The organism is Pseudomonas sp. AC172, from assembly GCF_979258595.1.
Window position 1 is genome coordinate 3642501 of the sequence record NZ_OZ409868.1, and the last position, 113359, is coordinate 3755859.

At 58.3% G+C, this 113359-nt stretch carries 104 protein-coding genes, 4 tRNA genes, 4 pseudogenes and 1 riboswitch (1 of these 113 running past the window's edge); of the genes and pseudogenes, 39 read left to right on the forward strand and 73 right to left on the reverse strand.

Annotation, left to right across the window (positions count from 1 at the left end; all coding sequences use genetic code 11):
- Window positions 1-118 precede the first annotated feature (118 nt).
- The gene (locus tag ACZ0A4_RS16400) at window positions 119-355 is read left to right on the forward strand and encodes a hypothetical protein (RefSeq protein ID WP_463575588.1); all 237 of its coding nucleotides are present in this window, start codon (window positions 119-121) and stop codon (window positions 353-355) included.
- Window positions 356-375: 20 nt separating this feature from the next.
- The gene (locus ACZ0A4_RS16405; RefSeq protein ID WP_463575589.1) at window positions 376-555 is read left to right on the forward strand and encodes a PA3371 family protein; all 180 of its coding nucleotides are present in this window, start codon (window positions 376-378) and stop codon (window positions 553-555) included.
- Here ACZ0A4_RS16405 and phnN read toward each other — a convergent pair.
- Window positions 530-1099 (reverse strand): phosphonate metabolism protein/1,5-bisphosphokinase (PRPP-forming) PhnN, encoded by a 570-nt coding sequence (gene phnN, locus ACZ0A4_RS16410; RefSeq protein WP_463575590.1) that lies wholly within the window; start codon window positions 1097-1099, stop codon window positions 530-532. The genes ACZ0A4_RS16405 and phnN overlap by 26 nt on opposite strands.
- Window positions 1100-1221: 122 nt before the next feature.
- Window positions 1222-1377 carry a hypothetical protein gene (locus tag ACZ0A4_RS16415; RefSeq protein ID WP_171057399.1) on the reverse strand — a complete coding sequence of 52 codons (156 nt, stop codon included), beginning with the start codon at window positions 1375-1377 and terminating at the stop codon, window positions 1222-1224.
- A gap of 112 nt (window positions 1378-1489) precedes the next feature.
- Between ACZ0A4_RS16415 and ACZ0A4_RS16420 the strand changes: the two genes are divergently transcribed.
- Window positions 1490-1816 (forward strand): Arc family DNA-binding protein, encoded by a 327-nt coding sequence (locus tag ACZ0A4_RS16420; protein ID WP_003178899.1) that lies wholly within the window; start codon window positions 1490-1492, stop codon window positions 1814-1816.
- Between the two features lie 113 nt (window positions 1817-1929).
- On the opposite strand, the gene mgtE is transcribed toward ACZ0A4_RS16420, so the two are convergent.
- Entirely contained in the window at window positions 1930-3372 is a 1443-nt protein-coding gene (mgtE, locus tag ACZ0A4_RS16425) for a magnesium transporter (RefSeq protein WP_463575591.1), read from the reverse strand.
- A gap of 321 nt (window positions 3373-3693) precedes the next feature.
- On the opposite strand from mgtE, the gene ACZ0A4_RS16430 reads away from it, so the two are divergent.
- Window positions 3694-4212, forward strand: a complete 519-nt coding sequence (locus tag ACZ0A4_RS16430) for a cell envelope protein SmpA (RefSeq protein ID WP_463575592.1) — start codon at window positions 3694-3696, stop codon at window positions 4210-4212.
- A 19-nt stretch (window positions 4213-4231) separates the two neighbouring features.
- Here the strand turns inward: ACZ0A4_RS16430 and ACZ0A4_RS16435 are convergent.
- The 8 genes from ACZ0A4_RS16435 to ltaE all read right to left on the reverse strand — a co-directional run bounded on the left by ACZ0A4_RS16435 (window position 4232) and on the right by ltaE (window position 10343).
- A tRNA-Arg gene (locus tag ACZ0A4_RS16435) sits at window positions 4232-4308 on the reverse strand.
- A 71-nt stretch (window positions 4309-4379) separates the two neighbouring features.
- A tRNA-Arg gene (locus tag ACZ0A4_RS16440) sits at window positions 4380-4456 on the reverse strand.
- 71 nt (window positions 4457-4527) lie between these two features.
- Window positions 4528-4604, reverse strand: a tRNA-Arg gene (locus ACZ0A4_RS16445).
- A gap of 107 nt (window positions 4605-4711) precedes the next feature.
- Window positions 4712-4802 (reverse strand) — tRNA-Ser (locus ACZ0A4_RS16450).
- Window positions 4803-4864: 62 nt separating this feature from the next.
- Complete coding sequence (gene csrA / locus ACZ0A4_RS16455; protein ID WP_002554426.1) at window positions 4865-5053, reverse strand: carbon storage regulator CsrA; 189 nt, start codon at window positions 5051-5053, stop codon at window positions 4865-4867.
- 188 nt (window positions 5054-5241) lie between these two features.
- Window positions 5242-6483 (reverse strand): aspartate kinase, encoded by a 1242-nt coding sequence (locus tag ACZ0A4_RS16460; RefSeq protein ID WP_007919332.1) that lies wholly within the window; start codon window positions 6481-6483, stop codon window positions 5242-5244.
- A gap of 90 nt (window positions 6484-6573) precedes the next feature.
- Window positions 6574-9192, reverse strand: a complete 2619-nt coding sequence (gene alaS, locus ACZ0A4_RS16465) for an alanine--tRNA ligase (protein WP_463575593.1) — start codon at window positions 9190-9192, stop codon at window positions 6574-6576.
- A gap of 146 nt (window positions 9193-9338) precedes the next feature.
- On the reverse strand, window positions 9339-10343 hold the full coding sequence (gene ltaE / locus ACZ0A4_RS16470; RefSeq protein ID WP_463575594.1) for a low-specificity L-threonine aldolase: 1005 nt from the start codon (window positions 10341-10343) through the stop codon (window positions 9339-9341).
- A gap of 198 nt (window positions 10344-10541) precedes the next feature.
- Window positions 10542-10714, forward strand: a riboswitch (FMN riboswitch).
- A gap of 103 nt (window positions 10715-10817) precedes the next feature.
- Between ltaE and ACZ0A4_RS16475 the strand changes: the two genes are divergently transcribed.
- The gene (locus ACZ0A4_RS16475; RefSeq protein WP_016983960.1) at window positions 10818-11327 is read left to right on the forward strand and encodes a 6,7-dimethyl-8-ribityllumazine synthase; all 510 of its coding nucleotides are present in this window, start codon (window positions 10818-10820) and stop codon (window positions 11325-11327) included.
- 154 nt (window positions 11328-11481) lie between these two features.
- On the opposite strand, the gene astE is transcribed toward ACZ0A4_RS16475, so the two are convergent.
- From astE to ACZ0A4_RS16510, 7 genes are all read right to left on the reverse strand, one after another.
- Window positions 11482-12492 (reverse strand): succinylglutamate desuccinylase, encoded by a 1011-nt coding sequence (astE, locus tag ACZ0A4_RS16480; RefSeq protein ID WP_463575595.1) that lies wholly within the window; start codon window positions 12490-12492, stop codon window positions 11482-11484.
- 12 nt (window positions 12493-12504) lie between these two features.
- Window positions 12505-12795, reverse strand: coding sequence for a topoisomerase II (locus ACZ0A4_RS16485; protein ID WP_463575596.1), 291 nt, complete (start codon window positions 12793-12795; stop codon window positions 12505-12507).
- 57 nt (window positions 12796-12852) lie between these two features.
- The gene (gene astB / locus ACZ0A4_RS16490) at window positions 12853-14199 is read right to left on the reverse strand and encodes an N-succinylarginine dihydrolase (RefSeq protein ID WP_463575599.1); all 1347 of its coding nucleotides are present in this window, start codon (window positions 14197-14199) and stop codon (window positions 12853-12855) included.
- A gap of 163 nt (window positions 14200-14362) precedes the next feature.
- Window positions 14363-15832, reverse strand: coding sequence for a succinylglutamate-semialdehyde dehydrogenase (astD, locus tag ACZ0A4_RS16495; protein ID WP_463577576.1), 1470 nt, complete (start codon window positions 15830-15832; stop codon window positions 14363-14365).
- Window positions 15829-16854, reverse strand: a complete 1026-nt coding sequence (gene astA, locus ACZ0A4_RS16500; RefSeq protein ID WP_160041483.1) for an arginine N-succinyltransferase — start codon at window positions 16852-16854, stop codon at window positions 15829-15831. Before astA ends, astD begins: the two co-directional genes overlap by 4 nt.
- Before the next feature lie 51 nt (window positions 16855-16905).
- Window positions 16906-17925, reverse strand: a complete 1020-nt coding sequence (gene aruF / locus ACZ0A4_RS16505) for an arginine/ornithine succinyltransferase subunit alpha (protein WP_016983955.1) — start codon at window positions 17923-17925, stop codon at window positions 16906-16908.
- A gap of 204 nt (window positions 17926-18129) precedes the next feature.
- Window positions 18130-19350 carry an aspartate aminotransferase family protein gene (locus ACZ0A4_RS16510; protein WP_463575600.1) on the reverse strand — a complete coding sequence of 407 codons (1221 nt, stop codon included), beginning with the start codon at window positions 19348-19350 and terminating at the stop codon, window positions 18130-18132.
- Window positions 19351-19654: 304 nt separating this feature from the next.
- Here ACZ0A4_RS16510 and ACZ0A4_RS16515 point away from each other — a divergent pair, with 304 nt between their 5' ends.
- Window positions 19655-27460, forward strand: coding sequence for a dermonecrotic toxin domain-containing protein (locus tag ACZ0A4_RS16515; RefSeq protein ID WP_463575601.1), 7806 nt, complete (start codon window positions 19655-19657; stop codon window positions 27458-27460).
- A 19-nt stretch (window positions 27461-27479) separates the two neighbouring features.
- Here the strand turns inward: ACZ0A4_RS16515 and argR are convergent, their stop codons facing one another.
- From argR to acs, 7 genes are all read right to left on the reverse strand, one after another.
- Complete coding sequence (gene argR, locus ACZ0A4_RS16520; RefSeq protein ID WP_034153329.1) at window positions 27480-28460, reverse strand: transcriptional regulator ArgR; 981 nt, start codon at window positions 28458-28460, stop codon at window positions 27480-27482.
- 244 nt (window positions 28461-28704) lie between these two features.
- Window positions 28705-29469 carry an ABC transporter ATP-binding protein gene (locus ACZ0A4_RS16525; RefSeq protein ID WP_003227281.1) on the reverse strand — a complete coding sequence of 255 codons (765 nt, stop codon included), beginning with the start codon at window positions 29467-29469 and terminating at the stop codon, window positions 28705-28707.
- A gap of 27 nt (window positions 29470-29496) precedes the next feature.
- Window positions 29497-30609: a M14 family metallopeptidase gene (locus ACZ0A4_RS16530; RefSeq protein ID WP_463575602.1), complete on the reverse strand. Its 1113-nt coding sequence runs from the start codon at window positions 30607-30609 to the stop codon at window positions 29497-29499.
- Window position 30610: 1 nt separating this feature from the next.
- Window positions 30611-31309, reverse strand: coding sequence for an ABC transporter permease (locus ACZ0A4_RS16535; protein WP_007912703.1), 699 nt, complete (start codon window positions 31307-31309; stop codon window positions 30611-30613).
- Window positions 31306-31995, reverse strand: a complete 690-nt coding sequence (locus ACZ0A4_RS16540; RefSeq protein WP_007912702.1) for an ABC transporter permease — start codon at window positions 31993-31995, stop codon at window positions 31306-31308. The genes ACZ0A4_RS16535 and ACZ0A4_RS16540 overlap by 4 nt, the downstream gene beginning before the upstream one ends.
- 91 nt (window positions 31996-32086) lie before the next feature.
- Entirely contained in the window at window positions 32087-32860 is a 774-nt protein-coding gene (locus ACZ0A4_RS16545) for an ABC transporter substrate-binding protein (RefSeq protein WP_242208259.1), read from the reverse strand.
- Window positions 32861-33588: 728 nt separating this feature from the next.
- On the reverse strand, window positions 33589-35544 hold the full coding sequence (gene acs / locus ACZ0A4_RS16550) for an acetate--CoA ligase (protein WP_034153332.1): 1956 nt from the start codon (window positions 35542-35544) through the stop codon (window positions 33589-33591).
- 474 nt (window positions 35545-36018) lie between these two features.
- Between acs and ACZ0A4_RS16555 the strand changes: the two genes are divergently transcribed.
- The 5 genes from ACZ0A4_RS16555 (at window position 36019) to ACZ0A4_RS16575 (ending at window position 40866) form a co-directional block, all read left to right on the forward strand.
- Window positions 36019-36279 (forward strand): DUF2790 domain-containing protein, encoded by a 261-nt coding sequence (locus ACZ0A4_RS16555; protein ID WP_008084846.1) that lies wholly within the window; start codon window positions 36019-36021, stop codon window positions 36277-36279.
- A gap of 563 nt (window positions 36280-36842) precedes the next feature.
- Window positions 36843-38093, forward strand: a complete 1251-nt coding sequence (locus ACZ0A4_RS16560; protein WP_008084848.1) for a ribonucleotide-diphosphate reductase subunit beta — start codon at window positions 36843-36845, stop codon at window positions 38091-38093.
- Window positions 38094-38118: 25 nt separating this feature from the next.
- Entirely contained in the window at window positions 38119-38676 is a 558-nt protein-coding gene (locus ACZ0A4_RS16565; protein ID WP_463575604.1) for a hypothetical protein, read from the forward strand.
- 180 nt (window positions 38677-38856) lie between these two features.
- Window positions 38857-39567 carry an HNH endonuclease gene (locus ACZ0A4_RS16570; RefSeq protein ID WP_463575605.1) on the forward strand — a complete coding sequence of 237 codons (711 nt, stop codon included), beginning with the start codon at window positions 38857-38859 and terminating at the stop codon, window positions 39565-39567.
- Window positions 39568-39876: 309 nt separating this feature from the next.
- Complete coding sequence (locus tag ACZ0A4_RS16575; protein WP_463575606.1) at window positions 39877-40866, forward strand: hypothetical protein; 990 nt, start codon at window positions 39877-39879, stop codon at window positions 40864-40866.
- Window positions 40867-40869: 3 nt separating this feature from the next.
- Here the strand turns inward: ACZ0A4_RS16575 and ACZ0A4_RS16580 are convergent, their stop codons facing one another.
- The 5 genes from ACZ0A4_RS16580 to ACZ0A4_RS16600 all read right to left on the reverse strand — a co-directional run bounded on the left by ACZ0A4_RS16580 (window position 40870) and on the right by ACZ0A4_RS16600 (window position 45783).
- Window positions 40870-42060, reverse strand: a complete 1191-nt coding sequence (locus ACZ0A4_RS16580) for a hypothetical protein (RefSeq protein WP_463575608.1) — start codon at window positions 42058-42060, stop codon at window positions 40870-40872.
- An 86-nt stretch (window positions 42061-42146) separates the two neighbouring features.
- Window positions 42147-42866 carry a DUF6933 domain-containing protein gene (locus tag ACZ0A4_RS16585; RefSeq protein WP_463575609.1) on the reverse strand — a complete coding sequence of 240 codons (720 nt, stop codon included), beginning with the start codon at window positions 42864-42866 and terminating at the stop codon, window positions 42147-42149.
- A 94-nt stretch (window positions 42867-42960) separates the two neighbouring features.
- Complete coding sequence (locus tag ACZ0A4_RS16590) at window positions 42961-44106, reverse strand: hypothetical protein (RefSeq protein WP_463575610.1); 1146 nt, start codon at window positions 44104-44106, stop codon at window positions 42961-42963.
- Between the two features lie 97 nt (window positions 44107-44203).
- Window positions 44204-44890 (reverse strand): DUF6933 domain-containing protein, encoded by a 687-nt coding sequence (locus ACZ0A4_RS16595; protein WP_463575612.1) that lies wholly within the window; start codon window positions 44888-44890, stop codon window positions 44204-44206.
- 77 nt (window positions 44891-44967) lie between these two features.
- On the reverse strand, window positions 44968-45783 hold the full coding sequence (locus ACZ0A4_RS16600; protein ID WP_463575613.1) for a sulfite exporter TauE/SafE family protein: 816 nt from the start codon (window positions 45781-45783) through the stop codon (window positions 44968-44970).
- 112 nt (window positions 45784-45895) lie between these two features.
- On the opposite strand from ACZ0A4_RS16600, the gene ACZ0A4_RS16605 reads away from it, so the two are divergent.
- Together ACZ0A4_RS16605 and ACZ0A4_RS16610 are read left to right on the forward strand one after the other, a co-directional pair.
- A complete protein-coding gene (locus ACZ0A4_RS16605) occupies window positions 45896-46663 on the forward strand; it encodes an AraC family transcriptional regulator (RefSeq protein ID WP_463575615.1) in 768 nt (255 codons plus the stop codon).
- Between the two features lie 93 nt (window positions 46664-46756).
- On the forward strand, window positions 46757-47065 hold the full coding sequence (locus ACZ0A4_RS16610) for a helix-turn-helix domain-containing protein (RefSeq protein ID WP_463575616.1): 309 nt from the start codon (window positions 46757-46759) through the stop codon (window positions 47063-47065).
- A 75-nt stretch (window positions 47066-47140) separates the two neighbouring features.
- Here the strand turns inward: ACZ0A4_RS16610 and ACZ0A4_RS16615 are convergent, their stop codons facing one another.
- Both ACZ0A4_RS16615 and ACZ0A4_RS16620 read right to left on the reverse strand, forming a co-directional pair.
- Window positions 47141-48649: an amidase family protein gene (locus ACZ0A4_RS16615; RefSeq protein WP_463575617.1), complete on the reverse strand. Its 1509-nt coding sequence runs from the start codon at window positions 48647-48649 to the stop codon at window positions 47141-47143.
- A 227-nt stretch (window positions 48650-48876) separates the two neighbouring features.
- Window positions 48877-49932: an MBL fold metallo-hydrolase gene (locus tag ACZ0A4_RS16620; protein ID WP_463575618.1), complete on the reverse strand. Its 1056-nt coding sequence runs from the start codon at window positions 49930-49932 to the stop codon at window positions 48877-48879.
- Between the two features lie 215 nt (window positions 49933-50147).
- Between ACZ0A4_RS16620 and ACZ0A4_RS16625 the strand changes: the two genes are divergently transcribed.
- The 4 genes and pseudogenes from ACZ0A4_RS16625 to ACZ0A4_RS16640 all read left to right on the forward strand — a co-directional run.
- Window positions 50148-50756, forward strand: coding sequence for a TetR/AcrR family transcriptional regulator (locus ACZ0A4_RS16625; protein WP_463575619.1), 609 nt, complete (start codon window positions 50148-50150; stop codon window positions 50754-50756).
- A gap of 156 nt (window positions 50757-50912) precedes the next feature.
- Window positions 50913-51980, forward strand: a complete 1068-nt coding sequence (locus ACZ0A4_RS16630; RefSeq protein WP_463577578.1) for a diguanylate cyclase — start codon at window positions 50913-50915, stop codon at window positions 51978-51980.
- Window positions 51981-52260: 280 nt separating this feature from the next.
- A pseudogene (locus tag ACZ0A4_RS16635) lies at window positions 52261-52944 on the forward strand (PAS domain-containing protein); the annotation flags it as partial.
- A 108-nt stretch (window positions 52945-53052) separates the two neighbouring features.
- A pseudogene (locus ACZ0A4_RS16640) lies at window positions 53053-53490 on the forward strand (methyl-accepting chemotaxis protein); the annotation flags it as partial.
- A gap of 161 nt (window positions 53491-53651) precedes the next feature.
- Here ACZ0A4_RS16640 and ACZ0A4_RS16645 read toward each other — a convergent pair.
- Window positions 53652-54593, reverse strand: a complete 942-nt coding sequence (locus ACZ0A4_RS16645; RefSeq protein WP_463575620.1) for a LysR family transcriptional regulator — start codon at window positions 54591-54593, stop codon at window positions 53652-53654.
- Between the two features lie 15 nt (window positions 54594-54608).
- Here ACZ0A4_RS16645 and ACZ0A4_RS16650 point away from each other — a divergent pair, with 15 nt between their 5' ends.
- Complete coding sequence (locus ACZ0A4_RS16650) at window positions 54609-55313, forward strand: CTP synthase C-terminal region-related (seleno)protein (protein WP_463575621.1); 705 nt, start codon at window positions 54609-54611, stop codon at window positions 55311-55313.
- Entirely contained in the window at window positions 55313-55618 is a 306-nt protein-coding gene (locus ACZ0A4_RS16655; protein WP_463575622.1) for an antibiotic biosynthesis monooxygenase family protein, read from the forward strand. The genes ACZ0A4_RS16650 and ACZ0A4_RS16655 overlap by 1 nt, the downstream gene beginning before the upstream one ends.
- Before the next feature lie 123 nt (window positions 55619-55741).
- Here ACZ0A4_RS16655 and ACZ0A4_RS16660 read toward each other — a convergent pair whose 3' ends face one another.
- Window positions 55742-56068, reverse strand: a complete 327-nt coding sequence (locus ACZ0A4_RS16660) for a DUF2025 family protein (protein ID WP_463575623.1) — start codon at window positions 56066-56068, stop codon at window positions 55742-55744.
- 221 nt (window positions 56069-56289) lie between these two features.
- On the opposite strand from ACZ0A4_RS16660, the gene ACZ0A4_RS16665 reads away from it, so the two are divergent.
- Complete coding sequence (locus tag ACZ0A4_RS16665; protein ID WP_463575625.1) at window positions 56290-57417, forward strand: glycerophosphodiester phosphodiesterase; 1128 nt, start codon at window positions 56290-56292, stop codon at window positions 57415-57417.
- A 162-nt stretch (window positions 57418-57579) separates the two neighbouring features.
- Window positions 57580-57885: a PepSY domain-containing protein gene (locus ACZ0A4_RS16670; RefSeq protein WP_007917758.1), complete on the forward strand. Its 306-nt coding sequence runs from the start codon at window positions 57580-57582 to the stop codon at window positions 57883-57885.
- Between the two features lie 265 nt (window positions 57886-58150).
- Here the strand turns inward: ACZ0A4_RS16670 and ACZ0A4_RS16675 are convergent, their stop codons facing one another.
- From ACZ0A4_RS16675 to ACZ0A4_RS16685, 3 genes and pseudogenes are all read right to left on the reverse strand, one after another.
- The gene (locus ACZ0A4_RS16675) at window positions 58151-58594 is read right to left on the reverse strand and encodes a hypothetical protein (RefSeq protein WP_463575626.1); all 444 of its coding nucleotides are present in this window, start codon (window positions 58592-58594) and stop codon (window positions 58151-58153) included.
- Between the two features lie 110 nt (window positions 58595-58704).
- Window positions 58705-59472 carry a methyl-accepting chemotaxis protein gene (locus ACZ0A4_RS16680; RefSeq protein WP_371920191.1) on the reverse strand — a complete coding sequence of 256 codons (768 nt, stop codon included), beginning with the start codon at window positions 59470-59472 and terminating at the stop codon, window positions 58705-58707.
- A 165-nt stretch (window positions 59473-59637) separates the two neighbouring features.
- A pseudogene (locus tag ACZ0A4_RS16685) lies at window positions 59638-60327 on the reverse strand (methyl-accepting chemotaxis protein); the annotation flags it as partial.
- A gap of 277 nt (window positions 60328-60604) precedes the next feature.
- Between ACZ0A4_RS16685 and ACZ0A4_RS16690 the strand changes: the two are divergent.
- Together ACZ0A4_RS16690 and ACZ0A4_RS16695 are read left to right on the forward strand one after the other, a co-directional pair.
- Window positions 60605-61627, forward strand: a complete 1023-nt coding sequence (locus tag ACZ0A4_RS16690; RefSeq protein WP_077574218.1) for a transporter — start codon at window positions 60605-60607, stop codon at window positions 61625-61627.
- Between the two features lie 248 nt (window positions 61628-61875).
- A complete protein-coding gene (locus ACZ0A4_RS16695; RefSeq protein WP_463575627.1) occupies window positions 61876-63489 on the forward strand; it encodes an inorganic phosphate transporter in 1614 nt (537 codons plus the stop codon).
- Window positions 63490-63605: 116 nt separating this feature from the next.
- Here ACZ0A4_RS16695 and ACZ0A4_RS16700 read toward each other — a convergent pair whose 3' ends face one another.
- Entirely contained in the window at window positions 63606-64508 is a 903-nt protein-coding gene (locus ACZ0A4_RS16700) for a LysR family transcriptional regulator (protein ID WP_463575628.1), read from the reverse strand.
- A 123-nt stretch (window positions 64509-64631) separates the two neighbouring features.
- On the opposite strand from ACZ0A4_RS16700, the gene ACZ0A4_RS16705 reads away from it, so the two are divergent.
- Entirely contained in the window at window positions 64632-65390 is a 759-nt protein-coding gene (locus tag ACZ0A4_RS16705) for an SDR family NAD(P)-dependent oxidoreductase (protein WP_463575630.1), read from the forward strand.
- 47 nt (window positions 65391-65437) lie between these two features.
- Here ACZ0A4_RS16705 and ACZ0A4_RS16710 read toward each other — a convergent pair whose 3' ends face one another.
- Entirely contained in the window at window positions 65438-65875 is a 438-nt protein-coding gene (locus ACZ0A4_RS16710) for a multidrug/biocide efflux PACE transporter (protein ID WP_463575631.1), read from the reverse strand.
- An 89-nt stretch (window positions 65876-65964) separates the two neighbouring features.
- Between ACZ0A4_RS16710 and ACZ0A4_RS16715 the strand changes: the two genes are divergently transcribed.
- A complete protein-coding gene (locus ACZ0A4_RS16715; protein ID WP_463575632.1) occupies window positions 65965-66819 on the forward strand; it encodes a LysR family transcriptional regulator in 855 nt (284 codons plus the stop codon).
- Window positions 66820-67048: 229 nt separating this feature from the next.
- On the opposite strand, the gene ACZ0A4_RS16720 is transcribed toward ACZ0A4_RS16715, so the two are convergent.
- From ACZ0A4_RS16720 to ACZ0A4_RS16730, 3 genes are read right to left on the reverse strand one after another with little or no spacing between them, the layout of a single operon-like run.
- A complete protein-coding gene (locus ACZ0A4_RS16720; protein ID WP_463575633.1) occupies window positions 67049-68290 on the reverse strand; it encodes an RNA polymerase sigma factor in 1242 nt (413 codons plus the stop codon).
- Window positions 68283-68627, reverse strand: a complete 345-nt coding sequence (locus ACZ0A4_RS16725) for a YciI family protein (RefSeq protein ID WP_077574226.1) — start codon at window positions 68625-68627, stop codon at window positions 68283-68285. Before ACZ0A4_RS16725 ends, ACZ0A4_RS16720 begins: the two co-directional genes overlap by 8 nt.
- A gap of 40 nt (window positions 68628-68667) precedes the next feature.
- Window positions 68668-69093 carry a YybH family protein gene (locus ACZ0A4_RS16730; RefSeq protein ID WP_463575634.1) on the reverse strand — a complete coding sequence of 142 codons (426 nt, stop codon included), beginning with the start codon at window positions 69091-69093 and terminating at the stop codon, window positions 68668-68670.
- 141 nt (window positions 69094-69234) lie between these two features.
- Here ACZ0A4_RS16730 and ACZ0A4_RS16735 point away from each other — a divergent pair, with 141 nt between their 5' ends.
- Together ACZ0A4_RS16735 and ACZ0A4_RS16740 are read left to right on the forward strand one after the other, a co-directional pair.
- On the forward strand, window positions 69235-69720 hold the full coding sequence (locus tag ACZ0A4_RS16735) for a GNAT family N-acetyltransferase (RefSeq protein ID WP_463575635.1): 486 nt from the start codon (window positions 69235-69237) through the stop codon (window positions 69718-69720).
- Between the two features lie 18 nt (window positions 69721-69738).
- Complete coding sequence (locus tag ACZ0A4_RS16740; protein WP_463575636.1) at window positions 69739-70344, forward strand: pyridoxamine 5'-phosphate oxidase family protein; 606 nt, start codon at window positions 69739-69741, stop codon at window positions 70342-70344.
- Between the two features lie 134 nt (window positions 70345-70478).
- On the opposite strand, the gene ACZ0A4_RS16745 is transcribed toward ACZ0A4_RS16740, so the two are convergent.
- The 3 genes from ACZ0A4_RS16745 to ACZ0A4_RS16755 all read right to left on the reverse strand — a co-directional run bounded on the left by ACZ0A4_RS16745 (window position 70479) and on the right by ACZ0A4_RS16755 (window position 72504).
- Window positions 70479-70967 carry a GNAT family N-acetyltransferase gene (locus tag ACZ0A4_RS16745; protein WP_463575637.1) on the reverse strand — a complete coding sequence of 163 codons (489 nt, stop codon included), beginning with the start codon at window positions 70965-70967 and terminating at the stop codon, window positions 70479-70481.
- Between the two features lie 311 nt (window positions 70968-71278).
- Complete coding sequence (locus ACZ0A4_RS16750) at window positions 71279-71773, reverse strand: GyrI-like domain-containing protein (protein ID WP_463575638.1); 495 nt, start codon at window positions 71771-71773, stop codon at window positions 71279-71281.
- A 68-nt stretch (window positions 71774-71841) separates the two neighbouring features.
- The gene (locus ACZ0A4_RS16755) at window positions 71842-72504 is read right to left on the reverse strand and encodes a LysE family translocator (RefSeq protein ID WP_463575639.1); all 663 of its coding nucleotides are present in this window, start codon (window positions 72502-72504) and stop codon (window positions 71842-71844) included.
- A 139-nt stretch (window positions 72505-72643) separates the two neighbouring features.
- On the opposite strand from ACZ0A4_RS16755, the gene alaC reads away from it, so the two are divergent.
- Window positions 72644-73861 (forward strand): alanine transaminase, encoded by a 1218-nt coding sequence (gene alaC, locus ACZ0A4_RS16760; RefSeq protein ID WP_463575640.1) that lies wholly within the window; start codon window positions 72644-72646, stop codon window positions 73859-73861.
- Window positions 73862-74041: 180 nt separating this feature from the next.
- On the opposite strand, the gene ACZ0A4_RS16765 is transcribed toward alaC, so the two are convergent.
- Complete coding sequence (locus tag ACZ0A4_RS16765) at window positions 74042-75397, reverse strand: GntP family permease (protein ID WP_463575641.1); 1356 nt, start codon at window positions 75395-75397, stop codon at window positions 74042-74044.
- Window positions 75398-75478: 81 nt separating this feature from the next.
- Complete coding sequence (locus tag ACZ0A4_RS16770) at window positions 75479-76012, reverse strand: gluconokinase (RefSeq protein WP_463575642.1); 534 nt, start codon at window positions 76010-76012, stop codon at window positions 75479-75481.
- Window positions 76013-76227: 215 nt separating this feature from the next.
- Here ACZ0A4_RS16770 and gntR point away from each other — a divergent pair, with 215 nt between their 5' ends.
- Window positions 76228-77259 (forward strand): HTH-type transcriptional regulator GntR, encoded by a 1032-nt coding sequence (gntR, locus tag ACZ0A4_RS16775; protein WP_463575643.1) that lies wholly within the window; start codon window positions 76228-76230, stop codon window positions 77257-77259.
- A 52-nt stretch (window positions 77260-77311) separates the two neighbouring features.
- On the opposite strand, the gene ACZ0A4_RS16780 is transcribed toward gntR, so the two are convergent.
- Complete coding sequence (locus tag ACZ0A4_RS16780) at window positions 77312-78184, reverse strand: LysR family transcriptional regulator (RefSeq protein ID WP_463575644.1); 873 nt, start codon at window positions 78182-78184, stop codon at window positions 77312-77314.
- 122 nt (window positions 78185-78306) lie between these two features.
- Here ACZ0A4_RS16780 and ACZ0A4_RS16785 point away from each other — a divergent pair, with 122 nt between their 5' ends.
- From ACZ0A4_RS16785 to ACZ0A4_RS16795, 3 genes are all read left to right on the forward strand, one after another.
- Window positions 78307-78747: a PACE efflux transporter gene (locus ACZ0A4_RS16785; protein ID WP_463555454.1), complete on the forward strand. Its 441-nt coding sequence runs from the start codon at window positions 78307-78309 to the stop codon at window positions 78745-78747.
- Window positions 78748-78872: 125 nt separating this feature from the next.
- The gene (locus ACZ0A4_RS16790; RefSeq protein WP_463575645.1) at window positions 78873-80297 is read left to right on the forward strand and encodes an MFS transporter; all 1425 of its coding nucleotides are present in this window, start codon (window positions 78873-78875) and stop codon (window positions 80295-80297) included.
- Window positions 80298-80452: 155 nt separating this feature from the next.
- Window positions 80453-80998, forward strand: coding sequence for a hypothetical protein (locus ACZ0A4_RS16795; RefSeq protein ID WP_141126134.1), 546 nt, complete (start codon window positions 80453-80455; stop codon window positions 80996-80998).
- A 70-nt stretch (window positions 80999-81068) separates the two neighbouring features.
- Here the strand turns inward: ACZ0A4_RS16795 and ACZ0A4_RS16800 are convergent, their stop codons facing one another.
- The 6 genes and pseudogenes from ACZ0A4_RS16800 to ACZ0A4_RS16825 all read right to left on the reverse strand — a co-directional run bounded on the left by ACZ0A4_RS16800 (window position 81069) and on the right by ACZ0A4_RS16825 (window position 86557).
- Complete coding sequence (locus ACZ0A4_RS16800; RefSeq protein ID WP_224789345.1) at window positions 81069-81608, reverse strand: methyl-accepting chemotaxis protein; 540 nt, start codon at window positions 81606-81608, stop codon at window positions 81069-81071.
- A gap of 3 nt (window positions 81609-81611) precedes the next feature.
- A pseudogene (locus ACZ0A4_RS16805) lies at window positions 81612-82388 on the reverse strand (PAS domain-containing protein); the annotation flags it as partial.
- Between the two features lie 566 nt (window positions 82389-82954).
- A complete protein-coding gene (locus tag ACZ0A4_RS16810) occupies window positions 82955-83968 on the reverse strand; it encodes an ABC transporter substrate-binding protein (RefSeq protein WP_463575646.1) in 1014 nt (337 codons plus the stop codon).
- The gene (locus tag ACZ0A4_RS16815) at window positions 83965-84492 is read right to left on the reverse strand and encodes a sigma-70 family RNA polymerase sigma factor (protein WP_463575647.1); all 528 of its coding nucleotides are present in this window, start codon (window positions 84490-84492) and stop codon (window positions 83965-83967) included. The genes ACZ0A4_RS16810 and ACZ0A4_RS16815 overlap by 4 nt, the downstream gene beginning before the upstream one ends.
- Before the next feature lie 190 nt (window positions 84493-84682).
- Window positions 84683-85474, reverse strand: coding sequence for a phosphate/phosphite/phosphonate ABC transporter substrate-binding protein (locus ACZ0A4_RS16820; RefSeq protein WP_463575648.1), 792 nt, complete (start codon window positions 85472-85474; stop codon window positions 84683-84685).
- A 141-nt stretch (window positions 85475-85615) separates the two neighbouring features.
- Complete coding sequence (locus ACZ0A4_RS16825) at window positions 85616-86557, reverse strand: fatty acid desaturase (protein WP_463575650.1); 942 nt, start codon at window positions 86555-86557, stop codon at window positions 85616-85618.
- 325 nt (window positions 86558-86882) lie between these two features.
- Between ACZ0A4_RS16825 and ACZ0A4_RS16830 the strand changes: the two genes are divergently transcribed.
- On the forward strand, window positions 86883-87302 hold the full coding sequence (locus ACZ0A4_RS16830; RefSeq protein ID WP_463575652.1) for a GNAT family N-acetyltransferase: 420 nt from the start codon (window positions 86883-86885) through the stop codon (window positions 87300-87302).
- A 129-nt stretch (window positions 87303-87431) separates the two neighbouring features.
- On the opposite strand, the gene def is transcribed toward ACZ0A4_RS16830, so the two are convergent.
- The 3 genes from def to ACZ0A4_RS16845 all read right to left on the reverse strand — a co-directional run bounded on the left by def (window position 87432) and on the right by ACZ0A4_RS16845 (window position 89281).
- Window positions 87432-87971 carry a peptide deformylase gene (def, locus tag ACZ0A4_RS16835; RefSeq protein ID WP_463575654.1) on the reverse strand — a complete coding sequence of 180 codons (540 nt, stop codon included), beginning with the start codon at window positions 87969-87971 and terminating at the stop codon, window positions 87432-87434.
- Between the two features lie 2 nt (window positions 87972-87973).
- Window positions 87974-88924: a YihY/virulence factor BrkB family protein gene (locus ACZ0A4_RS16840; protein ID WP_463575655.1), complete on the reverse strand. Its 951-nt coding sequence runs from the start codon at window positions 88922-88924 to the stop codon at window positions 87974-87976.
- 165 nt (window positions 88925-89089) lie between these two features.
- The gene (locus ACZ0A4_RS16845; RefSeq protein ID WP_414868301.1) at window positions 89090-89281 is read right to left on the reverse strand and encodes a CsbD family protein; all 192 of its coding nucleotides are present in this window, start codon (window positions 89279-89281) and stop codon (window positions 89090-89092) included.
- 197 nt (window positions 89282-89478) lie between these two features.
- Here ACZ0A4_RS16845 and ACZ0A4_RS16850 point away from each other — a divergent pair, with 197 nt between their 5' ends.
- Window positions 89479-89856 carry a hypothetical protein gene (locus ACZ0A4_RS16850; protein WP_007917843.1) on the forward strand — a complete coding sequence of 126 codons (378 nt, stop codon included), beginning with the start codon at window positions 89479-89481 and terminating at the stop codon, window positions 89854-89856.
- Between the two features lie 251 nt (window positions 89857-90107).
- On the opposite strand, the gene fadD1 is transcribed toward ACZ0A4_RS16850, so the two are convergent.
- A complete protein-coding gene (fadD1, locus tag ACZ0A4_RS16855) occupies window positions 90108-91805 on the reverse strand; it encodes a long-chain-fatty-acid--CoA ligase FadD1 (RefSeq protein WP_095112255.1) in 1698 nt (565 codons plus the stop codon).
- Window positions 91806-92175: 370 nt separating this feature from the next.
- Window positions 92176-93864: a long-chain-fatty-acid--CoA ligase FadD2 gene (fadD2, locus tag ACZ0A4_RS16860; RefSeq protein WP_463575656.1), complete on the reverse strand. Its 1689-nt coding sequence runs from the start codon at window positions 93862-93864 to the stop codon at window positions 92176-92178.
- A gap of 200 nt (window positions 93865-94064) precedes the next feature.
- Between fadD2 and ACZ0A4_RS16865 the strand changes: the two genes are divergently transcribed.
- The gene (locus ACZ0A4_RS16865; RefSeq protein ID WP_463575658.1) at window positions 94065-95009 is read left to right on the forward strand and encodes a lysophospholipase; all 945 of its coding nucleotides are present in this window, start codon (window positions 94065-94067) and stop codon (window positions 95007-95009) included.
- 42 nt (window positions 95010-95051) lie between these two features.
- Window positions 95052-95522: a MaoC family dehydratase gene (locus tag ACZ0A4_RS16870; RefSeq protein ID WP_003227420.1), complete on the forward strand. Its 471-nt coding sequence runs from the start codon at window positions 95052-95054 to the stop codon at window positions 95520-95522.
- Between the two features lie 268 nt (window positions 95523-95790).
- Here the strand turns inward: ACZ0A4_RS16870 and ACZ0A4_RS16875 are convergent, their stop codons facing one another.
- Window positions 95791-96258, reverse strand: coding sequence for a ferritin-like domain-containing protein (locus ACZ0A4_RS16875; RefSeq protein WP_034153383.1), 468 nt, complete (start codon window positions 96256-96258; stop codon window positions 95791-95793).
- A gap of 205 nt (window positions 96259-96463) precedes the next feature.
- Here ACZ0A4_RS16875 and ACZ0A4_RS16880 point away from each other — a divergent pair, with 205 nt between their 5' ends.
- Together ACZ0A4_RS16880 and ACZ0A4_RS16885 are read left to right on the forward strand one after the other, a co-directional pair.
- Window positions 96464-96700 (forward strand): DUF3820 family protein, encoded by a 237-nt coding sequence (locus ACZ0A4_RS16880; protein ID WP_003227425.1) that lies wholly within the window; start codon window positions 96464-96466, stop codon window positions 96698-96700.
- A 29-nt stretch (window positions 96701-96729) separates the two neighbouring features.
- On the forward strand, window positions 96730-97911 hold the full coding sequence (locus ACZ0A4_RS16885) for an aminotransferase class V-fold PLP-dependent enzyme (protein ID WP_463575659.1): 1182 nt from the start codon (window positions 96730-96732) through the stop codon (window positions 97909-97911).
- Here ACZ0A4_RS16885 and ACZ0A4_RS16890 read toward each other — a convergent pair.
- The 4 genes from ACZ0A4_RS16890 to zwf all read right to left on the reverse strand — a co-directional run bounded on the left by ACZ0A4_RS16890 (window position 97908) and on the right by zwf (window position 101507).
- A complete protein-coding gene (locus ACZ0A4_RS16890; protein ID WP_463575660.1) occupies window positions 97908-98486 on the reverse strand; it encodes a peptidase associated/transthyretin-like domain-containing protein in 579 nt (192 codons plus the stop codon). The two genes, ACZ0A4_RS16885 and ACZ0A4_RS16890, sit on opposite strands and share 4 nt — an antisense overlap.
- Window positions 98487-98657: 171 nt before the next feature.
- Entirely contained in the window at window positions 98658-99323 is a 666-nt protein-coding gene (locus tag ACZ0A4_RS16895) for a bifunctional 4-hydroxy-2-oxoglutarate aldolase/2-dehydro-3-deoxy-phosphogluconate aldolase (protein WP_008082815.1), read from the reverse strand.
- 17 nt (window positions 99324-99340) lie between these two features.
- Window positions 99341-100054, reverse strand: a complete 714-nt coding sequence (gene pgl, locus ACZ0A4_RS16900; protein WP_463575661.1) for a 6-phosphogluconolactonase — start codon at window positions 100052-100054, stop codon at window positions 99341-99343.
- Window positions 100041-101507 carry a glucose-6-phosphate dehydrogenase gene (gene zwf / locus ACZ0A4_RS16905; protein ID WP_077574250.1) on the reverse strand — a complete coding sequence of 489 codons (1467 nt, stop codon included), beginning with the start codon at window positions 101505-101507 and terminating at the stop codon, window positions 100041-100043. The genes pgl and zwf overlap by 14 nt, the downstream gene beginning before the upstream one ends.
- A gap of 226 nt (window positions 101508-101733) precedes the next feature.
- On the opposite strand from zwf, the gene ACZ0A4_RS16910 reads away from it, so the two are divergent.
- On the forward strand, window positions 101734-102594 hold the full coding sequence (locus ACZ0A4_RS16910; protein WP_171057240.1) for a MurR/RpiR family transcriptional regulator: 861 nt from the start codon (window positions 101734-101736) through the stop codon (window positions 102592-102594).
- A 144-nt stretch (window positions 102595-102738) separates the two neighbouring features.
- On the opposite strand, the gene ACZ0A4_RS16915 is transcribed toward ACZ0A4_RS16910, so the two are convergent.
- From ACZ0A4_RS16915 to ACZ0A4_RS16955, 9 genes are all read right to left on the reverse strand, one after another.
- Entirely contained in the window at window positions 102739-103593 is an 855-nt protein-coding gene (locus ACZ0A4_RS16915) for a D-hexose-6-phosphate mutarotase (RefSeq protein ID WP_463575662.1), read from the reverse strand.
- A gap of 113 nt (window positions 103594-103706) precedes the next feature.
- Window positions 103707-105056, reverse strand: a complete 1350-nt coding sequence (locus ACZ0A4_RS16920) for a carbohydrate porin (protein WP_095126181.1) — start codon at window positions 105054-105056, stop codon at window positions 103707-103709.
- 131 nt (window positions 105057-105187) lie between these two features.
- Window positions 105188-106348, reverse strand: coding sequence for an ABC transporter ATP-binding protein (locus ACZ0A4_RS16925; RefSeq protein WP_422607883.1), 1161 nt, complete (start codon window positions 106346-106348; stop codon window positions 105188-105190).
- 2 nt (window positions 106349-106350) lie between these two features.
- On the reverse strand, window positions 106351-107196 hold the full coding sequence (locus ACZ0A4_RS16930; RefSeq protein ID WP_007917872.1) for a carbohydrate ABC transporter permease: 846 nt from the start codon (window positions 107194-107196) through the stop codon (window positions 106351-106353).
- Window positions 107189-108097 (reverse strand): carbohydrate ABC transporter permease, encoded by a 909-nt coding sequence (locus ACZ0A4_RS16935; RefSeq protein ID WP_007917874.1) that lies wholly within the window; start codon window positions 108095-108097, stop codon window positions 107189-107191. The genes ACZ0A4_RS16930 and ACZ0A4_RS16935 overlap by 8 nt, the downstream gene beginning before the upstream one ends.
- A 156-nt stretch (window positions 108098-108253) precedes the next feature.
- Window positions 108254-109555 carry an ABC transporter substrate-binding protein gene (locus ACZ0A4_RS16940; protein ID WP_463575663.1) on the reverse strand — a complete coding sequence of 434 codons (1302 nt, stop codon included), beginning with the start codon at window positions 109553-109555 and terminating at the stop codon, window positions 108254-108256.
- A gap of 118 nt (window positions 109556-109673) precedes the next feature.
- The gene (locus ACZ0A4_RS16945; protein WP_463575664.1) at window positions 109674-110933 is read right to left on the reverse strand and encodes a D-mannose isomerase; all 1260 of its coding nucleotides are present in this window, start codon (window positions 110931-110933) and stop codon (window positions 109674-109676) included.
- 294 nt (window positions 110934-111227) lie between these two features.
- Complete coding sequence (locus ACZ0A4_RS16950; protein ID WP_007917878.1) at window positions 111228-112697, reverse strand: ATP-binding protein; 1470 nt, start codon at window positions 112695-112697, stop codon at window positions 111228-111230.
- A protein-coding gene (locus ACZ0A4_RS16955) for a response regulator (protein ID WP_007917879.1) crosses the window boundary here: on the reverse strand, window positions 112687-113359 show its 3' portion. Its footprint extends 59 nt past the window's final position; 673 of the gene's 732 nt are visible here — the last part of the coding sequence; the start codon falls outside the window, past its right edge — the gene reads right to left on this strand; the stop codon is at window positions 112687-112689. The genes ACZ0A4_RS16950 and ACZ0A4_RS16955 overlap by 11 nt, the downstream gene beginning before the upstream one ends.

Here is a 113359-nt window from a genome sequence, read left to right on the forward strand (position 1 = left end):
CCTGCACAATCCTAAAAGCTCGCTCAAATGCTTGTTTTTAAAGGACTTAACAGAGGTTAGACTATTGGCACGACGGCTGCTTTGTCTGTTCTATAGAAGAACAATCGGAGCTACGCCCATGAACAGCACTCTTTTGCTTGCAAACGCAATTGCTCTGGCGGTTTTGGTGAGCTTCCATTTTATGCCCGCAAGCGACTCGCCGGAGCCATTGGCTCAGCGCATGCCGCATTACTTGCAGGTACAAAAAGCACCCCAACTGGCAGTACTGAGCGATCAGAGCACCTCTACCCCGCAGGCCGTCAGTAACTCTGAGCAGGTGCGACCAGCACTGACCTCCGAACATCTGGTTTTTTGAAATATCTTCAGGAGTACAACATGTCCAAGTCAGCTGCGGGATTTCTGATCCTCGCCCTTTTGAGTGGCGTTGTGCATTTATCGCTGTTCGAGGGCGCTGAAATCACCCTGCCCCTGATTGGCTGCGCCGTTTTTGCCGTGCTATTTGTGCTGGCATTGGCAGCAGGACGAAAAATCAAATTTGATCCGGTTTTACGCTGAGCCTGATCAGACGCAAGAGCACATTGACAGCGTCCGCCAAGTCTCCGGAATTGTCGACAAGATGAACTGGCCCATCACTTGATCTCCTATCCTTGAATAACGCATTGCGAGCCAGTCTTGCGTCAATTTGTTCAAGCGTTTCCCTGCCACGCTTGAGCAGACGCTCTCGCAGCACTTCATCCCTGACCGTCAGCAAAACCGGCACCAGCGCTGGATAGCATTCCATCGCTTGACGAAGATTTGCCCGAGAGCCATTGACCAGTACATGCTGTCCAGCACTGAGCCTTTGATCCATTTCCACGGCAATCCCGTAGGCAAGACCATTGGCACGCCAAGCCAGCGAGAAATTGCCAGCATGCTCGCGACGCTCGAACTCTTCCGGTGTTACACCGATAGCATCCTCCCCTACCGATTCGGAAGATCGAGTGATCACCCGGCGCATCACCTGGCAATTCAAAGCACGTAATGGCTCCCGAGCTGCCTCAATCAGACTGTCCTTGCCTGAACCGGAAGGCCCCATCAAATAAATTAACTTGCCATCCATCCTGAAAACGCCCTCCAGCGGGTGCCTGCCACTAGTAAATCGGCAATTTGCCACTATCCTGTACAGGTAAGGAACAAGGATGCAGAACCCACATAGCATGCACGTTCTGATGCCTTCGGACATCAATTGATGTGCGGCAGGAAGCGGGCAAGGATGCGGACAGAGGCGAAGATTTCAAACCAGTCCGCATTTCTGATAATTGGTGCTGGCATTACGCCTTTACCCAGCTCAATATTTGTCACAGAATTGACGCCAATGATCTGGCAATTTTGAGGCATGATGCGGGCCTCTTAACAATTCAGGTTGAACCATTTGGCGCGGATGCTTGTCCTACCACACATCCTGCGGCCAATCCCGAGAACCGCTCCCCTGAACTAACCGGTTAAATATATGCGCCCATTGAAACAGGCAATTTATTCCAGCCGTACGGCTGACAAGTTCGTCGTACGTCTGCCAGACGGAATGCGTGAACGCATTGCCGAGGTGGCTCGCAATCATCATCGCAGCATGAACTCCGAGATCATTGCGCGCCTTGAGCAGAGTCTTATTCAGGAAGGTGCACTGGGCGAAGAGCTGAGCATGCGCCTGGACAGCCCGGAGCTGTCGTTGCACGAGCGTGAGTTGTTGCAACGTTTCCGCCAGCTATCTCATCGTCAGCAAAATGCTTTGGTGTCCTTGATTGCCCATGACGCCGAAATGGCAGCAGACGCGTCCTGAGCCATACCGAACATCTCAAGCCAGCTTAACTGCTGGCTTTTTTTTGCGCGGCATTTGAGATTTCGCAGACACAAAAAAGCCCGCCAATTGGCGGGCAGTTTCGCTAATACCGGTCAGAGCAGGAAGATGGTCGCCAGCCCCAGGAAGATGAAGAAACCTCCACTGTCCGTCATCGCAGTGATCATCACGCTCGCCCCCATCGCCGGATCTCGTCCCATCTTCGCCAGAGTCATAGGGATCAGCACCCCCATCAACGCAGCCAGCAACAGATTCAGCGTCATCGCTGCCGTCATTACCACGCCCAACGACCAACTGCCGTAGAGCAGATAAGCAACGACGCCGATCACACCACCCCAGACCAAGCCATTGATCAAGCCCACCGCCAACTCCTTGCGCATCAGACGCGAGGTATTGCCAGTGCTTACCTGATCGAGCGCCATGGCGCGAACAATCATGGTGATCGTCTGGTTACCGGAATTGCCGCCGATACCCGCCACGATCGGCATCAGTGCCGCGAGCGCCACCAGCTTCTCGATCGAACCTTCGAACAGACCGATCACTCGAGAGGCGACAAACGCAGTGATCAAATTGATCGCCAACCACGCCCAGCGGTTACGCAGAGATTTCCAGACCGAAGCGAAGATATCTTCTTCTTCGCGCAGACCGGCCATGTTGAGAACTTCGTTTTCGCTTTCCTCACGAATCAGGTCGACCATTTCGTCGATGGTCAGACGTCCGATCAACTTGCCGTTCTTGTCGACTACAGGGGCCGAGATCAAGTCGTAACGCTCGAATGCCTGCGCGGCGTCATAGGCATCTTCGTCCGGGTGAAAACTCACCGGATCGCTGGCCATCACCTCGGCAACCTGTTTCTCAGGATCGTTGACCAGCAAGCGCTTGATCGGCAGCACACCCTTGAGCACGCCGTCGTAATCGACCACAAACAGCTTGTCAGTGTGGCCGGGGAGCTCTTTGAGTCGACGCAGATAACGCAGAACCACTTCGAGACTGACATCCTCACGGATGGTCACCATCTCGAAGTCCATCAACGCACCGACCTGCTCCTCGTCGTAAGACAGAGCCGACCGTACGCGTTCACGTTGCTGGTTATCCAGGCTCTCCATCAGCTCATGGACGACGTCTCGCGGCAGCTCGGAAGCCAAGTCAGCAAGTTCGTCGGCGTCCATGTCCTTAGCCGCAGCCAGGAGTTCGTGATCGTCCATGTCGGCGATCAGCGTTTCACGAACAGAGTCGGATACTTCGAGAAGAATATCGCCGTCGCGATCAGCCTTGACCAATTGCCAGAGCGTCAGACGATCATCCAGCGGCAAGGCTTCAAGGATGTAAGCAACGTCGGCGGAGTGCAGATCATCAAGCTTGCGTTGCAGCTCGACGAGATTTTGTCGGTGAACCAGATTTTCGACGCGATCGTGATGCGCGCCTTCCTGGCGGTGAGTCAGGTCTTCGACGACCCGCTGACGCTGCAGCAGTTCGACGACCTGAGCCAGGCGATCCTGCAGGCTTTCTTGTGTTTTCTTTACTTCGATTTCAGACATAGGCGAACTCCACTCCCAGCAGCGGGGCACGCCGGAAGGATCAATCAGTCAATTCATGATTGGTGAAACGGGGTACTGAGTAACTACTGGGTAAGTCCATGGAGGTTTTCCATAAGCCCCGGCGGGGCTGACGGGCGCAATGATACACCGCCTGACGGTTTAAAACGTTAAAAAATCGCGGTCGAAACAAGCGCTTGCGAAACAAACCTGAGCGCTGTCCTGATCCCTGCAAATGCGACGACTCATCCTGAAAAGAAAACACACCAGCGTTGAAAGATGTAGCGTCTACCCTTGAGAGTAGATCGTCATGGAGGACGTCGAATGCCATTGAAACCATCCCACCTTGTGCTCACCTGCCTGCTCTGCCTGCCTCCCACCGGGGCCGCCCTTACCCTCCATCGCTGCGAAGCCGTCGATGGCAGTATCACCTTCACATCGATGAGCTGCGCCCAGGGAGAACGGCGCTCAGTACAGGAAGTCCACCCCTACTCACCCGGATCGGTTGTGGCAGTGACGCCGGAACACAACCACGAGGAAACATCAGGCATGACAACCAAAGGCCGCGAACCAGGCATCATTGGCCACACCGAAGACAAATGCGGAAATCTGATCGACGCCAGACAACGTCGCGCCGCGATCATAAATCAACGCGTGATTGCCGGCATGAGTCAGCAAGATGTCGAAAGCGCGCTAGGCAAACCGGACAAGGTGAATATTCGAACATCGACAACGAGCTATCGATACGACCTCAAGCGGGGCCGTAGTGCTCAAATAGAATTTGACGAGAGAGGATGCGTGAAGGCAAAAGCCAAATCGCGGACAGCAAAAAGCCCGCGTTAAACGCGGGCTTTTCGGTATATGGTGCACTCGACAGGATTCGAACCTGTGACCGCTCGGTTCGTAGCCGAGTACTCTATCCAGCTGAGCTACGAGTGCATTTGTGTTTTTAACCCAGACCACAACTGAGTGAAGCCAAGTTATCTGCATTGCTGCAACTAACTCTTAAATGGTGCACTCGACAGGATTCGAACCTGTGACCGCTCGGTTCGTAGCCGAGTACTCTATCCAGCTGAGCTACGAGTGCATTTGTGTTTTTAGACCAGATCACATCTGGTTGAAGCCAAGTCATTTACATCGCTGTAACTGACTCTTAAATGGTGCACTCGACAGGATTCGAACCTGTGACCGCTCGGTTCGTAGCCGAGTACTCTATCCAGCTGAGCTACGAGTGCATTTGTTGCGCCGCATTATAGCCCGTCTAATCTCTATTCCAACCACTTTTTCTATTAATTTCAACAACTTACAGAAAAAGCCAGATTACGACGTACTAAGCAAATAATGGCGGAGAACGGGGGATTCGAACCCCCGACACCCTTGTGAGGTGTACTCCCTTAGCAGGGGAGCGCCTTCGGCCACTCGGCCAGCTCTCCGCAACACGGGGCGTATCTTAACCAACCTTTTCCCCGTTTGCAAACATAAAAATCGATAAAAATTAATGGCTTGGTTCTTCGTCCTTCTCTTTCTTTATACGCAGGTAAATTTCCTCACGGTGCACGGCAACCTCTTTCGGGGCGTTGACGCCGATACGCACTTGGTTTCCTTTAACGCCGAGCACGGTCACGGTGATTTCGCCATCACCGATAATCAGGCTTTCTGCGCACCGACGAGTCAGAATCAGCATACCTTTCTCCTCACGCAATTCAGTTCAGGGACAACAGTCTGCAAAAAAAAGGCACCCGACCTACAACCGGAGCGATCGTAGCCCTACATGCCTGAGTATTGACCAGCGCGAGCAAAAGAACAGTTCAGGGCTCGCGCCATTCAAAAAATAAAGGGCGCGGTCAGACCGCGCCCTTCAGTTGAACGGAATTACTCGCCTTGACGGGCCGGCGCATCCAGTTCGAAAGCCGTGTGCAGGGCGCGCACGGCCAGTTCCAGGTACTTCTCTTCGATGACCACGGAAACCTTGATTTCCGAAGTCGAGATCATCTGGATGTTGATGCTTTCCTTGGCCAGGGATTCGAACATGCGGCTGGCCACACCTGCGTGGGAACGCATGCCGACGCCGACGATCGAGACCTTGGCAATCTTGGTGTCGCCAACCACTTCACGGGCACCAATCTCGCGAGCGGTGTTTTCCAGCACGGTCTGTGCGGCCTGGTAGTCGTTGCGGTGCACGGTGAAAGTGAAGTCGGTGGTGTTATCGTGCGCAACGTTCTGCACGATCATGTCGACTTCGATGTTCGCGGCACTGATCGGGCCGAGAATCTTGAACGCCACGCCCGGGGTGTCTGGCACGCCACGGATGGTCAGCTTGGCTTCATCGCGGTTGAAAGCGATGCCGGAAATGATCGGCTGTTCCATGGTTTCCTCTTCATCAATAGTAATGAGGGTGCCCGGACCCTCCTTGAAGCTGTGCAGTACGCGCAGCGGAACGTTGTACTTGCCGGCGAATTCCACCGCACGGATCTGCAACACCTTGGAACCGAGGCTGGCCATTTCCAGCATCTCTTCAAAGGTAATCTTGTCGAGACGCTGAGCGACCGGCACAACACGCGGGTCGGTGGTGTAAACGCCATCAACGTCGGTGTAGATCTGGCACTCGTCAGCCTTCAACGCAGCAGCCAGCGCCACGCCAGTCGTATCGGAACCGCCGCGACCGAGGGTGGTGATGTTGCCGTGCTCGTCGACGCCCTGGAAACCGGCGACAACCACCACGCGACCGGCTTTCAGATCACCACGAATCTTCTGGTCATCAATCTGCAAGATACGCGCTTTATTGTGCGCACTGTCGGTCAGGATCCGCACCTGATTACCGGTGTACGACACCGCCGGCACACCGCGCTTGATCAGCGCCATGGCCAACAGGGCAATCGTCACCTGCTCACCGGTGGAAACGATCACGTCCAGTTCTCGCGGAACCGGTTGAGTGTCGCCACTGATTTGCTTGGCCAGATCGATCAGACGGTTGGTTTCGCCGCTCATTGCAGACAGCACGACCACCAGGTCATCGCCGGCATCGCGGAATTTCTTAACCTTGTCGGCAACCTGCTCGATTCTCTCGACGGTACCGACCGAGGTGCCTCCAAATTTCTGTACGATCAAAGCCATTTCAAAGCCGCCTCTGCCCATGAAGGGCGCCCAATAATCACTCGAACAGCCGCCCGGCCCGCCACTAGACTGCGGGCCGGACGGACTGCCTTATAAACCCTGCTCGACGAATGGAACGGTCAGCGCCAATGCGCCATCCAGCGCGCCGGCGTCGATACCGCCGCCCTGCGCCATGTCCGGACGACCACCGCCCTTCCCGCCCACTGCCGCAGCAGCCTGCTTCATCAAATCACCGGCTTTGAGTTGGCCAGTCAGGTCCTTGGTTACGCCTGCAACCAATACGACCTTTTCCTCATGGACACTGCCGAGCAGGATCACTGCGCGACCGAGTTTGTTCTTCAACTGATCAACCAGCGCCAGCAGCGCCTTGGCGTCCTGACCATCCAGACGTGCGGCCAAAACCTTCACGCCTTTGACGTCCAGAGCCGAGGACGACAGATCGTCGCCCGCAGCGCTGGCCGCCTTGGCTTGCAACTGCTCGAGTTGCTTCTCCAGTTGGCGGTTGCGCTCCAGCACAGCCGACAGCTTGTCGATCAGGTTGTCGCGGCTGCCCTTGACCAGGCTGGCCGCTTCCTTGAGTTGTTCTTCTGCGGCATTCAAGTAGGCCAGTGCCGCAGCACCGGTGACTGCTTCGATACGACGTACACCCGAAGCCACACCGCCTTCGCTGATGATTTTCAGCAGGCCGATGTCGCCGGTACGGTTGGCGTGGATACCGCCGCACAGTTCGACGGAGAAGTCGCCGCCCATGCTCAGCACGCGCACGCTGTCGCCGTACTTCTCGCCGAACAGCGCCATCGCGCCTTTGTTCTTCGCCGTTTCGATGTCGGTTTCTTCGGTTTCAACGGCGGAGTTCTTGCGGATCTCGGCGTTGACGATGTCTTCCAGTGCTTTGATCTGTTCCGGCTTGATCGCTTCAAAGTGGCTGAAGTCGAAACGCAGGCGCTGACTATCGACCAACGAACCTTTCTGCTGAACGTGCTCGCCGAGTACTTGGCGCAGTGCGGCGTGCAGCAAGTGCGTGGCCGAGTGGTTCAGCGAAGTCGCGTGACGCACTTCCGCGTCGACGTGAGTTTCCACCGGCGCGCCAATGGTCAGGCTGCCCGAGTCCAGCACACCGTGGTGCAGGAACGCGCCGCCGGTCTTGGTGGTGTCACGCACGTCGAAACGGCTGCTGCCGGCCTGAAGATAACCGCAGTCGCCGATCTGGCCGCCGGATTCAGCGTAGAACGGCGTCTGATTCAGAACAATCACCGCCTCTTCGCCTTCATTCAAGACGTCGACCGACTGGCCATCTTTATAGATAGCGACGATTTTTGCCGAACCGCTGGTGTCTTTGTAACCGGTGAACTCGGTGGCCACATCGACCTTGACCAGGGTGTTGTAGTCCAGACCGAAGGAGCTGGCCGAACGCGCGCGAACACGCTGGGCTTCCATCTCACGCTCGAAACCGGCTTCGTCGACCGTCAGGCTGCGCTCACGTGCGATGTCGGCGGTCAGGTCCATCGGGAAACCGTAGGTGTCGTAGAGTTTGAACACCACGTCGCCCGGCACCACGGTGCCCTTGAGTTCCAGCAGATCCTGCTCGAGGATCTTCAAGCCGTGCTCCAGAGTCTTGGAGAACTGCTCTTCTTCAGCCTTGAGCACACGCTCGATGTTGCTCTGCTGCTTCTTCAGTTCCGGGAAGGCTTCGCCCATCTCGGCAACCAGTGCAGCAACGATCTTGTAGAAGAAGCTGCCGGTGGCGCCCAGCTTGTTGCCGTGACGACAAGCGCGACGGATGATCCGGCGCAGCACATAACCGCGACCTTCGTTGGACGGCAGCACGCCATCAGCGATCAGGAAACCGCACGAACGGATGTGGTCGGACACCACTTTCAGCGAAGACTGATCGCCGTTTTCGCAACCGATTGCCTCAGCCGAAGCTTTTAGCAGGTTCTTGAACAGATCGATGTCGTAGTTGGAGTTGACGTGCTGCATCACCGCACTGATCCGCTCCAGGCCCATGCCGGTGTCGACCGACGGCGCTGGCAACGGATGCAACACGCCATCGGCGGTGCGGTTGAACTGCATGAACACGTTGTTCCAGATCTCGATGTAACGGTCGCCATCTTCTTCCGGCGAGCCCGGTGGGCCGCCCCAGATGTGGTCGCCGTGATCGTAGAAAATTTCGGTGCATGGGCCGCACGGGCCGGTATCGCCCATGGTCCAGAAGTTGTCGGAGGCGTAGGGCGCGCCTTTGTTGTCGCCGATGCGGATCATGCGCTCGACCGGCACACCGATTTCTTTGGTCCAGATGTCATACGCTTCGTCATCCGAGGCGTAGACGGTGACCCAGAGTTTTTCCTTCGGCAGTTGCAGAACGCCGGTCAGGAAGGTCCACGCGTAGGTAATCGCGTCCTTCTTGAAATAGTCACCGAAGCTGAAGTTACCGAGCATTTCGAAGAATGTGTGGTGACGAGCGGTATAACCGACGTTTTCCAGGTCGCTGTTCTTGCCACCGGCACGCACGCATTTCTGGCTGCTGGTTGCACGGGTGTACGCACGTTTTTCCTGGCCCAGGAAGCAGTCCTTGAACTGGTTCATCCCCGCGTTAGTGAACAGCAGGGTTGGGTCGTTGCCCGGAATCAAAGAGCTGGAGGCTACACGGGTGTGGCCTTGCTCTTCGAAGAAGCGAAGGAAGGCTTCACGGATTTCTGCGCTTTTCATTAGGTTCTTCCACGGAGGCTGCGGCCAAAGGCCTGTTCGAAACGTCAACAGACGAAGCGACGGCAAAGGGCCGCATTATATCGGCCCTGCGCGCGGGGTACAGCGTGTTTATACGATAGAAACGGTCAATTGGACGGCTAACGCTGTCACTTGCGCGAAAACTCGACAAATGTCGCGATCACTTGCTCGATTTGCGAGCGGTTGACGTCCATGTGCGTGACCATACGCAGACGTGCGGCGGCGCTCAACTTGATCCCGCGTTCGCCGGCAAAGGCCTTGATCGCTTCGGCTTTGTCGCCCATTTGCACATAAACCATGTTGGTTTGCACGGGTTCGACGATGAAACCTGCTTCACGCAGACCGTCGGCCAAAAACTGCGCGTTGGCGTGGTCATCCGTCAGACGCTCGACGTTGTGATCCAGCGCGTACAGCCCCGCTGCTGCCAGCAGTCCGGCCTGACGCATGCCGCCGCCGACCATTTTGCGCAAACGGCGAGCCTTGGCGATCAATTGCTCGGAACCGCACAACACCGAGCCGACCGGCGCGCCGAGGCCTTTGGACAGGCAGACCGACACCGAATCGAAGTACTGAGTGATTTCCCGTGCATCGATGCCTAGCTTGACCGCGGCGTTGTAAAGGCGCGCGCCGTCGAGGTGCAGTTGCAAGCCTTTGTCCTGCGTGAAGCGACGGGCGCGGGCCAGATACTCCAGCGGCAACACTTTGCCTTGCATGGTGTTTTCCAGCGCCAGCAAACGGGTTCGGGCGAAATGGAAGTCGTCAGGTTTGATCGCTGCGGCGACCTGATCCAGATCCAGCGAACCGTCAGCCTGCACTTCCAGCGGCTGTGGCTGGATCGAACCGAGCACCGCCGCGCCACCGCCCTCGTACTTGTAGGTGTGCGCCTGCTGACCCACGACGTACTCGTCGCCGCGCTCACAGTGCGCCATCAACCCCAGCAAGTTGCTCATGGTGCCGGTCGGCACGAACAACGCGGCGGCGAAGCCCAGACGTTTAGCCAACTCTGCTTCCAGACGATTCACCGTCGGATCTTCGCCGTACACATCGTCACCGGTGTCCGCAGCGGTCATCGCGTCGAGCATGGCGGGAGTCGGTTGGGTGACGGTGTCGCTGCGAAGATCGATAACGCTCATGAACCTGGCCTCTAATCAGCAGGGGAAATCCCTTTACGAAGTGGGATTACTGCGGTCATTGCGTGGATTAATCAACCCTTGCGCAAGGAAAAGTCGTTTCGAGCCGTCAAAAAATTCGATGACAATCATCAGAAAGGCGCAATGCACAGATACACAATCTGTGTTAAAAACGCTGCGCCGCCCGAGAAAGGGCGGCAAAAACGTTCTCAGGGCGGGGTGCAATTCCCCACCGGCGGTAATTGCGCGCAATGCGCATAGCCCGCGAGCGCTTGGCGGCGAACACGGCATTAAGCGGTGATCGACGGCAAGGTCAGCAGACCCGGTGTGATTCCGGGGCCGACGGTCATAGTCCGGATGAAGAGAGAACGGGATTAACGCCAAAGGGCCGTCCGCGTGCATTCGTGCGTGCGCTCGTACCCTTGAATCCCTTTCGATTCATAACGCCCTGTTTTTCACACAAACAGGAGTCAGAACATGCAACCCACCGCTATCGACAGCAAAAGCAAACACCCTCATGGCGAGCGCGTCGCGTTCATCCAGGCCTGCTGGCACAAGGAAATCGTCGACCAGAGCCGTAAAGGCTTCGTCGCCGAAATGATTGCCTTGGGTTATCAGGAATCGGACATCGACATCTTCGAAGTCGGCGGCGCCTTTGAAATGCCCCTGCACGCCAAATTGCTGGCCAAGACCGGCCGTTATGCCGGCATCGTCGCGGCAGCCTTGGTCGTGGACGGCGGCATCTACCGTCACGAATTCGTTGCCCAGTCGGTGGTCAGCGGCTTGATGCAAGTACAACTGGAAACTGAAGTGCCGGTGTTCTCGGTGTCGCTGACGCCGCATCACTTCCATGCTGGCGACGAACATCAGAAATTCTTCTTCGAGCACTTCGTACACAAAGGTCAGGAAGCGGCGCGCACTTGTGCGGATACGCTGCAGAAGGTTCGTGCGTTGCGTCGCACCGAGCCGCGTGCTGTAGCGGTGTAAACACGATGAGTGAGATCTGTGGTCTCACTCATTCCCCTGTGGGAGCGAGCTTGCTCGCGAAAGCGGACTGACAGCCAACTCAAATGTTGAATGCCAGATTGCATTCGCGAGCAAGCTCGCTCCCACAGGGTTATATGTCAGACCGGAAATTGGATCAGGCGAGATTTTCGTCGGTGGTGGGGACAATCAGGATGCCCGCGCGCAAACCGTTCTTGACCTTGGGGTTTGGGAAGATAATCCGCGCGCCCTCTTCCTCGATGATCCAGCGGGTATTGGCCAGATCTTCGGCCAGCACATAACCCACTTCCAACTCGGAAAAGTTTTCGATGTCCTGTGGCAGGTTCAAGCGGAACGCATCGCTGTGCTTGATGATTTCCCGGGCGACGCTGAACAGCTGCAAACCGTCCAGCTGCGCTTCAGCCATTTCCGGCTCGGTGCCTTCAATGATCTGCTTCAAACGGGTTTCCAGCAGCGAGACGTTAACTCCGTCGTTCTGTCCGAATGGCCGCGCCTTGCCCAGTTCCAGCGTGAAGGACTCGGCAGCGAGTTTGTCGTAGGTATAAGAGCTGAACACGATCGACGGCTTGTTCTGCAACAGCACCGCTTCCATCCCGGCAGCGCGCAGGCGCGCCAGCTCAACACGTGAATGCTGACGACCTTCCTTCCACGGATACAAGGCAAACTGCTCGATCTTCGAACCGCGAATAGCGGTGTGCAGGTCGTAATGCAGACGCTGGCGATCCGGTTTGCTGAAAAAGCTTGCCGCCAAACGCTCCAGCTCACAGGCTCGCAGCGCTTCGCTGCCACTGCTTTGTTCATGACGGCCGTTGAACAGCCGATTGACGTCCTGCTCGATGAAACGCTCGCCTTTGCGAATCGCCTCGGGGTTACCGAACAGAAACAGAATGCGTGCGCGCGGCTTCAGATCGCCGCGAGCGATGTCGTGCAGCAACCGATCAAGCAACTCGATCGGTGCCGTTTCGTTGCCGTGGATACCTGCCGACAGCAGCAGGTCCAGGCCATTGTCGCGTGCTTCCGGCGGCCGGACTTCCAGCGCACCTTCGCTCAACCAGCGCATACGCACGCCTTCGACAGTCAGTTGAGTCTTCTCCGCCGGTTCGCGGCCGGCGAGGGTCAGTTCAAGCAGTTTGCCGAGGGCGAGCATAGAGCGGTTTCCTTAGTGGTCGTGGTTGCAATCCGGGCCGTGCACGTGGTCTTCGTCGTCGACGACGTCAGCCGGTTCCATTTCCAGTTGCAGACTTACCAGATTAGTCGCCAATGGGCGCAGCAGCAGGTTGGCGTACTCGGCATCACCTTCTTCAACGTCCACGCCAATCAGCAGTTGGCCACGGCCGTCCTGCTGAATCCACAGCTCTTTGCCTTGCCACATGACCGCGACGCGGGTGCAGGAAGTCTCCAGTTGCGTGCCGTCGGTGTCTTCAAGGATCAGCTGCAGGGAATCGCTCATGTTTTTACTCTCTTGGGTAGACAAGCCGCGCGCCGCGGTCAGGCGACACGCCGGCCATCAATTGATCTGGAATGGATAAACCGCGCCCAGTTTAAGGATTTGCGTCAGTTCATCCAGTGCCGTCCGGCATTCAAGCAGCAATTGCGGATCCGCCAGATCGGTTTCGCTCAGGCGGTCGCGGTAGTGCTTTTCAACCCATGCGGTCAACGAACCGTACAACGGTGGCGTCATGATAACCCCTGGGTTGACGGCCGCCAGTTCGGTTTCGTTAAGCGCGACGCGCAGTCGCAGGCATGCCGGGCCACCACCGTTCTGCATGCTTTGCTTGAGATCGAAGACTTTCACTTCGCGGATCAGACCGCCAGAGCTGGTCAGGCTTTGCAGATACGCCCACACGCGCTCGTTGGCCTGGCACTCTTGCGGCACGATCAGCAGCATCGAACCGTCAGGACGCGACAGCAATTGGCTGTTGAACAGGTACGAACGCACTGCGTCATCCACGGTGACTGCCGAACGCGGCACACACACGGACTGGAAGTTACCGCCGACTTTGGCGAGTTTGCTTTGCAGCTCTGCCAGCATCGACTCGGTGTCGAGGAACGCGTCCTCGTGATAGAACAGCACCTCGCCATTGCCCACGGCGATCACGTCGTTGTGGAACACGCCCTGATCGATCACGTTCGGGTTCTGCTGGGCGAAGACCACGCCTTCATCACGCAGCCCGTGCAAGCGGGCAACCGCTTGCGACGCTTCGAGGGTCTGACGGGCCGGGTACTTCTGCGGCGCCGGGAAACGGTTGTCGAACGCGCTGCGACCGAACACGAAGAACTCGACGCCCGCCTCGCCGTACTCACGGCAGAAACGCGTGTGGTTGGCTGCGCCTTCGTCACCGAACTGTGCCACGGCCGGCAATGCGGCGTGATGGGCGAAGTGCTGCTGATTGGCGAACATCGCACCGAGCACGCGACTGGTGGTCGGGTGTTCGATGCTGCGGTGGTACTTGCAGTTGAGGTTGGCGGCGGTGAAATGCACACGACCGTCAGCGGTGTCAGCACTCGGGCTGACCGTGGCGGCGTTGGCCACCCACATGCTCGACGCCGAGCAACTGGCGACCAGCAGCGGCATGGCTTCTTTGGCGGCGCGCTCGATAACCTGAGCGTCGGTGCCGCTGAAACCCAGACGGCGCAGAGCGGCCACGTCCGGACGTTCCTGCGGCGCCAGCACGCCTTGCTGAAAGCCCATCTCCATCAGCGCTTTCATCTTCGCCAGACCTTGCAGCGCCGCTTCCTTCGGGTTCGAGGATTGCTGGCTGTTGCTCTGCGAGGCAACGTTGCCGTAGGACAGACCACCGTAGTTATGGGTCGGCCCCACTAGACCGTCAAAATTGACTTCATAGGATTTCATCAGCGAGGCTCCACGAGAATCTGTTGTTATAGGCTTCAGTAACTATTCTTCAAGACCGCGGTGCGGCCATCGCTGGCAAGCCAGCTCCCACAGTGATCGCGTCCTACACAAAATGTGTCAACGCCTCCAACCCTGTGGGAGCTGGCTTGCCAGCGATTTGGCATCACGCCATCTTCACGCCGGGCGTCAGGGCCGATGGCAACACCAGGCTCGGGGTTTCCAGCGACGCCACTGGGTACGCGCAGTAATCCGCTGCATAGTAGGCGCTGGCGCGATGGTTGCCCGAGGCACCCACACCGCCGAACGGCGCGCTGCTCGCAGCACCGGTCAGCTGTTTATTCCAGTTGACGATCCCGGCGCGGCTTTCCAGCCAGAACTGCTGATAACGCGCTTCGGAATCCGACAGCAAACCAGCGGCCAGACCATAAGCAGTGTCATTCGCCTCAGCGATCGCCGCTTCGAAATCGACGTAGCGGATCACTTGCAGCAACGGGCCGAACAGTTCTTCGTCCGGACGCTCGGCAACCGCGCTCACATCGAGAATGCCCGGAGTCAGCAGCGCGGCTTGCGCCTGCGGCTGCGTCATTGCCAGCAGCGACACCGCGCCGTTGGCCAACAGATGTGCTTGAGCGTCCATCAGCGCTTTCGCCGCGCCCAGGGAAATCACCGAGCCCATGAATGGCGCCGGTTGTTGGTCGAATGCGCCGACTTCAATAGTCGAGCTGACCTCAACCAGTCGCTTCAACAGGCTGTCGCCCCATGCGCCTTGCGGCACCAGCAGACGGCGTGCACAGGTGCAACGCTGGCCGGCAGAGATGAACGCCGACTGAATAATCGTGTAGACCGCCGCATCCAGATCCGCGACCTGATCAACAACCAGCGGGTTATTACCGCCCATTTCCAGCGCGAGGATCTTGTCGGGACGACCAGCGAATTGCTGGTGCAGATGATTGCCCGTGCGGCTGGAACCGGTGAAGAACAGACCGTCGATGCCCGGGTTCGCCGCCAGCGCGATGCCGGTTTCGCGAGCGCCTTGCAGCAGGTTCAAAACGCCTGCCGGCAGACCGGCTTCGATCCAGCACTTGACCGTCAGCTCGGCGACTTTAGGAGTCAGCTCGCTTGGCTTGAACAGCACGCTGTTACCCGCCAGCAGCGCCGGAACGATGTGGCCGTTCGGCAGGTGGCCGGGGAAGTTGTAAGGACCGAACACCGCCACCACACCGTGCGGCTTGTGCCGCAGTACGGCGGTGGCGTCGCCCAACGGGCCGCTCTTCTCGCCGGTACGCTCGCGGTAGCTCTGCACCGAGATCGCGATCTTGTTGACCATGCTGGTGACTTCGGTCGCGGCTTCCCACAGCGGTTTGCCAGTCTCTTCACCAATGGTGCGAGCCAGTTCGTCAGCGTGGTTTTTCAGCGACGCGGCGAAAGCCTCAAGCACGGTGATGCGCTCGTCCAGCGAACGACACGCCCAACCCGGAAACGCCTGACGCGCAGCCTGCACCGCCGATTCAACCTGAGCTGTGGTCGCGCCTTCCCCCGACCACAGCACTTGCTGGGTCACCGGGTTCAGCGATTGAAAAGCTTCGCCCTGACCGGCCAGCCACTCACCTGCGATGTATAGCGAATTCATTATTTCGACTCCCGTGCAGCGGACAACGCCACGGCGCGCACTTGATCGCCAGCGTTGAGTTGAAGACGTTTGGCGGTCTGTGGATCGACCACCAAGGTGCCGGCAGCGAGACGCGCCGGCGCAGCGGTGATGCGGCAGTCTTCGCGCTTGCGGTTATGGATGATGAACGGCGTGGCGTCATCGCCTGGCGTACCCACGGCCAGTACCAGCGCTTCGCTGTCACGCACCGCGCGGATCTTGCCGGTTTCGCATTCGATGGCCGGGCCGGCGTCAAAGATGTCGACGTAACCCTGGTAGCTGAAACCTTCACCCTTGAGCATGGCCAGTGCCGGCTCGGTATCTGGGTGCACCTGACCGATGACGTTACGTGCGCCCTCGGAGAGGAAGCAGGTGTACAGCGGAAATTTCGGCATCAATTCAGCAATGAAGGCCTTGTTGCCGACACCCGTCAGGTAATCGGCCTGGCTGAATTCCATTTTGAAGAAGTGCCGACCGAGGCTTTCCCAGAACGGCGAACGACCGGCGTCATCGGAGACACCGCGCATTTCAGCGATGATCTTGTTGCCGAACAGTTCCGGGAATTCAGCGATGAACAGCATCCGCGCCTTCGACAGCATGCGACCGTTCAAACCACTGCGGTAATCGGCATGCAGGAACAGCGAGCACAGCTCGGAATTACCGGTCAGGTCGTTGGCCAGAAACAGCGTCGGAATCTCGCGATAGATGTTCAACTCTTGCGAAGCGCTGACCGTCAGGCCGACCCGGAAGTTGTACCAAGGCTCACGCATGCCGACCGCGCCAGCGATCGCAGAAATCCCCACCACGCGGCCGTCATCGTCTTCGAGCACGAACAGGTAGTCCGCATCGCCACGGCCGGCTTCGCCGCGAAAGGTCTTCTCGGCCCAGCCGACCCGATGGGCCAGACGTTCTTCGTTGGCCGGCAAAGTCGTGAGGCCGGTGCCAGTGCTGCGGGCCAGGTCGATCAGAGCGGCTAAATCGCTGCTGCGTACGGGACGAACAATCATGCTATCTCCTCAAACGGGCCGCTTTCGCCACCCGTGAAACTCGCTAAGGCGTTAAACCGCCACCAGGCGCACGCTGGCACCTTCACCGACGCCAAGGGCTTCGGCCGCTTCCAGATCCAGAGTCACCGGTTTGCCCGGCGCGTAATCCAGCTCTAACAGCACCGCGCGGTAATCCTGCAACTGCGCGTTGGCCACCAGATACTGGCGCCCGGCACCTTTGACCGGCTCGCCGATCTTCACCGGCACCACACGGCTCTGGGCGATCGAACGAATCCCCGAAACGCGTGCATGCAGGGTCGGGCCACCGTCGAAAATGTCGATGTAGTGATCAGTCTCGAAGCCTTCGCGCATCAGGATGTCGAAGGTGATCTGCGCACGCGGGTGCACCTGCCCCATCGCCTCTTGGGCGGAGTCCGGCAGCAGCGGCACGTAGATCGGATAATGCGGCATCAGCTCGGCGAGGAACGTGCGGCTTTTCAGCCCGCACAGGCGCTCGGCTTCGGCGTAGTTGAGATCGAAGAAGTTGCGACCGATCGCGTCCCAGAATGGCGAGTCGCCGTTCTCGTCGCTGTAACCGACGATCTCGGTCACTACCGAATCGGCGAAACGCTCCGGGTGGCTGGCAACGAACAACAGACGGCCACGGGAATTGAGCTCGGACCACGGCGAACCGACCAGCTCGCGCTGCACGTAGAAACTGGTCAGCAAGCTGTTGCCGGTCAGGTCGTGGCACTGCGAAAGCACGTGGATCTTGTTGTGGATCTTCAACTCGCGGGAAGCGTGGACGAAGGTCTCGTTGCGGAAGCTGTAGAACGGCTCCGAGTAACCGGCCGAAGCGACGATGGCCGAGCAGCCGACCAGCTTGCCGGTAGCGGAGTCTTCGAGGACGAAGAAGTAGCTCTCTTCACCATTGAAGCTCACTTCAGCTGCGAACGAGGCTTCGCTCGCGGCGATCTTGTCGCTTAGACGTTCCACGTCATCCGGCAAGGAAGTGACACCAATCGGGCTGTCCGCAGCCAGACGCTGTACCTCGCCCAGATCAGCCATTTGCGCGGGGCGCATCACCAGCATGGTGTCACTCCTTTCTCTTATCAATTCACAGAAAAAAACACCGGACACTGTGGGAGCGAGCTTGCTCGCGAAAGCGGTGTATCAGTCAGCATAGATGGCGACTGAAACTCCCTCTTCGCGAGCAAGCTCGCTCCCACAATGAATCTCACCGGCATCAAAAATTGGGTTCGACGCCTGAAAAAACTCCAGGCGCCGAAGGGTCTATCAGGCTTGCGTCAGTGCTTCGGCAGCGCGCTCGAAACGATCCAGACCGGCATCGATATCAGCGTCTTCCACCACCAGGCTCGGGGCGAAACGGATCACGTCCGGGCCGGCTTGCAGAATCATCAGGCCTTCTTTTTCAGCGGCGTTGAAGATGTCTTTGGCCTTGCCCTTCCAGGCATCGCTCAGCACGCAACCGATCAGCAGACCGAGACCACGTACTTGAGTGAATAGGCCGTACTTCTCGCCGATCTGTTCAAGGCGTGCCTTGAACTTGTCGTGCTTGGCATTCACGCCGTTCAGCACTTCAGGGGTGTTGATCACGTCGATCACCGCTTCAGCGACCGCGCACGCCAGCGGGTTGCCGCCGTACGTGGTGCCGTGAGTGCCAACGACCAGATGTTTGGCCAGCGCTTCGGTGGTCAGCATCGCCGCGATCGGGAAACCGCCGCCCAGGCTCTTGGCACTGGTGAGGATGTCCGGGGTCACGCCGTAATGCTGGTAGGCGAACAGCTTGCCGCTGCGGCCCATGCCGGTCTGCACTTCGTCGAACACCAGCAGCGCGTTGTTCGCGTCGCACAGTTCGCGGGCGCCTTGCAGGTAAGCCAGTTCGGCTGGCAGCACGCCGCCTTCACCTTGAATCGGTTCCAGCACGACCGCACAGGTCTTGTCGGAAACGGCGGCTTTCAGCGCGGCCAGATCGTTATAAGGCACGTGGGTGATGCCGGTGATTTTCGGGCCGAAACCGTCGGAGTACTTCGACTGGCCACCGACGTTAACGGTGAACAGCGTGCGGCCGTGGAAGCTGTTCAGCGCGGCGATGATTTCGTACTTCTCGGTGCCGAAACGGTCGAACGCGACACGACGGGCCAGCTTGAACGCGGCCTCGTTGGCTTCAGCGCCGGAGTTGCAGAAGAACACGCGCTCGGCGAACGTGGCGTCGATCAGCTTGTGCGCCAGGCGCAGGGCTGGCTCGTTGGTGAACACGTTGGATACGTGCCACAGCTTGTTCGCTTGCTCGGTCAGTGCACCGACCAGCGCCGGGTGCGCGTGGCCCAATACGTTAACGGCAATCCCGCCGGCGAAGTCGATCAGCTCGCGGCCGGCCTGATCCCAGACACGGGAACCGGCGCCACGCACCGGAATGAAAGCGGCAGGCGCGTAGTTGGGAACCATTACCTGGTCGAAATCGGCGCGTTGTACCGCAGCGTGCTCAACGGACATCGGAGTCTCCTGATGAGGGCCACCCGCCTGAAACTGGCGAGCGATGGGGGGATTGTAAGGACAGTTTTCTGCCCGGCCTTGTCGCCAAGCGACAACTTCTTATAGCGCAAACCCCGGATTTTCCCGGGTTTACGGCAATGCGACAAATAGCGTCGCAAAGGCGCAGTTTAACTGGCGCTGCCGATTTGCGGCAGGCGGCAGAGAATACCAACTCAACCCTGCGACAAAGATATAAATATGTACCGCACAAGGGTGGCCAGTTCCTGATTTGCTACGCGTTCTTTTCAACGCCAAGGATTGGCCCATGCACCTGACTCAGCAGCCACCACCGCCAGACTCGCCCCCCCCAAACAATGCGCAGCATCACGACGACCACTACCTGCCATTGAAAAACGCCCTGCCCGACTGGCTCGGCGACGCTACATCGAGCCGGCGCCAGCGACTCAAGAACACCCCGCCGCAGATGTTTGCTTCCCTTCAGGCAGCGCCCGTCGACCAACATCAACAGATGAAGGCCCTCAACGCCGCGCACTGGACTGCACAAAGCAAGGTCGACCGGAGCCTGGAACATCTGCAGGACGCCAGCGCCTTTGCCGAATCTCTGCTCAGACAGGAACTGAACAATTGCTTTGGTCTGGATCTGGATGTGCGCGAAACCTTCGTGCGCCTGTACATCCCCGCCACCACACCCTGGTTCCCGATCAAAACCGGAACGCGTGCCTGGACCGTCTCGTTACTGGACGCTGCGCTGCACAACTTCGAGGAGTCGGAAACCCGTGACGACGCCTTCGACGTAGACTCCACCTTTGTCACCCGACCCTCCGCCACCGGCCAGTTCACGACCCTGCCGTCGATCAAGACCAAATTGAGCATTGCCGCCTTCACCCAACTGTGCCGAAGACTGGACCTCGGCGCTCAGTACAAAACCCACCTCGAAGACAACCTTGGCTATACCGATCCGATGGTGGCGTCCGTATTGCGCAGCAAACTGGACGACAGTCAGAAGGCCGCGATGAAAGCCGCCCTGCAATGGGCGCGGATGAACCGCGATGTCTCGGAAAGTTATTTTCGCTTGATCGACGCCGTGCTCGACGGCATGAAAGGCCTGTACGTCAGCGGGGCGCCCGTGCTGTGTCATGACATGGAAATGCTGTGCGCGCCGCTGACCGGGATCGTCGTGTTTGCCCCCGATCTGTACGCATCGCGAGACCCGGCACGCGTGGTGGCTTACGTTCCCGACGATCCTGAGCACCCCTTCAAGGAATACGCCTCGACCAGCGATTTGATCGTCGAACTGACGCGCCAGTTACGCTCGAAAGACTACCAGCAGTTTTTCAGCCGCTTCGTGAACCACGAACATCGCGGTTTTTTCTTCAATACCCTCAACAGCCGCGTGAGCCAGATCATGTGGCATCCGCCAGAGCCAGGCAGCTCGTTACCCGCGTGGCGCGACACTCCGATCGATAAGCCTGATCTGCAAACCACGCTGACGCCCTTCCGTGACAATCTGTGGCAACACCTCTATCAAGCGAAACTGAACAAGATCTTCAATGACGCTCGAGTGATCGCCGTGCCCACCGCTATCGTCGATCAAAAAGCACGCTGGGCGTTCTGGGATTCGGTGAGCAACATCATCTCGAGCATCGTGCAGACCGCCGCGCTGATCGTCGCGCCATTCGTGCCGGTGCTGGGTGAAGCAATGATGGCGTACATGGCGTATCAAATGCTCGACGAAGCTTTTGAAGGCATCATCGAATGGGGACAAGGGCGCACGACCGAAGCCTTCGCACACCTGATGGGCACCGTCGAATCGCTGATCCAGCTGGGCATCTTCGGCGCTGGTGGCGCGATTGGCGCGGGCGAATTTCGCAAGGTCCTGCCCAAGGAAGTCGTCGCATTCATCGACCGCTTCAAACCAGTGAAGCTGACCAGCGGTGAAACCCGCTACTGGGAGCCCGATCTGGCCCGCTATCAACACCCGGCAGAACCCGATGCGCGTTCAACAGCCAATGAACTGGGCTTGCACACTCACCAAGACAGGCAACTGCTACCACTTGAAAATGCCCACTTTGCCGTCAGTGAAGGCGCGGTTCCCGGCCAGTACCGCATTGATCACCCGACCCGCCCCGACGCTTACCAGCCGGTGGTGCGGCACAATGGCGCCGGCGCCTGGCACACCGAACTGGAACAACCGCTGGAGTGGAACACCGACACAGCGCTGAGGCGAATCAGCCCGGCCGTCGAGTCATTCTCGCCGACCGAGCGCGAGACGATTCTGCGGGTCAGCGGCGTCGACGAAGATGCCGTGCGCAAGATGCACGTCGATCAGCAAACACCGCCGCCACTGCTGGCCGACAGCATCCAGCGCTTCAAGATCGATCAGCAACTGCAACGTCTGATCGATCAGCTCGATAGCGACGTGAGCGAAGATTTCCTGCGGGCCGACCCCGTGACTCAACTGCAGCTGCTGACTCAGCACGGTCGCTGGCCGAACACCCAGCGCCTGCGTTTGGTCGATCAGCAGGGCGAATGGGTCTGGCAATCTTCGGCGGACGAAACCTTGCCGCTGACCGAGCTTGATCAAAGTCGCCTGATCGATGGCAATCTGCTCAAGAGCCTGCTGGCTACCCTCGACGAACATCAAGCCAAAGCCCTGCTCGCAGAACCGTTCGGCGGGCCAATGCTTTCGCTCGACGTGCGCAGCCAAACCCTGCGCCAGCAACTGGCCGCTCTTGCCCGCCGCCATCGCAGCTCGCTGTTCGAATCGCGCTATCAGGCGCTCCAGCACATCGACGACCCATTGGCGCAAACATTCATCAACCACGATCCGACACTGCCAGCCAGCCTCACCCGCGAACTGCTCGACAGCGCTACCGGCAGCGAGCTGTTGCAGATCAACGCGGGAGAACTGCCGGAACGCCAGCAGGACCTTATGCAACTGGCCAATCAGGAAGTACGCATTACCCGTGCTTACGAAGGACTGGTACTCGACTCCGTGAACAATCCCGATTCCGATGCACTCGCACTGCACAGCCTCAAGCTGTTGCCAGGCTGGAGCGGCGATGTGCGCCTCGAAATCCGCGACGGACGCTACGAAGGCCCCGCACTCGACAGCATCGGGCACGACGATGCGCCCGTACAGAAAGTACTGGTTCGCCTACATGATGGCCGTTATCAGCCCTACGACGAGCGTGGTCAGCAACTGCATTCGGTCGCGGATTTTTATTCCAGCCTTTTACAAGCGCTGCCGGACGGTGAGCGCCAAAGCCTGAGCTTCCAGATCGGCCAGGGAGACGCGTTGAAAGCAGCAGTCGCTGAGCGAACACTGGAACGCAATGAGCTACGCACAGTGATGTTCCAAGCACCGATTCGCCAGCCTGCCGTCGACACGCTGCGCCTGTCTGGCTTCAGAAATGAACAATCAAACCCGCCAAGGAACCGTGCCGCTGCCGATTTTTTTGAAGCGGGCGAACTCGGTGCGTTCGGCATAGAGAATCAGGACAACCTGACCACCACGGGCCAGCGATTCATCAGCCCAGAAGAACGCGTACAGGAGATCTATCGAGGTATGTCCACCGAGGAGGCACGAAATGTCGTCGCGGTGTTTCAGAATGATCCGGCAGCATTCAACGCTGAACTGGCCAGCCGTCGCAATCAATACATCAAGCTCAGTGATGACCTGCGTCGCTGGGAAACCGCTGTCCCCGTCAACGACCCGGTCAGCGGCCAGCCACTGACCTACATCGAACGCCGGGCGGCCCTGCAGAATCGCGCCCAGTTCAGAGAGGCACTGTTGCGTTGCTGGCGCAGGCAGACTCGTGGCCCCGCCGGCTATATGTTGCAGATCGCCCAACCGATCGTCGGTGAGCTGCCGCTACTGGAAGCGGATTTCAGTCACGTCTCCATGCTCTCGATCAATGGCAGTGCCAGCACCGGAGCCGTGGATGTTTTTCTGCAGCGCTTCCCGGGAATGCTCTATCTGGATGCGCAAAACCTCAACCTGCCCAATCTGCCCCAATCCTTGACCGACATGCCCAATCTGCGCCAGCTGATCCTGCGCGACTGTGGCGTCAGCCATTCAGCGGGTAATCAGGCGGTGCTGGCGGCATTGCCCAATCTCTCGCTGCTGGACCTGCGCGGCAATCCGCTGGGTGCATTGCCGGACGTCAGCGCCCTTCCCTCGCTGCGTTATCTCAATCTTTCCAGAACGGGCATTTCGACCCTCCCGGCCAATCTGCTCGATCATCCGCGATTGATTACCGGGAATTTCGAGGGCAACCGGATCACGGAAATACCGCCACCCTTTTTCGATCTGGCCAGCTCCCTCAGTGACGGTTTCGGATTTGCAGACAACCCGCTGACGGCGGCAACGCGGGAAAAGGTCAAGACGTTCTACAACCACACCGGAAAACACTTTGGCGTACGCCCGGAATCTGCGGACATCGAGCGCGCGGTGGCGTTGTTCCCCGGGCTGAACACTGATCAGGCAAGCGATCTGCTGTACCGGCTGCCCGGCCCCCTGGCTGAAGGGCGAGTCCAGCTCTCGCGCTGGGAGGCCGAGCAGCGCACTTTGAGCGCCGAGCTGGACACATGGGTTGAGCGTATTCCAGCGCTCGACCCCGTATCTGAGCGACCGTTGACCGTCGACGAGCAAGCACTGGAGCGCAATGCAAGGGTCGCGTTCCGACAAACACTGGAGCAGTTCTGGCGTAACAGATCAGCCTTAGTCAGGCAAAGCGAGCTGATCGCGAATCTGGACTTCACGGGTGACATGCCAATCCTGAGCGCCAACTTCGACCATGTTTCCCGGTTGCGGCTAACCGGCAACAAAAACATCTCAGCCTTGCTGCCGTTCGTGCAGCGTTTCGAGCAACTGAACACCTTGGAGTTACACGCCTTCGACCTCGAACCGGTTGCACTGTCATCGATCAGAATGCCAGGCCTCAACGTTCTGGAGCTTAACGATTGCGGTGTGACGCTGACCCCGGAAAATCAGGCGACGCTCCTCTCCCTCAACAACCTGCATACGCTGGATTTGAGCAACAACCCGCTGGGCACTTTTCCCGACCTGAACATGTTCTCCGAACTGACCTACCTCGATCTGTCCAACACCGGTATCAACGTGGTGCCCGACGGATTGACCAGTCATCCGAACCTGCGCACCGCCATCCTCAGTGGCAACCGTATTACCGAAATCCCCGATGCAGTTTTTGAACTGCCGGCCAATCAGAGCGATGGTTTCGACTTCTCCGACAATCCGCTGTCGAGCGCAACGCACAACAAAGTAAAAGCCTATTACCGACGCACCGGAATTGACTTCGACGTGCGCGCCGATGAGAGCGACATTGCCCTCATGCGCCAACTGTTCCCGTCCCTGGACGAGCAGGAAGCCAGTGATGTGTTCTATGACCTGCCCGGAACCCTCGCGGATGGTCGGACCCAGCTCGTCAAATGGCGCGCCGAACTCAATCAGATGACCACCGATCTGACCTTGTGGGCTCCCCGGGTGCCAAGCACTCACCCACTCACCGGGCAGATCCTCACGGCCATTGAGCTGTTCGACCAGTACGCTGCCCGATCCGAGTTTGGCCAACTGCTGGAACGGTTCTGGCGTCACCGCTATGGCGAATCAGGGATGCGCGCCGATTTTCTCGAAGCCGACCTGAGGTTCTTTGGTGACTTCCCCCGACTGAGCACGGATTTCAGCCATGTGTCGGGTGTGAAACTCAAAGGCAACGCCGCCATCGGCGCACCGGATGCGTTCACCGATTTGTTCGTGAACGCCCGGGAACTGGAACTGCGAAAATTCCCGCTGAATGAAATCCCCCAGACCGTGACTCGTCTGACGAAGCTCAAGGAACTGACGCTGACCGTTTGTGGAATCACCCTCAACGCCTTCGACCAGAGCACCCTTTCGACATTGCAAAACCTCGAGCTGCTGGATCTGAGCCACAACCCGCTATCGGCGGCACCTGACCTTCAGTCCTTCCCGGCCATGCGTGACATTCTGCTGACCAATACCGGGATTCCCGCCCTGCCCGAGGGTCTCGCCAGGCATCCGAGCCTGAAAAACGCCTTGTTGAACGACAACCGCATCAGCGATCTCCCCGAGGCGTTTTTCAGTCTCGATCTGGACCTTGCCGACGGCCTCAATCTGCGCAACAACCCGTTGTCCCTTGCCGCTCGCGAACGTATCAAGACCTTTTATGTCGAGCACGGACGCCACTTCGACGTAATGCCGGACGTCAGCGACCTGACCAGCGCGCAACGACTGTACCCGCAGATGGATGTCGACGACGCCAGTCACTTGATCTATTGCCTGCCTGGCAACTTGCAGGCCGGCACGGCGCAACTGGCGCGTTGGGAAGCGGAGATCAGCCAGATGCTCAGCGACCTCAACGCCTGGACCGAACGCGTGCCGGTGCGCAACCCTGCGACCGGTGAACACTGGGGAGCATTCCGCAGAGCGCTTGAGCGCAATCACAGAAAACAATTCAGTGAAAATCTGGAGGCATTCTGGCGTGGCAGGAACCCGGACAAACTCGAGTTGAGGCTGAACTCACTGGATTTTGATGCACCCTTCGCAGGTGACTTACCGTCGTTGACGGCCGATTTCAGCCACGTCATCCACCTGTCCATACGCGGCAATGAGGCGTTGAATGCACCCACGGGTTTCCTGTCGCGCTTCAGCGGATTGCAGGTCCTGGAACTGCGCAGTTTTGCCTTGGGCCGGATACCCCGTGCACTATCACTGCTGCCGGCGGTGGAAACACTGACGCTGAGCAGTTGCGGCATTGTCCTCGATACAGTGGGCCAGACCACATTGTCCGGACTGAGCCGTTTGAAGGCGCTGGACCTTTACAACAATCCGCTGGGCACAGCGCCGAATGTCAGCTCATTGCGAGCGCTGACGACACTCGACCTGAGCCGCACCGGTATCAGCCAGATACCCGCCGGCGTGGGGCAATTGACGAGACTGCGCTACGCGCGGCTGATCGAAAACGCCATTGTCGATTTGCCACAAGACATGACTGGCTTCGCTGACAACGGTGTCGACCTGCGGGCCAATCCACTGTCCGCCGCCGCCAGAGACCGGATCAAAACCGACTACCAGATCACTCGCCAGCATCTGGGTGTAACGGCCGCAGAAGCGGACATTGCCCTGACGCAATCGTTGTACCCACGCATCAGCGAAATCGATGCTAACCACCTGATCTACAGCCTGCCCGGCACACTCGCCGAGGGGCATCTTGAATTGCTGCGCCGGCAGAGCGACCTTGCAGCATTACTAGGCGAACTCGGGGCGTGGGCGAAGGAGACTCCGCGCGATCCAGCCACAGGCGTCGCACTGGAGGGAGAAGCACTGCGGCAGGAAAACGCTAAAAGAACCTGGTTCATAAATGGCCTGGAACGCAGATTGCGCGAAGCCCCGGTAGGTTTTGCCTCCACCGAACTCACCTGTGATCTTTCGTTCACCGGCGAGCTGCCAACACTGAGCGGGCGCTTCGAGCAGGTCAGCGAGCTGACACTGACCAGTACCGCGAAAGTACATCCTCGGGTAGATCGCTTGCTTGAGCTGTTACCGAATCTTGAACAACTGGACATACGGGCCTATCAGCTCAACGAGGTTCCCCAGACGATTTTCACGCTGAACAAACTGACCAATCTGGAACTGCCCGATTGCCATATCGTCCTGAACGCGCAAACGGTGAGCGCCCTGGCACGCATGGAAAACCTGCAAATTCTCGACCTGAGCCACAACCCGCTGGGGCTGGCGCCAGACCTGCGAAACCTGCGCACGTGTTACTCGTTACATCTGAGCCACACCGGGTTGACCGATGTTCCAGCCGGCCTTTTTGAACTGCCACGTTTGAATTATGCCGATCTGTCCGCCAACGCCATTACCGAGCTTCCCGACCCGCTGCCATCACCGACCCTCGGTTCAGGGGCCACTTATGACTTCAATGGCAATCCATTAAGCACGCAGAGCGAGCATCGCCTGAGAACGTACAACGAGGCACTGATCGCCCGCAGGCTTGAGGATCGAGAAACGCGAGCCAGCACAAACGAAGCGCTGGATAACTTCCAGGACATCTCGTTTTCCGATTGACCCCGGCGCTCGACGCGGTCTAACCGCGCTCTGGCGGCACTGACGACAATTCGAACGGGCTGCTGCTGCGCCGCTGGTTGCGATCTTCCCGCGGCGTGGCACCGAAGAAGTTGCGATAGGCGCTGGAGAAATGCGGCCCCGAGGAGAAGCCACACGAGAGGCCGATCTGGATGATCGACTTGCTGGTTTGCATCAACATCTGCCGGGCCTTGTTCAGGCGCAGTTCCAGGTAGTACTGGCTCGGCACACGGTTGAGGTATTGCTTGAAGATCCGTTCCAACTGGCGACGGGACACGCAGACATGCTGGGCGATTTCGTCGGTGGTCAGAGGCTCTTCGATGTTGGCTTCCATCAGCAACACCGCTTGGGTGAGCTTCGGGTGACTGGAGCCGAGACGGTTCTGCAACGGAATGCGCTGACGCTCACCGCCTTCACGAATGCGCTCAACCACCAGCTCTTCCGAGACAGCGCCGGCCAGTTCGGCACCGTGATCGCGGGCCAGCACCGCCAGCAACAGATCGAGCACGGACATGCCACCGCACGCGGTCAGGCGATCGCGATCCCAGTCGAACAGGTGACTGGTGGCGATGACTTTCGGGAACCGTTCGGCGAAATCGTCCTGCCAGCGCCAATGCACTGCGGCGCGATAACCGTCGAGCAAACCGAGTTGCGCCAACGGATAAACACCTGCGGACAAACCGCCGATGACTGTACCTGCGCGTACCAGTTGCTTGAGCGCACTGCTGAGTGCCGGGGCAAGTGTGGTCGGTGGTTCGTCAGCGAGCAGGAACAGTTTCTGGAAGTTTTCGAGCTTGCCGGTCCATGCCTCGCCGGGCAATTGCCAGGCGCCTTCGGCCGGCGGCTCGGCCTGCAGGAACGACAGTTCGTAAACCACGTCCGGATGCACACGCTGAGCAACACGCAAGGCTTCCTCCGCCAGCGCCAGCGTCAACGCTTTAGTGCTGGGCCAAATCAGGAAACCAATTCGATGGGCAGTCATGGGCGGGCAATCCGAAACGAGGAACAGTGATGAAGGCATGGGCCAATGCTAGCCCGTAAATGAACACAAATCTTGAAATCAACAGAGCTCCATTGTGGGAGCGAGCTTGCTCGCGAAGGCGTCGGGTCAGACAGCAATGATGTCGACTGATACGCCGCTTTCGCGAGCAAGCTCGCTCCCACAGGGATCCGCGCTATTCCTCAGGTCGCGAAGCATGACCTAATCTGGTGCATAACGGCAGCGATTACTTGAGGCTGCCCGAGAGGAATTGTTGCAGACGTTCCGATTGCGGATTGACCAGCACTTCACGCGGGTTGCCGCTCTCTTCAACTACACCTTTGTGCAGGAACACCAACTGGTTCGACACTTCACGGGCAAAACCCATTTCGTGCGTGACCACAACCATGGTGCGACCTTCCTGAGCCAGCGCTTGCATGACTTTCAGCACGTCGCCCACCAGCTCCGGGTCGAGGGCCGAGGTCGGTTCGTCGAACAGCATCACTTCCGGCTCCATCGCCAGCGCACGGGCAATCGCCACACGCTGCTGCTCGCCACCGGACATGTGCCCAGGGAAAGCATCTTTACGATGGGCCACGCCGACCTTGTTCAGGTAATGCTCGGCTTTCTCGCGGGCCTCAGCCTTGGACACGCCGAGTACATGCACCGGCGCTTCCATGATGTTTTCCAGCGCGGTCATGTGCGACCACAAGTTGAAATGCTGGAACACCATCGACAGGCGCGAACGCATGCGTTGCAGTTGCTTCGGATCAGCGGCTTTCAGCGCGCCGTCCTTGTTCGCCACCAGTTTCAGCTCTTCGTTGTTGAGCAGAATCTTGCCCGCGTGCGGCTGCTCGAGCAGGTTGATGCAGCGCAGGAAAGTACTTTTGCCGGAGCCACTGGAGCCGATGATGCTGATCACATCGCCGGCTGCCGCTTTCAGGGACACACCCTTGAGCACTTCGTGACTGCCATAGCGTTTATGCAGGTCTTGGACTTCAAGTTTGTACATGCGGTCGGTTCTCACAAAAACAGTCAGTCAGTCGTTGAGCAAGCGCCCGTGACGCAGCGCTTCGCGCCCCGCCACCTTGGCCAGCCAGAAACCGGGTTGGGCATAACGCAGCCGTTCAATGGCAAACAGCACCCCGGAGGTACCAGCACACACCGTGCTGACCCGATCGGACAGAGGATCAATCACTTCAAAAATCTCGTCGCCCGCCTCGACCCACTCGCCGGGCTTGCGCAGAAAACTTACGACGCCCGGATGGGGGGCGAGCAGCAACTCGGTGCCTTCGAACGGCATGCCTTCACAGGCTTCGTGCGCCGGGTTCGGCCACTCGCCGGTGAGCAAACCTTGCTCGGCGAGGAACGCGAGAATGCCTTCAGCGTAAGCTTCGGCTTCAGCGCGACCGGTGTCGGCCTGACCGCCCAGCTCAATGGTCGTCGCCAGACACGCCAGCGGAATCTGCGCCTCGGGGAACTGCCGCGACAGACGCAACCACGGCAGCGAGCAGGCTTCATCGAACGAGCTGCCACCGGAATCTTCCGCCAGCAAACCCACGCGTACATTCAGGTGCGCGGCCAACGAACGCCACTGCGGCCAGTGCTGCGGCAACGCGTACATGTGCAGCGCGGCTTCGGCATCGCAGTGCAAGTCGAGCACTACATCAGCGGTGCAGGCATGGCTGAGCAATACGCGCTGCATGCCTTGCAACTGGCTGCTCGCCTCCGGCAATGCCGCCAGATGATCGGCCATCGCCTGACGGATCAGGCGCACATTGGCGTGCGGATCATCACCGAGGCTATCAGCCAATGCCGCCGCAACCGGCGCGCTCAGCTCAACGAAATCACGGTTGAAATTCTTGCCGCTGCCCGCCTCGAAACGGCCCTGGTGATTGCCTTGCAGCAACTGCCCAAGACCCAACGGGTTAGCGACCGGCACCAGTTCGATGACACCGTTGAGCAAGCCTTTGGCTTCGAGTTCGCCCAGGCGTTTTTTCAGCTCCCAGGCGGTGCGCATGCCCGGCAATTCATCAGCGTGCAGGCTGGCCTGAATGTAGGCCTTGCGCTCGCCGCGTCCGAAACGGAACACCGAAATCTTGCGCTCGCTGCCCAGGTGGCTCCACGGCAATACGTGGTCGATGCGTTCCATATCAGTGCTTCCGCGGGGCCAGGTAGCTCAACCAGCGACGCTCGGCCAGTTTGAACAGTTTGACCAGAATGAACGTCAGGCACAGGTAGAACACGCCAGCGGTGATGTACGCCTCGAACGGCAAATAGAACTGCGCGTTGACGGTACGGGCCGCGCCGGTGATGTCGATCAAGGTCACGATGGAGGCCAGACTGGTGGTCTGCAGCATCATGATCACTTCGTTGCTGTACTGCGGCAGTGCCCGGCGCAGGGCCGATGGCAGCAGGATGCGTTTGTACAGTTTGAAGCGCGACATGCCCATGGCCTTGGCCGCTTCGATCTCACCGTTCGGCGTGGCCTTGAGGCTGCCGGCAATGATCTCAGCGGTGTAGGCGCTGGTGTTGACCGCGAAGGCCAGGCACGCGCAGAACGTTGCGCTGGACAGCCACGGCCACAGGAAGCTTTCGCGTACTGCTTCGAACTGCGCCAGACCGTAGTAGATCAGGAACAGTTGCACCAGCATCGGCGTGCCACGGATCACGTAGGTGTAAAGCCACGCGGCGCCGTTGACGACCGGGTTCTTCGAGACGCGCATCAGCCCCAACGGCAGGGCCGCGAGCAGACCGAAAAACAGCGACAGCGCGAGCAGTTTGAGGGTGGTCAGCAGGCCGCCGAGGTACAGCGGCATGGCCTCCCAAATGACGTTGTAGTCGAAGATCATAGATCAGCCGCCCTTACGCCTACCGAGTAGCGCTTCTCAAGTTGACGCAGGATCAGCAACGACACACTGGTGATCACCAGGTACATCGCCGCCACTGCGAGGAAGAAGGTAAAAGGCTCGCGGGTGGCATCTGCCGCCTGCTTGGCCTTGAACATCATGTCTTGCAGACCGACCACGGAAATCAGCGCGGTCGCCTTGGTCAGTACCAGCCAGTTGTTGGTGAAGCCCGGAATCGCCAGACGAATCATCTGCGGCACCATCACCCGGAAGAACACCTGAAAACTGCTCATGCCGTACGCCATGCCGGCTTCGGCCTGACCTTTCGGAATGGCCATGAACGCGCCACGGAAGGTTTCCGACAGGTACGCACCGAAGATGAAACCGAGGGTGCCGATACCGGCGGCCAGCGGATTCAAATCGATGTAGTCGTCATAGCCAAGCATCGGTGCGACACGGTTGAGCAAGTCCTGACCGCCGTAGAAGATCAGCAGGATCAGCACCAGATCGGGAATCCCGCGGATCACCGTGGAATACAGATCGCCCAGCCAGGCCAGCCAGCGCACCGGCGACAGGCGCAACGCGACACCGATCAGCCCGAGAACGATGGCCAGAGCCATGGACGACAAGGCGAGCTGAAGCGTCAGCCATGCGCCATCGAGGATGACAGCCCCGTAGCCTTTCAACATGATTCAGGTCCTCGAAAGTTGGGATGAAAAAATGGCGCAAACCGCAGAGATCCTGTTGCTTGCGCCATTTCGGACTTGTCGCAGAGACGTGTTACTTGCCGTAGATATCGAAGGCGAAGTACTTGTCCTGGATTGCTTTGTATTTGCCGTTTTCACGGATGGCCGCGATAGCAGCGTTGATCTTGTCTTTCAGGGCGTCGCCCTTACGGACTGCGATGCCCACGCCGTCGCCGAAGTATTTGACGTCGGTGAACGCCGGGCCTGCGAAGGCGAAACCTTTGCCAGCGTCGGTGTTGAGGAAGCCATCTTGCAGCAGGGTGGCGTCAGCCACAGTACCGTCGAGGCGACCGGCGGCCACGTCGAGGTAGATTTCGTTCTGCGAGCCGTACGGCTTGATCTCGGCGCCCAGTGGAGCCAGGACTTCGCGGGCGAAACGCTCGTGGATCGAACCACGTTGTACGCCGATGTTCTTGCCCTTCAGCTCAGCCAGGTTTTCGCTGACCTGAGTGCCGGCCTTCATGACCAGACGGGCCGGGGTGTTGTAGTACTTGTTGGTGAAGTCGACCGACTTCTTGCGATCTTCAGTGATCGACATGGACGACAGGATCGCGTCGATCTTGCGCACTTTCAGTGCCGGGATCAGACCGTCGAACTCTTGCTCGACCCACACGCACTTGACCTGCATCTGCTCGCACAGAGCGTTGCCGATGTCGTAGTCGAAACCAACGATGCTGCCGTCCGGCGCTTTCGAGGCGAACGGAGGGTAAGCCGCTTCGATACCGATCTTCAGAGGTTTTTCGTCAGCGAAGGCATTCAGCGACAGCACGGACAGTGCCAGGGCGCCAAGCAGCACAAGTTTCTTCATCTCGGGACTCCATCGGTAAAGGGCAAAAACGGCAGAGTGAGCGACAGCCCAATATGCGAATGGGTGAATCGGGAAATCGGTTGCTGCATCGGTGGGAAATTTCCCATTGAAACCGTCAGAGATTTCAACGTCAGCCACAATGAGCGAGTGATCGGCATTCTAACGACAGGCCGGAAGCCGATATTTCTTCAATGCGACAACTAATTACAGATGCACAGAGAAAGCGACTTTGGCACATTGACAGCCCTGCGATTTCATGCAAGAGCGAAAGACAGTGAACCGATCTATGCTGCAAATTGCGGGCCTATTATTCGCAAACCCTTCTAATCCGGCAAGCGCAGCGTTGTGTCTTATTTTTCACCGGGGGTTTCGAGGCTCTAAAACGGGGCGATGCGTTTCCCTTTGCCCCGTCGCGGGGCGGGCGGTTACACATTCGGTTACGTGGACAGTGCTGGGTAACAGCGGGAAATGTCTTACGGGGGAGATCGATAATTATTGGTTGGGTGGTCTTGTGTTCCGACAGTGGACTACACAGTTGCCTGACAGATTGCTATCGCTGGCAAGCCAGCTCCCACAGGGATATGCGGCGAAGCTGAAATTTCCGACACACAACAAAACCTGTGGGAGCGAGCTTGCTCGCGAAGAGGCCAGCCCAGCCACCACAAAACCTCCAGACACAAAAAAGCCCCGCCCGGCAAAACCGGACAGGGCTCCTATGCTTCTAACGCTTAAGCCACATTCATGGTCTTGTGCGTATCAATCAAATGCTGCACCACACCCGGATCCGCCAGCGTCGAGATATCTCCCAACCCGTCGTATTCCGCCGTGGCAATCTTGCGCAGAATGCGGCGCATGATCTTGCCCGAACGGGTCTTCGGCAGCCCCGGCGCCCACTGGATCACGTCCGGCGAAGCAATCGGCCCGATCTCCTTGCGCACCCAGTTCTTCAGCTCCAGACGCAGCTGCTCGGTCGGCTCCTCGCCATTCTTCAACGTGACATAGACATAAATGCCCTGCCCCTTGATGTCATGCGGTACGCCAACCACCGCAGCCTCGGCAACCTTCGGATGCGCAACCATCGCGCTCTCGATCTCGGCCGTGCCCATACGGTGACCGGACACGTTGAGCACGTCATCGACACGCCCGGTGATCCAGTAGTAACCATCGGCATCACGACGCGCGCCGTCACCGGTGAAGTACATGCCACGGAAGGTCTTGAAGTAGGTGTCAACGAAACGATCGTGATCGCCATACAGCGTGCGCGCCTGACCTGGCCACGAATCGAGAATCACCAGATTGCCTTCGGCCTCGCCCTCGATGATGTTACCGAGGTTGTCGACCAGCGCCGGCACCACACCAAAGAACGGACGTGCCGCCGAACCCGGCTTCAGCGCGTGAGCGCCCGGCAACGGGCTCATCATGTTGCCGCCGGTTTCGGTCTGCCACCAGGTGTCGACAATCGGGCAACGCGACTTGCCGACATTCTTGTAGTACCAGTCCCAGGCTTCCGGGTTGATCGGCTCACCGACCGAACCGAGCAGACGCAGGCTGCTGCCATCCGCACCTTCAACGGCGGCCTGACCGGAAGCCATCATCGCGCGGATCGCCGTCGGTGCGGTGTAGAGAATGTTGACCTTGTGCTTGTCGACGATCTTCGCCACCCGGGTGATGTCCGGATAGTTCGGCACGCCTTCGAACAGCAGCGTGGTCGCGCCATTGGCCAGCGGGCCGTAGACGATGTAGCTGTGGCCAGTGACCCAGCCGACGTCGGCGGTGCACCAGTAGACTTCGCCCGGGCGGTAGTCGAACACGCGCTCGTGGGTCATTGCCGCGTACAGCAAATAACCGCCGGTGGTGTGCTGCACGCCCTTCGGTTTGCCGGTCGAGCCGGAGGTATAAAGGATGAACAGCGCTTCTTCGGCGCCCATCTCTTTCGGCGCGCAGACAGTGCCCGCCACTTTCATCAGGTCTTCGTACCAGATGTCGCGATGCTGGTTCCACTTGATGTCGCCACCGGTGCGCTTGCAGACGATGACTTTCTGGATGCTGCTGGTTTCCGGGTTGGTCAGCGCGTCGTCGACGTTGGCCTTGAGGGAAATCTTCTTGCCAGCGCGGATGCCTTCGTCAGCGGTGATCACCACTTTCGATTTGCAGTCGATGATGCGACCGGCCAGCGCTTCCGGCGAGAAACCGCCGAACACCACCGAGTGAATCGCGCCGATCCGGGTGCAGGCCAGCATGGCGACCACGGCTTCGGGAATCATCGGCATATAAATGGTCACCACGTCGCCGCGGTGCACGTCCTGACCACGCAGGGCGTTGGCCAGTTTGCACACTTGCTCGTGCAGTTCGCGGTAGGTGATGTTGCGGCTTTCGGAAGGATCGTCGCCTTCCCAGATGATCGCGACTTGATCGCCGCGCTCGGCCAGATGACGGTCGAGGCAGTTGTAGGAAACGTTCAGGGTGCCGTCGGCAAACCACTTGATGTCGACATGGTGATCGTCGAACGACGTCTGTTTCACCGTGGTGAAAGGTTTGATCCAGTCGAGACGCTGAGCTTGCTCGCGCCAGAAACCGTCAGGGTTGACGACCGACTGCTGGTACATGGCTTTGTAGGTCGCCTCGTCAGTCAGCGTGTTAGCCAGAACCTCGGGACGAACGGGATACAGAGAAGCCGCACTCATCTTTCCTACCTCGGTGTAATAGTTGTTTTTGTATGACCCTGTTGTAACGGGGCGGGGGCCATAGAACCATTCGACGATGGTAGTAACAAGCCCCTACAAATCCTCCACCTACCCCGTTTGCAAGCCAGACACCAACCTCCAAAACACCCCCAAACCCTGTGGGAGCTGGCTTGCCAGCGATTCAGACAACTCGGTCCCACAGACAAAACACCCGGTTATCAATCCAGCCCCTACCCCATCTCAAGCGATTGTTACCAAATCTGCCAAAGGTGTTTATCAAAACCCGCTCTGTTTACCCCAGCCCCATCTCCCTAAAATTCACCTCGCCGACAAGGCAAACGCGATTAACAACGTTACAGCCCCCACGAAGGCCGTTAATCCAGCTCTCAAGTAACAACCGCCAATGATGAAGTTCCACACGCAACCCTAAAAAGGTTGCGTGACCCCACTCGACCTCAAAAAGGTAAATCTGAAATGAAAGCTCTATTGGTTCTGGCCCTCAGCAGTCTGTGTGCAACCGCCATGGCAGATGAGGTCCCGACTGATGTCGCGCAGCAACAACCGGTGATCGAGGAATACACTTACTCCACCCATCTGGACATCGCCAACGTTGTATCGATGAGTGAAATTCCGAATGTCTGCGAAGTGGTTCCGGCCAAAATGGAATACGACGACTCCAAAGGTCAGCGCCACATCCTGCGTTACAGCGTCATGGGCAACGGCTGCACTAATTGATGATTTCAGACTGCACCGAATTGGATCTCTCAGCGCATCATTGAGGGTCGATTCCAGCCCGACTTCGGTCGGGCTCAGTTGTGTCTGGAGTCGTTGAAAAGGGTTGCAAAACACAAGATATAGTGAAAAACGCGGTTTTTTGCTCATTTCTTGAGCAACCAAACCCCGACGAAAAAATTAATCAAAAAAAAATCTAACCAGCCAACATCCGCGAAAGCCCTGTAAAACCTCGCTCCGACTGAAATACCCTTCCTGATCGACCGCCCTGTGCTGATTCGCCTCCCCCACGAGCCTGCTTTTTTCCCTATAATGCCGCCCTAATCGGGTCAGCAATATTCCCTTACAGGGATCAAAAGCCATTCTGAAGCCCCGCAGTCGCGTTCAACGTGATCTGCGCCCGTCAGAGGCTCTCGGAAACCCGTACAAAATTCTGTTTTATTGCCTGCCTTAGCTGCTGCAAAAAACGATTCCTTAAGATCCAACGCGGTCTGTACGACCGTGTGAAAAACCAACCAATCAGGTTTCACACGGGCGACAGGCCCTCACGCAGGAGACGACACGTCATGCTGAGCTGGGACGAATTCGACAAAGAAGACAGTGAAGTAGCAACCGTGAAAGGCGCCAACGCCGGCCACGCTACTGAAGCCAACATGGACCGCCTCGACAACGCTGGCGGTGCCGCCGCGATCGAAGCCCGCGCCGTGACCGCCGACGACTCGGCCGCTGTCGCCCGCGCCAAGGCTGCACTGAACTCCCTCGACGTCGCCGAAGGCCTCGCCGAACTCGAAGGCGCCTCCGCCCGTGTCGCCGTTGACGAAAAGCGCATGATCAACTGCCGCGCCGACCTCAACCAACTCGTGCCATTCAAGTACGACTGGGCCTGGCAGAAATATCTCGACGGTTGCGCAAACCACTGGATGCCGCAAGAAGTCAACATGACCGCCGACATCGCCCTCTGGAAAGACCCGGAAGGCCTGACCGACGACGAGCGCCGCATCGTCATGCGCAACCTCGGCTTCTTCTCCACCGCCGACTCCCTGGTTGCCAACAACCTGGTGCTGGCCGTGTACCGCCTGATCACCAACCCGGAGTGCCGCCAGTACATCCTGCGCCAGGCTTTCGAAGAAGCGATCCACACCCACGCCTACCAGTACTGCATCGAATCGCTGGCCATGGATGAAGGCGAAATCTTCAACATGTACCACGAGATCCCATCGGTTGCTAAGAAGGCAGCCTGGGGCCTGAAGTACACCCGTTCGATCTCCGATCCGAAGTTCGAAACCGGCACCCCAGACACCGACAAAGAGTTGCTGCGCAACCTGATCGCTTACTACTGCGTTCTGGAAGGCATCTTCTTCTACTGCGGCTTCACCCAGATCCTCTCCATGGGCCGCCGCAACAAAATGACCGGCGTCGCCGAGCAGTTCCAATACATCCTGCGCGACGAATCCATGCACCTGAACTTCGGCATCGACGTGATCAACCAGATCAAAATCGAAAACCCACACTTGTGGGATGCTGAGATGAAGGAAGAAGCGACCCAGATGATTCTGCAAGGGACTCAGCTGGAGATTGAATACGCACGGGACACCATGCCTCGCGGGGTGTTGGGTATGAACGCGGCGATGATGGAGGATTATCTGAAGTTCATCGCTAACCGTCGTTTGAGCCAGATCGGTTTGAAGGAAGAGTATCCAGGAACGACCAACCCGTTCCCTTGGATGAGCGAGATTATGGACTTGAAGAAAGAGAAGAATTTCTTTGAGACTCGCGTGATCGAATACCAAACTGGTGGCGCGTTGAGCTGGGATTAACTTTAAGTCAAAAAAAAGCTGCCAAATGGCAGCTTTTTTTATTACCAAAACAATACAACCAGCTTTAAAGGATGAATATATGGCAATGCTTTACTTCACCTTGATTTCGATCACCGCACTCACTATCGGTGCCTGGGGAGTCCTAAATGGCGCCTTATACAGACACCCACTACTTCTCTGCGCATTCGGACTCTTACTTGCAATCATGGGCGGGTACTTCTCCTACATTCTAGATCTTGGCTCCCAATCGAAACTGACGGAAATATTTGAGTATTTGAAACTTTCTTCAAATCTCATGAGCTATACCGTCGCAGCAGCAGGCGGCAGCTTGATAGCTAGCGGAATAGTAATCAAGGCTCAACACCTCGCAAATCAAGACATAACAAAATCGAAAGACAAAATTAAAAAAATAGCCAAAGAAATAAGTCAGATACAACTTAGCGCAACAAAAGTGATTGAGAACCAAGATCAGCAAACGACTCATCAACAGCAGGAAAAAATACGCGACTTGAGATTAGAATTAAGCAACGTAGAAATCCGGCTATATATAGCAACTGATTCTCTGAAAAAGCTGGAACGCTGATAAACCTATCCACCTCAGCTAATTAGACTCTTTAAACGATGACCCAATGCTTTCTGCACATCAAATGTAGGAGCATTCGCTCATAAATGCAGAATATTCGCCTTGCAACGTAGGAATTTTCCTAGACAACCATGATGGCCAATCAGTATTGTCCGAGGATATTCGACCCTCGGCGATAGCATGGATACGGAAAAGAAACAAAGCGGCTGGACCGATAACGAACTAGAAGCTTCAGTCGATGCTTACCTTGCCATTCGAGCGTTATACCCAAACGACGAAAAATTTAATAAATCTGCAGAGCACAGACGTTTGCAAGATAGCGTGCTTCCAGGTAGGAACATTAAATCGATCGACTTTCGATTGCAGAATATTTCCGCCCTATTCAACGAATTCGGTCTAAAAACCATTTCAACTTACAAACCAAAGCCTCATTTAGGTTCAGGGATTACTGCACGCCTAACCAAGATTCTTCAGTTAAAAGGTATTTTCAAATTAAACCCCAACACATTTACCGATAGTAAAACTTCGTACAACAAGATAAGGCAAGCTAAAAAACCTGAATTAATGAGCGAGCCAGAGGGTATTCTGACACCTCAGCAAACAGTAATTACTTCCCGTATCTATACCCGGACGTCACGAATTAAGACTTGGACTCTGAAAAACGCCAAAGGTATATGTGAGGGGTGCGCTCAGCCTGCACCGTTTGAGGTGGATGGAGAACCTTACCTTGAAGTTCACCACGTCAAGCATTTAGCGCAGCAAGGAACGGATCGGAAAAGCAACACCGTTGCACTGTGCCCGAACTGTCACCGACGCTGCCACCATTCAAGTGACCGACTTGAATTCACTTCCTCGCTCTACAAGAGGATTGCACGGTTAATTCCAGAGTAACTGAACTCGGTCGCGAGGGAGCTTGCTCCCGCTTACTTACAAAGCAGTCCCAATGCAAAGCGTTATCTCTCTAATTGATAGTTCTTATCGGCTCTGGGGCTGCTCCGCACCCCAGTGGGAGCAAGCTCCCTTGCCACAATGGGATGTGTGACCTGCAATGTCGGCGTGAGTATTGAAATCTGGTTGATGCCGAAAATCGCCAGCAGGCTGGCTCCCACAAACCCCGCATCATCCTGAAAACAATCAGTGCAACCCGCGCCGCCTCCCGCTATTAATACCCCTCCCCCACTCAAGGACCCGAGCCCCACCATGAAATTCGATCTCGCCTACTGCCTCAGCCTCGACGACAAGTTGTCGATCTATGACGTTCGCGATCTTAATTTCGATGAGACGGTGGCGTTTGACTCTGCGAAGGAACACTTCCAGTGCCCCAACGATGCCTGTCGTTCGGCGTTCGAGGCTTCCAACGAGTTGGGCACGTTCAACGCCAAGAATGTGAATTACGTGCGCACGCCGCACTTCAAGAATCTGCCCACTACGCAGCATGTGGCGGGTTGTCCGTACGTGAGTTTGAAGGCTTCAGCGTCTGGCGTTGAGACGGTGGATGGTGAGGCGGATGACGGTCGTGAGGAACACTTCCCATCAGAGTTGTTGCTGACCCGCCGTGAGTATGTGCGCAAGCCTGTCGCGCCAGCGGGGGCGGCGGATGTGTTGCGCGATGATCCGGTGCGGGTGGCGGCGGACGGTGGTAAAGAGTCGGCGAGTCGTGAGTCGGCGCCGGACAAGACCAGTGTGTTTGCGCATCCGGTGGAGTGTTTTGTTTCCAACTTCGCGGACAAGGAGTTGCTAAAGCGGATGCCGTTGAAGGTCGGTGAGCATTCGGCGCCGTACAGTTCGTTCTTCAAGAAGATCGAGTATCTGACGGACAACAAGGGGCTGATTTACTGGGGGCGGATCAAGAAGATCGAGGACTTCCACAGTGGTGCCAGTTTTCGTATCGATTTCGTAGACAAGGTCTGGTTCAAGAAGCCCGAGGACAGTAAGAAGAAGCCGTATCCGGTCAGCGTTTATCTGAACAAGAAGCTGATCGACAACTACCGCAAGCGCAAGGCGTTTCTGGAAGAGATCAAGCACGCGGTGGATAGCGAAAAGGCGTTGTTCTGTTTCTTCTATGGGGTGACGCCGGAGTTGAAGCAGGTGCCCGGCAAGAAGAACCCCGAAAAGCCTTTCGAGGTCTTCAATGCCAATATCGAGAACCTGGATCACTTCATTATTCGTGAAGCACCGGGGCTGGAGTGACGGTTAGCCTTGGGGCAGTTGCAGTTTGACGGCGCCGGGGTGTTGTTTGACGAGGGAGTACGGCAGGATCGACCAGTCGGGTCTATCGCAGGAGCGTTGCACGCGAGCGAAGTAGGCGCCGAGGTACAAGCCCTTCTCGGTGAAGTACCAAGGTGAAGTGCCCCAGATACTCTCATCCTGGAAGTTGCAGTCGTCATCTCCCGTCGGTGTCTTCATTTCTGTGGGGTACAGGGCGGTGAATTGCTTGATCACCCAAGGTACCAACTCTTTGCTCACGTACTGATAGCGCGCGTTACTTTCGGCCTCGCTCAGCGGTTTGTCGCCCAGGCTGTCGCGCTCGGCATGCAAAATCGGCGTGCCCTTACCTACCCAAAAGACATCTTCGAGTGACAATGGGTGGCCGGTTTTTACATCAATGTTGAGGGGTGAATCGCCGAAGTCGGGATGCGCGCCGCCGCAGTAATAGCTGGTCGAGATGTTCAGGCTGACCACGGCTGGCGAGATCATTTTCGGTTCTGCCTGCTGCATGAACTCCACGTTCTCCCCGCCCTGTAATTGGCAGCCGTGATAGCTGATGACTTCATTCCAGAGACGCCCGAGCAACTGCTGGTTAACCCGTTGCTGATCATCTTTCGACAATCCGGACTCCACGCTGAACAGCGAAATCTTTGTCTCAGGCTCGGTCCACCATTGCAGGTCATAGCCCATGAAGTTTTCTTTCTTCACCGGTTTGAGCTTGAGCCCCTGCAGGCGCAAATACTCGTAAGGCTCGCCGTAGGGCAGTGCGGCAATGAAAGGTAAAGTTGCTGAGGTGGGCGCGGGAAGTCTGGTCTCGGTGAGTTTCACCGGCAACTTCTTGCCCTGCGGACTTTGCCATTCGCCCTGCCAGCCGCTGCCTGTTTCTTCCAGCTTCAAGGTCGGCAGCGGCTTGTCGTCACCGTAGCGGTTATTGCCTTCAACAAGGTTCAATGTGCTGTCTTGTAGCGAGCCGCTGAGGGCTAGGTCACGGTGATATTTCTCGTAGAAATAGCGGCCGGTGACTTCGTCCTGCTGTGTGGTGTTGAGTTCAACAACAATCGCCGTCTTGCCCAATGTGCCGGTAAATACGCGCCGGCCATCTTCGGCATGGGCAGTGGAAATCAGTGTGAACAGCGCCGCGGCATATGGTGCCAGGCGCATCAGTCCCTTGAGCATGAATCAATCCTTGAAGGAGTCGGAGGTCGCGTCGGCACACAGGTGCCGACGTTGAAAAATACGCTGCGGATTATGGCGGGGGTGGTTTAACTATTCGAGTTTTCTTGCTCGTACTTTTCAAGCCAGGCTTCGTGCTCGAGGGCTGCTATTTCCCGAGCCATTTGTTGGCGACGTTCCTTGGCAGCATGAAGCTGGACGTCATCAAGAAAGCAGTAATGACGCAACCAGTGAAGCGCCATTTCCTCATCCGGAAAGTAGTAGGACTTGGCGCCCTTGCTGTTCCTGGGCGTGTCATTCATTTGCTCGTCAAATACCATCGCTGTGATTTCATCCGGTGGCAAAGAACCGGTATGGGCGACCTTGTCCTGGAACATCCATGCAATCTCATCAATGTGTTTTTGCGCGCTGCGATGACTACGCCGATAGAACCGTTGATGCTCACAAGTCTGTTTCAGCCGCGCCAACATCAACTCCGGGTTAAGCCACTGCCCGAGGTCATGATGATGTGCGTTGATCACTATCCCCTTGACCCAACGATCCACAAATCGATCAACAAAGTCTTCTGTGTCAGCCTTTTTCGCATCAGCGAAAATCAGGCAATAGCGGGTCTGGACGTGAATGACCAGCAACACATGCTTGCGTTGTACCGTTATCGCGTGCACCAGCCACTGCTCGTCAGCGCCGCTCGACTCATCATCTTCAATGATGGAGGACGGCGGATTAGCGTCCACTGGCGTGATCTTTTTGCCCTTGTGGATACGGCTGAAGAATTTGCTGGCGGCTTCGGTGCAGTTAAAGATCAGCATGCTCGGCCCCATGTGATTTCTACAGAAAGGAAGCATATTCTTGCGAACACGCTGACTGATTCCAACCCCCTTCGACGCACGAACCCAGCTCCACTCAGGGCAATTGCAAGGGAACGCCGCCGGGGTGCTGTTTGATCAGGTCATAAGGCAGCACACCCCACTCGACGTATCCGCACACGGCGGCGACATGTGGATACGACGGCGTAAAAGTGATGCCGTTTGCGCTGAAGTACCACGATGGGAATGCCCAAGGTTCTTGCTCGTCGTACCCGCACTCGTTTTCGCCTTCCGCGACGACGGTCATTTCCCTGGAATAAAGCTTTAGCAACTGCGCGACGAGCCAGGGTGCGAATTCTTTGGAGCGGTAGTTGTAATAGTCAGCGGAGGACACTGTAGAGGCAACTTCCAATCCCTCCACATAATGAAAGGGCTTGCCCTGCCCCACCCACAAAACATCCTCAAGGGTCAGCAACTTCCCTGTTTGTGTATCAAAGTTGAGCGATTCATTGTTTTGATCCGGATAGGCACCGCCACAATAATATTCGGTAGCAATGCGCGCACTCATCATCGAAGACGACAACCATAGCGGCTGACTGGATTGCGAATAACTCCCCGCGCAGTCGAAATGCGAAGTCACCTCGCCCCACAAGCGTGCCATTAAATATTGATTGATGCGCTCCCGCGCTTGCGGCGAATAACCCGATACCACTTCAAACAGCGAAGCCCCCGACTTCACCTCGCTCCACCATTGCACCGTGTAGCCCATGAAGGTTTCGGTTTTGCCTTTTACAAGTTGCAGACCCTGCAACCGTAGGTACTCGTACGGGTTCTTGTCATGCAGTTCGGTGAAATACGGCAAGGCACCGGCGGGAACATCGGGGAGCTTGGCGGGCTGTAATTCAACCTTCAGGATCTTTCCATCCTGGTTGCTCCATTCGCCGCTCCAGCCGTTGAGTTTTGGCTGCAAGCGCAGAGTCGGGCGCGAACCGCCATCCATCGCCGCGCCTTCGACCATCACCAGTGCGTCGTCCTCTCTACTGATGTCCAGCGCCAGGTCTTTTCGGTATTTTTTGTAGAAGTAACGACCCTCGCTGTAGCGGGTATCGATTTCCACAACGATTGCGGCTTTGCCGAGGGTGCCGGTGTACACCTGCTTGTTGTCGTCCGCCCATATCCGGGTTGAGAGCACTAAACTGACGAGCAGCAAAATGCCGGAGATTCGCAACAGTCTGCGATACATCTTTCATCCTTGAGTGACGGGGCGTTTGCCCGGAAGAGAACGTTGCGAATTATGGCGAGAGCAACCCGGGCATGCGAGGCCCGCAGTGACTTTCAGGCTATTGCAGCTCACTCTGAAACGCCTTGATCTCCCGCTCTGCCTGTTTGCGTCGCTCCAGCGCAGTTTGGATACCAGACTCGTCGACAGCGCAATATTGACGCAACCAGTGGGCGATCATTTCTTCATCTGGCCTGAAGTAATCCTTGCGGCCCTTGCTGTTTCTGAGTCGGCTGTTCATCTGCGCATCGAACCCGATGGCCGCACGTTCGCCCTGCGGCAAACAACCCCACTCGGCGGCACAGTCCTCAAAAAACCAGGCGATCTGCTCAATATGCTTTTGTGCACCGCGATGGCTGCGACGATAGAACCGATGTTCTGCGCAAGCTCCTGCAAAACGATCCAACATGATCCCCGCATCAACCCATTGCATGACGTCATGGTTGATCGCGTCGCGCATCAAGCCTTCGCGCCAGCGCTCGACAAATCCAGCGACAAACCCTTCAGCATCGGCCTTTTTGGCATCGGCGAGGATCATGCAATAACGGGTTTGCACATGAATGACGAGCAACACGTGTTTGCGTTGCACGGTGATTGCGTGCACGAGCCACTGCTCGTTGGAGCTGCCCGGTTCATCATCTTCGATCACTGCGGTCGGGGGTTTAGCATCCACCGGAGTGATCACTTTGCCTTTGTGAACACGGCTGAAAAACTTACTGGCGGCTTCGGTGCAATTAAAGATCAACATCCTGGTTCTCTGGTCATTGCTGGAGGACAGCGTTCGGTTATCAATTTTGATTTCTTCCGCTGTAGCCTGGCAATGGTTCATTTAAGCGAAATGCACAGCAGCACAATAATCAGCAACCCGATATAGACCCAGGCATGCACCCGATCCGGAATCCGCCCAATCCATGGCGCGGCCAATCGAATCCCAATGAGCGAGCCAACCGTCAGCACCGCAAACGCGAGCAGATCCACATACCCGACAAACCAAGCGCCCAGGTCAGCCTGACTGAACCCGGCCAACGCCATGTACGTCAGCGTCCCGGCCAATGCCACCGGTACGCTCAACGGATTGGCCATGGACGTCGCTTGCGACATGCTCAGTCCACAGCGGCGCAACAACGGCACGGTCATGACGCTGCCTCCTACACCGAGAAACGTCGCGATGGCGCCGATGCCTACACCGCCTGCGGAAGTTTCCGTAGCGCCAAGTCGGCGTGGGATGACGTCTGCGTTCTGAGTGAGAAATCCGCGTCGCAGCAGGCAGTCGACGATGGTCACGCCGAGGTAGCCGATGAACGCATAGCGAATCACGTCGCCGCTGACCCACACCGCCGCTATTGCACCCACGACCGCACCCACTCCGATAAACCCTCCCAATGGCCACAGGTAATGGCGGATGAGGTTGCCAGCGCGGCGATGTTTGTCGGTGGCGATCAGGGCGTTGACGATCATCACGCAGGTCGAAGTGGCGACGGCGATGTGCATTGCCGACTGGCTGATCGGGTCGTCGGCGCCGTGGCTAGCGGTGAGCATGCGATACAGCAGCGGCACCACGACGAAGCCGCCGCCGAAGCCGAACAGGACGGCGGTTATGCCGGTCAGGCAGCCGAAGAGAGTCAGCAGTAAATAGAACATGTCGAGGCGTCCGTGGTGGGAGAGCGGTCGACGATAGAACGGCATCGCTTGGCCTGCTTCAGCAAGTCAGCCAATAATGCTTGCGTTTACGCCAACCACCGGAAAACGCCTGATGCGCAATGTTTCGATCAATCTGCTGGATGACACGCCGCGCGCGGTGGTGGCGATCGGTACGGATTATTCCCACGGTCACTTGCTGCCTTTTCACACGCATCGGCGGGCGCAATTGTTGTATGGCGCGACCGGTGTGATGCAGGTCAGCACCCATGACGGCAACTGGGTGGTGCCGCCGCAGCGAGCGGTTTGGATTCCGCCGGGGGTGGCGCATGAGGTGTTGATGCTCGGGGTCAGTACTCGCAGTGTTTACATCGAACCGGGCGCAGTGGATCTGGGGGAGCACTGCCAGGTAATCAGCGTGTCACCGTTGATGCGGCATTTGCTGATGGAGGCGGTGGAAGTACCGCTGACGTATGACCTCGGCGGGCGCGATGGCGTATTGATTGATCTGTTGCTGCATGAATTGACGCGCAGTGCGCCGCTGCCGTTGCACATCCCACTACCGACTGACGGAAAGCTCCTGTCTCTGTGTCAGACCTTTCTGCATCAGCCGTACGCCCACCAATCACCACAGCAGTGGGCCGACCAGTTACACATAAGCTTGCGCACCTTCAACAGACTTTTCCGTCAGCAGACCGGGCTGAGTTTCAGGCAATGGCGGCAGCAGGCTTGCGTGGTCCTGGCGCTGGCACGACTGGCCTCGGGTGAAGCGGTGACGCGCATCGCGCTGGACTTCGGTTATGAAAGCCCGGCGGCGTTCTCGACGATGTTCCGGCGGATCCTTGGTCAGGCACCGTCCGTCTGGTTGGAGGCGGCAAATTAGGGCAAATCAAAAAATGCGTTTGATCCCGGCCAAAAACAACTGTACAAAAACACAGTACATTTTCAATCAGCACTCTTGAGCCCGGAGCACACCATGGCCTCTCTTGCGATGAACCACATCCTCGAACGCATTGCCCTTTTCCAGTTCACCCCGACGCACTGCCTCCAGGCCCGAGCGATGCTGGGCTGGAGCGTGGAACAGCTATCGCGGGAGGCGGAGGTTTCGGTTGAAGACATTCAACGCTTTGAAGCGCAGCAGGACGTGGCGGATGCGGCGCGACTGGCGCTGGCTTACCGGTTCGAGGCGCAGGGGCTGGTGTTCTTTCCCGGGTTTGCACCGGGGCGCTCGGTGAGCGTGGCTCGGGAATCGGCAGGGCATGCGGATTTTGCGATGGTTGATTAAACGCTGTGCCTGCGACGAGTCTCTCAAGGCAAAAACGGCATCGTCCCGGAAGAGCGATGCCGCTTTTATTAGTCTTTATTTGAACGCCGGATGCTGCAGTTGCTGCGATTCCTGTTCATAGCTGTAAGCCATGGCCAGCAATTGCGGTTCACTCCAGCGCGGGCCAAAAAAGAACACGGAAGTCGGCAACCCAGCGCCGTTCATACCCGATGGCAGAGTAATCGCGGGATAGCTCGCGACAGCGGCAGAAAACTGTGAGAAACCGTCGTCTTCGGAAACCAAAGCATCGAGATTGTGCTCACGCAGTTGTTCGTCGATGGACTCCTTGAAGGCCGCGTTAAGGGCCTCAATGATGGCCGTTGCTTCTTGGTGTGTTGTCGACAGCGCATTGATTGCTTCCAGCATCGACTGACCGTAGCCATCATGGCCGGGATTAAGCGTGTTGAAGTCGATCAGTTCCTGCAACGACTGAACGGGCAGCCCGGTTCGACTGGCGAGATATTCGGGCAGCTCATGTTTCATACCGCCCATCAAACCCGTGAAATAGTCGCCCATGTCGGGCAAGCGCATCGTCAGGGGAACAAGGGTCGCGCCCAGCTCTTGCATCGTGGCCATCGCCATCAGGAATTCAAAGCTCGGCGTCAGCGTCGCGCCATGGGAGCCTGTATATGCGATCGGGTAACCGATGCGTTTACCGTTCAAGGCATCGTTGGCGAGCAGCGCGGTGTAATCAATGCCCTGAGGCGCTCCCGCTGTGGCGGCATCAGCAGAATCCATGCCTTGCAGCACGTTGAACATCAGCGCGGCATCGCGAACGGAGCGGGTCAATGTGCCGGGAGTATCTTGCAGGCGCGTGATTGGCACGATACCGGACCGACTGAACAATCCCAGCGTCGGTTTGACCCCGACCACACCGTTGGCCGTGGCCGGGCAAGTAATCGAACCGTTGGTTTCGGTACCGATGGACAGCGGTGCGAAACCCGCTGCAATGGCAACCGCCGAACCGGAGCTGGAACCACAGACCCCTTCAATCAGCACGTGAGGGTTTTTACTCTGACCGCCTCGGCCGCTCCAGCCATGGGGGAGTTCCATATCACGCACGTAAGCCCATTCGCTCATGTTGGTTTTGCCCAATACGATCGCCCCCGCCTCGCGCAGTTGTTCAACGATGAAGGCATCCTTGCTTGCAGGCTGACCCACCATCGCCAACGAGCCCGCGCTGGTTTGCAGCATGTCCGCTGTATCGATGCTGTCCTTGAGCAGCACCGGAATGCCGTGCAGCGGGCCACGGATCTGGCCTTGCGCGCGCTCCTGATCAAGAGCCGTGGCGATTTCAACGGCTTGCGGGTTCAACTCGATAATTGCATTGAGAGAAGGGCCTTGTTTGTCCAGGCTGGCCATTCGCTCAGTCAAATGCTCGACCAAGGCGACGGCGGTCAACTCATTGTCGGCCATCAGCTTGCCAAGCTGACTGACGCTTGCGTATTCCAGGGCATCGGCCGCGACAGCAACGTTTATCGCGAGCATCGGCATAACGATGGCCTGCGCCAGTTTATTTACGCGGTGTTTGAAGAGGTGTTTCATGTTTATCGTCCTTGTTTAGGCTATGCACGGGTGAGCCATTCACTCGCGACACAGCCTACCGAGGACGTAGGAAAGAGCTGTCGGCAAAACAGACTATACGCAGTAGGAAAAGTCATCCTGACTCGTAGCCGCTACAAAAGTAAGCGGACTTTTCCGACACAAAAATTCGCTAATTCATATAGATAAACAGCCCATCCGCATCAGGAATCGTCCGACGGAATGAGCCATCAGGCCTCCTGCACCACCGCCTCACTCTCCCCTTCAACCGCCAACCACCACGCCTCCCCGCGCTGCGGTTGAGCGATGTTAAACGCCTCGCCCATCTGCGGCGTGGTAATGGCAACACTGCGTTCCCACGCCAGTGCCAGAATCCGGTCGAACGGTTCGTGCCAGGCGTGCATCGCCAGGTCGAAGGTGCCGTTGTGGATCGGGAAGAGCCAGCGGCCCTTGAGGTCGATGTGCGCTTGCAGGGTTTCTTCGGGCTGCATGTGCACGTGCGGCCATTCGACGTTGTAGGCGCCGGTTTCCATCAGGGTCAGGTCGAACGGGCCGTATTGCTCACCGATGCGTTTAAAGCCATCGAAATAGCCGCTGTCGCCGCTGAAGAAGATCCGCGTGTCGCCGTCGATCATCACCCAGGACGCCCACAGGGAGCTGTTGCCGTCGAACAGGCCACGGCCGGAAAAGTGCTGCGACGGTGTGGCGACGAAATGGATGCCGGCAATCTCAGCGCCCTGCCACCAATCGTACTGGCGCACTTTGCTGGCATCGATGCCCCATTTGATCAACGTGTCGCCGACGCCCAGCGGGGTCAGGAACAGATTGGTCTTGGCGGCCAGTCTGAGCACGGCGTGGTAATCGAGGTGGTCGTAATGGTTGTGCGACAGGATCACCGCTTCGATCGGTGGCAATTGATCGATGCTGATCGGTGGCTGGTGGAAGCGTTTCGGCCCGGCCCACTGCACTGGCGATGCGCGCTCGGCGAAGACCGGGTCGGTGATGAAGAATTTGTCGCGCAGTTTCAGCAACAAGGTCGAATGACCGAGGCGATAGACGCTGTGATTGGGCGCTGCCAGCAGCTCTTCCCGAGTCAATGCTTGCACCGGAATAGGCGCGGCGGGCCGGGTGTTGCGCGGTTTGTGGAAAATCATGTTCCACATGATCCGCAGCATTTTGCGTACGCCTTCGCGTTGCACGGGTGCGTGATTGCGAAACAGCCCCTGATTTTGCCGCGAGGCTTCAGGCGTGGATGTGTTATCCGGGAGGGCAACTGGATTGGCCATGACTCAATGACTCCAGAAAAACCGCGCAATTCACGGTTTTCCGCGGTGGGACGATAAATGGCCAAAGCTGCACGCATAGGCCGAACTGTCTGGTTTTTAGATTGCGAGGATTAACGCAACATTACACTGCTCGGTGTAGTTTCTAGGTTGCATCAAAGTGGATGACAAGTAAACTGCCAAGTGTAATTTCATCTTTTCTCTGCCGAAGCGTACTTATGACAGCTCCACAGCGCCTCACCGACCGTAAACGCGAAGCCATTATTCAGGCGGCGATTGCCGAGTTCCGGGCTAACGGTTTCGAAGTCACCAGCATGGACAAAATCGCGGCCACCGCCGGTGTATCCAAGCGCACGGTGTACAACCATTTCCCCAGCAAAGAAGAGCTGTTCGCCGAAATTCTCAACCAGTTGTGGGCACGAATCAGCGCCGAGCAATCAGTGACCTACAACCGCGATCAGCCGTTGCGCGAGCAATTACGCCAGATGCTGCAGGCCAAGGTGCAGCTGATGGCTGACGAAAATTTTCTGACTCTGGCACGGGTGGCAATTGCTGCGACCATTCATTCGCCGGAGCGCGCGCAGAACATGATCGAGCGCATGGGCGAGCGCGAAGAAGGTCTGACCGTGTGGATTCGCGCCGCGCAGGCCGACGGCCGATTGAAACCGGTCGACCCGGAGTTTGCCGCCCATCAAGTACAAGGCTTGCTCAAGACCTTTGGCTTCTGGCCACAGATGTCGATGGGCCGTGCCGCCCTCGATGTCGACATGCAGAACACCGTCGCCGAATCGGCGTTGGAGATGTTTCTGGCCTGCTATCAGCTCTAAATCGCCCTTCTCCTGCGCGTGCCACCGATTAAATGGCTTGGAAGGACACTGATTATTCCCGTTGGAATAAATGACAATGTCCGACAATCGACCGACGAACGGTTAGCCTGAGAAAATACTGCAAAGTATTTCAGGATGAATTTCGCGCAGGGCATCATGGAAAACCAACGCGGCAAAGGCTTGTCATTCGCCCGACCCATTTACCTGCCCCGGGCCATCGGTCTGGGGATCGGTTTTTTCAGCGTCGGTGCTGCGTTGTATCCGCTGAACATGCCTGGCTGGGTCTGGGGGCTGTTGCTATTCAACGGCTTCGCCTGGCCGCATCTGGCTTATCAGATTTCTACTCGCTCGGCGTTCCCGTATCAGGCTGAACGCCGCAACCTGTTATATGACTCGCTGTGCGGGGGATTCTGGGCGGCGAGCTTTCAATTCAGTCCGCTGACCACCGTGACCATCCTGTCGATGATGACCATGAACAACGTCGCCGCTGGCGGCTATCGACTGTTCGTGTTCGGTGCCCTCGCCCAAATCGCCGGCGTATTGCTGGGCTGGATGATCTTTGGTGTCAAATTCAGCCTGACGATGACCCAGGAGCAAGTCTGGGCCTGCCTGCCGATGCTTACTCTTTATCCGCTGGCGCTGGGCATGGTCTGTTATCGCCTGGCGATCAAACTCTCCCGACACAAACGCGCGCTGAGCGCCCTCAGCCGTACCGACAGTCTTACCGGCCTGCTCAACCACGGTGCCTGGAAGGACCTGCTGCACCTGAAGTTCCAGCAGTGCCGCCAACACAACAGCCAAGCCACGCTGGCGTTGATCGACATCGACCATTTCAAGGACATCAACGACAGCTTCGGGCACATTGTTGGCGATGCGGTGCTGCGGCAATTGAGTCACGACCTCAAACGCCTGCTCGATCAATACGAGTTGGCCGGACGCTACGGCGGTGACGAATTCTGCGTGATCCTGCCGACACTGCCGCTAAACAAGGCCGAAGCGCTGATGGAGCAATTGCGTGACGCACTGCAGCAGTATCGTCATCCGCAGGTGTCAGGGTTGCGAGTGGGTCTGAGTATCGGTTTGGCGCGGTATCAGCCTTTGTACAAGGATGCACTCGACTGGCTGGACGATGCCGATAAAGCGCTGTACACCGCCAAACACACGGGCCGCAACGCTATCAGCGTGGCCTTGAGCCGTACCGCGACAGACAACGCCAGCGCCTAAAAAGTTATACAAAATTACAAATAATTACTTTCTTGTACAAGTTTATGAAGTTTTGTATAAGTAGCCATCTGCCAGTTAAGGAATGCTGGCATTGAGCAGTCACCGCCGAATGCCGCCCGCGCATTCGGTCTGCCAGCGTGGAAATAGGGACTGAATCCTCGATCTTCCCCACTTCCAGAGTACTGCGAGCATGTTCTTCAATCGCCACAAATCCGCCGTCGCCGACCTTCAGCGTTCCCTCACCGAACAAGCCGGGCTGCTCGACGCGATCAATCGCTCTATGGCGGTGATCGAGTTCGACCTGGATGGCGTGGTATTGCGCGCCAACGACAACTTTCTCAAGACCATGGGTTACACCGCCGAACAAGCGATCGGCCAACCGCATCGGCGCTTTTGCACACCAGAGTTCGGCCGTAGTGCTCAGTACACGGATTTGTGGTCTCGCCTGAAAAACGGCCAGTTTCAGTCCGGTACATTCGAACGGGTCAACAGCAAAGGCCTGCCGATCTGGCTCGAAGCCAGTTACAACCCGATCAAGGATGCTGCGGGCCGCGTGGTGAAAGTGGTCAAGTACGCCATGGACGTGACCGCCAAGGTGCAGCAGGAAAGTGAGGCCAACGCCAAGTTGCAGGCGATTGACCGGGCCATGGCGGTTATCGAATTCAATCTCGACGGCAGTATTCTCACGGCCAATCAGAATTTTCTGACGCGCATGGGTTACACACTCGCCGAACTCAAAGGTAAACATCACCGATTGTTCTGCACGCCGGCACTGGTCAATAGCAGTGCCTACGAAGATTTCTGGCGGCGTTTGAATCAGGGCGAGCTTTTCCAGGGTCAGTTCGAACGCGTGGATAAACGCGGGCAAACAGTGTGGCTCGAAGCCAACTACAACCCGGTCTACGACGCTTCCGGACGCTTGTGCAAAGTGGTGAAATTCGCCTCCGACGTCACCGCCCGGGTCGAGCAACACGAACAGGACGCGCGCAGTGCCAGCGCGGCGTATCACATCTCGGTAGCGACGCGAAAAGTCGCCGAACAAGGTACGCAGGTGATCCAGCAAGCCGCCAGTGAAATGCGTGAAATTGCCGAAGACATTGCCGAGTCTTCAACGCTGATTGCACAACTGGGGGAACGCTCCGAGCAGATCACCGCCATCGTCAACACCATCCGCGCGATTGCCGACCAGACCAACCTGCTGGCGCTCAATGCTGCCATTGAGGCTGCACGCGCCGGTGAACAGGGGCGCGGATTTGCTGTGGTGGCCGATGAAGTGAGACAACTGGCGGCACGTACCAGCGGTTCGACGGCGGAGATTTCCAGCATGATCGGTCTGATCCAGAGCGAAACCCGTCAGGCCATCAAGAGCATGGAAGGCACTCGGGGTCGTGCGGCTGAAGGGGTCGAGTTGGCGAATCAGGCGGGCACGGTGATCTTGCAGATTCGCGATGGCGCCAGTGAGGCGGTGGATGCGGTGAGCATGTTTGCCAATGAGCGGGCTCCGGGGTGATGCGGGGTCACTCGGAATAGTCGGCGGGATCAAGATTGTGTCTGGGCCATAAACCGAGTTGCCGCCTTCGCGAGCAGGCTCGCTCCCACAGGAATTGAGTCGAACACACCTTTTGTATTCGACCATTGAAACTGCGGTGCCCGCGAAGAGGCCAGCCCCGATCACGGCAACCGCAGCGCTCGCCCCAACTCATCGAACAACGTCACTACCGAGCGCAACGCCCGGCAATCCGGGCGAGTCAGCAGCCATAGCGCGGTGTCATAACCGTGCAGCGGTTCGCCCAACGCCTGCAACTCATCGCCAACCAGAAAGTCCGGCAATGCCGCGACGCCGAGCCCTGCGCGGACCAGTTCAGTCACCGACAACATGCTGTTGCAGCGGTAGCCCGGTGTGACGCCGGGAAGATGCTGGCGGCGCCAGGCGATGGTCGGGTGATCGGGCAGAAAGTCGTCCGGGGCGATCCAGGTCAGCGCCGTCAGATCCGATGCATCGACGGTCTGCAGATAACGCGTACTGGCGCAGACCCGGTAGGAAATCTTCGCCAGTTGCCGTCCGACCAGATGCTCCGGCGGTGTGCGTGTCAGGCGCAGGGCGATGTCGGCATCGCGGCGACTGAGGTTGGCGAAGTCGTTCGAGGTGCTCAGTTCGATGGTCAACGCCGGGTAATTCGGCATGAACTGCGCCAGTGCTGGCAACAGCAAACCCTGCAACACCGAATCGGTACAGGTCAGACGCACCGTGCCGCTGACCACTTCGCCGCCCTGCTCCACGCCAATGCGCGCGGCCTCCAGCGCCTGTTCGGCGCGTTCGGCTTGCTCGGCCAGCGTCTGCGCGAGTGTTGTCGGTAAATAGCCGGCGCGGCTTTTTTCGAACAGTTGCTGAGCGAGTGCGGCTTCGAGACGGCGCACGGCGCGGAACACCGTCGACACGTCGACCTTCAACAGCTGCGAAGCGCGGGCCAGAGAGCCGCCACGCACCAAGGCCAGAATCAGGGCGAGATCGGGGTAATCGATTTGATAGTGCGTCGCTGCATTGATCACTTGGGGAAACGCCCATATTGAGTGCGTGAACGCCAATCTATAGTGAGTGCCATCAATCAACAAGCGCAGGGAACCCCCATGGAAAACAGCGCCCTCCGTATCGCCCTGATCGGCGATTACGACCCGCAGGTCACCGCCCACCAAGCCATTCCCGTCGCCCTCGGGCTGGTCGCCGAGCACCTCAACCGCAACGTGCAATTCGAATGGTTGCCCACTGAGCAGATCCACGCCGATACGCCGCTCGAGCGGTTCGACGGTTTCTGGTGTGTACCGGCCAGCCCTTACAAAAGTGAATCAGGCGCACTGCGGGCGATCCGTTTTGCCCGCGAACAACAGCGCCCTTTCCTCGGCACCTGCGGCGGTTTTCAACATGCGGTGCTGGAATTTTCCCGCAACGTGCTGGGCTGGGTCGATGCGGAACATGGTGAAACATCGCCAGACTCTGAACGCGCGGTACTCACGCCGTTGACCTGTTCGCTGGTTGAAGCGGTGGACAGCATTCACCTGGTGCCCGGCTCGTTGATCGCCAGGGCGTACGAAACGTCTGAAATTCGTGAAGGTTATCGCTGCCGCTTCGGTGTGAATCCGCTGTTCGAACGGCAACTGTTGAATGATCGGCTACAAGCTGTCGGTCATGATTTGTCAGGGGATTTGCGCGCGATTGAACTCAAGGATCAGCGGTTCTTTGTCGCCACGCTATTTCAACCGGAACGTGCTGCGCTCAAAGGGCAGATGCCGCCGCTGGTGCGCGCGTTTGTTGAAGCTTGTGTGGAGTTACGTTGATGACTGATTGCTTTGCGGTGATTTTTACGTCGACTCGAACCGAGGGTGACAACGGGTATGCCGAGGCGTCTGAGCGTATGGCCGCGTTGGTGAATGAGCAGCCGGGGTTTCTTGGGGTGGAGTCGGTTCGAGGAGCCGATGGCGCCGGGATTACGGTGTCGTACTGGGACAGCGAAGCGGCGATTCTGGCGTGGCGGCAGCATCCTGAGCATCGGGTGATTCAGGCGCGTGGGCGTTTGCAGTGGTATTCGGCGTTTCATACGCGGGTGTGTCGGGTTGAGCGTGAGTATCGGTTCGGGCCATAAATGGCGGCGCATGGGTGGCCGCCTTCGCGAGCAAGCTCGCTCCCACAGGGGATTTGTGATCGACGCAGATCCAATGTGGGAGCGAGCTTGCTCGCGAAGAGGCCAGCGCTGTCACAGAGCGTCTCAGCCGCGCAGCAGACTGCGCACCGCCTCAATCTCCGGCACTTCAACCTTGCTCATATAAACGCGTAACGGCTCGGTGATGTTGATCCGGTCATCGATGTTCTGATCCAGCAACAACTGAATCAACTCGCGTTTAAGCGTCATGGTCTGCGCTGTTGCCGGCGCCCAGACAAATTCATTCACAGGAATAATGCCGTCATCGGCCACGTCCATGCCGAACGAATCTTCGCTGAAGCGCACGATGTACTGACCGGTTTTGCGGTTGAGACCGACAAATCCTTTGAGATCGTCGGCGGCCTGGCAGATGAGTTGGGAGGTGATGCGCATGGTAAACCTCACGAAAGATGATCGATGGTTTACACGCAGGGCAACTGCACGGCGCGCCCTCTGCCGGAGCGTCTGCCGTGGGCAAGCGTACTGCAAACAGCGCCACAAAAGTGCAGGAAAAATCGCTTTTAATACGTTTATGTCGGTCCTGCGATAGCACGCAAGCGATTCAGTTGTTAAAAGGTACGTCTTTGAAAATGCCCTGCGAAAGGAACTCGAACATGCCCGCCACTTTCACCAAAAGCGCTCTGGTCCTGAGCCTGCTGCTCGGCTTCGGTCAGGCGCACGCCGCCAGCCAGACGGATCCTGCCGCCGTTGCTGCGGCCCACGGCATCCCGCACCCGGCGGTAATCGCTCACCGTGGTGCGTCCTTCGACGCACCGGAATCCACCGCTGCGTCCTACAAACTGGCCCGTGATCTGGGTGCCGATTACCTGGAAATGGACTTGCAGCGCAGCAAGGACGGCGTGCTGTTCGCCCTGCACGATAACAACCTGCAACGCACCACCGATGTCGCCAGCAAGTTTGCGGAGCGCAAGGACAGCCCGGCCAATGCCTTCACCATGGCCGAACTGAAAACCCTCGACGCCGGTAGCTGGTACAACAAGGCCTACCCTGATCGTGCCCGTCCGACCTACGCCGGGCTGAAGATTCTGACCCTCGATGAAATCATCGACATCGCTCAGGCCAACCCGCAACACAAACCTGGCCTGTACATCGAAACCAAAGAGCCGCAGTTGTTTCCCGGGATCGAAAAAGACCTGAAAGAGAAACTGCAGGATCGCGGCTGGCTGAGCCCGGCCGGTTCGAAACTGGCGAAAAGCGCACTGGGCGTGGGTCAGGGCAAAGGCAAAGTGATCCTGCAAACGTTCGAGAAGAACAGCCTCGAACTGCTGGAAAAAGAAATGCCGCAAGTGCCGAAGATTCTCCTGCTGTGGGTCGGCGAAGGCAGCATCGAGCCGAAATCCAAGGTGACGTTTGCCGAGTCCGGCGAGAAGGACAAAAACGTTTTCTACGGCAAACAAGAGCCGAAGTCCGAAGCCGAGTTCAAGCAATGGGTGGATTACGCCAAGGCCCAAGGTGCAATCGGCACCGGTCCTTCGGCGAAGCTGACCAAGGGTGGCGATCAGAGCTATTCGGACCTGGTGCAACCGTGGATGAACCAGTACACCCACGATCAGGGCCTGCTGGTGCACGTCTACACCGTCGACGAGCCGGTAGACTTCGAGAAAGTCATGGCTGCCGGTGTCGACGGTATCTTCACCAACCGCGCCAGCGAACTGTTGAAGTTCTATAAACGCCCGGCGGCTGGCACTGTTGATCAGGTGTTGAAGAACAACGGTTTCTGATCTGAAATCGAGGCGCCTTCATCGCGGGCAAGTCACGCTCCCACAGGTTCTGTGCAGGTGCATGGCTTGCCCGTTTTGTTTGGCGTCGGGATTTTAAGGGTGAGTTAAGTTGCGCTGGTTAACCTGAGGCCACTTAAACGAATCACCCCAAGGAACGAACCGATGAAAACTTTGACTGCCCTGTTTACTGCCGCTGCCCTGACCCTCACCGCTGGCTTGGCCCAGGCTGATGTTCGCGTTGACCAGATTCCTGAACTGGTTAAGTCGGGCAAGATCAAGTCGCTGGAGTCGATGAATGCCGAAGCGCTGAAACTGCATCCGGGTGCGACTATTACTGACACTGACCTGGATAACCACTTCAACGGTTATGAGTATGAAGTTGAATTGAAAACTGCTGATGGCAAAGAGTTCGATGTGGACTTTGATGCGACCACTGGCAAGGTGTTGAGCAATAAGCAAGACACTTGATTGAACGCACCACCAAGAGCCGCACGATTGAAAGATCGTGCGGCTTTTTCATGTCTGGTGTTTGGCTTTGTTGATGTGTTGTCAGTGAGATTTTCGCCCCCTCACCCCAGCCCTCTCCCCCCAAGGGGCGAGGGGGAAAGGGAGCCGATCGGGGGTTACTCAAGACCTGAGTACGACTCGATATTTCAGGTCGGCGTACCTCGAATAGTCACCACGGTCAGTCCCCTCTCCCTCTGGGAGAGGGCTAGGGTGAGGGAAAAGGGCATCACACCGAGGTGCTGACCAACGATCCCGAGGTACTCGAGTCGGAATCCTGCAACGCCTGCAATAGCGAGGCGGTGGCGGTGGACAGGGAGGCCGAGGTGGCAGTGATCTGCGCCTGTGCGGCCGCCACTTCGGCGACTTTCGCATCCGAACTTTCCTGCTTCGCCTGAGCCGCTTGCAACGCCTGTTGCTCTTCCTGCAATTGCTTCTGCAACTCGGCAATCTGCTTGCGCAGTTCTTTCACCGAATCCGATTCTTCACTGCTGCTGGAACTGCTGCCACCCGCCGGAGCGGCCCCACCGGCAGCGACTTTACCGGTATCGGCAGTCGCACCCGTGCTGGCGGTTGCGGTAGTAGACGTGTCGTCAGCAACGTCACTGATCGAAGTTTTACTGGTAGGTGTCGTGACAGTCTGATTGATCGAAACAGAAGTGATGCTGACCATGGAAAGGCTCCAATGCCGGTTATAGATAACCGGTCATCGACCACGCCCGCATCGATTTGAGATCGACTGTGTACCGACTCGGTATCCGAACCGGTACACGTTCAATCGCCTCAGGCGCTCAAGCGCGCGGTGACTTCGTTCAGTTGCCCCGACAGGCCATGCAGGTTCTGGCTGGCGCTTTCGGTGCGCTGCACGTTGTCGAGGTTGGTGCTGGCGATCGAGGTGATCTCGGTGAGGTTGCGCGAGATGTCTTCGGCAACCGACGTTTGCTCTTCGGCAGCAGTAGCGATCTGACGGTTCATGTCGCGGATCGCTTCCACGGCGTGCGTGATGCGCTCCAGCATCGCGCCGGCCTGGGTCACCTGCTCGACGCTTTCATCACTGCGCGTCTGGCCGCTGTCGATGGCTTGCGCCGCGTCCACCGCGCCGGTCTGCACGCTCTGGATGATCTGGTTGATCTCGATGATCGACTCGGCGGTGCGTTGTGCGAGGTTGCGTACTTCATCGGCGACCACGGCAAAACCACGCCCGGCCTCACCGGCGCGCGCCGCTTCGATCGCAGCGTTAAGCGCCAGCAGGTTGGTCTGTTCGGCGATGCCGCGAATCACTTCCAGCACTTTGCCGATACGACCGCTGTCGGCTTCCAGACGACGAATCACCGTGGCGGTGTTGGCGATCTCGCCGCGCATCTGCGTGATCGAGTGAATAGTGCTCTGCATGACCTTCTCACCCTGTTGGGCGGACTGGTCGGCATCGTCGGCCGCGCGTGCGGCGTCGGCGGCATGGCGCGCCACTTCCTGCGCGGTGGCGGACATTTCGTTCATCGCCGTGGCCACCTGATCGGTGCGGTTGAACTGCTCGTTGGTGCCGCCGGCCATGGTCGTGGCGATCGCATTCAACTCGCCGCTGGCGCTGTCCAGATCGCTCGCGCTGCGCTGCAAACGGGTGAAGGTGTCGGCGAGGAAATCGCGCAAGGTGTTGGCGGCTGCGGCGAGGTTGCCCAGTTCATCCTGACGGTCGCTGACCACACGTTCGGCCAGTTTGCCGCGGCTCAACTGGGTCACGTAATCGATCAGTTTGCGGATGGGTTCGACCAGGTTGCGGTTGACCAGCCACAGGCTCAACAGGCCGATCAGCAGGCCCGATGCGAGCATCACCAGCAGACCGAACAACACCGTGCGATCGGTCTCGGCACTGATCAGCGCCGACTGCTCTGTCCCTTGCTTGCGCAACTCGCTGACCAGTTCGCTCATTTGATCGCTGGTGGCGCGATCGACGCCTTTGACTGCTGTGTCACCCGCCGTCGGATCGCCACCGGCAGCCACGTAGGCATCGCGACCTTTCTGGTAGGCGGAACCGAGCTGACGATGCTCATCGCGCAGGCGTTCGATACGGTTTTTCAGGCTAGGCTCCAGGCCTTTCTGCCCGGCCAGCTCGCCGAGGATGTTCTGCACATCGCGCTGACGATCTTCGAACTGGCCCCAATACTTGGCCAGATCCGCCGGTTGCTTGCCGCGCAACAACACGTTTTTCCATTCCTGCACCTGCACCTTGAATTGCAGGTTGGCTTCGTCGATCAATTGCGAGGTGTGCAACGGGCCGGCGATCAATTGGCTGTAACTTTGCACGCCGTTGGACAGGAAGTGAAAACAAGCCAGCGCGATCAACAGCATCGCCAGCAGGCTGCCGCACAGCAGGGCGAGAATTTGCGCTCTCAGGGATTTTTGCAGCATCGCAAGATACTCAGGACAAGGATGAGGCACGCCCGGTAAGGCGTGAAATTGTGCCGGACATCCATGTCGGCGAGCCTTGGCTCATGGCCAATGGCGCGCAACCTAACGCACCTGTGATCGGCGCGCCAGAGCGCTTCTTGAAGAAAATCAGACCGTCGGTAAGTCGCTGATTTGACGTCATTTTGCTGTCACACAAACGTCATGTGACATTGCGATGATGCGGCTCAGTGAACCTGCCATTTGCGCGACCGACGCATCCTCCTCGCAGCGAGCCTTCATGAACCACAGCCTCGATATCAGTCATCGCGATCCTGATCTGTTTGGCCTGCTCTACGGCTTTCGCTTCCTGCCCGGCGAACGTGGCCGCGAAGTCGATTCGGCGACGGCGTTGCGCTGCTTGCAGGATGACAACGACACGGGTGAATTCCTTTGGCTGCACCTCAATCTGGCGCATGCGGCGTGCGAGCGCTGGATGAAAAGTCATCTGCAATTGCCCGAAGAGTTTTTCGAGGCGCTGCACGAAGGTTCGCGGTCGACGCGCATCGAGCATGTCGACTCGGCGTTGCTGGCGGTGGTCAACGATGTGGTGTTCAACCTCAGCAGCATGGTCTCCTCGGACGTGTCGACGCTGTGGGTCTGTGTGCGCAGCAAACTGATCGTCAGCGCGCGTCTGCAACCGCTGCACTCGGTGGACAAATTGCGCTCGTCGGTGAAGGCCGGCGAGCGCTTTCGTTCGCCCTCGGAACTGCTCGTGCATCTGCTGCGCGATCAGGGCGAAGTGCTCACGCAAATCGTGCGCAAGACCAGCCTCAGCGTCGATCAGGTCGAGGACGAATTGCTCTCATCGCGACTGTCGACCAACCGCGCCGAACTCGGCGCCAACCGGCGGGTGTTGGTGCGTTTACAACGGCTGCTGGCGCTGGAGCCGGGTTCGCTGCTGCGTCTGCTCAATCGGCCGCCGCCCTGGTTGCAGAAGGAGGACGTCAAGGAACTGCGCAAATCCACCGAGGAGTTTGCCTTGATCATCAACGACCTCACTGCCCTCGGTGAGCGGATCAAACTATTGCAGGAAGAGATCGCTGCCAACCTCAACGAACAGAGCAACCGCACGCTGTTTACTCTGACGGTGGTGACTGTGCTGGCGTTGCCGATCAACATCATTGCCGGTTTTTTCGGGATGAATGTGGGTGGGGTGCCGTTGTCGCAGGATCCGGAAGGGTTCTGGATTCTGGTCGCACTGGTGGCGACGTTTACCGTGATTGCCGGGCGTTGGGCCTTCCGTAAGCGCGGGGATTACTGACCACCGAACCTGATGTCCAGCACAGATCCCCTGTGGGAGCGAGCCTGCTCGCGAAGACTGAGTGTCAGACGCCATCATGTTGACTGACACACCGCTTTCGCGAGCAGGCTCGCTCCCACAGGAATCTTCGTCGTTCTTTAGATCAGTGGTCGCGCTAATAAAGCAAACACTGACATGGCGCAGTCTCTCTGTAACATTCTGCAACGATCATGGGCGACACTCCTTCCCTCGCTCAGGATTGTCCGCTCATGGCTACTCCCTCCCTGACCGCCAGCCCCGCGTCCGCCGCCAGCGGCAGGCCGGCCCTCGACAAGAAAACCAGTCCGTTTACCTACGTGATCTTTTTCGCCGTGCTGGCGATGGGGATGTTGTTCACCGCCTATAGCCTGATGCACGACATGCACGAACTCGGCACGGTGGTGACCACCTGGACGCCGTTCCTGCTGCTCGGCGTAGCGCTGCTGATTGCCCTGGGCTTCGAGTTCGTCAACGGTTTTCACGACACCGCCAATGCCGTCGCGACAGTGATCTACACCCACTCGCTGCCGCCGAATGTCGCGGTGGTCTGGTCGGGGTTCTTCAACTTTCTCGGCGTGCTGCTTTCGAGCGGTGCGGTGGCGTTCGGCATCATCGCCTTGCTGCCGGTGGAGCTGATTCTGCAGGTCGGTTCGTCCGCCGGTTTCGCGATGATTTTCGCCCTGCTGATCGCGGCGATTCTGTGGAACCTCGGCACCTGGTGGCTGGGTTTGCCGGCGTCGTCTTCGCACACGCTGATCGGTTCGATCATCGGCGTCGGCGTGGCCAATGCCTTGATGCACGGCCGCGACGGCACCAGCGGTGTCGATTGGGCGCAGGCGACCAAGATCGGTTACGCGTTGCTGCTGTCGCCGCTGGTGGGTTTCGGTTGTGCAGCGTTGTTGTTGCTGGCACTGCGCGCGTTCGTGAAGAACCGTTCGCTGTACAAGGCACCGGAAGGCAACGCGCCGCCACCGTGGTGGATTCGCGGTTTGCTGATTCTGACCTGCACCGGCGTGTCCTTCGCCCACGGCTCCAATGACGGCCAGAAAGGCATGGGCCTGATCATGCTGATTCTGGTCGGCACCCTGCCAATGGCTTACGCCTTGAATCGCACCATGCCGGAAGAACAATCGCTGCAGTTCGCCGCCGTGGCGCAAGTCACCCAGCAAGCGCTGGTGAAAAGTGCACCGCTGCCGACGCCGGCCGATCCGCGTGCAGTGCTCTCCGATTACGTGCGCAGCAAGGAAGCCACGCCGCAACTGATCCCCGCCCTCGCCGCCCTCACCGGGCACATCGGCGAAGAAGTCAGGGGCTACGGCTCGCTGGCGAAAGTCCCGGCCGAGGCCATGGGCAACGTGCGTAATGACATGTACCTGGCCAGCGAAAGCATTCGCCTTATGGACAAGAACAAGGTCGGCAATTTCGATGCCGATACCAGCAGCAAACTGCAACTGTTCAAGCAGCAGATCGACAACGCCACGCGGTTTATTCCGCTGTGGGTGAAGATTGCCGTGGCCATCGCGCTCGGGTTGGGCACCCTGGTTGGCTGGAAACGAATTGTGGTGACGGTTGGCGAGAAGATCGGCAAGACTCACCTGACGTATGCGCAGGGTGCTTCGGCGGAAACCGTGGCGATGCTGACCATTGGCGCGGCGGACATGTTTGGTCTGCCGGTGTCGACGACGCACGTGTTGTCCTCGGGTGTGGCCGGGACCATGGTTGCCAATGGTGGAGGGTTGCAGATGAGGACCATCCGCAATCTGTTGATGGCGTGGGTGCTGACGCTGCCGGCGGCGATCCTGCTGTCCGGCAGCCTGTACTGGTTGTTCACCCAGATCTTCTGACCGCACAACTATCCTTGTGGGAGCGAGCTTGCTCGCGAAAGCGGTGGATCAGTCAACTCTGAATTGACTGACACTCCGTCTTCGCGAGCAAGCTCGCTCCCACATTGGTTTAGTGATCAGGTTCCGAGCGTGGAGCGAATCAGATCGCCCAGCCAATCCATAAACACCCGCACCCGCAACGGCAAATGCCGCTGTCGCGCATACAACAATGAAATGCCCATCGCCGGCGCCGTAAATTGCGGCAACACGGTCACCAGTTCGCCGTTGTCCAGATGCGGTTGCATGCCGGTACGCGGCACCTGCGTCAGACCGAAACCGCCGAGGCACGCCGACTCGTAAGCGTCAGTGCTGTTGACCGTGATGCTGCCCGCCATCGGCAAGCGTTTCACCTGGCCGCCCTCCTCGTACACAAACCCTTCCGAACGCGAACCGAGCACGCCGACGTAATGCACCAGTCGATGCTGCGCGAGATCTTCCAGCGACTGCGGCACACCGTAGCGTTCGAGATAGGCGGGGCTGGCGCAATTGACCATGGGGAAGTCACCGAGGTGCCGCGCGACCACCGATTGATCCGGTTGCGCGCCAATCCTCACCACGCAATCGAAGCCTTCGCTGAGCAGGTCGACGCGGCGGTCGGTGCTGCTGATTTCCAGCTCAAGATTCGGGTGCCGATCCATGAATTGCGGCAGGTGCGGCATGATCAGGCGCCGCGCGAGAATGTTCGGCATGTCGACACGAATGCGTCCGGTCAGCGACGCCTCGTCCTGTCGGAACAAGCCTTCGATCTCATCCATGTGCGAGAGCAGATCCTTGCTGCGTTCGTACAGCACCAGACCGTCCTGCGTCGCCTGCACCTTGCGCGTGGTGCGTTGCAACAGGCGCGTGCCGAGTAACGCCTCCAGCGCCTGCACATGTTCAGACACGGTGGAGCGTGGCAGCCCGAGACTTTCCCCGGCAAGGGTGAAACTCGACAGTTCGCTGACACGGACGAAGGTGCGCAGCAGTTCCAGTTTGTTCATGAGGCACCTGTGGATTGTTCGGCTGAACCGATCAGTGATTCCGATTCAAGCCTGTTTATCACCTCTTGGCGGATAAATAAACTGAGTCTCATCACCACCCCTTACCGCAATCGAGGAAGTCCCATGAACCGAAAAATCGCATTGATCACCGGCGCCAGTCGTGGCCTGGGCAAAAACGCCGCCCTGCACCTTGCTGCTCAAGGCGTCGACATCATCGGCACTTACCACAGCCGCGCCGATGAGGCTCAGGCGCTGGTGACCGAAGTGCAAGCACTCGGTGCCAAAGCCGTGATGCTGCAACTGGACGTTGGCCGCAGCGAGAGTTTTGCCGGTTTCGTTGCGCACGTTAAGCAAGCATTAGAGGAAACCTTCAATCGTCAGCGTTTTGATTTCCTGATCAACAACGCCGGGATTGGCGTGCACGCGCTGTTCACTGACACCACGCCGGAGCAGTTCGATGTACTGATGAATATTCAATTGAAAGGACCGTTTTTCCTGACTCAGCAACTGTTACCGCTGATCAACGATGGCGGGCGAATCATCAACATCTCCAGCGGCTTGACCCGCTTCAGCTTGCCGGGTTACGGCGCATACGCGGCGATGAAGGGTGCAATGGAAGTGTTGACCCGCTATCAGGCGAAAGAGCTGGGCGCACGGCAAATCGGTGTGAACATTCTGGCGCCTGGTGCGATTGAAACCGACTTTGGCGGCGGCACCGTTCGCGACAACGCGGCAGTGAATGCGATGGTCGCCGACAACACTGCGCTGGGTCGTGCCGGCCAGCCGGATGACATTGGCGGAGCGTTGGCGCTGTTGCTGTCGCCGGGTGCGCAGTGGATCAATGGTCAGCGGGTCGAGGCATCCGGCGGGATGTTTCTCTAAATACCAGGCACAAAAAATCGCAGCCTTTCGGGCTGCGATTTTTTTGTTTAACCCTGACACGCATTACGCATCATCACGCGCTCACGCACCACGTCATAACCCCAGTGATACACATAGGTGTACGGCAGGAAAAACAGCAGCACGCCGATGTCGAGCAAAAACGCCTGCCACAGGCTGACCGACAGCCACCAGGCAATCAGCGGCACGCCCATCACGATCAAACCACCCTCGAACAGCAGCGCGTGCACCACCCGTACCCAAGCGTTGTGTGCGACATTCATTCGCGCGAGCATGCGGTCGAAGAAGCGGTTGAACACCACGTTCCAGCCCAGCGCCAGCATGGCAATCAGTATTGTCACCGCGCCCATTTCAAGCATCGGTTTTTTCATGATCCACGCCAGCAACGGGGTGCAGATGAGGATGGCCAGCAATTCGAAACCGATGGCCTGGAAAATACGTTCAGTGATGGATTTGTGGGCAGTCATGGCCTGAGTCCTTGAGTGAAGATGGTTGCCATGATCTATGCTCGCATCGATACTTCATAACCAGTAACCATCGATCAAGGCGATAGTTGATGATTTCGCAGGAAGTGCTGCTGGCGTTTGTCCAAGCAGCCACGCAAGGTTCGTTTTCGGCCGCGGCGCGTAAATTGGGGCGCAGCCAATCGACCGTCAGCGCGGCGGTGGCCAGCCTTGAGATTGATCTGGATCTGGTGTTGTTCGATCGCAGCAGCCGCAAACCGACCCTGACCCCGGCCGGGCATGTGATGCTGCAACGCGCCGAGGCCATTCTGGCGGCCAGCAGTCGTCTGGAAATGACCGCTCGGCAATTGTCCCAAGGCGTCGAACCGAAGCTGACGGTGGCGATTTCCGATACCTATCAGTCGGCTCGGTTTGAAGCGGCGCTGGTCGGGTTTGAGCAGCGTTATCCGGATCTGGAACTGGAGTGTTTGATTGCCGAATGCGAAGACCTGATCGAGTTGGTGCAGCGTGGTCGCGCGCATCTGGCGTTCGCTGAAATGCAAGAGAGCTATCCGCCGGATCTGGCGACCTCGACCGTGGCCGAGCGCACGGAGATCGCGTTGTTCGTTAATCGCGACCATGCGCTGGCCAAGCTTGATCACGTTGATCAGCAGATCCTCGAGCAGCATCGCGAATTGCGTCTGGCGACGATCGTCAATCCGTATGACAGTCGCGGCAAAGGTCGGGTGTGGTCGGCGCCGAGTTATCTGATGTTGCTGGAAATGGCCGAGAAAGGCTTTGGCTGGGCGCCGTTGCCGCGTTGGCTCGCGCAGCGTTATGGCAATGATCTGTTGGTGGAGTTGAAGGTGCGCGGTTGGCCTAAGCCTGTGTTTGTCGATGCCTTGTGGTCGCGGCTGTATCCGCCGGGGCCGGCGGGGAGCTGGTTGTTGAGCAAGATGCTGGAATAGTGGTTGAAGATCGAGCCCCCCTCACCCCAGCCCTCTCCCGGAGGGAGAGGGGGCCGACCGAGTTGTCTTGCGTCAGACATCGACCTGAGAGACCGAGTCGATTATGGATTGATTGCTGCGGTATATAGGGTCGTGAAATTTGGTTCGATTATGGATTCACCGCTGAGCGTTCAGGTCGGCGTACTTCTACAGCATCCCCCAATCAGTCCCCTCTCCCCTCGGGAGAGGGCTAGGGTGAGGGCAATTCCAGCGCCGAAAGCCGCCCTTCAATAAACCGCCGCTCCGGCTCTTGTCGGGTCAACTCCAACGCCCGCAAATACGCCGCCCTCGCCCCTTCCAACCTGCCCAGCTGCCGACAAAACTCCGCCCGCGCCGAATGCGCCAAGTGATAATCCTGCAATTCGCCGCGATCAAGAATCCCTTCAATCAGATTCAACCCCGCCAATGCCCCATCACGCTTGGCCACCGCCACCGCCCGGTTCAACTCGATCACCGGCGAAGGCACCGCGCGCAACAGCACGTCATACAAACCAACGATCTGCTCCCAATCCGTCTCCCCCGCCGTCGGCGCCTCGGCATGCACCGCCGCAATCGCCGCCTGCAAACAATACGGCCCGAACCGCCGCGTGGTCAGCGCACGCTCGACCAGCGCACAACCCTCAGCAATCAGATCGCTGTCCCACAATGATCGATCCTGATCATCCAGCAGCACCAGTTCGCCACTCGACGAGGTGCGCGCCGCCCGTCGCGATTCGTGCAACAGCATCATCGCCAATAGCCCTATCACTTCCGGCTCCGGCAGCAACTCCATCAACAACCGCCCCAGCCTGATCGCCTCACGCGTCAGATCCTCACGGGTCACCTCGGCCCCGACCGATGCCGAATAGCCTTCGTTGAACACCAGATAAATCACCCGCAACACACTGTCGAGGCGTTCGGGCAATTCGCTCAGGCTCGGTACTTGATACGGGATTTTCGCATCACGGATCTTGGCTTTCGCCCTCACGATGCGTTGCGCAATCGCCGCCGGTGCCGAGAGAAATGCACGGGCGATTTCCTCGGTGGTCAGATCGCAGACTTCGCGCAAGGTCAGCGGTACTTGCGCATCCGCCGCCAGCGCCGGGTGACAACAGGTGAAGATCAACCGCAGACGATCATCCTCCACATCCTCACCACTCCAGTCGGCCTGTTCGAGTTCTTCCAGTTGCGCCAACAACAATGGTTGCGAAGCCTTGAAGCGAGCGCGCCGGCGCAACACGTCAATCGCCTTGAAGCGCCCGGTCGAGACCAGCCAGGTGCGCGGATTGTCCGGCACGCCGTCGCGCTGCCAGCGTTCGACCGCGACAAAGAACGCCTCGTGCAAGGCTTCTTCGGCGAGGTCGAAATCACCGAGCAGGCGAATCAGCGTTGCCAGAATCCGCCGCGAGTCTTGACGATAGACCTGCTCGACCCGCGCCCTGACCTCAGACATTCAACTGCCGCACCGGACGCACTTCAACGCTGCCCACCCGCGCCGCCGGAATGTTGCCGGCGACCTGGAGCGCTTCGTTGAGGTCCTTGGCGTCAATCAGGTAGAAACCGGCCAATTGCTCCTTGGTTTCAGCGAACGGGCCATCGGTGATCGACAGTTTGCCGTTGCGCATCCTGACGGTGGTGGCGGTCTGCACCGACTCCAGCGCCTCGGCGGCGACCATCCGCCCGCTGCCCTGAATCGACTCGGCGTAGGCCCAGCACTCGGCATCTTCCGGGCTGTCGGGCGACGAATGCAGCAGGCGCTCATCGCTGTAGACCAAGCATAAATACTTCATGGCGTTCTCCTGAATCGGACGGTTCAACTATGGCTGAAGATCAGGGAGTCACATCGAACAGGGTTGCGCCGCTCATCGGATCAAACGGCGCCGACCAGTGTTCGTGGACGATTTTCCACGCCCCGCCAACCTGCCGATAGCAAGCGGTGACGCGCATCCAGCAGCTCTGGGTTTCGCCCTTGTCGTTGGTGCCGCCGCAGTTCGCCACCCAGTGCGCGAAGGCGATGTTGTCGGCACTTTCGATGGCGATTTCCTGGAATTCGAAAATGTGCGGGCCGGGGCACATTTCCATGCACGCCACCCAATGCGCACGGTAGGCGGGCTTGCCCTTGAATTGCAGGGCCTTGATCGCGTCGAAGGAGACGATGTCGTCGGCGTACAACGCCATGACTTTCTCCACGTCCTTGGTCATGACGGCTTCGCGGTAGGTGTTGATCAGGGTCTGGATTTCAGCTTGTGCGCTCATGGTGTTCTCCGTGATTTTTGTTGTGAAGACATCCTTAGTCGCTTGGGGGATCGGCAGATCGACAGGCGAAACAAAAAATTTCCACCGAAGACAAAATCGCTAGAATCCGAGGCTTATCTTTGTAGGAAAAGGGAAATTCCCGTGTCAGCCCAACTCGTGCCGTACGACAGCCTGAACGCCTTGCAGCGTCAGCAAGTCGAGGCGATTGAAATCCATGCCGAGCAGATCAAATTCTCTGGCGACATTCATGGCGCGTTGCACACGCTGCTGTCGAAGCCCGGCCCCGGCGTGAAGGGTTTTGCCTTGCTGGCGGATGAAGTGCCGGTGGCGTTTCTGCTGCTCAAGCGCCCGCCCGTTTTGCCAGCCTGGGCCGATGAACACAGCGCCACGTTGCATGCATTGCAGGTCGATCGCCGGGCGCAGGGCAAGGGTTATGGCAAGGCGTGCCTGCTAGCGCTGCCAGAGGTTGCGCGTCAGGCGTGGCCGGAGATCAAGGGGCTGGAATTGTCGGTGGACGCGGATAACGACGCAGCCATCGCGCTGTACGCCAAACACGGCTACGTCGACAGCGGCGAGGCGTACAAGGGCCGGATCGGTTACGAGCGGCGCATGGGCCTGGTTTTCTAAGTTATCGAGGGAAGCACGATGATCGACTCAATCGAAGCGTTGGAAGCGATTTACGGGCAGCCCCATGAGCGGGCGGTGCGCAAACAGATCGGTTTTCTCAACGAAGATTATCAGGCAATGGTGCGCGTCTCGCCGCTGGTGATCGTCAGCTCGGTGGGCGCCGCTGGCCTGGATAATTCGCCGCGCGGGGATGCGCCGGGCTTTGTACGGATCATTGATCAAAACACCCTGGCCCTGCCGGATCGCCCGGGCAACAACCGCATCGATACCTTGCGCAATGTACTGCAGGATTCGCGGGTGTCGCTGCTGTTCATCATTCCGGGGATTGGCGAGACGTTGCGGGTCAACGGCACCGCGGTGATCAGCGCCGAGCCGGCGCTGCTGGAGAGTTTTGCGGTGAATGGCAAAGCGGCGAAAACCGTGTTGCTGGTGACGGTGGAGGCGGCGTTTTTTCATTGCTCGAAAGCGTTCGTCCGTTCGGATGCGTGGAATCCGCAAACGCATCTGCCACGCTCGGCCCTGCCCTCTGCCGGCGCCTTCCACAAGCGCCTGAACGACGGCCAGTTCGATGCCGAGACCTACGACCGTGAAGCGCCGAAACGCGTAACCGACACCCTCTACTGACCACGGTATTACAAACACCAAAGAGCCCTGTGGGAGCTGGCTTGCCAGCGATGGCGTCGGCAAATCAAAAATCAATGCCGACTGATCCACCGCTATCGCTGGCAAGCCAGCTCCCACAGGTTATGTGTGATGACTCAGAGGGTGAGGATCATCTCGTGCCACGCCATGCCGCCGTGATCGGACTCCGACGGTTTGATGTAGGCAAAGCCAAACCCGGCATACAGCGGAATGTGCTGTTCCTTGCACATCAGGTGAATCGTCGCCTTGTCCATTCCGCGCATACGCTCGATGAACTCAGCCATCAACCTTTTCGCCAAACCCTGCCCCTGATAATCCGGGTGCACCACCACCGACATGATCACCACGTTCGGCCCTTTCGGGTCATGGCCGATCAGTTCCTTGAACGCCTCGTCCGACATCTGCACGTCAAATGCCGCGCCCGAGTTGACGAAACCGGCGACCACGCCATCCACCTCAGCGACGATAAAACCTTCCGGCCAGGTGGCGATGCGCGTGGCGATCTTCTCGCGAGTGGCCGCTTCGTCGCCCTCGTAGGCAACGGTTTCGATGGCGTAGCAGCGGTCCAGGTCGGCGGCGGTAACGTTGCGGATAACGGTGTTCATGGCGGCTCGGAAATCAGCAGAAGAAAGTGCCGAAAGCATAAAGGAATAAGGTCTGCATATCGATCCGCACGGGCCGCGTAAAGCCTGCGTATAAGCGCTTTTCTTCAGATTCGGCGCGGGCTATTTCTCAGGTGTGTCTCTGATCACCCTTGGGGGAAACCGTTTATGAGCAGCGTTGAAATCGGCCTGTTGATGGTGTTGGGCATCAGTACTTTCGGCTTCATTACGCTGGCAGTCGACCTGCTGCGCACGCGGCGTAAACAGCGTTGAAAGCATGAGGCGGATCAGTGATCCGCCTCATGTCTGTCGGCTCAGGCCCTGGTATCGACCGGCACGCAGATTTCCAGTTTGCCGGTGTGCAGCTTTGGATTGAAATCGGCGCTGTAGCGTTCCAGCTCCGGTGCGTTGAGCTCCACGTAGTGAGAGGTCGGCAACCAGGTTTTGTAGATGTATTGCAGGGTTTGCGGCAACTGATCGAGCGGCCCTTGGTGTTCGAACACGGCGTATTGACGAGGCAGCACTTCGACCCATTGGTAGACCTTCTGGTCGAGATCATCGAGCTTGCTGATTTCCACCCCGGCGATGTAATCGAAGCCACCCTTGCCGTCGAAGTTGCTGCAGACGCCGTAGGTCACTTCGTTTTTTTGCCCCTGAATCTTTCCCAGGTGCGGCAAGAACTTTTCCCACAGTGCCGGGATGTCTTTTGCTGCGTCTTGGGTAAATCGACCGCGAAAGCCTGCAATCAGCAGGAAGTGTCCATGTTCGAAGCGAGGTTCAGCCACTTCGACGCGTTTTTGCTCATCCATGACTCGACTCCTGGCACAAAAAAAGGGGTTCGGCTGGGAGTATAGAAAGCCAAACCCAATTCGCACGTTTACAGCGCGTGCAACTGCTCGACGGCACCGGAACCGACAAATTCGTTATAGCCAGATACGATCACGTAGACTGCGAAATAGCAGAAGATCGCTGCAGATGCCATATAGGAATAGCGCAATAGCTTGTCACCCAGCAGCTTGCCTCCGTGGCTCGCGGCAAAGCACAACCCCGCCGACCACAGCAGCCCGGCGCAAAGGAAACCACCGAGGAACAACGCCGAACTCAGCGGGCCACCAGCGCCGGAACGGGCGATCAACGTACCGCCAACAGCGGCAAACCAGAGAATCGCACTCGGCGACGACATGGCGAGGAAAATCCCCCGAAAGAATTCTTTGCGATGGGAGTTCTGCCCCACCTCGGCGGTCGCGGCCAGTTGCGCTTCGTGATGGATCGCCGAGTAAATCATCTTCGCCGCAAAGTAGATCAACAGCGCCGAACCGCCGATCCACAGCACCCAACGCACAGTTTCGTATTGCAGCAGAACCGTCATCCCGGCCAGCGCCAGCACCGCATAAATCAGGTCGCCGACGCAGGTGCCGAGGCCCAAAGCGAAGCCCTGAAAGTAACCACGCTGCATCGCCAGGGTGATCATGGCGATGTTGGCTACGCCGATATCCAGGCACAGCGAAAGGCTCAGCAAGAAGCCGCTGGTGAATTCCATCTACCGATTTCCTTGGGCAAAATTTGTTGAAAAACGCGCTGGACAGTATGCCATCACTGACCTTATCTTCCGCCACAGGTCACCGCAGTGACCAGCGTCGCTCGGACGGTTCCGGGCGCTTACGTTATCCGAGGCAACAATGGCTGAACAAGGTTCGCCGCGCCGCTTTGCGCGCATAGATCGACTCCCCCCTTACGTTTTCAACATCACCGCCGAGCTGAAGATGGCCGCCAGGCGCCGTGGTGAAGACATCATCGACTTGAGCATGGGCAACCCCGACGGGGCCACGCCGCCGCACATTGTCGAAAAACTCGTACAAGTGGCCCAACGCGAAGACACCCACGGGTACTCCACGTCCAAGGGCATTCCGCGCCTGCGCCGGGCGATTTCCAACTGGTACAAGCAGCGCTACGAGGTCGACATCGACCCGGAAAGCGAAGCCATCGTCACCATCGGTTCCAAGGAAGGCCTGGCGCATTTGATGCTGGCCACTCTGGATCAGGGCGACACCGTGCTGGTGCCGAACCCGAGTTATCCGATTCACATTTACGGTGCGGTGATCGCCGGCGCCCAGGTGCGTTCGGTGCCGCTGGTGCCAGGCGTGGACTTCTTCGACGAACTCGAACGAGCGATTCGTGGCTCGATTCCGAAGCCGAAAATGATGATCCTCGGCTTTCCGTCGAACCCGACCGCACAGTGTGTGGAGCTGGATTTCTTCGAGCGGGTGATCGCCCTCGCCAAGCAGTACGACGTGCTGGTGATTCACGATCTGGCTTACGCCGACATCGTCTACGACGGCTGGAAAGCCCCGTCGATCATGCAGGTGCCGGGCGCCAAGGACATCGCGGTGGAGTTTTTCACCCTGTCCAAGAGCTACAACATGGCGGGCTGGCGCATCGGTTTCATGGTCGGTAACCCCGAACTGGTCAACGCCTTGGCGCGGATCAAGAGCTACCACGACTACGGCACCTTCACCCCGCTGCAAGTGGCGGCGATTGCTGCGCTGGAAGGCGATCAGCAATGCGTGCGCGACATCGCCGAGCAGTATCGCCAGCGTCGTAATGTGCTGGTCAAAGGCCTGCATGAACTGGGCTGGATGGTCGAGAACCCGAAGGCGTCGATGTATGTCTGGGCGAAGATTCCCGAGCAGTACGCGCATCTGGGTTCGCTGGAGTTCGCCAAGAAACTGCTGGCCGAGGCTAAAGTTTGCGTCTCGCCGGGGGTGGGTTTTGGTGAGTATGGCGATGATCACGTGCGCTTTGCGCTGATCGAAAACCAGGACCGGATTCGTCAGGCTGTACGCGGGATTCGCGGGATGTTCCGGGCGGATGGCCTGGCCCCGAAAACCGGTAACTGACACCCGCCCCCTGCGGGAGCGAGCTTGCTCGCGAAGGCGTCGTGTCAGCTACATCAATGCTGACTGACCCACCGCTTTCGCGAGCAAGCTCGCTCCCACATTGGCTGTGTACTCAGCCGTGATATCTCCACCCACAAAAAAACCGCATCGCTGCGGTTTTTTTGTGTCTGCAAGAAGCGCTTAAACGAACAGCGACAACAGCAGGATAAAGCCCAACGCGACGATGGAGAGGATGGTTTCCATCGCCGTCCAGGTCTTGAACGTCTCGGCCACGGTCATGTTGAAGTATTGCTTCACCAGCCAGAAACCGGCGTCGTTCACGTGCGACAGAATCAGCGAACCGGCACCGGTAGCCAGCACCAGCAGCTCACGGTTCACACCGGGTATCATCCCCACCACCGGCACCACAATGCCCGCGCCGGTAATGGTTGCCACAGTCGCCGAACCGGTTGCGATACGAATCACCGCTGCCACCAGCCACGCCAACAGGATCGGCGAGATCTGTGCGCTGACCGCCATGTGGCCGATCACGTCGCCCACACCGCTGGTGACCAGCATCTGCTTGAAGCCACCGCCCGCACCGATGATCAGGATGATCGCGGCGGTAGGCGCCAGACTTGCGTCCAGCCACTTGAGCATCTGCTGGGAACCGATGCCCTGCTTGTGCCCGAAGGTGTACAGCGACAGCAGCAACGCCAGCAGCAACGCCGAGATCGGGTGACCGATCATGTCCATCCAGGTGCGGAAGAAGTGACCGTCCGGCAGCGCGACGTCAGCGAAGGTTTTCAGCAGCATCAGGAACACCGGCAGCAGCACGGTGACCAGAGTGATGCCGAAGCTTGGCAGCTTGGCCGAGTCGTCGTTTTCACGGGCCAGTTGATCGACCAGTTCCTGATTCGGGTGACCCGGAATGTGCTTGGCGATGAACGTGCCGAAGATCGGACCAGCAATGATTGCAGTCGGCAGCGCAACGATCAGACCGTAGAGAATGGTCTTGCCGATGTCAGCGCCGAACACACCGATGGCCAGCAGCGGGCCCGGGTGCGGTGGCACCAGACCGTGCACGGCGGAAAGGCCGGCGAGCAGCGGGATACCGATCTTGATGATCGACACGCCAGTGCGGCGCGCAACGATGAACACCAGTGGTATCAGCAGGACAAAACCGATTTCGAAGAACAGCGGAATGCCGACAAGGAATGCGGCAAACATCATCGCCCACTGGACTTTGTCTTTACCGAACGCACGGATCAGGGTCTGGGCGATCTGATCCGCCCCGCCCGATTCGGCCATCATTTTGCCGAGCATGGTGCCCAGCGCGAGGATGATGCCGACGAAACCGAGCACGCCACCGAAGCCGTCCTGAAACGCTTTGATGATGGTGCCGACGGGCATGCCGGAGGTCAGGCCGAGGAACGCGGCGGCGATGGTCAGGGAAATAAACGGGTGCAGCTTGAACTTGGTGATCAGGACAATCAGTCCGATCACCGTGACCACTGCATCAAGCAGCAGAAACGCGTCGTGGGACATGCCAAACATGGGGGTGTCTCCTGGATTGTTGTTGTTATTAAAGCGGGTTAAACAGAAGTCGGGAGGACAGCGCTAGCTCTTTCAACACACTCATACCGCCTGTTTCAGACCGTGGGCCTGCCACCAGACGTGAGCCTGGGACGCCAGTTCTCCAACGCTGTGGATCGAAGCATTCAGGGCCAACGTCAACGGCTCGCCCTTGGGCGATTCGAGGGTGGCGAACTGGCTTTCGATCAACGTGGCCGGCATGAAGTGGCCCGGACGATGGGACACGCGCTCAGCGGCGACTTCAGGGGTCAATTCAAGAAACACGAAACCCAGGCCCGGTAAGGCACTGCGCAACACTTCGCGATAACTGTGTTTAAGGGCCGAGCAGGTCAGCACCGGGCGTTCGCCCAGCGCGTCGACGCGACGCAGTTCATCGCACAGGCTGTCGAGCCAGCCGGCACGGTCGTCGTCGTTCAGGGGGATCCCCGCGCTCATCTTTTCGATGTTCGCGGCCGGATGGAAAGTATCGCCTTCAATGGCAGTGGCGCCGCTCAATTGGCACAGGGCCTCGCTGACGCACGTCTTGCCGCAACCGGCAACGCCCATGATGACCAGGGCGGTGATGGGATGACTCATATAACACCTCAGCGCGCAGACAGCGCTACCTTTGCTAGCTATGACTCTAGTGCACAGGCAGAAGTTGCCGACGCCTTCTTGTCGTTTTTTTGGGTTGCAGCAGGTTTGTTCCCAACACCAAAAAGCGAAGATCAGGCAGGACCTCGCTTACGCATTTACAGCTGCATCAGGACAGCGCTACCTTAGTGCCTTGATTTTTGTTTGGCAAGCCGTCGATGACCACCCCTAAAAACGATAAAAATACCCGCACCACCGGCCGTCCCACCCTGAATGAAGTTGCCCGCCTGGCCGGCGTTAGCCCGATTACCGCCTCCCGCGCCTTGCGCGGTGTCAGCACCGTGGCCACCGAACTGGTGGAAAAAGTGCAGAAAGCAGCCAGTGAACTCAACTACGTAGTGAACCCTGCTGCCCGAGCGTTGGCCTCGGCGCAGAGCCATTCGGTCGTCGTGCTGGTGCCTTCGCTGTCCAACCTTCTGTTCATCGATACGCTGGAAGCCATTCATCGGGTGCTCACGCCCAAAGGCTTTGAAGTGTTGATCGGCAACTTCCACTACTCGCGCGATGAAGAAGAAAACCTGCTGCGCAACTACATGGCCTATCAGCCACGCGGTTTCTTGTTGACCGGGTTTGATCGCACGGAAAGTTCGCGGCGAATGATCGAGGCTAGCAACATTCCCTGCGTGTACATGATGGAACTGGACAGCGCCGCCGGGGTGAATTGCGTCGGCTTCTCGCAACTCAGTGCCGGTGAAACGGCGGCCGAGCATTTGCTCTCGCGAGGGCGCAAGCGTCTCGCTTATATTGGTGCGCAGCTTGATCAGCGCACGTTGTTGCGCGGTGAGGGTTTTCGCAAAGCGTTGCAGAAGGCCGGACGGTACGACCCGGATCTGGAAGTGCTGACGCCGCGCGCTTCGTCGGTGGGACTGGGTGGGGAATTGTTTTTACAGTTACTCGCCGCGCACCCGGATGTCGATGCGATCTTCTTTGGTAACGACGATTTGGCGCAGGGTGCGTTGCTCGAAGCCTTGCGCAACGGCATCAAGATTCCCGAACAGGTGGCGATTCTCGGTTTCAACGACTTACCGATGTCCGAGCACATGGTGCCGCGCCTGAGCAGCATCAACACCCCGCGTGAAGCGATTGGCCGGCGGGCGGCGGAGCAGATGCTGACGTTGATGGCCGGCAACTCGGTCGCGCGCCCGGTGGAAGACATGGGCTTTGAATTGAAGATCCGCGAAAGTACCTGACCTTCCACAGATTCAAGGTTGAAACACAATCCCTGTGGGATCTCCACCGTCGCTAGTGGCTGAGCAGGTCAACCAGGGCCAATGCGCCTTTCTGTAGCGGCTGGCTCTTGAGCCACACCGCATGCACCGGCATCACCAGTCCGTTTTCGATATTGCGGAAATTCAGACGTTTCAGCCGTCCGCTGTCCAGTCGCGCCTGCACCACCGACAGCGGGAAATTACCCCAACCCAATCCCGCCTCAACCATCTCCATCGCTGTCTCAAGACTGTCGGTGCGCCAATAAGACTCCGCCACCAATGGCCGCGTTTCACTGATCGGCAAGTCGCGACTGGCGACGATGATCTGCCGCACATGCACCAGGTCTTCAAGAAATACATTCTGCCCCTGCAATAGCGGACTGTCCGCCGCCAGCGTGGCGATCATCCGTTCGCTGCCGACAAACTGAAAACGCTCCAGCACATTCATGCTCAACCCGGCAAACGCCAAGCACACGCTGACGCGGCCACTGTGCAACATCGCCAGCACGTCATCCTGTGGTGCGGTCAGCACCTCGATATCGAGCAGCGGATGGCGCTCGGCGATCACCTTGATCGCCGCCAGCAAACGGCGCCGGTCGATGTCCGCGACCACGCCGATCGACAACTTGCTCTCCAGCCCCAGCGACAATTCCACCGCGTGCACTTGCAGGTGTTTGAGTTGCTCGGCGATCAATCGCGCATGGGGCACCAGTGACAGCGCCATCGCCGTCGGCTGTGGTTCGCGATGGCTGCGGTCGAACAGCAGATAACCGAGTTCGGCTTCAAGGTTGCCAATACCCATGCTGACGGCGGAAGGCACCCGACCTAACGCACGCGCCGCCGCCGAAAACGAGCCGCGTTCGATCACGGCAAGAAACAGCTCGATGCTGTCGCTGTTGAAATTCACCCTGAAAACCTATCAATAGAACTGAAAGTAGCTGACTTTTTCTGTCAGCCCTATTGAAGCTATCTTTCGCCGTCTTCGCCAGTCCCGCTGGCCAACAAACGGCAAGAAAGAGGCAAATCTCCATGCAAGGCGTCAAACGCAAATTGGTCTACGTGTCGCTGTACGAAGTGATCGGCATGACCTTCTCCGCCCTCGGTCTGGCGCTGTTGTCCGGCACCTCACCGGGCAGCACCGGGCCGCTGGCGGTGATCATCACCACCATCGCCGTCACCTGGAACTTCATTTACACCTCGTTGTTCGAGCACTGGGAAAGCCGCCAGGTGTCGCGCACGCGTACGGTGAAACGACGGATTGCTCACGCCATCGGTTTTCAACTGACGCTGATCGTGTTCCTGATTCCGTTGATTGCCTGGTGGATGAACATCAGTCTGGTACAGGCGTTTCTCCTGGATCTGGCGCTGATCATTTTCATCCCGTGCTACACGTTCGCCTTCAACTGGCTGTTCGACCGGATCTTCGGCTTGCCGGCCTCGGCGCTAGCGGATTCGGCGGCTGCGGCATAAATCGTTAATTGGTAAGCAGATATTGCGAAAATTCAGCGGTTTATCGGTGTAACCCCCCGATATTCACAATCCGTGAACTCCGATAGCAGGCTAAGCTTTTCCATCAATAAAAAATGGATCAGCCCATGACTGCTCATGCCCCCGCCGCCGCGCACAGCGACGGCATCGACCCGATCCGCGCCGCCCAAGTGTCCGCCCGCATCGATCGCCTTCCGGCGGTCGCGACGATTTGGCGCTTGGTGGCGCTGCTGTCAATCGGTGGTTTCTTCGAACTCTACGACCTGTTCCAGACCGCTTACATCAGCCCTGGGCTGATTCGCGACGGCATCTTTGCCACTGGCAATCAAGGCGTATTCGGTTTCTCTGATCAAGCAGCGTTTGCTTCGGCGACGTTCCTCGGCCTGTTCCTCGGCGCCAGCCTGCTCAGCCCGTTGGCAGATCGCTTCGGGCGCCGTGCGATTTTCACCTTTGCGCTGGTCTGGTACACGGTGGCGACGGTGTTGATGGGGATTCAGAGTTCAGCGCTGGGCATCATTTGCATGCGTTTTCTGGTTGGCATCGGTTTGGGTATCGAGCTGGTGACCATCGACGCCTACCTCTCGGAACTGGTACCCAAACGCATGCGCAGTTCGGCGTTTGCCTTTGCGTTTTTCGTGCAATTCCTGTCGGTGCCGGCGGTGGCGCTGATGTCGTGGTGGCTGGTGCCGCAAGCACCATTCGGCGTGTCCGGCTGGCGTTGGGTGGTGTTGGCCAGCGCAGTGTTTGCGCTGTTTATCTGGTGGCTGCGCAAGCGCCTGCCGGAATCGCCGCGCTGGCTCGCGCAGCATGGCCGCTTTGATGAAGCCAACCGAATTCTTGATGGCATCGAAGCACGATGCGAGAAGGATCACGGCAAGCCGCTGGATACGCCGGAAACCGTACCGGTCGACGTCGAAGGCAAGGGTCGTTTTGCCGATATCTGGCAGCCACCGTATCGCCGACGCGCGTTGATGCTGATTGTCTTCCACATTTTCCAGGCCATCGGTTTCTTCGGTTTCGGCAACTGGCTGCCGGCGCTGCTCTCCGGCCAAGGTGTCAGCGTTACCCACAGTTTGATGTACGCCTTCATCATCACCCTCGCCTACCCGCTCGGGCCGTTGCTGTTCGTCAAATTCGCCAACCGCTTCGAGAACAAATGGCAGATCGTCGGTTCGGCCCTCGGTGCGATGACCTTCGGCACCTTGTTCGCTCTGCAGACCAGTGCTTTCGGGCTGATCTTCTGCGGGGTCATGATCACGTTCTGCAACGCCTGGTTGAGCTTCAGTTATCACTCGTACCAGAGCGAACTGTTCCCGACCAACATTCGCGCCCGCGCCGTAGGCTTCTGCTATTCGTTCAGTCGTTTGTCGACGGTGTTCAGCAGCTTGCTGATCGGCCTGTTTCTCGACAACTTCGGCACACCGGGTGTATTGGCGTTCATCGTTAGCAGCATGCTGATCGTGATGTTGACCATCGGCTGGTTCGGCCCGCGCACACGCAATCTGGCGCTGGAGAACATTGCCCATCGTTGAGGGGAGCAACGGTCATCCTCTGCCGCTTATCGGCAAGGGATGACCGCTACGCAGACCTTATCAATGATCAACCTGTTGAAATAAAAGGACTTACTCAGAAGGCACGGTAATTGCTCTGCTACGCCAGTCAGCAATTACCTACAGGCCTACACGTCATGTTGATCAGTGCCAAACAACAGCAAATCATTCACCTGCCCAAAGCACTTAATGACGATGCCACCACCACGGCAGCGGCCGGTCTGCAAGGTGGCCTGCACGGCGCCATGCTGCAAACCCTGCAAAACCAGACCCAGGCGCAAACCGCTGAAGCCACTGCCAAGGTGCAGGACTCGGCCACGCAGATCGCCACCCAGCAAGTCAGCGAAGCAACACGCATCAGCGATAACGTCGACGAAGCCTTCGCCAAGACCCGCGTGAACCTGCAATCGACCGACGCCACCACCGCCTCGGCGAAATCCGCCACTGACGAATTCAAGGACTACATGAGCAAAACGCCGGAACAGCGTCTGCGCGACAGTATCCTGCAGTCGATGGGTCTGACCGAAGACGACATCAAAGCCATGCCGCCGGAAAAACAACTGGCCATCGGCAAAGAGATCGCCGAGCGCTTGCAGGACAAGATGAAGCTGGCGCAGGCGGAGAAAGACAACGATGTGAAGGACAGTGACAAGCAAGCGGACAAGTTTCTCGCTGCGCTGTGATTTCCAGGTCGCCTGAAATCAAATGTGGGAGCGAGCTTGCTCCCACATTGATTGTATCCAGCTGAAGAAATCAGTTCAGTTGCAGGGTTTCGTTGAACTGACTGATCGCATCCACCACATGCCGCGAGCCCTGCTGAATCTCCAGAATCACCTCCCCCGCCTCATTCGCCAGCTCCACCCCAAGCCCGGTGCGGCTCAAACTTGATTGCATACTCGACACCGCACTCAGCGACAAGTCATGGTTTTTGCGAACAACATCAACGATCTCCAGCGTCGCCTGACTGGTCCGCGCCGCGAGGCTGCGCACTTCATCCGCAACCACCGCAAAACCGCGCCCATGTTCACCGGCCCGCGCCGCTTCGATGGCGGCGTTGAGCGCCAGCAAGTTGGTCTGATCGGCAATGCCGCGAATGGTTTGAACAATGGTGCCGATGATGTCTGACTGTTTGCTCACCGCATCGATGCTCGCCGCGGCTTCGTTGAGGTCGCGGGAAATGTCCTGAATGATCTGCACGGTTTGCTGCACGACCTGTGAGCCTTTTTGCGCGCAAGCGTCGTTTTGTACCGAGGTGCTGTGGGCCGACTCTGCTGCGTTCTGCAAAGTGGTCATTTGATGGGTGATGTCGCTGGCGAACTTGACCACTTTGTACAGGCGTCCCTTGGCGTCGAACAATGGATTGTAAGACGCTTCCAGGTAAACCATCTGCCCCGACTTGTTCTTGCGCTCGAAACGATGCGAGTGATATTCGCCGCGATTGAGCGAGGCCCAGAATGCTTTGTATTGCGAGGATTCCGCTTCGCTGCGATGGCAGAACATACTGTGGTGATGCCCGACGATTTCGTTGAGCGAGTACTGCATGGTCTTGAGAAAGTTGTCGTTGGCGGCGATGACGTTGCCTTCCGGAGTGAACTCGATCACCGCCATGGAGCGGCTGATCGCTGCCAGCATGCTTTCTTCTTCATGCTCCTTGTTGATCCGCGCGGTGATGTCCGCCGCCACTTTGATCACGCTTTGAACCTGCTTGTCCGAGCCATATACCGGCATGTAACTGGCTTCGAGCCAGACTTCCCTGCCCGCCTTGTTCAAGCGCAGAAAAGTCCCGCTGATCGGTTCACCGCGAGCCAGGTCACGCCACAATCTGGCGTACTCCTCGCTGCGATAGAAAGCCTCTTCACAAAACACCCGGTGATGTTTGCCACGCACTTCATCGGCGCTGTAGCCCATGGTCTTGCAGAAGTTTTCGTTGGCATCGATAACGATGCCGTCAGGGCTGAACTCGATCATGGCCATCGAACGGCTGATCGCAGCCAACTTGGCGTTGGCTTCGGTCAGGGCGCAGCTGAAGCGCTCGATTTCCTGCAGGTCAGCCTTGTGATGTAGGTTGAACATGGTTGTATCACCTTCCGCGCGGACTTTTGATTTGATGAAAGTTCAGTTCTTTCACGATCCACCACTACGTTCCACAGAACAGGCACACGCATTCCTCCACGGGAGGAAGTTGTCAGGTGATAAATGATGATCAATCGGAGAGTCCATGCAGCGACGCTCTAATCAAGACATCCTTCTCTTGATAGCCCGCACGCGGGCCAGCCCTAACGCGTTGAAGAACTTCCATGTAAGCGACGCTCCTTGTTGGTTCAGTGTCGGTGCCTTCGGTTGCGCACTCTGGCAGCATGAATTCACGGACCAACGATGTGTTTCAGCCATGTTTTGACATGACGGTCGACATAGTTAGTTACAGGAAGCATAGCCAGCGGGAAGCCTTGCGCAAGGCCACTAGTCGGCCAGTATCTGGCACTTTTTGCACAAGAAACGGTTCAGCGCGAGGAGATTTGTTGGCGGGGCGGACGCTTTCGCGAGCAGGCTCGCTCCCACATTTGGAACGCATTCTCCTGTGGGAGCGAGCTTGCTCGCGAAGGCGCCATAAGAAGCACTACAAAAACATCAGAAATGACCTACAGACTTCCACTCACCTTGTTACCCACATCCGCAGGCACCCACGGCTTCCAGACCTGCGGCTGATCACGCAAGAACGCCTCGGCCACCACTCTCGGCTGCAAACGTTTTTCGCTCATCCCGGCCAAGGTCTGGTTCAGCAAATCAATCGGCAAATCGACCTTTTCAAAGAACGTCACCAGCTCCGGATACTGCGCCTTGAACGGCGCCGACACGCCAATCGCCAGGCTCGCTGGCATCGACCGGGTGCCCTTGGGATTCGGGTTATTGGCATCGGCCAGGGTCTTCCAGGCTTCGGCATCGAACGGCGGCTCTTCCAGTTTGACCAGTTTGAAGCGGCCGAGCAGCGGCGTCGGTGACCAGTAGTAAAACAGCACTGGCTTACCGCGTTTGATCGACGACGCCACTTCGGCATCCAGCGCTGCGCCCGAACCGGTGCGGAAGTTGACGAAGCTGTCGTTCAGCGCATAGGCCTTGAGCTTCTGGCTGTTGACGATCTCCGAGGTCCAGCCGGTCGGGCTGTTGAGGAAGCGTCCGCGAGACGGATCTTCCGGGTCGCGGAACACGTCTTTGTAGCGCGGCAGATCGGCCACCGATTGCAACTCCGGCGCCAACGCTTTGATCCCGCGTTCGGGGTCACCCTTGATCACATACTCCGGCACCCACCAGCCTTCGGTGGCCCCTTTGACCGTGTCGCCCAAGCCGAGAACCTTGCCCTCGGCGGCGGCCTTGACCCACGCCGGACTGCGCCCGGCCCATTCTTCGCCGATCACCTGGATATCGTTTTTCGCCAGTGCAGCCTCCAGGCTGACCGTGCTGCCGGGTAAGGTGTCGGTCGGGTAGCCGTAGCCTTTTTCAACGATCAGGCGCAGCACTTCGGTGATGAAACTGCCGCTTTCCCAAGTGATGTCGCCGAAGTGGATCGGCGCGGTTTTCTCCGCCGCCGAGACAGCGCCGACGCTAAGGCTCAGGGCCAACAACGACGTGCCGAGCAGGGTTTTGATCGATCTCATGCGGACCTCTTGTCTTGCAGGAATTGGTTGGCGCTGTGGCGATCGCACAACGCTTGGGAACGGCTCATGTACACGCTGACCGAGCGCTGGGAGATGCCCAGTTCGGCAGCGATTTGCGGGTAAGTCAGGCCGTCGATGCGGGCAAGCAGAAACGTCGTGCGGACCTTGTCGGGCAGGCGCTGCAAGCTGCAATCGAGGCGATTGAGGGTTTGCGATAGCGTGACGAGGTCTTCAGGCGAGACGGCGTAATCGACATCGAGCTGCTGGCGATGACGACGCTCCAGATCACCGCGCCGCCAGCGTTGATAGAGCAGGCGTTGAGCGATGGTCGTCAGCAAGGCGCGGGGGTCACGGATGGCCCTCAGTGCCGGGGCTTCAAGCAATTGGGCGAAGGTTTCGGCGGCAATGTCTTCGCTTCCAGCCACGTCGTGCAGATGACCGCGCAGATAAGCACAGAGCCAGCGATAGTGGGCGCGAAACAGATCGTCCACGGTGTTGCGATGGGAAAGCTCGGCGCCGGACATAGGGGCTCCTTGATGAGGGGTCGCTGAATGTCCGGTGTTCCGGTGGCGCGATCGTAGCAAGGCGCCTTATTCTTTAATAATATTTAAATTTCATTTTTATATTCTTTTTTGAAATATAAAAACAAAAGATCGCAGCCTTCGGCAGCGCCTGCACCGATCCCCTGCAGGAGCTGCCGAAGGCTGCGATCTTTTAGCGCAAGCGGCTATAGCCGAGTTCTTCAGCCTCGCGCTGATAATCGAGCAGGATCTGATAATCGCGCTCGCTCGCCGCAAGTACCTCAGGCAATCCCAAGGTCTGCACGACATCTGGGATTTCACCCAACACCTGATTCATCACCTGGCGCAATGTCTCAACCTGCTCATCCGAAGCACTGGCGACAGTAATGAACGGCAGGGTCGGACTGAACGCGCTGCGCGCCACCACCCGCAAGCCGCAGACTTCTTCAGGTACATGCCGGGTAAGGTAGGCGTAGGTGACACTATCGATAGCGGCCAGATCGCCAAGGTTTTCCCGCAACCAACGCAGACTCTCGCGATGGCCGCCGCTGATGCCGACCGAGGCAAAGTATCGTCCGTCCTGATTCAGTGGCGCCAAGCGCTGACGCAGCAGGTTCATGCCGCTATTGGAGTCTTCACTGTTGATCACCCCGCGACTGTCGCGGAACTCCACCAAGGTTGTGCGTGGGTCATCAGCACGGCCGAGGATCAGGCTGCAATGATTGCCGGCGCTGGCATCGGGCAGTTCGTAGCGAGGACGTCCGACGATGCGCACTTGTCCGCGCAATGCCGTCATCAGCGGGTAGCCGCAGGTTTGCGTGAGCAGCAGATCGGGCGATAACCAGAGCTCGGGTAGAGAAAGCTTTTGCGCATCAAGCCGCGACCGCCCCAAGCGTTCGAGAATGCGCGCAATCCAGCGTTCATTGGCCGCGCGGATTGGCTCGGGGGCGACGTACATCAGGAGTTCGGTGTGGTGTTGGGCCATCAGTGCTTTCCCATACAACGATTTTCCAATGTGGGAGCGAGCTTGCTCGCGAATGCGGTGTGTCATTCAAAACATTTTGGACTGATAAGCCGCATTCGCGAGCAAGCTCGCTCCCACAGGGGGACGGTAGTGTTCTTGAGATCAATGAAAGGGATGCTCGGGACTGTCGATCGGCTTGAAGCCATGGCGCCGCCAGAACTCGCCATACCCCTGCACAAGAAACCCGCCACTGCGCGCGATCCATTGCTCGCGATGCATCCGGTAAACCTTCGGCAAGTCGTACCACGCCAGCTTCGGCAAGTCGTGATGCACCAGATGAAAATTCAGATTCAGGAACAACCAGCGCCACGGCCAACCCGCTTCGTTCAACACCGTGCGCTGCTCAGGTTGCGCGTGTGGGCGATGTTCATAATAGGAGCGGATCATCGCGATCGACAGCGCTGGCACGCTGATCAGCAGCAGGTAATGCCAGACCGGCAGCACGCTGAATCGGGCGATGAACCACAGCATCAATAACGTGAACAGGCCATGGGTCAGCCACATCGACCAGGCCTGGAGTTCACCATTTTTCAGCCGCAGCAGCTCTTCTTTGGCCAGTGCCATCAGCGCCAGCGGTGCACCGATCACAAAGCGCCCGAGCACGGTTTTGTTCAACCAGTGCAAGCTGCGTTCAAACAGCGAACTGCCCTGCCAGCCAGTGCGGGTCAGGTAACGGCTTTCCGGATCGACGCCGGGCACAGTCAGATCCTCATCGCGGTGATGCAGCAAATGACTGTCGCGATACAACGTGTACGGGTACCACACGGCAAACGGCGCGTAGCCGAGGATCTTGTTGAGGCGAACCCAGCGCGTCGGATGCCCGTGCAGCAACTCGTGCTGCACCGACAGCCACAAAACCAGCAGCGGGATCAGCAACAGCGTGCTCAAGGCACGACCGAGCCAATGACTATTGAGAACAATGGCAAACCAGCCGCCATAGACGCCGATCAGCAACAGCCAGGTCGGCCATTCGGTGCGGGCGGTGAAGCGTTGGCGCAGGGTTTCGATCTGCTGACGATGGGCGGCGTCGAAGTAATGGGACATGGCGTTGCTCGGAACGGGATTCTTGCCCTTCTGTGCAACAACGCTGTGCAATCTTGCAGATTATTTTCGGGTTCAGGCAGGAGCCCGAGAACCGGGCTCCGGAAAGGTGTGATCAGTGACCGAAGATGTCGACTTTCTTGGCTTTCTTCTCTGCGCGTTTTTCAATCGCGGTCTTGGCCGGTTTCTTCTTCGCGGCTTTCTTTGAATCCATACCTTTGGACATGATGCGTACTCCACTCACAGGGGATGTAGGCTCAGGTATACACCTATCCTGTTGCCCGCGTTCTTTTATAATCGCCGCTTTCAGCGCCGACAGTCCGATCCCATGCCCGACACCCAATACAGCCTGCTCGACGAGCCGTTATGGCCGTTGATGAACAAGTTTTACCGCAGCCACCAGTCCTCGATGAAAGCGGTTCGCGATGCGCAATTGTGGGTCGCGCGGCGTGGCGAGATTGTTGCCGCGTTGTGTTTGCGGCCAGTGGCGGGCGGGCATTGGTTGACCGGCTTGTTTGTTGATCCGGGGTGTCGCGAACAAGGGCTTGCCGCGCAGTTGATTGCAGCAGCAGTGAAAGAGGTGAGCGAGCCGGTGTGGCTGTTCTGCCATCCGGATTTGCGCGAGTTTTATGAACGGCGCGGGTTTACGTTCGACCCGGCGCTGCCCCAGGCGATGGCGGAACGCTTGAGCCGCTATGCGCGAAGCAAGCCGATGATTGCGATGGAACTGAGACCCTCTCAATCGTGATGTGCAACGCAAAACCAATGTGGGAGCGAGCCTGCTCGCGAAAGCGGTGTATCAGTCACAGAATCTGTCACTGATCTACCGCTTTCGCGAGCAAGCTCGCTCCCACAAGGGATGGTGGTGTTTGCAGGATCAGTCGTCGGCTATGGGATCGAGATCCGGGAACATCACTTCGGTAAAACCGAACTTGCTGAAATCGGTAATGCGCGACGGGTACAACCGGCCGATCAGGTGATCGCATTCGTGCTGCACGACGCGTGCATGGAAACCTGAAGCGATGCGCACAACCGGTTCTCCTTTGGGATCAAACCCTTCGTAGCGAATCTGCTGATAACGCTCCACCGCACCGCGCAAACCCGGCACCGACAGACAGCCTTCAAAGCCCTCTTCCGTCAGCGGGCTCAGCGGCGTGATCAACGGATTGATCAGGATCGTCTGCGGCACCGCTTCAGCGTCCGGGTAACGTTCGCTGTGTTCGAATCCAAAGATCACCAGTTGCAGATCGACGCCGATCTGCGGCGCGGCCAGACCAACGCCACCGACGCTTTCCATGGTCTGGAACATGTCGTCGATCAGTTGCCACAGTTCAGGGCTGTCGAACATTTCGGCCGGCACTGGCGGGGCGATGCGCAGCAGGCGCTCGTCGCCCATTTTCAGAATTTCACGGATCATGATCAGACTTCGTCAGTGTCCGGCTTGAGCGAATGATCGCGGCCCAGGCCCGAGACGTGTTGTTTGGGATGTTCATCGAGTTCGCCGGGGACTTTCTCACCCGGGTCCTTGCCCTCGCTGGACATGTGCTCGATCACCGCGTTCATCTCGGCGCCGAGCAACAGCACCGCGGCGGAAATGTAGAAATACAGCAACAGCACGATGATCGCCCCGATGCTGCCATACATCGCGTTGTAGTTGGCGAAGGTTTTCACGTAGAACGCGAAACCCAACGAAGCGATGATCCACACCACCACGGCCAGGACCGAACCGGGCGTGATGAACCGGAATTCCTGTTTGACGTCGGGCATGACGTAGTAAATCAGGGCGACGGCAACCATCATCAGAATCACGATCACCGGCCAGCGCGCGATGGTCCACACGGTGACGATGAAGTCTTCAAGCCCCACCTGCGCGGCGATCCAGCCCATCACCTGCGGCCCGAGCACCATCAGCGCGGCGGCCACCAGCAGCATGCCGGCAATGCCAACGGTGTAGACAATCGACAGCGGGAAACGCTTCCAGACCGGTCGCCCTTCAACCACGTCGTACGCGGCGTTCATCGCGCTCATCATCAAGCGCACACCGGCGGATGCGGTATACAGGGCAATGACAATACCGACCGAGAGCAGGCCGCCCTTGGATTGCTGCAACTGGTCGATCACCGGATTGACCTGCTCCAGCGCCTGCGGCGGCAAGACCAGTTCCGATTGCAGGCGCAGCCAGGAGAAAAAGTCTGGCAGGTGCAGGAAACCGATCAAGGCAATCAGAAACAGAATGAACGGGAACAGCGAGAACAGCATCTGGTAGGCCAGTGCCGAGGCGTAGGTCGACATTTCGTCGTCGACGAATTCAGTGACCGTGCGCATCATCACCCGATGCAGGGGCAGACCTTTCATGTCTGGAAATATCATTCGCGTCTCCTTTCGCCGCAGTACAGGTTTGAAGTCGTGGCGACTCAGGGGCCGTTTTTTACATCAAGGTAGCCTGTTTGGCGAACCTTGCCGGGTGTCAGCAGGATTTCGACACAAAAACGGCCATCCTTGGATGGCCGCTCGTGTATTTCGTTCAAGGCTGAATTACGCCTTGTCGACGCCTTTTTTCACAGCGTCTTTGGCTTTGCCAACCGCTTGCTGGGCTTCGCCTTTTTTCTCTTGAACCTTGCCTTCGGCTTGCAGCTTGCTGTTATCGGTAGCTTTACCGACGCCTTGCTTGACGTTGCCGACCGCTTCGTTGGCCATGCCTTTTACTTTATCGCCTGTGCTACTCATGGTGTTTCTCCGTGATGCATTAAGGGGGAAAAGTCAGTACGTAATGATTGACTGGCCGGGTTTGCGCCAAGTTTCATTTATTTTCAGCGGCTCATTTCGTCGCGGCGTGCAGGTTGGGCTTTATGTTTGCGTGCGTAGCCCCGAGAATGCGCAACATATGGGCGCCAAGCGCCAGGAACCGATCCCGCAGGAATGTTATGAAACTCGATAAAACGCAGGCCATCGCCCGACGCAACAAGGAACTGGGCGGTGCCGTGCTCGGCACCAACAACTGCCACTTCGCCGAACTGAACCGTAACCGCAATATCTGGTGGTTCGACCTGCCGGTGTCGCGTCTGGCGATCGGTCAGTACGAGTGGATTCACCTGCTGATGCACACGCCGGCCACTGACGAGCTGCTGCACCTGAAAGTGCCAACGGTGTTTTTGCGTGAAAAGCTTGAAGGGTTGGTGATTCGTAATGAAGGCAAGCGTAAAGCCGCGTTGAGCCTGGAATTGAGTGCGGACAAGGACTCGTATCTGCAGGACATGCGTCCGGCGGGGACTAACGTGAATTTCGCGCCGTTTCGTCAGTAGGATTTGTGCAGTCCCCTTTCCCCTCACCCTAGCCCTCTCCCAGAGGGAGAGGGGACTGACCGAGGTGTCTGGACCAGGTACGCCGACCTGAGATATCGAGTTGAACTCAGGTCTTGGACTGCACGCGATCGGCTCCCTCTCCCTCGGGAGAGGGCTGGGCGGGCGGCGTTCCGATGAGGGGTAGGCTCAACGCGAAATCCAAGCCCTGCCCCGCACCAACAAAAAGCCCCGCATCTGCGGGGCTTCGTGTTTTAAGCGGCGGACTTGGCCTTGATCTTCTTCAGCTCTTCATCACGCAACTCACGGCGCAGGATCTTGCCGACGTTGGTGGTCGGCAGCGCATCGCGGAACTCCACCGAACGCGGCACCTTGTAGCCAGTGACGTTGGCGCGCATGTGCTCCATCACCGTTTCCTTGGTCAGCGTGACGCCCGGTTTGGCGACGATGAAAATCTTGATCGCCTCGCCCGACTTCTCGTCCGGCACGCCGATGGCCGCGCACTGCAACACGCCCGGCAGGGTCGCCAGCACGTCTTCCAGTTCGTTCGGGTAGACGTTGAAACCGGAGACCAGAATCATGTCTTTCTTGCGATCGACAATGCGCATGTAGCCGTCCGGCTGGATCAGCGCGATGTCACCGGTCTTCAACCAGCCTTCGCTGTCGAGCATTTCATCGGTAGCTTCCTGACGCTGCCAGTAGCCCTTCATCACTTGCGGGCCCTTGACGCACAACTCGCCGATTTCACCCAGCGGCTGCTCGACACCGTTATCGTCGATGACTTTGCACAAAGTAGATGGCACCGGAATACCGATGGTGCCGATCTGAATGTTCTGGATCGGGTTGACCGTGGCCACCGGGCTGGTTTCGGTCATACCGTAACCTTCGCAAATGGCACAACCGGTGACCGCTTTCCAGCGCTCGGCAGCGGCCAGCTGCAAGGCCATGCCGCCGGACAAGGTGACTTTCAGCGCCGAGAAATCCAGCTTGCGGAAACCTTCGTTGTTGCACAGCGCCACGAACAGCGTGTTGAGACCAACGAAACCGCTGAACTTCCACTTCGACAGTTCCTTGACCATGGCCGGCAGGTCACGCGGGTTGCTGATCAGGATGTTGTGGTTGCCGATCAGCATCATCGCCATGCAATGAAAGGTGAACGCATAGATGTGGTACAGCGGCAGCGGCGTGATCAGGATCTCGCAACCTTCATTGAGGTTGGAACCCATCAGCGCTTTGCACTGCAGCATGTTGGCAACGAGGTTGCGATGGGTCAGCATCGCGCCTTTGGCCACGCCGGTGGTGCCGCCGGTGTATTGCAGTACCGCGACATCGCCGCTGTCCGGGTTGGCTTCGGCCACAGGCTGGCCCTGGCCCTTGCTCAGCACGTCGTTGAACTTGACGGCTTTTGGCAGGTGATAGGCCGGCACCATCTTCTTCACGTACTTGATGACGCTATTGATCAGCAGGCGCTTGATCGGCGGCAGCAGGTCGGCAACTTCAGTGACGATGACGTGTTTGACGCCGGTTTTCGGCACCACGGCTTCGGCCAGATGCGCCATGTTTGCCAGGCAAACGAGGGCTTTGGCACCGGAGTCGTTGAATTGGTGTTCCATCTCCCGCGCGGTGTACAGCGGGTTGGTATTGACCACGATCAACCCGGCGCGGATCGCACCGAAGACGGCCACCGGGTACTGCAGAACGTTGGGCAGTTGCACGGCGATTCGATCACCGGGCTGCAAATCGGTATGCTGTTGCAGATACGCAGCAAACGCACCGGACAATTCGTACAACTCACCGTAGGTGATTGTCTTGCCCAGGTTGCTGAAAGCCGGTTTGTTGGCGAAGCGTTGGCAGGATTGCTTCAACACTGCCTGAATGTTCGGATACTCGTCCGGATTGATGTCGGCAGCAATTCCAGCCGGGTATTTATCCTTCCAAAAGTCTTCGATCATGGAAGCCCACTCCTCAGCAACGCGAATTCTTCACCGCATTTGATGCGATTATTATTGGTGTGTGTTTGGTATTGGTGAATCTGGCTTTTATATAGGCCGAGAAGTCACAAAGCGCGCCGAGAGTAGCAGCTTTGCCAAGGGTCGACTAGAGCCAAAAGCGGCCCCTACAGTCATTATCATGACTCAAGACTACCTAGCAGTCATTTTAGAGCAAAAATCCTAGAACACCTTGAAAGCCCCGGTTTTCGGGGGCATTAAACAAAAATTCGCGAGCAGGCTCGCTCCCACAAGGATTGCATCTTTCCCTGTGGGAGCGAGCCTGCTCGCGAATGCGCGAATGCATGAATGCGTGAAACGCAGCGGTTAAGGGCTACGCGATATCGCGCAACTCGCGCCGCAGAATCTTGCCGACAGGCGTCATCGGCAATGACTCACGCAATACGATGTGTTTCGGCACCTTATACGCGGTGAAATTTTCTTTGCAGTAAGCCTTGAGCTCTTCGAGGCTGACCCCGGTTTCCCGCGCCACCACAAACAGCTTCACCGCCTCCCCCGAACGCTCGTCCGGCACACCGATCACCGCGCAGTTGGCGACTTTCGGATGCGCCATCACCACGTCTTCAATTTCATTCGGATAAACGTTGAAACCGGAGACGATGATCATGTCCTTCTTGCGATCGACGATGCGCACGAAACCGTCCGGATCGATCACCGCAATATCGCCGGACTTGAACCAGCCCTCGGCATCCAGCACCTCGGCCGTGGCTTCAGGTTTGTGCCAATAACCCTTCATGATCTGCGGGCCCTTGATGCACAACTCACCGCGCTCGCCCATCGGCTGTTCGACACCGTCATCGTTGATGACTTTCAGTAGCGTGCCCGGCACCGGCAAACCGACCGTGCCCAGTCGCGATTGATCACCGTACGGATTGGTGCAGGCCACCGGCGAGGTTTCGGTCAGGCCGTAACCTTCGGTGATGCGGCAACCGGTGATCTGCTCCCAGCGCTCGGCGGTGGCCTTGACCAACGCGGTGCCACCGGAGTTGGTGAGTTTCAGGCTGGAGAAGTCCAGCGTCTTGAAATCAGGGTGATCCATCAGCGCCACAAACAAAGTGTTCAGCCCCAGCAGCGCCGAGAACCGCCAGTTCTTCAGCTCTTTGATGAAGCCGGCAATATCCCGTGGATTGGTGATCAGCACGTTGTGATTACCGGAAACCATCATGCACATGCAGTTCGCGGTGAAGGCATAGATGTGATACAGCGGCAGCGGCGCGATCATCACTTCCTGGCCTTCGCGCAGCAGCGGCTGGCCGTCCGGGCCGAGTTGCGCCAGACAGGCGCGCACTTGTTGCATGTTCGCCACCAGATTGCCGTGGGTCAGCATCGCGCCCTTGGCCAGGCCGGTGGTGCCGCCGGTGTATTGCAGCACGGCGATGTCGTCGAGGCTGACCTTCAAAGGTTTGATGCCCAGGCCACGGCCCATACGCAACGCACTCTTGAAGGAAATCGCCTGGGGCAGCGAATACGCCGGGACCATTTTCTTCACTTTGCTGACCACGGTGTTGACCAGCCAGCCCTTGGCGGTGGGCATCAGATCGCCCATCTTCGCTTCGATCAGGTACTGAATGTCGGTGTCGGGCAGCACTTCCTGGACTTTCTGGCCGAACATGTTCAGGTACACCAATGCTCGTGCGCCGGAATCCTTGAACTGGTGGCGCATCTCCCGTGCGGTGTACAGCGGGTTGGTGTTGACCACGATCAGACCGGCGCGCAAGGCACCGAACACGGCAATCGGGTAATGCAGGACGTTAGGCATCTGCACGGCGATGCGATCCCCCGGCACCAGATCGGTATGTGCTTGCAGGTAACCGGCGAAGGCAGCGCTCTGGCGCTCGAGCTCGGCGTAGGTCAGCGTAATGCCCATGTTGCTGAACGCCGGGCGATCCGCGAACTTCTTGCAGGAACGCTCGAACACCTCGATCACCGACTTGAACTCGCCCATGTCGATGTCCAGCGGTACGCCGGCCGGGCGCTTGTCGTTCCAGAAATCAGGTTGCATTGTTCTTGTCCTCTTTACCTGAGCCGATCCGGGGCCGCTTTCTGTCATTTCTGAAAAAGCGGAGCTTCACGGACACTAGCAGCTATGGCCATTGAGGCAAATATGGACAAAGCCGTCATTGATCGTGTGAATCTTCCTGCCGTGGCGTGGGCTGATCAGACGCGCTATACAATGATCCGACTCTGAGCAAAGGAATCGCCATGATCCACGACACGCTATGGCTGGACGCGAGTGACCGCAGCCGCCTGTTCATCAATCAATGGCTGCCCGCCGCGCCATTGAAAGCGGTGATCCTGCTGGCCCATGGCATGGCCGAACACGGCGGCCGCTATGGGCGACTGGCCGAAACGTTTTGCGACAAAGGCTATGGCGTGTACGCCCCGGATCTGCGCGGACATGGCAGAACCGCCAATCACGGCACCCTCGGCCACTTCGCCGATGACGACGGCTGGTGCAAAGTGCTCGGCGATCTGGCCAGCCTCAACCAGCACATCGGCCAGCAGCACCCCGGCGTGCCGATCATTTTGCTGGGACACAGCATGGGTAGCTATCTTGCCCAAGGCTATTTACTGCACCACAGCGCCAGCCTGCACGGGACGATCCTCAGTGGTTCCAACTTTCAACCCGTCGCGCTGTACGGCGCCGCACGACAGATCGCCCGTCTGGAAAAACTGCGTCAGGGTGGCAAGGGGCGCAGTGCGCTGATCGAATGGCTGTCGTTCGGCTCGTTCAACAACAAATTCAAACCGGTGCGCACACGCTTCGACTGGCTGAGTCGTGATCCCGCCGAAGTCGACCAGTATGCCAACGACCCGCTGTGCGGCTTTCGCTGCACCAATCAACTGTGGATCGACCTGCTCGGCGGCTTGCAGCAGATCAGCAAAGCGTCCAATCTCGCCCAGATCGACCCGGGCCTGCCGCTGCTGGTAATCGGCGGCGAATGTGATCCGGTGAGTGAAGGCAAGCGTCTGACAGATCTGGCCAATGCGTTGCGCTCGGCCGGCAGCCAGCACCTGCAACTGAAGATCTACCCGCAGGCGCGGCACGAATTGTTCAACGAAACCAACCGCGACGAAGTGATCGCGGATGTGCTGGCCTGGATCGATCAGGCCCTGAGCCATCCGCGCCCTCAGCGCAGCGAATAATTTTTTGTGGATTCACTGAATCCGTCACAGGAATCGAGACCGATGACCCAGGTTACCAATATCCCTTACGAAGCCCTCGAAGTCGGCCAGACCGCCAGCTACAGCAAAACCGTCGAAGAGCGCGACATTCAACTGTTTGCCGCGATGTCGGGTGACCACAACCCGGTGCACCTGGACGCCGAGTTTGCCGCCGCGAGCATGTTCAAGGAGCGTATTGCTCACGGTATGTTCAGCGGTGCGCTGATCAGTGCTGCCGTGGCGTGCGAGTTGCCTGGGCCGGGTACTATTTATATCGGCCAGCAGATGAGCTTTCAGAAGCCGGTGAAGATCGGTGACACGTTGACGGTGCGTCTGGAAATCCTCGAGAAGCTGCCGAAGTTTCGTGTGCGCATCGCCACCCGTGTGTTTAACCAGCGTGATGAGTTGGTGGTGGATGGCGAGGCGGAGATTCTGGCGCCGCGCAAGCAGCAGACGGTGACGTTGCCTACCCTGCCAGCGATCAGCATTGGCTGATGGATTTGTGGTGTGTCAGGTAGAGCTTTCCCCCTCACCCCAGCCCTCTCCCCCAAGGGGCGAGGGGGAAGGGAGCCGATCTCCGTGGTTTTCAAAACCGGAGTTCACCTCAGATCGCTCACGTCGGTGTATCTCCAACATCCACCACGGTCAGTCCCCTCTCCCTCCGGGAGAGGGCTAGGGTGAGGGGCTCTTGCTCTTGCTCTTGCTTTTCCCTGCCCCATAAAAAACGCCAGACCAGCTGGCGTTTTTTGTACCCGGCAAACGCTTACGAACGGGCGCGAGCCTGGTTACGCAGGGCTTTCACCTGATCGTGGTTGCGTTGTACGCCGTGGTATTGGCGTTCAACCAGGTCACGAATGCCTACCAGATTGTGCTTGTTGATCTTCTCGATGGCTTCACGATAAGCCTTCAGCGCATGGTCTTCACCGCGCTCGGCTTCGTTCAGCACCGCCTCTTCGTCTTTGCCGGTGAACATGGCTTTGACATCGACCCAGCGACGGTGCAGATCACCGCTGACGCTGGTGGAAGTTTCCGGATCGCCGCCCAGCTTGCGAACTTCGGCTTGCAGTTCAGCGGCAGCAGTGGCGCAATCGGCTGAGCGAGTGACAAACAGGGTTTTCAGTTCTGGATGTTTGATGTCTTCAGCGCAAGTCTTGAACCCTTCCTGACCGTCCTTGCTGGTTTCAATCAGGTCATTGAGTACAGAGATGGCTTCTTTATTCATGTCGGTCATTTTTCAATTCCTTGCGATTGGTTGAAGATGCAAGGGATATTGCAGTGAGCGTGCCAGCTTTTTTACTGAGTAAAAATCGTTATTTATCAGTAACTTAAATATAAGTGAACTATCTGTATCACGGTTATTTGCATGATCTGTCATTTGGCCTGCATGCAGAATGCCTGTATTTTCCTGATTGTTTTGAAGACAGACGAAAACCCTGATGAATCCCGAAAAACTCGAACTGCTGATCACCCGCGAAATGCCTTTTGGCAAGTACAAGGGCCGAATCATTGCCGACCTGCCGGGGCCGTACCTGAACTGGTTTGCCCGTGAAGGTTTCCCGCACGGCGAACTGGGTGGCTTGCTCGCGCTGATGCAGGAGATCGACCATAACGGCCTGTCGGACTTGCTCGAACCACTGCGCGCCAAACACGGCAAACCTGCCCCGCGCCATTGAAGCGCCCTCCTCTTTAGAGTCAGCCGACCATGCCCGATAACACCCGCCGCGCCCGTGACGAAGCCTTCTGGCAAACGTTCGCCGACCGTTACGACGTTCAACCCGGCCCCGTGAACCTGGAAAACGGTTACTTCGGGCGCATGTCGCGCACGGTAATTGAGGAGTACCAGCGCAATATCGAGCTGATCAATACCAGCAATTCGGTGTACGTGCGCCAGCGTTTCGAGCAGCACGACAACCTCGATATTCGCGCGCAACTCGCCGAGCTGATCGGCGTACGCGCCCAGAGCGTCGCGTTCACCCGCAACGCCACCGAAGGCCTGCAATCGCTGATCCGTAACTACAACCGCTTGCAGCCGGGCGATCAGGTGCTGATCAGTGATCTGGAATACGACACGGTCAAAGGCGCCATGCGCTGGCTGGCCAGACATCGTGGCGCCGAGGTGATCGAAATTGCCCACGCGCACCCGGCGAGTTTCGACAGCCTGCTGGAGACTTACCGCGAAGCTTTCAGCGGTCACCCGAAACTCAAGCTGATGGCCCTGACTCACGTCACTCACCGCACCGGCCTGGTCATGCCGGTACAAGCCATCGCCGCGCTCGCCAAAGAGCATGGCGTCGATGTCATCCTTGACGGCGCCCATGCGCTCGGTCAGATCGAGTTCGATCTTGAAGCATTGGGCATTTCTTTCGCCGGCTTCAACCTGCACAAATGGATCGGCGCACCGCTCACCCTCGGTTTTCTCTACATCGCGCCACAACGCCTGGCCGATATCGATCCGGACATGGATGAAATGCATTACCCGGTTAATGACATCCGAGCACGCACGTCGTACAGCACGCCCAACATTCCAGCACTGATGACCTTGCCACTGGTGTTCGAAGAGCACCGCTCCCTGGGCGGTGCACCGGCCAAGGGCGCTCGCGTCAATTATCTGCGTAATCTGTGGGTCAGCGCGGTGCGGCACTTGCCGGGTATCGAGGTGATGACGCCCGACGATCCACGACTGTATTGCGGCATCACCTCGCTGCGCTTCACCCGGCACGACGATCAACAGGCGATGGCCGAGCGTCTGCTCAACGACTACAACCTGTTCACCGTGGTGCGCAATGGCGCAGCCAGCGGGCCGAGCATCCGTATTACGCCGGGGCTGACCACTACCGCTGGCGATATGCAGTTGCTGATCCGCGCGCTGAACGAACTGCGCTAAAACACCGCGCCCGTAGACTTCTCGTAGCCTGCAAGGCCGATCTGCGACGACACCGCAAAGGTGTCGACGCCGATCGTCAGGCTGCCGAAATAGCCGTCCTCAAGACCTTCCCCGCCAATCGGTCGCAATAGCAGCGGCGAGACATCATCCCCCGCCGTTTCACAGCTACACACATCCGGAAGATGCAGCCGTCCTGCCCAGGCCTCCTGATGTGACTGCAAAAGTTGATCATCACTGGCGATGCACACGGTCATGGCGATGCACGAGGCCCCGCCAGAGTGCTGATCCGGGTAAATACTGGTAAATCGCACGATGCCTTGGCTATCGGTCGACTGGGCGCCGCACAGGCTGTCGGCGCCAATGTTCTGTTCGATCCGGACCTGGGCGCCAACCACTGGCTCACCGGTCATGGCGTCGACCAGGGCCAGACGCAATACCAGTGGCAGGCCTTCGACGCCGCGGCTGATGTTGCGCACCTTTTCTTCGGTTTCGCGCCAATCGACACTGCCGACGATTTGAGATTGCCGCTGATCCAGAGGTGAGTGTTTTAAAGCTACAGATTGATGGTCGTCCATGAGGCGTTCTCTCTTCCGTAAGATGAACGCAGATTAGCGCCACGCAAACGCGGCTGTGCGGTAACTATGTATCGCGCGATGTCCTGACACTTTCTTCGAGGCAAAAAAAACGGTGCACCGACCAAGCGCACCGTAAAGCCGTAGAACACACAACGAAGTGTCTGGTAACAATCAGTCCAGCAGCGCCAACGCCTCGGCGGTGCATTCCTGAATACGGGCCCAGTCGCCGTTTTTGATCCACTCCGGATCAAGCATCCAGCTACCGCCCACGCACATGACGTTTTTCAGCGCCATGTAGCTCTTGATGTTGGCCGGGCCGACGCCGCCAGTCGGGCAGAATTTCACTTCCCCGAACGGGCCGCCGAGGGCCTTGATTGCCGCCACGCCACCGCTGACTTCAGCCGGGAACAGCTTGAAGCGGCGATAACCCAGACCGTAGCCTTCCATGATGCCCGAGGCGTTGCTGATGCCCGGCAACAGCGGAATCGGGCTGTCGACGCTGGCTTCCAGCAAGTCACGGGTGATGCCCGGAGTGACGATGAATTGCGAGCCGGCAGCTTCGGCCGCCGCGAGCATGTTGCGATCGAGCACGGTGCCGGCACCGGTCATCAGTTCCGGACGCTGGTCGCGCAGGATCTGAATGGCCTTGAGGCCGAACTGTGAACGCAGGGTCACTTCCAGCGCGGTCAGACCACCGGCGGCCAGGGCGTCGGCCAATGGCAGCACGTCCTGTTCGCGGGCGATGGTGATCACCGGCAGGATCCGCGCCTTGGCGCAGAGGCTGTCGATCAGGGCAACTTTGTCCGCCATGGAAACGGTCGGGGATGGGGTTGTCATAGCGGCTGTTCCTTGGCTCATGGGCACCAGTAAATCTCTAACGTAGGTTGCAGAAACGCGCGCACCGGCATGGCGGCGACGTCATCGGATGCCAGTGCGGCATTCAGGGTGGTCAGTTTCGATTGACCGGAAATCGACAGAATCTTGTGTTTGGCCGAAGCCAGCAGCGCACGGCTCATGGTCAGGCGCTGACGCGGCACGCTGGGTGCCAGCATCGGCCAGCAACGGCGAGTGCCATCGGCTTGCAGCGCTTCGGCAAGGTTCGGGCTGCCGGGGAATAGCGATGCGGTGTGGCCGTCATCGCCCATGCCCAGCACCAGCACATCAATCGGCGGCAGTTCGGCGAGCAAGCGATCAGCCTGTTCTGCAGCCTGCTCGACGTTGGCCGCCGCGCTATAAAGGCTGAGGAACTGCGCTTTCGCCGCCGGACCTTTGAGCAGGTATTGCTTGAGCAGGCCGGCATTGCTGTCGGCATGTTCAACCGGCACCCAGCGTTCGTCGGCGAGGGTCACGACGACCTTCGACCAGTCCAGATCCTGCTTGGCCAGATGCTGGAAAAACGCCACCGGACTACGACCGCCCGACACCACCAGCACCGCGTTGCCGCGTGCTGCAATGGCCTCGCTCAATAGCTTGGCAACGTTCAGCGCCAGACCTTCGGCCAACAACACCGGGCTGTTGAATTCGTGGGCATTTACGCCCACCGGCAGTTGCACATCAGATATCGCCATACCACGACCTCCCGTCTCGCGTGATCAATGCAATGGAGCTCATCGGCCCCCACGACCCGGCCGCATACGGCTTGGGCGCGTCACCGGATTTTTTCCACCCGGCGATCAACTGGTCACACCACTTCCACGCGGCTTCGATTTCATCTTTACGGACAAACAGGTTCTGATTGCCGTTCATCACTTCCAGCAACAACCGCTCGTAGGCATCGGGGATCCGCGCGCTACGCCAGGTGTCGGAGAAATTCAGTTGCAGCGGGCCGCTACGCAGTTGCATGCCTTTGTCCAGGCCCTGCTCTTTGGTCATCACGCGCAAGGAAATGCCTTCGTCCGGTTGCAGGCGGATGATCAGTTTGTTGCTGATCTGCAGGCGCTGCTCGGGGGCGAAAATGTAGTGCGACGGTTCCTTGAAGTGGATGACGATCTGCGACAGCTTTTGCGGCATGCGCTTGCCGGTACGCAGGTAGAACGGCACGCCGGCCCAGCGCCAGTTACGGATGTCAGCACGCAGGGCAACGAAGGTTTCGGTGTCGCTCTGGGTGTTGGAATTCGGTTCTTCGAGGTAACCCGGTACGGATTTGCCTTCGCTGTGGCCGGCGATGTACTGGCCGCGCACCACTTGCGTGGTCAGGCCTTCCGGGCTGATCGGCGCCAGCGCCTTGAGCACTTTTACCTTTTCGTCACGGATGCTGTCGGCAGACAGGTCGGCCGGCGGGTCCATGGCGATCAGGCAGAGCAACTGCAGCAGGTGGTTCTGGATCATGTCACGCAGCTGGCCGGCCTTGTCGAAGTAACCCCAACGGCCTTCGATGCCAACCTTCTCGGCCACGGTGATTTCCACGTGGGAGATGTAATTCTGGTTCCACTGGGTTTCGAACAGGCTGTTGGCGAAACGCAGGGCGATCAGGTTCTGAACGGTTTCTTTGCCCAGATAATGGTCGATGCGGTAGGTGCGGTTCTCCGGGAAGAACTGCGCCACGGCGTCGTTCACTTTGCGCGATGATTCGAGGTCTGAGCCGATCGGTTTTTCCAGCACCACGCGGGTGTTTTCTGCCAGACCGACTTTCGCCAGGTTTTCGCAGATCGCGCCGTATACCGCCGCCGGCGTGGCGAAGTAGGCAATCATGCGTTGCGTGCTGCCGGCCAGTTCGGCCAGCGCCACATAATCTTCGGATTTGAGGAAGTCGACGTGCAGGTAGGTCAGGCGTGCGAGAAAACGCTCGGCGACGGCTTCATCCAGCTCTTTACCTACATAGCGGCGCAGTTCGGCGGCGATGAACGCCATGTGCTGCTGCTGGGAACCTTCTTCACGGGCCAACGCGATGATGCGCGTGTCCTCGTGCAGCAGGTCGGCGCCATCGAGGTGATAAAGGGCAGGAAACAGCTTGCGCAGGGCCAGATCGCCAAGCGCGCCGAACAAGGCAAAGGTGCACGGTTCAACCGTAATCGAAGGCATGATGTTTGTTCTTTTATCAAGTTAAGCTACAAATACCTTTTTTCAAGGCATCACTCAAGGGAAAATGTAGTAATAACCACAACATTTTCGCAAAATACAGATTCCGAGTGGTGGTCGGTCGGAGCCATCAGTAGGATAGGCCACCGTTACGGGCCATATCAAAGGCCCAATTTGCATAGCCCGGCGCACCTTTGCGCAGGTGAATTAGGAATTCCATATGGACCGCGTGCGAAATTTACTGGAACAGATCCAGAGTCGCCTTGAAGACCTGAACAAGGCCGAACGCAAAGTCGCCGAGGTGATCCTGCTCAACCCGCAGCAGGCCACCCGCTTCAGCATTGCCGCCCTCGCTCAGGCGGCCTCGGTGAGCGAGCCGACGGTGAACCGTTTCTGCCGTTCGTTCGGCGTCAGCGGCTACCCCGAACTCAAGCTGCAGCTGGCGCAGAGCCTGGCCAGCGGTGCGGCGTATGTCAGCCGCGCGGTCGAGGCCGATGACAATCCCGAGGCGTACACGCAGAAAATTTTCGGCAGCGCCATTGCGTCCTTGGACAGTGCTTGTCAGGCGCTCGACCCGAACTTGATCAGCCGCGCTGTCGATCTGTTGATTCAGGCGCGGCAGATCCACTTCTTCGGCCTCGGCGCTTCGGCACCGGTGGCGCTGGATGCGCAGCACAAGTTCTTCCGTTTCAACCTCGCCGTCACCGCGCATGCCGATGTGTTGATGCAGCGAATGATTGCCTCGGTGGCGCACACCGGTGAGTTGTTCGTGATCATTTCCTACACCGGCCGTACGCGTGAACTGGTGGAAGTGGCGCGCATTGCTCGCGAGAACGGTGCTTCGGTGCTGGGTCTGACGGCAGAGAATTCGCCGCTGGCCAAGGCGAGTACCTTGAGCCTGAATATTCCGTTGCCGGAAGACACCGACATTTATATGCCGATGACGTCGCGGATCATTCAGTTGACGGTGCTGGATGTCTTGGCGACGGGGATGACGTTACGTCGCGGGGTGGATTTCCAGCCGCATTTGCGCAAGATCAAAGAGAGCTTGAATGCGAGCCGGTATCCGGTGGGTGACGAGTTCAACTAATGCAGAATCTCGGCTGACTGATCCATCGCTATCGCTGGCAAGCCAGCTCCCACAGTGTCCGCGCCGAACATTAAATTTGCGGACACCATTGAAACCTGTGGGAGCTGGCTTGCCAGCGATGGGGCCAGCAGCAACAACACAAACCTAAGCCGCTGCCCACGCCTGCAAACTCAAATGCGCTTTCTCCCCCGGCGCCAGATGCAGACTGTCGGTCCCGCCCGTCGCCGCTTCCACGCAAACAAACTCCGAAATCTCATCCCACGTCACGCCCAACAGCGGCCGCGCGCCCGGATGCCATACTACCGTGTCGGCACTGTCGCCAGTATCGATGCACAACTCGCGCTGCCAGGCATGATCCTTGAGCTGCAACTCACCGTCATGCTGGAACACCCGCTGACACCCGCCATCGACGCGCAACTCACCTTCCTGCTGACAAACCTGGCGATTCAACTGGTCATAACCCTGCGCCCCTTCGAGCCCAGACAGCGCTATCTCACCGACATCGCCAATACGCCAGTAAGCATGCAAAGCCTGGCTCAACTGGCACGGCATGTCGTCTTGATGCTCGGTGCTCAGGCGTAATTCCATGCGTTCACCCAGATGTGCGTGCAGGTCAACCTGCCAGTCGCACAGCTGCAATTGCCAATGCAGGCGCACGCCATCTTCGGCGCTGCTGCTGTCGAGCAACTTCCAGTCGAGCAAACGCGCCCAACCATGGGACGGCCAGGCGTTTTCACTGGGATGACGGCCATACCACGGCCAGCACACCGGCACGCCACCGCGAATGGCACCCACGTGCGGCCACTTCGCCGCACACCACAACCACGGCTTTTGCCCACGCGGCTGAAAGTGCAGCAATTGCGCGCCCTGACGACTGAACACCGCCTGACACAGCGGGTGATCGATCACCAACACGTCGCGCATCTGATAGCGCTCCCAGGCGAACACCGGTTGTTCACGCAGGGATTTGAAGAAGCGTTGTAGCGGATGCTCATGCATTTGCCACGATCCTGAACTCGACTTTCACCGGGCGGCGCTTGCCCCAAAAAAAAGCGGACAGCCTTGGCTGTCCGCAAATATGCGCACATAGAGAGGAGCTTATCGCAGACGCGTTAGAACGTAGACTGAATTTTCAGGCCAGCGACCAAAGCGTTGTCCACTTCATCCACACCACCCGGGTGAGTGATGTATTGCAGGTTAGGACGTACGGTCAGCCAGTTGGTGACGTGGAAGCCGTAGTTGATCTCGTAGTTGTATTCGGTTTCACGAATCGGCGAGAACACTGGATTGTCGTAGTCCGACACACCGTTGGATGCATTCAGCAGCTCGGCGTTTTTCTTCACGTCATCGTTGACGTGGATACGCGCCGCGCCAATACCAACGTCATCCTTCGGACGCGCGTCGAACGGACCTTTGTAGACAAACATCACCGACTGGTAGTTGTCGATGAAGTTGGTGTCTTTGTCGTGGAAGGTCGCGTTGGCAGCGATGTTCAGACCGCGGGTCGCATCACCGTTGTGGCTGGTGAGTTGCTGTTGCGCCACGAACCAGTAGCCGCTTTTGCTGCTGTGGGTTTTGTACGCGTCGCCCGTAGTAGCAGCGTCGAAACCGTTGACGTCTTCGCGAACGTCGTCGGCATCGGCCGTGCTCTTGTAGTAACCGACGCGGTATTCGCCCGGCAGGCTGTTGACCTTCGGCGACCAGACCAATTCAACCGGCAACACAGTACCTTTGGTGCCGCTGCCGCTGAGTTTGAAGCCGTTACCGTGTTCCAGCTGCGACGGGTTCTGGTTGTACGCACCGATCTGCGCGTAGAGCTCGTCGTTGATGTTGTACTTCACGCGGATCGCGGCCTGGCTGACGGGCCAGTTGTACCAGATGTTGGTTGCCCAGTTACCCACTTGGGAACCGCAGAACGCCAGGTTCTGGAAGTCGCACGGGAAGGTGTTGAAGTCTTCGCCTTCACCGAAGTAACCGGCCTTGACGTCGAGTTTGTTGTCGAAGAACTGGTGCTGAATCCACAACTGGGTCAGACGCACCATGTGGCCACGACCGTAAACTTCCTGCGAGGAGCTCAGGGTGCCGGCACGCGGATCGCCAACGCGGTCGTTGGAGATGTTGTAACCGTTACGGTTGGTCAGCTGGATCTTGGCCTGAGTGTTATCCCAGCCCCACAGCTTTTGCAGATCGAGTGCCACGCCCAGACCGAACTGGTCAGCGTAACGCGCGGTCTTGTCGTCGTTGTAGCCACCGTTCAGGTTGCCACCGACTTCCCCAACGTAGTCAGCCTTGATGTCGATACCCTGCTCGATCAGCTTGGTACGCTCGCCACCCCAGTCGCCGGTCATCCATTTCGAATCGGAACTGAAGGCATCCGCCGCCATGGCGTTACCAGCCAGCACCAACGCCGCCGCAGCTGACACTTGGCAGATCAACCGGGCATTGACGTGTTTCTTTTTCATCCCTACATCCTCGTCTTTATTGTTATTAACTGTTTTTATCTAACGCGGTTTACATAAAGTGCGATGGATTACAGGCAATCCAGCGCGTGCTCCTTTGTGGGAGTGAGCAGGCTCGCTCCCACATTTGTTCTTCAGCGGCCTTTGAATTGCGCCACGTTCGCAGACCGCGCATCGGTCTGTGGTTGACCGGCAGTGCCGAGGCGCTCGCCGGTGTTGGCATCGAACAACAACACTTTCGACGGATCGAATTGCAGCGTCAGGCTCTCGCCCACCTGCGGTGCCACGTCCGGCGCCAGACGGCAGCAGACCTTGGTTTCATTCAGGTTGACGAACACCAGGGTGTCCGGACCGGTCGGCTCGGTCACCTGCACTTCGGCACGAATGCTCGGCAGGCCGTTACCCTCGCCGTTCGCCAAAACAATCTGCTCAGGGCGCAGGCCGAGAATCACTTCGCGATCTTCAAGCCCGGCATCCTGCATGCTCATCGGCAACTCGCAACGCGCCTGACCACTGTCGAGCAGCGCCAGCAGACGACCGTCCTTGCGTTGCAGACGCAGGGGAATGAAGTTCATCGGCGGCGAACCGATGAAACTCGCCACGAACAGGTTGGCCGGGTCGTTGTAGATCTCTTTCGGCGTGCCGAACTGCTGAATGATGCCGTCCTTCATCACCGCAACCTTGTCGCCCAGGGTCATCGCTTCGATCTGGTCGTGGGTCACGTAGACCGTGGTGGTTTTCAGGCGCTGGTGCATCAGTTTCATTTCGGTGCGCATTTCGACGCGCAGCTTGGCGTCGAGGTTGGACAGCGGTTCGTCGAACAGATAAATCTTCGGTCGACGCGCCAACGCACGGCCCATTGCCACACGCTGTTGCTGACCGCCGGAAAGCTGGCCCGGTTTGCGATTGAGCAGGTGTTCGATCTGCAGCAGCTTGGCCACGCGCGCGACTTCTTCATCGATCGCCGCTTGAGGCATCTTGCGAATCTTCAGACCGAACTCGATGTTCTCGCGCACGCTCATGGTCGGGTACAGCGCGTACGACTGGAACACCATGGCGATGTCGCGATCCTTCGGGCTCATGCCGCTGACGTCTTGGTCACCGATCATGATTGCGCCGCCGGTGATGGTTTCCAGACCGGCGATGCAGTTCATCAACGTCGATTTGCCGCAGCCCGACGGGCCGACGAGGATCAGGAATTCGCCTTCCTTGATCGACAGTTCGATGTTCTTCAGGGTGTCCGGCAGGCCGGCACCGTAGGTCTTGTTTACGTTGCGAAGTTCGAGCGTTGCCATGATTACCCCTTGACTGCGCCGGCCGTCAGCCCGCGCACGAAATACTTGCCTGCGACCACATAGACCAGCAGTGTCGGCAGGCCGGCGATCATCGCCGCTGCCATATCAACGTTGTATTCCTTGGCGCCGGTGCTGGTGTTGACCAGGTTGTTCAGCGCCACCGTGATCGGTTGCGAATCACCGCTGGAGAACACCACACCGAACAGGAAGTCATTCCAGATCTGGGTGAACTGCCAGATCAGGCAGACCATGATGATTGGCGTCGACATCGGCAGAATGATGCGGCGGAAAATCGTGAAGAAACCCGCGCCATCGAGGCGTGCGGCTTTCACCAGCGCATCCGGAATGCTCACGTAGTAGTTACGGAAGAACAGCGTGGTGAACGCCAGACCGTAAACCACGTGGATAAACACCAGGCCGGTGGTGGTGCTCGCCAGGCCCATTTTGCCGAGGGTGAACGAGGCCGGCAGCAGCACGGTCTGGAACGGCAGGAAGCAGCCGAACAACAGCAGACCGAAGAACAACTGCGAACCACGGAAGCGCCAGAACGACAGCACATAACCGTTAAGCGCACCGATGGCGGTGGAGATGATTACGGCGGGAACGGTGATCTTGATCGAGTTCCAGAAGTAACCGTCAACCGTGGCCCAGGCCTTGACCCAGCCGATGCCGCTGACCACGGTCGGCCAGCTCAACAGGTTGCCGGTGCTGATGTCTTCCGGAGTCTTGAAGCTAGTCAGCAACATGACCACCAGCGGCACCAGATAAAGCAGGACAGCGAGGATCAGCACTGCGTAGATCGCGATGCGACTCAGGCTGATAGCGGGTTTGGCAGCGAGACTAGTCATTGCGCTTGGTCCTCAGCTCGGAATACAGGTAAGGCACGATGATCGCGAGGATCGCACCGAGCATCAGAATCGCACTGGCCGAGCCCATGCCCATCTGGCCGCGACTGAAGGTGAAGGAATACATGAACATCGCGGGCAGGTCGGAGGAATAACCCGGGCCACCGGCAGTCATCGCCGCGACCAGGTCGAAGCTCTTTATCGCGATGTGCGCGAGGATCATCACCGCACTGAAGAACACCGGACGCAGGCTTGGCAGCACCACTTTCCAGTAGATCGTCGGCATGCTCGCGCCATCGATCTGTGCGGCACGGATGATCGATTGATCAACGCCACGCAGGCCGGCCAGAAACATCGCCATGATGAAGCCCGAGGCTTGCCACACAGCGGCGATGACCAGGCAGTAGACCACGCGATCAGGGTCGATCAGCCAGTCGAGACGGAAGCCTTCCCAGCCCCAGTCACGCAACAATTTGTCCAGGCCCATGCCCGGGTTGAGCAGCCATTTCCAGGCGGTACCGGTAACGATCATCGAGAGCGCCATCGGGTACAGGTAAATGGTGCGGATAAAGCCTTCGCGACGGATGCGCTGGTCGAGGAACACCGCCAGCAACACGCCGATCACCAGAGTGATACCGATGAACATGCCACCGAACACCGCGAGGTTTTTGCTCGCGACCCACCAGCGATCGTTGTCGAACAACCGCGCGTATTGCGCCAGGCCGGCCCACTTGTAGTTGGGCAGGAACGTCGAGGTGGTGAACGACAGCACGAACGTCCACAGGATGTAGCCATAGAAGCCCACCAGCACGATGAACATGCTCGGCGCCAGCACCAGTTTGGGTAGCCAGCGTTGCAATGCATCGAACGGCGAGGCCTTGCTGAACACAGCAACAGAACTCATGGGGAAATCCAGTACAGGGAATAAAAACTACAGTGAGATCCCTTGTGGGAGCGAGCCTGCTCGCGAATGCGGTGTGTCAGTCGACGGATGGAGCAACTGACACGACGCCTTCGCGAGCAGGCTCGCTCCCACAGGAGAAGCCTGCGCTAACGACGCTTATTTGGACGACTTGATCGCTGCACCCAGTTTCTTGGCAGTGTCGGCCGGGTCGGCTTTCGGGTCGTTGATGTAGTTGGTCACGACATCAAAGAACGCGCCTTGCACCGCCAGCGTGGTCGCCATGTTGTGCGCCATGCTTGGCTGCAGGCCGCCGGACTTGGCGTCCGCCAGGAAGTCCTTGGCAGCAGTCTGTGCGCAAGAGTCGAAACCGAGCTTGTCCATGTTGTTCAACATGTCGTTGCGAACCGGGATCGAGCCTTTGTTGATGCTGAAGACTTTCTGGAAGTTTTCACCCAGCACGACTTTGGCGATGTCCTGCTGACCGGACGCAGTGCCGGCGTCCTTCTGCTTGAACACGGCCAGCGAGTCGATGTTGTAGGTGAACGCCTTGTCGGTGCCCGGGAAAGCTACGCACTCGTAGTCCTTGCCGGCGACTTTCTTGGCGGCAGTCCATTCGGACTTGGCCCAGTCACCCATGATCTGCATGCCGGCCTTGCCGTTGATGACTTTGGCTGCTTCCAGGTTCCAGTCCTGACCTTTGCCGTCAGCGTCCATGTAGGTCGCGACTTTCTTCAGCTCGGTCAGCGCCTTGACCATTTCCGGGCCGGTCAGCGCGGCGTTGTCCAGGTCAACCAGGGCTTTCTTGTAACCATCGACACCCATCACCGAAAGCACCACGGCTTCGAACACGGTGCTGTCCTGCCAAGGCTGACCGCCGTGAGCCAGCGGGATGAAGCCCGCAGCCTTGAGCTTGTCGCCAGCGGCGTAGAATTCTTCGAGGGTGGTCGGGTTCTTGGTGATCCCGGCTTTCTTGAACACTTCCGGGTTGATCCACAGCCAGTTCACGCGGTGAATGTTCACCGGCACGGCCACGTAATCACCGTCGTACTTCACGGTATCGGAGACTTTCTTGTCGAGCAGGCTGTCCCATTTTTCCGACTTGGCAACGTCTTTCAGCACGTCGGTGTCGAGCAGGCCTGTGGATGCCCACTCCTGAATGTCCGGGCCTTTGATCTGGGCAACGCCAGGCGGGTTACCGGCAACGGCGCGGCTTTTCAGCACGGTCATGGCAGTCGCACCGCCACCGCCGGCGACAGCGCCGTCTTTCCAGGTGAAACCGTCTTTTTCGACTTGTGCCTTGAGCACATCAACAGCGGCTTTTTCGCCACCGGACGTCCACCAGTGCACGACTTCGACCGAACCTTTGGATTCGGCAGCGGAAACACTGAGAGGCAGAATTGCGAGCGGGAACAGGGAGGCGACAGAAATGACAGTAGCGAGGCGAGAAATCGCATTCATCTGAGATGTACCTTTCTTGTTGTTATGCATGCAAGTCTGGTGCTTGCGCTGCACAGGAGTTTAAACAGGACGTTTCCCTTCGCAGGTAACGAAGGGACGCGCGAATGTCACCACATGGTTACACAGGACTGCTCTGGGATAACTGTGCCAGCGCAGTCGCCATACTGGGTGACAAGGGTAGACGAGGGATCAGCACGGCTTGCCAGGCGTGATACAGATCGGGTTTGCCCGGCCAGATATCGGCACTTGGCAGGTTTTGCGGATTGAGTTCGTGGTGCCAGCTGCCGTCGCAACGGTCGATGAAATGTACTTCGCAGAATTCCCAGAACAGTCGGTACCAGGTTTCGTATTGCGCAGCTCCGGTGCGTTTGAGCAAGGCGCTGGCAGCAGCGCTGGCCTCGGCGTGCGTCCAGTGCAGGCGGTGGCGGACGACGGCTTTGTTGTCCCAGTCGAGGGTGTAGACGATGCCCGGCAGACCATCGACGTTCCAACCGTTGCGGCAGTTGTTTTCGAAGAGTTTCTGCGCGTCGCTGGCGAGCCAGCCGGGCGTGAGCATGCCGGCCTGGACCCGCGCCGCTTCGAGGTGCAGCAACAGCCGCGCCCACTCGAAACCGTGGCCCGGTGTGGTGCCGTAAGGGCGGAAACCATCGGCCGGATTGTTGAGGTTATAGTCTCGCAGCGGCTGCCAGTCGCGGTCGAAATGCTCAATGACCATGTAACCGTTGGCGGCAGCATGACCGTGGATCACCCGCTCGACGATGCGTTGCGCGCGGCTCAGCCAGCGCGGATCTTCAGTGACATCGGCCAGCGCGAGGAACGCTTCGGTCGCGTGCATGTTGCTGTTGGCGCCGCGATAGGCTTCTTCTTCGCTCCAGTCGCGATTGAAGAATTCGCGCATGGTGCCCTCTTCTTCGCTCCAGAAATACGTGTCGATGATGTCGATGGCATCGTCCAGCAGCGCTTGTGCGCCGGGGCGCTGTGCGACCACCGCAGAGCTGGCGGCCAGTGCGACAAAGGCATGCAGATAGGCGTTCTTGCCGGTGTTGTCGTCGCGGTGTTCGGCGACCGCAAACCAGCCACCGTGTAACGCATCACGCAACGGCCCGCGCAGGGCGGCAATGCCATGATCGACCAGTTCGGCAAAACCCGGCAGCCCCTGAATGTGGGCCATGGCGAAGCTGTGGGTCATGCGCGCGGTGTTCATGGTTTCGGCTTGCGCGTTGGCTGATAGACGGCCGCGTTCGTCGAGGTTGCCGAAGCCTTCGGGCAGCTTTGATGCTTTGGCGAAATCCAGCAGACGCAGGCCTTCGGCGGCGAGCCATTGCTGGTGGGCAGGGGCGTTCAGCCAACTGCTGAAGCCGGGTTGGAAGAGATCCATGGGTGGCCTTTTTTGTTGTTATGACTGCGGGGAGTCTAAACAACGGGCCGAGGTGGGCTTGTAACGAAGGGGGCGGGTTTTGTCACCAGTCCGTGACAAAAAGCAGCCCTCACCCCAGCCCTCTCCCGGAGGGAGAGGGGGCCGACCGAGTGGAGCTGAGTTATCCGCCGACCTGACACATCGAGTTGATTATGGATTCGCTACCGGACTTCCAGGTCGGCGTATCTCTGCAGCATCCCCCGGTCAGTCCCCTCTCCCCCCGGGAGAGGGCTAGGGTGAGGGAAAGCCTTTGACTCAATCCGCCGAACGCGGCAATTGCAGGGTCACCCGCAATCCACCCTCTCGCAGATTCTGCAACGTCACTTCCCCACCATGGCTATGGGCAATATTGCGCGCGATGCCCAATCCCAAACCATAGCCCTGCTGCTGCCCCGCCAACCGGAAGTGCGGCTCGAACACCTGTTCCAAGCGCTGCTCCGGCACGCCCGGCCCTTCATCATCAACATGCAAGACAAACGCGCTGTCATCGTCATCAATGTGCAGATGCGCGTTCTGCCCATACTTCAACGCATTGTCGATCAGGTTCCCGATGCAGCGTTTCAACGCCAAAGGCTTGCCCGGATACGCCGCCAGCGCCCGGCCATGTTGGGTGACGCGACCGTTGCCATTCGGCGCCAGGTACGGCTCGACCAGACAATCGAGCACATGGTTGAGATCCACCGGTTCGATGTTCTCGTGGATGTCGGTGTCTTTCACGCATTGCAGCGCGCCTTTGACCAACAACTCCAACTCATCCAGATCGCGGCCGAATTTGGCTTGCAGCTTCTCGTCTTCAAGCAATTCGACGCGCAAACGCAAACGGGTGATCGGCGTGCGTAAGTCATGGGAAATCGCGCTGAACAACTGGCTGCGCTCGGTCAGGTAGCGGCTGATGCGCTCGCGCATGGTGTTGAAGGCGCGGCCCACTTCCACCACTTCACTGCCGCCGCCCTCGGCCACAGGTTCAACGTCAGCGCCCAGCGACAGATCCCGCGCGGCGCGCGCCAGACGCTTGAGTGGGCGGCTCTGCCAGTGCACCAACAGGCCGATGAACAACAGCAAGAATCCGCTGGTGAGGACGATAAACCACACCTGCTGCGAGGGCAGGCCTTGCTCTTCAAGACTGGTGTACGGCTCCGGCAGCAGTGAAGCGATGTACAGCCATTCGCCCGGGGCCATTTGAATCTGCGTGACCAACACGGGTGGATTCACCGGCTCCAGGGTCAGCGCGTAATGCGCCCACGAGCGCGGCAGCTCATCGAGTTTCAGCCCGGCGTTGAAGATCCGCAGGTCTTCGGGGCTGACGAAGGTCACCGATATATCGGTGTCGTGCCCGAGGGTCTGGCGCAGCACTTCGTCGACCGCTTTCATCACCGCCGCTTTACGCGGCGTGACCGGCAACACATCCATGCCCAGGGGCTTGTCGTTGAGCGTCACGACAAAGCGGGTGCCGCCCATGCTGCGCAACTGGTCGAGCACCAACGGTCGATAAGCCACCGGTAATGAGCGGAAATAGCTGACGCTGGCAGTCATCGAATGCGCAAGGCTGCGGGCGCTGGTGACCAGGCCTTCGAGTTGTGTGGCGCGCAGTTGCGAGACCCAGATCACGCTCGACAATGTTTGCGCGAACAGCACCGCCAGCAAGGTCAGCAGCAACATCCGCCCGAGCAACGAACGCGGCACCGGCACCTTGGCGGCGAGTTTGCGCAGCGACTCAGTGAGCATTGCCGGCAACCACGTTGGCTGCCAGTTGATAGCCACTGCCGCGCACGGTTCGGATCAGCCGTGGCGGTTTCTCGGTGTCGCGCAGACGCTGGCGCAAACGGCTGACGGCCATGTCGACGATGCGATCGAGCGGCATCAGATCACGGCCACGGGTGGCGTTGCCGATGGTGTCGCGGTCGAGGATTTCCTGCGGATGATCGAGGAACAGTTTCAACAGGGCGAAGTCGGCGCCGGAAAGAATTACTTCTTCGCCATCGGTGTGAAACAGCCGATGGCTGACCATGTCCAGCCGCCATTCATCGAAGGCCAGCACGTCGCTGCCACTGCGCTCCTGACCGAATTGCGCACGCCGCAGCAGAGCTTTGATGCGTGCTTGCAGTTCGCGCGGGCTGAAGGGTTTGCCGAGGTAGTCGTCGGCGCCGAGTTCCAGACCGATCACGCGATCGGCCTCGTCGGAACTGGCGGTAAGCATGATGATCGGCACCTGCGCCTGACGCGGATGCTGACGCACCCAACGGCACAGGCTGAAGCCGTCTTCGTCGGGCAGCATGACATCGAGGATCACCAGATCGCTCGGCGCCTCGTTGAGGGCCTGACGGAAACTGGCGCCATCGGCGGTGGCACGCACCTGAAACCCGGCGCGGGTCAGGTAGGTTTCCAGC

Bases quoted from the DNA above. Each gene is read 5' to 3' on its own strand.
- ACZ0A4_RS16430 (WP_463575592.1), top strand. From the start codon at position 3,694: ATGCCATTGAAACCATCCCACCTTGTGCTCACCTGCCTGCTCTGCCTG.
- fadD1 (WP_095112255.1), bottom strand. From the start codon at position 91,805: ATGATCGAAGACTTTTGGAAGGATAAATACCCGGCTGGAATTGCTGCC.
- ACZ0A4_RS16615 (WP_463575617.1), bottom strand. From the start codon at position 48,649: ATGAAACACCTCTTCAAACACCGCGTAAATAAACTGGCGCAGGCCATC.
- ACZ0A4_RS16515 (WP_463575601.1), top strand. From the start codon at position 19,655: ATGCACCTGACTCAGCAGCCACCACCGCCAGACTCGCCCCCCCCAAAC.
- ACZ0A4_RS16415 (WP_171057399.1), bottom strand. From the start codon at position 1,377: ATGCCTCAAAATTGCCAGATCATTGGCGTCAATTCTGTGACAAATATT.
- ACZ0A4_RS16875 (WP_034153383.1), bottom strand. From the start codon at position 96,258: ATGACCGACATGAATAAAGAAGCCATCTCTGTACTCAATGACCTGATT.
- ACZ0A4_RS16485 (WP_463575596.1), bottom strand. From the start codon at position 12,795: ATGAGCGATTCCCTGCAGCTGATCCTTGAAGACACCGACGGCACGCAA.
- ACZ0A4_RS16460 (WP_007919332.1), bottom strand. From the start codon at position 6,483: ATGGCTTTGATCGTACAGAAATTTGGAGGCACCTCGGTCGGTACCGTC.
- ACZ0A4_RS16545 (WP_242208259.1), bottom strand. From the start codon at position 32,860: ATGAAGAAACTTGTGCTGCTTGGCGCCCTGGCACTGTCCGTGCTGTCG.
- ACZ0A4_RS16725 (WP_077574226.1), bottom strand. From the start codon at position 68,627: ATGAAGTATTTATGCTTGGTCTACAGCGATGAGCGCCTGCTGCATTCG.
- ACZ0A4_RS16585 (WP_463575609.1), bottom strand. From the start codon at position 42,866: ATGCTGATCTTTAACTGCACCGAAGCCGCCAGCAAATTCTTCAGCCGT.
- ACZ0A4_RS16540 (WP_007912702.1), bottom strand. From the start codon at position 31,995: ATGTTGAAAGGCTACGGGGCTGTCATCCTCGATGGCGCATGGCTGACG.
- ACZ0A4_RS16800 (WP_224789345.1), bottom strand. From the start codon at position 81,608: ATGACCACTTTGCAGAACGCAGCAGAGTCGGCCCACAGCACCTCGGTA.
- ACZ0A4_RS16565 (WP_463575604.1), top strand. From the start codon at position 38,119: ATGGCAGCTTTTTTTATTACCAAAACAATACAACCAGCTTTAAAGGAT.
- ACZ0A4_RS16845 (WP_414868301.1), bottom strand. From the start codon at position 89,281: ATGAGTAGCACAGGCGATAAAGTAAAAGGCATGGCCAACGAAGCGGTC.
- ACZ0A4_RS16655 (WP_463575622.1), top strand. From the start codon at position 55,313: ATGACTGATTGCTTTGCGGTGATTTTTACGTCGACTCGAACCGAGGGT.
- phnN (WP_463575590.1), bottom strand. From the start codon at position 1,099: ATGGATGGCAAGTTAATTTATTTGATGGGGCCTTCCGGTTCAGGCAAG.
- ACZ0A4_RS16850 (WP_007917843.1), top strand. From the start codon at position 89,479: ATGAAACTCGATAAAACGCAGGCCATCGCCCGACGCAACAAGGAACTG.
- ACZ0A4_RS16825 (WP_463575650.1), bottom strand. From the start codon at position 86,557: ATGTCCCATTACTTCGACGCCGCCCATCGTCAGCAGATCGAAACCCTG.
- ACZ0A4_RS16690 (WP_077574218.1), top strand. From the start codon at position 60,605: ATGAACCACAGCCTCGATATCAGTCATCGCGATCCTGATCTGTTTGGC.
- ACZ0A4_RS16785 (WP_463555454.1), top strand. From the start codon at position 78,307: ATGCAAGGCGTCAAACGCAAATTGGTCTACGTGTCGCTGTACGAAGTG.
- ACZ0A4_RS16600 (WP_463575613.1), bottom strand. From the start codon at position 45,783: ATGTTCTATTTACTGCTGACTCTCTTCGGCTGCCTGACCGGCATAACC.
- ACZ0A4_RS16475 (WP_016983960.1), top strand. From the start codon at position 10,818: ATGCAACCCACCGCTATCGACAGCAAAAGCAAACACCCTCATGGCGAG.
- ACZ0A4_RS16925 (WP_422607883.1), bottom strand. From the start codon at position 106,348: ATGGCAACGCTCGAACTTCGCAACGTAAACAAGACCTACGGTGCCGGC.
- ACZ0A4_RS16660 (WP_463575623.1), bottom strand. From the start codon at position 56,068: ATGCGCATCACCTCCCAACTCATCTGCCAGGCCGCCGACGATCTCAAA.
- astB (WP_463575599.1), bottom strand. From the start codon at position 14,199: ATGAAATCCTATGAAGTCAATTTTGACGGTCTAGTGGGGCCGACCCAT.
- ACZ0A4_RS16595 (WP_463575612.1), bottom strand. From the start codon at position 44,890: ATGTTGATCTTTAATTGCACCGAAGCCGCCAGTAAGTTTTTCAGCCGT.
- ACZ0A4_RS16610 (WP_463575616.1), top strand. From the start codon at position 46,757: ATGGCCTCTCTTGCGATGAACCACATCCTCGAACGCATTGCCCTTTTC.
- mgtE (WP_463575591.1), bottom strand. From the start codon at position 3,372: ATGTCTGAAATCGAAGTAAAGAAAACACAAGAAAGCCTGCAGGATCGC.
- alaC (WP_463575640.1), top strand. From the start codon at position 72,644: ATGGCTGAACAAGGTTCGCCGCGCCGCTTTGCGCGCATAGATCGACTC.
- ACZ0A4_RS16830 (WP_463575652.1), top strand. From the start codon at position 86,883: ATGCCCGACACCCAATACAGCCTGCTCGACGAGCCGTTATGGCCGTTG.
- ACZ0A4_RS16400 (WP_463575588.1), top strand. From the start codon at position 119: ATGAACAGCACTCTTTTGCTTGCAAACGCAATTGCTCTGGCGGTTTTG.
- ACZ0A4_RS16740 (WP_463575636.1), top strand. From the start codon at position 69,739: ATGATCGACTCAATCGAAGCGTTGGAAGCGATTTACGGGCAGCCCCAT.
- ltaE (WP_463575594.1), bottom strand. From the start codon at position 10,343: ATGAGCGTTATCGATCTTCGCAGCGACACCGTCACCCAACCGACTCCC.
- ACZ0A4_RS16915 (WP_463575662.1), bottom strand. From the start codon at position 103,593: ATGCATGAGCATCCGCTACAACGCTTCTTCAAATCCCTGCGTGAACAA.
- acs (WP_034153332.1), bottom strand. From the start codon at position 35,544: ATGAGTGCGGCTTCTCTGTATCCCGTTCGTCCCGAGGTTCTGGCTAAC.
- ACZ0A4_RS16885 (WP_463575659.1), top strand. From the start codon at position 96,730: ATGCCCGATAACACCCGCCGCGCCCGTGACGAAGCCTTCTGGCAAACG.
- ACZ0A4_RS16730 (WP_463575634.1), bottom strand. From the start codon at position 69,093: ATGAGCGCACAAGCTGAAATCCAGACCCTGATCAACACCTACCGCGAA.
- ACZ0A4_RS16625 (WP_463575619.1), top strand. From the start codon at position 50,148: ATGACAGCTCCACAGCGCCTCACCGACCGTAAACGCGAAGCCATTATT.
- ACZ0A4_RS16555 (WP_008084846.1), top strand. From the start codon at position 36,019: ATGAAAGCTCTATTGGTTCTGGCCCTCAGCAGTCTGTGTGCAACCGCC.
- ACZ0A4_RS16840 (WP_463575655.1), bottom strand. From the start codon at position 88,924: ATGATATTTCCAGACATGAAAGGTCTGCCCCTGCATCGGGTGATGATG.
- ACZ0A4_RS16770 (WP_463575642.1), bottom strand. From the start codon at position 76,012: ATGAGTCATCCCATCACCGCCCTGGTCATCATGGGCGTTGCCGGTTGC.
- ACZ0A4_RS16420 (WP_003178899.1), top strand. From the start codon at position 1,490: ATGCGCCCATTGAAACAGGCAATTTATTCCAGCCGTACGGCTGACAAG.
- aruF (WP_016983955.1), bottom strand. From the start codon at position 17,925: ATGCTGGTGATGCGCCCCGCGCAAATGGCTGATCTGGGCGAGGTACAG.
- ACZ0A4_RS16670 (WP_007917758.1), top strand. From the start codon at position 57,580: ATGAAAACTTTGACTGCCCTGTTTACTGCCGCTGCCCTGACCCTCACC.
- ACZ0A4_RS16870 (WP_003227420.1), top strand. From the start codon at position 95,052: ATGACCCAGGTTACCAATATCCCTTACGAAGCCCTCGAAGTCGGCCAG.
- ACZ0A4_RS16525 (WP_003227281.1), bottom strand. From the start codon at position 29,469: ATGTACAAACTTGAAGTCCAAGACCTGCATAAACGCTATGGCAGTCAC.
- ACZ0A4_RS16530 (WP_463575602.1), bottom strand. From the start codon at position 30,609: ATGGAACGCATCGACCACGTATTGCCGTGGAGCCACCTGGGCAGCGAG.
- ACZ0A4_RS16945 (WP_463575664.1), bottom strand. From the start codon at position 110,933: ATGGATCTCTTCCAACCCGGCTTCAGCAGTTGGCTGAACGCCCCTGCC.
- fadD2 (WP_463575656.1), bottom strand. From the start codon at position 93,864: ATGCAACCTGATTTCTGGAACGACAAGCGCCCGGCCGGCGTACCGCTG.
- astE (WP_463575595.1), bottom strand. From the start codon at position 12,492: ATGCTCGCCCTCGGCAAACTGCTTGAACTGACCCTCGCCGGCCGCGAA.
- ACZ0A4_RS16650 (WP_463575621.1), top strand. From the start codon at position 54,609: ATGGAAAACAGCGCCCTCCGTATCGCCCTGATCGGCGATTACGACCCG.
- ACZ0A4_RS16605 (WP_463575615.1), top strand. From the start codon at position 45,896: ATGCGCAATGTTTCGATCAATCTGCTGGATGACACGCCGCGCGCGGTG.
- astA (WP_160041483.1), bottom strand. From the start codon at position 16,854: ATGATTGTTCGTCCCGTACGCAGCAGCGATTTAGCCGCTCTGATCGAC.
- zwf (WP_077574250.1), bottom strand. From the start codon at position 101,507: ATGCCTTCGATTACGGTTGAACCGTGCACCTTTGCCTTGTTCGGCGCG.
- ACZ0A4_RS16890 (WP_463575660.1), bottom strand. From the start codon at position 98,486: ATGGACGACCATCAATCTGTAGCTTTAAAACACTCACCTCTGGATCAG.
- ACZ0A4_RS16665 (WP_463575625.1), top strand. From the start codon at position 56,290: ATGCCCGCCACTTTCACCAAAAGCGCTCTGGTCCTGAGCCTGCTGCTC.
- ACZ0A4_RS16750 (WP_463575638.1), bottom strand. From the start codon at position 71,773: ATGGATGAGCAAAAACGCGTCGAAGTGGCTGAACCTCGCTTCGAACAT.
- ACZ0A4_RS16920 (WP_095126181.1), bottom strand. From the start codon at position 105,056: ATGAAAAAGAAACACGTCAATGCCCGGTTGATCTGCCAAGTGTCAGCT.
- ACZ0A4_RS16865 (WP_463575658.1), top strand. From the start codon at position 94,065: ATGATCCACGACACGCTATGGCTGGACGCGAGTGACCGCAGCCGCCTG.
- ACZ0A4_RS16895 (WP_008082815.1), bottom strand. From the start codon at position 99,323: ATGACAACCCCATCCCCGACCGTTTCCATGGCGGACAAAGTTGCCCTG.
- ACZ0A4_RS16580 (WP_463575608.1), bottom strand. From the start codon at position 42,060: ATGCTCAAGGGACTGATGCGCCTGGCACCATATGCCGCGGCGCTGTTC.
- ACZ0A4_RS16535 (WP_007912703.1), bottom strand. From the start codon at position 31,309: ATGATCTTCGACTACAACGTCATTTGGGAGGCCATGCCGCTGTACCTC.
- pgl (WP_463575661.1), bottom strand. From the start codon at position 100,054: ATGGCGATATCTGATGTGCAACTGCCGGTGGGCGTAAATGCCCACGAA.
- ACZ0A4_RS16675 (WP_463575626.1), bottom strand. From the start codon at position 58,594: ATGGTCAGCATCACTTCTGTTTCGATCAATCAGACTGTCACGACACCT.
- ACZ0A4_RS16695 (WP_463575627.1), top strand. From the start codon at position 61,876: ATGGCTACTCCCTCCCTGACCGCCAGCCCCGCGTCCGCCGCCAGCGGC.
- ACZ0A4_RS16680 (WP_371920191.1), bottom strand. From the start codon at position 59,472: ATGGCCGGCGGCACCAACGAGCAGTTCAACCGCACCGATCAGGTGGCC.
- ACZ0A4_RS16755 (WP_463575639.1), bottom strand. From the start codon at position 72,504: ATGGAATTCACCAGCGGCTTCTTGCTGAGCCTTTCGCTGTGCCTGGAT.
- gntR (WP_463575643.1), top strand. From the start codon at position 76,228: ATGACCACCCCTAAAAACGATAAAAATACCCGCACCACCGGCCGTCCC.
- ACZ0A4_RS16705 (WP_463575630.1), top strand. From the start codon at position 64,632: ATGAACCGAAAAATCGCATTGATCACCGGCGCCAGTCGTGGCCTGGGC.
- ACZ0A4_RS16790 (WP_463575645.1), top strand. From the start codon at position 78,873: ATGACTGCTCATGCCCCCGCCGCCGCGCACAGCGACGGCATCGACCCG.
- ACZ0A4_RS16765 (WP_463575641.1), bottom strand. From the start codon at position 75,397: ATGTTTGGCATGTCCCACGACGCGTTTCTGCTGCTTGATGCAGTGGTC.
- ACZ0A4_RS16820 (WP_463575648.1), bottom strand. From the start codon at position 85,474: ATGGCCCAACACCACACCGAACTCCTGATGTACGTCGCCCCCGAGCCA.
- ACZ0A4_RS16510 (WP_463575600.1), bottom strand. From the start codon at position 19,350: ATGTCCGTTGAGCACGCTGCGGTACAACGCGCCGATTTCGACCAGGTA.
- ACZ0A4_RS16630 (WP_463577578.1), top strand. From the start codon at position 50,913: ATGGAAAACCAACGCGGCAAAGGCTTGTCATTCGCCCGACCCATTTAC.
- ACZ0A4_RS16940 (WP_463575663.1), bottom strand. From the start codon at position 109,555: ATGAATGCGATTTCTCGCCTCGCTACTGTCATTTCTGTCGCCTCCCTG.
- ACZ0A4_RS16950 (WP_007917878.1), bottom strand. From the start codon at position 112,697: ATGCTCACTGAGTCGCTGCGCAAACTCGCCGCCAAGGTGCCGGTGCCG.
- csrA (WP_002554426.1), bottom strand. From the start codon at position 5,053: ATGCTGATTCTGACTCGTCGGTGCGCAGAAAGCCTGATTATCGGTGAT.
- ACZ0A4_RS16715 (WP_463575632.1), top strand. From the start codon at position 65,965: ATGATTTCGCAGGAAGTGCTGCTGGCGTTTGTCCAAGCAGCCACGCAA.
- argR (WP_034153329.1), bottom strand. From the start codon at position 28,460: ATGACTGCCCATCGAATTGGTTTCCTGATTTGGCCCAGCACTAAAGCG.
- def (WP_463575654.1), bottom strand. From the start codon at position 87,971: ATGATCCGTGAAATTCTGAAAATGGGCGACGAGCGCCTGCTGCGCATC.
- ACZ0A4_RS16795 (WP_141126134.1), top strand. From the start codon at position 80,453: ATGTTGATCAGTGCCAAACAACAGCAAATCATTCACCTGCCCAAAGCA.
- ACZ0A4_RS16405 (WP_463575589.1), top strand. From the start codon at position 376: ATGTCCAAGTCAGCTGCGGGATTTCTGATCCTCGCCCTTTTGAGTGGC.
- ACZ0A4_RS16810 (WP_463575646.1), bottom strand. From the start codon at position 83,968: ATGAGATCGATCAAAACCCTGCTCGGCACGTCGTTGTTGGCCCTGAGC.
- ACZ0A4_RS16575 (WP_463575606.1), top strand. From the start codon at position 39,877: ATGAAATTCGATCTCGCCTACTGCCTCAGCCTCGACGACAAGTTGTCG.
- ACZ0A4_RS16570 (WP_463575605.1), top strand. From the start codon at position 38,857: ATGGATACGGAAAAGAAACAAAGCGGCTGGACCGATAACGAACTAGAA.
- ACZ0A4_RS16720 (WP_463575633.1), bottom strand. From the start codon at position 68,290: ATGTCTGAGGTCAGGGCGCGGGTCGAGCAGGTCTATCGTCAAGACTCG.
- ACZ0A4_RS16880 (WP_003227425.1), top strand. From the start codon at position 96,464: ATGAATCCCGAAAAACTCGAACTGCTGATCACCCGCGAAATGCCTTTT.
- ACZ0A4_RS16710 (WP_463575631.1), bottom strand. From the start codon at position 65,875: ATGACTGCCCACAAATCCATCACTGAACGTATTTTCCAGGCCATCGGT.
- ACZ0A4_RS16930 (WP_007917872.1), bottom strand. From the start codon at position 107,196: ATGACTAGTCTCGCTGCCAAACCCGCTATCAGCCTGAGTCGCATCGCG.
- ACZ0A4_RS16590 (WP_463575610.1), bottom strand. From the start codon at position 44,106: ATGTATCGCAGACTGTTGCGAATCTCCGGCATTTTGCTGCTCGTCAGT.
- ACZ0A4_RS16560 (WP_008084848.1), top strand. From the start codon at position 36,843: ATGCTGAGCTGGGACGAATTCGACAAAGAAGACAGTGAAGTAGCAACC.
- ACZ0A4_RS16815 (WP_463575647.1), bottom strand. From the start codon at position 84,492: ATGTCCGGCGCCGAGCTTTCCCATCGCAACACCGTGGACGATCTGTTT.
- ACZ0A4_RS16745 (WP_463575637.1), bottom strand. From the start codon at position 70,967: ATGAACACCGTTATCCGCAACGTTACCGCCGCCGACCTGGACCGCTGC.
- alaS (WP_463575593.1), bottom strand. From the start codon at position 9,192: ATGAAAAGCGCAGAAATCCGTGAAGCCTTCCTTCGCTTCTTCGAAGAG.
- ACZ0A4_RS16620 (WP_463575618.1), bottom strand. From the start codon at position 49,932: ATGGCCAATCCAGTTGCCCTCCCGGATAACACATCCACGCCTGAAGCC.
- ACZ0A4_RS16700 (WP_463575628.1), bottom strand. From the start codon at position 64,508: ATGAACAAACTGGAACTGCTGCGCACCTTCGTCCGTGTCAGCGAACTG.
- ACZ0A4_RS16935 (WP_007917874.1), bottom strand. From the start codon at position 108,097: ATGAGTTCTGTTGCTGTGTTCAGCAAGGCCTCGCCGTTCGATGCATTG.